Origin of the sequence: Stenotrophomonas sp. ASS1, assembly GCF_004346925.1 — a bacterium.
GTDB classification, from domain to species: Bacteria; Pseudomonadota; Gammaproteobacteria; order Xanthomonadales; family Xanthomonadaceae; genus Stenotrophomonas; species Stenotrophomonas maltophilia_A.
In genome coordinates, this window is sequence record NZ_CP031167.1 from 3,216,567 (window position 1) to 3,329,916 (window position 113,350).

At 67.0% G+C, this 113,350-nt stretch carries 103 protein-coding genes, 1 tRNA gene and 1 riboswitch (2 of these 105 only partly in view); of the genes, 50 read left to right on the top strand and 54 right to left on the bottom strand.

Annotation, left to right across the window (positions count from 1 at the left end; translation table 11 throughout):
* The 3 genes from MG068_RS15045 to MG068_RS15055 form a co-directional block, all read left to right on the top strand.
* A protein-coding gene (locus MG068_RS15045; protein WP_032128989.1) for an energy transducer TonB crosses the window boundary here: on the top strand, window positions 1-434 show its 3' portion. The gene continues 217 nt to the left of window position 1, outside the view; only the last 434 of its 651 coding nucleotides appear in the window; the start codon falls outside the window, past its left edge; it ends in the stop codon at window positions 432-434.
* A 191-nt stretch (window positions 435-625) separates the two neighbouring features.
* Window positions 626-3,460, top strand: a complete 2,835-nt coding sequence (locus MG068_RS15050; protein ID WP_132810572.1) for a TonB-dependent receptor — start codon at window positions 626-628, stop codon at window positions 3,458-3,460.
* A gap of 138 nt (window positions 3,461-3,598) precedes the next feature.
* On the top strand, window positions 3,599-5,020 hold the full coding sequence (locus MG068_RS15055; RefSeq protein WP_132810573.1) for a basic amino acid/polyamine antiporter: 1,422 nt from the start codon (window positions 3,599-3,601) through the stop codon (window positions 5,018-5,020).
* Between the two features lie 132 nt (window positions 5,021-5,152).
* Here MG068_RS15055 and MG068_RS15060 read toward each other — a convergent pair.
* From MG068_RS15060 to MG068_RS15095, 8 genes are all read right to left on the bottom strand, one after another.
* A tRNA-Asn gene (locus MG068_RS15060) sits at window positions 5,153-5,229 on the bottom strand.
* 22 nt (window positions 5,230-5,251) lie between these two features.
* Window positions 5,252-5,722, bottom strand: coding sequence for a 23S rRNA (pseudouridine(1915)-N(3))-methyltransferase RlmH (rlmH, locus tag MG068_RS15065; protein WP_005418108.1), 471 nt, complete (start codon window positions 5,720-5,722; stop codon window positions 5,252-5,254).
* A 64-nt stretch (window positions 5,723-5,786) separates the two neighbouring features.
* Window positions 5,787-6,197 carry a ribosome silencing factor gene (gene rsfS, locus MG068_RS15070; protein ID WP_005418109.1) on the bottom strand — a complete coding sequence of 137 codons (411 nt, stop codon included), beginning with the start codon at window positions 6,195-6,197 and terminating at the stop codon, window positions 5,787-5,789.
* A gap of 58 nt (window positions 6,198-6,255) precedes the next feature.
* On the bottom strand, window positions 6,256-6,921 hold the full coding sequence (gene nadD, locus MG068_RS15075; RefSeq protein WP_132810574.1) for a nicotinate-nucleotide adenylyltransferase: 666 nt from the start codon (window positions 6,919-6,921) through the stop codon (window positions 6,256-6,258).
* Between the two features lie 3 nt (window positions 6,922-6,924).
* Complete coding sequence (gene holA, locus MG068_RS15080; protein ID WP_032128985.1) at window positions 6,925-7,962, bottom strand: DNA polymerase III subunit delta; 1,038 nt, start codon at window positions 7,960-7,962, stop codon at window positions 6,925-6,927.
* A gap of 9 nt (window positions 7,963-7,971) precedes the next feature.
* Complete coding sequence (locus tag MG068_RS15085) at window positions 7,972-8,556, bottom strand: LPS-assembly lipoprotein LptE (protein ID WP_032128984.1); 585 nt, start codon at window positions 8,554-8,556, stop codon at window positions 7,972-7,974.
* 136 nt (window positions 8,557-8,692) lie between these two features.
* The gene (gene leuS, locus MG068_RS15090) at window positions 8,693-11,335 is read right to left on the bottom strand and encodes a leucine--tRNA ligase (protein ID WP_071228710.1); all 2,643 of its coding nucleotides are present in this window, start codon (window positions 11,333-11,335) and stop codon (window positions 8,693-8,695) included.
* Window positions 11,336-11,440: 105 nt separating this feature from the next.
* Window positions 11,441-12,043, bottom strand: a complete 603-nt coding sequence (locus MG068_RS15095; protein WP_049421055.1) for a DUF998 domain-containing protein — start codon at window positions 12,041-12,043, stop codon at window positions 11,441-11,443.
* Window positions 12,044-12,168: 125 nt separating this feature from the next.
* Between MG068_RS15095 and trxA the strand changes: the two genes are divergently transcribed.
* The 3 genes from trxA to MG068_RS15110 all read left to right on the top strand — a co-directional run bounded on the left by trxA (window position 12,169) and on the right by MG068_RS15110 (window position 16,453).
* Window positions 12,169-13,026 (top strand): thioredoxin, encoded by an 858-nt coding sequence (trxA, locus tag MG068_RS15100; protein ID WP_049463215.1) that lies wholly within the window; start codon window positions 12,169-12,171, stop codon window positions 13,024-13,026.
* 107 nt (window positions 13,027-13,133) lie between these two features.
* Window positions 13,134-14,834: a FecR family protein gene (locus tag MG068_RS15105; protein WP_032128980.1), complete on the top strand. Its 1,701-nt coding sequence runs from the start codon at window positions 13,134-13,136 to the stop codon at window positions 14,832-14,834.
* Entirely contained in the window at window positions 14,831-16,453 is a 1,623-nt protein-coding gene (locus tag MG068_RS15110) for a CHASE2 domain-containing protein (RefSeq protein ID WP_132810575.1), read from the top strand. The genes MG068_RS15105 and MG068_RS15110 overlap by 4 nt, the downstream gene beginning before the upstream one ends.
* Window positions 16,454-16,505: 52 nt before the next feature.
* Here the strand turns inward: MG068_RS15110 and MG068_RS15115 are convergent, their stop codons facing one another.
* On the bottom strand, window positions 16,506-16,994 hold the full coding sequence (locus tag MG068_RS15115) for an REP-associated tyrosine transposase (RefSeq protein WP_489686046.1): 489 nt from the start codon (window positions 16,992-16,994) through the stop codon (window positions 16,506-16,508).
* 299 nt (window positions 16,995-17,293) lie between these two features.
* On the opposite strand from MG068_RS15115, the gene MG068_RS15120 reads away from it, so the two are divergent.
* Entirely contained in the window at window positions 17,294-18,256 is a 963-nt protein-coding gene (locus MG068_RS15120) for an IS110 family transposase (protein WP_132808894.1), read from the top strand.
* 129 nt (window positions 18,257-18,385) lie between these two features.
* Window positions 18,386-18,838 (top strand): DUF4442 domain-containing protein, encoded by a 453-nt coding sequence (locus MG068_RS15125; protein WP_032128978.1) that lies wholly within the window; start codon window positions 18,386-18,388, stop codon window positions 18,836-18,838.
* 7 nt (window positions 18,839-18,845) lie between these two features.
* Here the strand turns inward: MG068_RS15125 and MG068_RS15130 are convergent, their stop codons facing one another.
* Window positions 18,846-20,162: a hypothetical protein gene (locus MG068_RS15130; protein WP_132810577.1), complete on the bottom strand. Its 1,317-nt coding sequence runs from the start codon at window positions 20,160-20,162 to the stop codon at window positions 18,846-18,848.
* 76 nt (window positions 20,163-20,238) lie between these two features.
* Here MG068_RS15130 and MG068_RS15135 point away from each other — a divergent pair, with 76 nt between their 5' ends.
* From MG068_RS15135 to rnfB, 9 genes are all read left to right on the top strand, one after another.
* The gene (locus MG068_RS15135; protein WP_005414135.1) at window positions 20,239-20,934 is read left to right on the top strand and encodes a DUF502 domain-containing protein; all 696 of its coding nucleotides are present in this window, start codon (window positions 20,239-20,241) and stop codon (window positions 20,932-20,934) included.
* A complete protein-coding gene (locus MG068_RS15140; RefSeq protein WP_049398695.1) occupies window positions 20,931-21,716 on the top strand; it encodes a queuosine precursor transporter in 786 nt (261 codons plus the stop codon). The genes MG068_RS15135 and MG068_RS15140 overlap by 4 nt, the downstream gene beginning before the upstream one ends.
* Window positions 21,717-21,810: 94 nt before the next feature.
* On the top strand, window positions 21,811-23,751 hold the full coding sequence (locus tag MG068_RS15145; RefSeq protein WP_132810578.1) for a DUF885 domain-containing protein: 1,941 nt from the start codon (window positions 21,811-21,813) through the stop codon (window positions 23,749-23,751).
* A 16-nt stretch (window positions 23,752-23,767) separates the two neighbouring features.
* Complete coding sequence (locus MG068_RS15150) at window positions 23,768-24,838, top strand: serine hydrolase domain-containing protein (protein ID WP_132810579.1); 1,071 nt, start codon at window positions 23,768-23,770, stop codon at window positions 24,836-24,838.
* Window positions 24,835-25,239, top strand: coding sequence for an SMU1112c/YaeR family gloxylase I-like metalloprotein (gene gloA2 / locus MG068_RS15155; protein WP_049463208.1), 405 nt, complete (start codon window positions 24,835-24,837; stop codon window positions 25,237-25,239). Before MG068_RS15150 ends, gloA2 begins: the two co-directional genes overlap by 4 nt.
* A 196-nt stretch (window positions 25,240-25,435) precedes the next feature.
* Window positions 25,436-25,879, top strand: a complete 444-nt coding sequence (locus tag MG068_RS15160; protein WP_032130402.1) for a DUF2147 domain-containing protein — start codon at window positions 25,436-25,438, stop codon at window positions 25,877-25,879.
* Between the two features lie 101 nt (window positions 25,880-25,980).
* Window positions 25,981-28,074, top strand: coding sequence for a methionine--tRNA ligase (gene metG / locus MG068_RS15165; protein WP_132810580.1), 2,094 nt, complete (start codon window positions 25,981-25,983; stop codon window positions 28,072-28,074).
* Window positions 28,075-28,150: 76 nt separating this feature from the next.
* Window positions 28,151-28,741, top strand: coding sequence for an HAD family hydrolase (locus tag MG068_RS15170; RefSeq protein ID WP_049463206.1), 591 nt, complete (start codon window positions 28,151-28,153; stop codon window positions 28,739-28,741).
* A 25-nt stretch (window positions 28,742-28,766) separates the two neighbouring features.
* Window positions 28,767-29,180, top strand: coding sequence for an Rnf electron transport complex subunit RnfB (rnfB, locus tag MG068_RS15175; protein WP_080291848.1), 414 nt, complete (start codon window positions 28,767-28,769; stop codon window positions 29,178-29,180).
* A gap of 151 nt (window positions 29,181-29,331) precedes the next feature.
* Here the strand turns inward: rnfB and MG068_RS15180 are convergent, their stop codons facing one another.
* Window positions 29,332-29,679 carry a RidA family protein gene (locus MG068_RS15180; protein ID WP_005410556.1) on the bottom strand — a complete coding sequence of 116 codons (348 nt, stop codon included), beginning with the start codon at window positions 29,677-29,679 and terminating at the stop codon, window positions 29,332-29,334.
* 192 nt (window positions 29,680-29,871) lie between these two features.
* Here MG068_RS15180 and mprF point away from each other — a divergent pair, with 192 nt between their 5' ends.
* Entirely contained in the window at window positions 29,872-32,436 is a 2,565-nt protein-coding gene (gene mprF, locus MG068_RS15185) for a bifunctional lysylphosphatidylglycerol flippase/synthetase MprF (RefSeq protein WP_132810581.1), read from the top strand.
* A 238-nt stretch (window positions 32,437-32,674) separates the two neighbouring features.
* Here mprF and MG068_RS15190 read toward each other — a convergent pair whose 3' ends face one another.
* The 4 genes from MG068_RS15190 to MG068_RS15205 all read right to left on the bottom strand — a co-directional run bounded on the left by MG068_RS15190 (window position 32,675) and on the right by MG068_RS15205 (window position 35,540).
* Window positions 32,675-34,021: a virulence factor family protein gene (locus MG068_RS15190; protein ID WP_317617035.1), complete on the bottom strand. Its 1,347-nt coding sequence runs from the start codon at window positions 34,019-34,021 to the stop codon at window positions 32,675-32,677.
* A 78-nt stretch (window positions 34,022-34,099) separates the two neighbouring features.
* Entirely contained in the window at window positions 34,100-34,717 is a 618-nt protein-coding gene (locus MG068_RS15195) for a DUF998 domain-containing protein (RefSeq protein WP_032130397.1), read from the bottom strand.
* A complete protein-coding gene (locus tag MG068_RS15200; RefSeq protein ID WP_049398321.1) occupies window positions 34,714-34,887 on the bottom strand; it encodes an oxidoreductase-like domain-containing protein in 174 nt (57 codons plus the stop codon). Before MG068_RS15200 ends, MG068_RS15195 begins: the two co-directional genes overlap by 4 nt.
* A gap of 50 nt (window positions 34,888-34,937) precedes the next feature.
* Complete coding sequence (locus tag MG068_RS15205) at window positions 34,938-35,540, bottom strand: HD domain-containing protein (protein ID WP_049421037.1); 603 nt, start codon at window positions 35,538-35,540, stop codon at window positions 34,938-34,940.
* A 228-nt stretch (window positions 35,541-35,768) separates the two neighbouring features.
* On the opposite strand from MG068_RS15205, the gene MG068_RS15210 reads away from it, so the two are divergent.
* The gene (locus MG068_RS15210) at window positions 35,769-36,923 is read left to right on the top strand and encodes a tetratricopeptide repeat protein (protein WP_132810582.1); all 1,155 of its coding nucleotides are present in this window, start codon (window positions 35,769-35,771) and stop codon (window positions 36,921-36,923) included.
* Window positions 36,924-36,929: 6 nt separating this feature from the next.
* Here MG068_RS15210 and MG068_RS15215 read toward each other — a convergent pair whose 3' ends face one another.
* On the bottom strand, window positions 36,930-37,265 hold the full coding sequence (locus MG068_RS15215) for a zinc ribbon domain-containing protein YjdM (RefSeq protein WP_010482882.1): 336 nt from the start codon (window positions 37,263-37,265) through the stop codon (window positions 36,930-36,932).
* A 192-nt stretch (window positions 37,266-37,457) separates the two neighbouring features.
* Here MG068_RS15215 and MG068_RS15220 point away from each other — a divergent pair, with 192 nt between their 5' ends.
* From MG068_RS15220 to MG068_RS15230, 3 genes are all read left to right on the top strand, one after another.
* Entirely contained in the window at window positions 37,458-38,819 is a 1,362-nt protein-coding gene (locus MG068_RS15220) for an Hsp70 family protein (protein WP_071228695.1), read from the top strand.
* Window positions 38,820-39,090: 271 nt separating this feature from the next.
* Window positions 39,091-39,342 carry a YkgJ family cysteine cluster protein gene (locus MG068_RS15225; protein ID WP_005410565.1) on the top strand — a complete coding sequence of 84 codons (252 nt, stop codon included), beginning with the start codon at window positions 39,091-39,093 and terminating at the stop codon, window positions 39,340-39,342.
* An 11-nt stretch (window positions 39,343-39,353) separates the two neighbouring features.
* Window positions 39,354-39,536 carry a hypothetical protein gene (locus tag MG068_RS15230; protein WP_005410566.1) on the top strand — a complete coding sequence of 61 codons (183 nt, stop codon included), beginning with the start codon at window positions 39,354-39,356 and terminating at the stop codon, window positions 39,534-39,536.
* A 49-nt stretch (window positions 39,537-39,585) separates the two neighbouring features.
* Here MG068_RS15230 and MG068_RS15235 read toward each other — a convergent pair whose 3' ends face one another.
* From MG068_RS15235 to MG068_RS15245, 3 genes are read right to left on the bottom strand one after another with little or no spacing between them, the layout of a single operon-like run.
* Complete coding sequence (locus MG068_RS15235; protein WP_032129361.1) at window positions 39,586-40,467, bottom strand: DUF4097 family beta strand repeat-containing protein; 882 nt, start codon at window positions 40,465-40,467, stop codon at window positions 39,586-39,588.
* Between the two features lie 10 nt (window positions 40,468-40,477).
* Window positions 40,478-41,011: a hypothetical protein gene (locus tag MG068_RS15240; protein ID WP_132810583.1), complete on the bottom strand. Its 534-nt coding sequence runs from the start codon at window positions 41,009-41,011 to the stop codon at window positions 40,478-40,480.
* Window positions 41,008-41,586, bottom strand: coding sequence for an RNA polymerase sigma factor (locus MG068_RS15245; protein WP_032129359.1), 579 nt, complete (start codon window positions 41,584-41,586; stop codon window positions 41,008-41,010). Before MG068_RS15245 ends, MG068_RS15240 begins: the two co-directional genes overlap by 4 nt.
* Window positions 41,587-41,712: 126 nt before the next feature.
* Between MG068_RS15245 and MG068_RS15250 the strand changes: the two genes are divergently transcribed.
* Window positions 41,713-41,892, top strand: coding sequence for a hypothetical protein (locus MG068_RS15250; protein WP_132810584.1), 180 nt, complete (start codon window positions 41,713-41,715; stop codon window positions 41,890-41,892).
* Between the two features lie 35 nt (window positions 41,893-41,927).
* Window positions 41,928-42,521, top strand: coding sequence for a mechanosensitive ion channel family protein (locus MG068_RS15255; RefSeq protein ID WP_080291803.1), 594 nt, complete (start codon window positions 41,928-41,930; stop codon window positions 42,519-42,521).
* A 189-nt stretch (window positions 42,522-42,710) separates the two neighbouring features.
* On the opposite strand, the gene MG068_RS15260 is transcribed toward MG068_RS15255, so the two are convergent.
* From MG068_RS15260 to MG068_RS15270, 3 genes are all read right to left on the bottom strand, one after another.
* A protein-coding gene (locus MG068_RS15260; protein WP_132810585.1) for an IS3-like element ISStma2 family transposase occupies window positions 42,711-44,062 on the bottom strand; the annotation gives its coding sequence in 2 pieces (ribosomal slippage) (window positions 42,711-43,615 and window positions 43,615-44,062; 1,353 coding nt in all).
* Window positions 44,063-44,589: 527 nt separating this feature from the next.
* Complete coding sequence (locus MG068_RS15265) at window positions 44,590-44,856, bottom strand: DksA/TraR family C4-type zinc finger protein (protein WP_032129365.1); 267 nt, start codon at window positions 44,854-44,856, stop codon at window positions 44,590-44,592.
* A 160-nt stretch (window positions 44,857-45,016) separates the two neighbouring features.
* Window positions 45,017-45,574 (bottom strand): DUF2058 domain-containing protein, encoded by a 558-nt coding sequence (locus tag MG068_RS15270; RefSeq protein ID WP_032129357.1) that lies wholly within the window; start codon window positions 45,572-45,574, stop codon window positions 45,017-45,019.
* Window positions 45,575-45,636: 62 nt separating this feature from the next.
* Here MG068_RS15270 and MG068_RS15275 point away from each other — a divergent pair, with 62 nt between their 5' ends.
* From MG068_RS15275 to MG068_RS15285, 3 genes are all read left to right on the top strand, one after another.
* Window positions 45,637-46,137 carry a M48 metallopeptidase family protein gene (locus tag MG068_RS15275; protein ID WP_005414217.1) on the top strand — a complete coding sequence of 167 codons (501 nt, stop codon included), beginning with the start codon at window positions 45,637-45,639 and terminating at the stop codon, window positions 46,135-46,137.
* Window positions 46,138-46,184: 47 nt separating this feature from the next.
* Window positions 46,185-46,883: an RNA pseudouridine synthase gene (locus tag MG068_RS15280; protein WP_132810586.1), complete on the top strand. Its 699-nt coding sequence runs from the start codon at window positions 46,185-46,187 to the stop codon at window positions 46,881-46,883.
* Window positions 46,884-47,012: 129 nt separating this feature from the next.
* Entirely contained in the window at window positions 47,013-48,581 is a 1,569-nt protein-coding gene (locus tag MG068_RS15285; RefSeq protein WP_206138662.1) for a phospholipase D family protein, read from the top strand.
* Between the two features lie 3 nt (window positions 48,582-48,584).
* Here MG068_RS15285 and MG068_RS15290 read toward each other — a convergent pair whose 3' ends face one another.
* Window positions 48,585-49,661, bottom strand: a complete 1,077-nt coding sequence (locus MG068_RS15290; RefSeq protein WP_032129353.1) for an HDOD domain-containing protein — start codon at window positions 49,659-49,661, stop codon at window positions 48,585-48,587.
* Between the two features lie 278 nt (window positions 49,662-49,939).
* Here MG068_RS15290 and MG068_RS15295 point away from each other — a divergent pair, with 278 nt between their 5' ends.
* On the top strand, window positions 49,940-51,037 hold the full coding sequence (locus tag MG068_RS15295) for a Glu/Leu/Phe/Val dehydrogenase dimerization domain-containing protein (protein ID WP_010482852.1): 1,098 nt from the start codon (window positions 49,940-49,942) through the stop codon (window positions 51,035-51,037).
* Window positions 51,038-51,081: 44 nt separating this feature from the next.
* Here the strand turns inward: MG068_RS15295 and MG068_RS15300 are convergent, their stop codons facing one another.
* The gene (locus tag MG068_RS15300) at window positions 51,082-53,922 is read right to left on the bottom strand and encodes an autotransporter serine protease (protein WP_132810588.1); all 2,841 of its coding nucleotides are present in this window, start codon (window positions 53,920-53,922) and stop codon (window positions 51,082-51,084) included.
* Between the two features lie 183 nt (window positions 53,923-54,105).
* On the opposite strand from MG068_RS15300, the gene MG068_RS15305 reads away from it, so the two are divergent.
* The 3 genes from MG068_RS15305 to MG068_RS15315 all read left to right on the top strand — a co-directional run bounded on the left by MG068_RS15305 (window position 54,106) and on the right by MG068_RS15315 (window position 56,315).
* Window positions 54,106-55,281 (top strand): thiolase family protein, encoded by a 1,176-nt coding sequence (locus MG068_RS15305; protein WP_010482849.1) that lies wholly within the window; start codon window positions 54,106-54,108, stop codon window positions 55,279-55,281.
* 124 nt (window positions 55,282-55,405) lie between these two features.
* Complete coding sequence (locus tag MG068_RS15310; protein ID WP_004153024.1) at window positions 55,406-55,747, top strand: hypothetical protein; 342 nt, start codon at window positions 55,406-55,408, stop codon at window positions 55,745-55,747.
* 157 nt (window positions 55,748-55,904) lie between these two features.
* Window positions 55,905-56,315, top strand: a complete 411-nt coding sequence (locus MG068_RS15315; protein ID WP_014647982.1) for a hypothetical protein — start codon at window positions 55,905-55,907, stop codon at window positions 56,313-56,315.
* Between the two features lie 282 nt (window positions 56,316-56,597).
* Here the strand turns inward: MG068_RS15315 and MG068_RS15320 are convergent, their stop codons facing one another.
* Complete coding sequence (locus MG068_RS15320; RefSeq protein ID WP_132810589.1) at window positions 56,598-58,235, bottom strand: acyl-CoA dehydrogenase family protein; 1,638 nt, start codon at window positions 58,233-58,235, stop codon at window positions 56,598-56,600.
* Between the two features lie 113 nt (window positions 58,236-58,348).
* On the opposite strand from MG068_RS15320, the gene MG068_RS15325 reads away from it, so the two are divergent.
* The 4 genes from MG068_RS15325 to pdeM are packed head-to-tail and all read left to right on the top strand — an operon-like array spanning window position 58,349 to window position 64,038.
* The gene (locus MG068_RS15325; protein WP_132810590.1) at window positions 58,349-59,347 is read left to right on the top strand and encodes a ligase-associated DNA damage response exonuclease; all 999 of its coding nucleotides are present in this window, start codon (window positions 58,349-58,351) and stop codon (window positions 59,345-59,347) included.
* Window positions 59,344-60,951, top strand: coding sequence for an ATP-dependent DNA ligase (locus MG068_RS15330; RefSeq protein WP_132810591.1), 1,608 nt, complete (start codon window positions 59,344-59,346; stop codon window positions 60,949-60,951). The genes MG068_RS15325 and MG068_RS15330 overlap by 4 nt, the downstream gene beginning before the upstream one ends.
* Window positions 60,948-63,407, top strand: coding sequence for a ligase-associated DNA damage response DEXH box helicase (locus tag MG068_RS15335; protein WP_132810592.1), 2,460 nt, complete (start codon window positions 60,948-60,950; stop codon window positions 63,405-63,407). The genes MG068_RS15330 and MG068_RS15335 overlap by 4 nt, the downstream gene beginning before the upstream one ends.
* The gene (gene pdeM, locus MG068_RS15340; RefSeq protein ID WP_132810593.1) at window positions 63,397-64,038 is read left to right on the top strand and encodes a ligase-associated DNA damage response endonuclease PdeM; all 642 of its coding nucleotides are present in this window, start codon (window positions 63,397-63,399) and stop codon (window positions 64,036-64,038) included. The genes MG068_RS15335 and pdeM overlap by 11 nt, the downstream gene beginning before the upstream one ends.
* Window position 64,039: 1 nt before the next feature.
* On the opposite strand, the gene MG068_RS15345 is transcribed toward pdeM, so the two are convergent.
* From MG068_RS15345 to rlmD, 9 genes are all read right to left on the bottom strand, one after another.
* Window positions 64,040-64,309, bottom strand: a complete 270-nt coding sequence (locus MG068_RS15345; RefSeq protein WP_032129345.1) for a hypothetical protein — start codon at window positions 64,307-64,309, stop codon at window positions 64,040-64,042.
* 180 nt (window positions 64,310-64,489) lie between these two features.
* Window positions 64,490-65,758, bottom strand: a complete 1,269-nt coding sequence (locus MG068_RS15350) for an FAD-dependent oxidoreductase (RefSeq protein WP_132810594.1) — start codon at window positions 65,756-65,758, stop codon at window positions 64,490-64,492.
* Window positions 65,759-65,860: 102 nt separating this feature from the next.
* Window positions 65,861-66,067: a cold-shock protein gene (locus MG068_RS15355; RefSeq protein WP_005410590.1), complete on the bottom strand. Its 207-nt coding sequence runs from the start codon at window positions 66,065-66,067 to the stop codon at window positions 65,861-65,863.
* An 88-nt stretch (window positions 66,068-66,155) separates the two neighbouring features.
* Window positions 66,156-66,902 carry an S-methyl-5'-thioinosine phosphorylase gene (locus MG068_RS15360; protein WP_010482830.1) on the bottom strand — a complete coding sequence of 249 codons (747 nt, stop codon included), beginning with the start codon at window positions 66,900-66,902 and terminating at the stop codon, window positions 66,156-66,158.
* Window positions 66,903-66,984: 82 nt separating this feature from the next.
* Window positions 66,985-67,539: a hypoxanthine-guanine phosphoribosyltransferase gene (locus MG068_RS15365; protein ID WP_005410592.1), complete on the bottom strand. Its 555-nt coding sequence runs from the start codon at window positions 67,537-67,539 to the stop codon at window positions 66,985-66,987.
* A complete protein-coding gene (gene nagZ / locus MG068_RS15370; RefSeq protein WP_032129343.1) occupies window positions 67,539-68,546 on the bottom strand; it encodes a beta-N-acetylhexosaminidase in 1,008 nt (335 codons plus the stop codon). The genes MG068_RS15365 and nagZ overlap by 1 nt, the downstream gene beginning before the upstream one ends.
* Before the next feature lie 163 nt (window positions 68,547-68,709).
* The gene (locus tag MG068_RS15375) at window positions 68,710-69,405 is read right to left on the bottom strand and encodes a DsbA family oxidoreductase (RefSeq protein ID WP_132810595.1); all 696 of its coding nucleotides are present in this window, start codon (window positions 69,403-69,405) and stop codon (window positions 68,710-68,712) included.
* Between the two features lie 114 nt (window positions 69,406-69,519).
* Complete coding sequence (locus MG068_RS15380; protein ID WP_132811149.1) at window positions 69,520-70,005, bottom strand: CYTH domain-containing protein; 486 nt, start codon at window positions 70,003-70,005, stop codon at window positions 69,520-69,522.
* A 33-nt stretch (window positions 70,006-70,038) separates the two neighbouring features.
* Window positions 70,039-71,373 (bottom strand): 23S rRNA (uracil(1939)-C(5))-methyltransferase RlmD, encoded by a 1,335-nt coding sequence (gene rlmD, locus MG068_RS15385; RefSeq protein WP_125895832.1) that lies wholly within the window; start codon window positions 71,371-71,373, stop codon window positions 70,039-70,041.
* Between the two features lie 127 nt (window positions 71,374-71,500).
* Here rlmD and MG068_RS15390 point away from each other — a divergent pair, with 127 nt between their 5' ends.
* Complete coding sequence (locus MG068_RS15390; protein ID WP_032129364.1) at window positions 71,501-72,229, top strand: response regulator; 729 nt, start codon at window positions 71,501-71,503, stop codon at window positions 72,227-72,229.
* Between the two features lie 585 nt (window positions 72,230-72,814).
* On the opposite strand, the gene recO is transcribed toward MG068_RS15390, so the two are convergent.
* From recO to rpoE, 9 genes are all read right to left on the bottom strand, one after another.
* Complete coding sequence (gene recO / locus MG068_RS15395) at window positions 72,815-73,534, bottom strand: DNA repair protein RecO (protein ID WP_032129846.1); 720 nt, start codon at window positions 73,532-73,534, stop codon at window positions 72,815-72,817.
* Between the two features lie 18 nt (window positions 73,535-73,552).
* The gene (era, locus tag MG068_RS15400; protein WP_049401335.1) at window positions 73,553-74,449 is read right to left on the bottom strand and encodes a GTPase Era; all 897 of its coding nucleotides are present in this window, start codon (window positions 74,447-74,449) and stop codon (window positions 73,553-73,555) included.
* A complete protein-coding gene (gene rnc, locus MG068_RS15405) occupies window positions 74,446-75,126 on the bottom strand; it encodes a ribonuclease III (protein ID WP_032129847.1) in 681 nt (226 codons plus the stop codon). The genes era and rnc overlap by 4 nt, the downstream gene beginning before the upstream one ends.
* Window positions 75,116-75,499, bottom strand: coding sequence for a DUF4845 domain-containing protein (locus tag MG068_RS15410; protein WP_010482821.1), 384 nt, complete (start codon window positions 75,497-75,499; stop codon window positions 75,116-75,118). The genes rnc and MG068_RS15410 overlap by 11 nt, the downstream gene beginning before the upstream one ends.
* Window positions 75,500-75,551: 52 nt before the next feature.
* Window positions 75,552-76,346 carry a signal peptidase I gene (gene lepB / locus MG068_RS15415; protein ID WP_032129848.1) on the bottom strand — a complete coding sequence of 265 codons (795 nt, stop codon included), beginning with the start codon at window positions 76,344-76,346 and terminating at the stop codon, window positions 75,552-75,554.
* Between the two features lie 54 nt (window positions 76,347-76,400).
* Window positions 76,401-78,194 (bottom strand): translation elongation factor 4, encoded by a 1,794-nt coding sequence (gene lepA / locus MG068_RS15420; RefSeq protein WP_032129849.1) that lies wholly within the window; start codon window positions 78,192-78,194, stop codon window positions 76,401-76,403.
* A 179-nt stretch (window positions 78,195-78,373) separates the two neighbouring features.
* Window positions 78,374-79,909 (bottom strand): DegQ family serine endoprotease, encoded by a 1,536-nt coding sequence (locus MG068_RS15425; protein WP_032129850.1) that lies wholly within the window; start codon window positions 79,907-79,909, stop codon window positions 78,374-78,376.
* 74 nt (window positions 79,910-79,983) lie between these two features.
* The gene (locus MG068_RS15430; RefSeq protein WP_049421254.1) at window positions 79,984-80,871 is read right to left on the bottom strand and encodes a sigma-E factor negative regulatory protein; all 888 of its coding nucleotides are present in this window, start codon (window positions 80,869-80,871) and stop codon (window positions 79,984-79,986) included.
* Complete coding sequence (gene rpoE, locus MG068_RS15435) at window positions 80,868-81,488, bottom strand: RNA polymerase sigma factor RpoE (protein ID WP_010482816.1); 621 nt, start codon at window positions 81,486-81,488, stop codon at window positions 80,868-80,870. Before rpoE ends, MG068_RS15430 begins: the two co-directional genes overlap by 4 nt.
* Window positions 81,489-81,723: 235 nt before the next feature.
* On the opposite strand from rpoE, the gene MG068_RS15440 reads away from it, so the two are divergent.
* From MG068_RS15440 to MG068_RS15455, 4 genes are all read left to right on the top strand, one after another.
* Window positions 81,724-83,787 (top strand): 3-hydroxyacyl-CoA dehydrogenase NAD-binding domain-containing protein, encoded by a 2,064-nt coding sequence (locus tag MG068_RS15440; protein WP_132810596.1) that lies wholly within the window; start codon window positions 81,724-81,726, stop codon window positions 83,785-83,787.
* Between the two features lie 674 nt (window positions 83,788-84,461).
* A complete protein-coding gene (locus tag MG068_RS15445) occupies window positions 84,462-85,325 on the top strand; it encodes a pirin family protein (protein ID WP_032129853.1) in 864 nt (287 codons plus the stop codon).
* Between the two features lie 120 nt (window positions 85,326-85,445).
* Window positions 85,446-86,165 (top strand): aquaporin Z, encoded by a 720-nt coding sequence (aqpZ, locus tag MG068_RS15450; protein WP_032129854.1) that lies wholly within the window; start codon window positions 85,446-85,448, stop codon window positions 86,163-86,165.
* Between the two features lie 196 nt (window positions 86,166-86,361).
* Window positions 86,362-86,820, top strand: coding sequence for a hypothetical protein (locus tag MG068_RS15455; RefSeq protein ID WP_032129855.1), 459 nt, complete (start codon window positions 86,362-86,364; stop codon window positions 86,818-86,820).
* A gap of 128 nt (window positions 86,821-86,948) precedes the next feature.
* Here MG068_RS15455 and MG068_RS15460 read toward each other — a convergent pair whose 3' ends face one another.
* The gene (locus MG068_RS15460) at window positions 86,949-87,800 is read right to left on the bottom strand and encodes a pirin family protein (RefSeq protein ID WP_132810597.1); all 852 of its coding nucleotides are present in this window, start codon (window positions 87,798-87,800) and stop codon (window positions 86,949-86,951) included.
* Window positions 87,801-88,015: 215 nt separating this feature from the next.
* Between MG068_RS15460 and MG068_RS15470 the strand changes: the two genes are divergently transcribed.
* Both MG068_RS15470 and MG068_RS15475 read left to right on the top strand, forming a co-directional pair.
* Entirely contained in the window at window positions 88,016-90,097 is a 2,082-nt protein-coding gene (locus MG068_RS15470; RefSeq protein ID WP_032129857.1) for a carbon starvation CstA family protein, read from the top strand.
* A complete protein-coding gene (locus MG068_RS15475; protein WP_132810598.1) occupies window positions 90,097-90,321 on the top strand; it encodes a YbdD/YjiX family protein in 225 nt (74 codons plus the stop codon). The genes MG068_RS15470 and MG068_RS15475 overlap by 1 nt, the downstream gene beginning before the upstream one ends.
* Before the next feature lie 204 nt (window positions 90,322-90,525).
* Here MG068_RS15475 and MG068_RS15480 read toward each other — a convergent pair whose 3' ends face one another.
* Window positions 90,526-91,776: a DUF819 family protein gene (locus MG068_RS15480; RefSeq protein WP_132810599.1), complete on the bottom strand. Its 1,251-nt coding sequence runs from the start codon at window positions 91,774-91,776 to the stop codon at window positions 90,526-90,528.
* 133 nt (window positions 91,777-91,909) lie between these two features.
* Between MG068_RS15480 and MG068_RS15485 the strand changes: the two genes are divergently transcribed.
* The gene (locus MG068_RS15485; RefSeq protein ID WP_132810600.1) at window positions 91,910-92,299 is read left to right on the top strand and encodes a VOC family protein; all 390 of its coding nucleotides are present in this window, start codon (window positions 91,910-91,912) and stop codon (window positions 92,297-92,299) included.
* Window positions 92,300-92,745: 446 nt separating this feature from the next.
* On the opposite strand, the gene MG068_RS15490 is transcribed toward MG068_RS15485, so the two are convergent.
* Together MG068_RS15490 and MG068_RS15495 are read right to left on the bottom strand one after the other, a co-directional pair.
* Window positions 92,746-94,032 (bottom strand): sensor histidine kinase, encoded by a 1,287-nt coding sequence (locus MG068_RS15490; protein ID WP_032129860.1) that lies wholly within the window; start codon window positions 94,030-94,032, stop codon window positions 92,746-92,748.
* Window positions 94,019-94,732 (bottom strand): response regulator transcription factor, encoded by a 714-nt coding sequence (locus tag MG068_RS15495; protein ID WP_032129861.1) that lies wholly within the window; start codon window positions 94,730-94,732, stop codon window positions 94,019-94,021. Before MG068_RS15495 ends, MG068_RS15490 begins: the two co-directional genes overlap by 14 nt.
* A 130-nt stretch (window positions 94,733-94,862) precedes the next feature.
* On the opposite strand from MG068_RS15495, the gene MG068_RS15500 reads away from it, so the two are divergent.
* The 4 genes from MG068_RS15500 (at window position 94,863) to MG068_RS15520 (ending at window position 101,690) form a co-directional block, all read left to right on the top strand.
* Complete coding sequence (locus MG068_RS15500; RefSeq protein WP_132810601.1) at window positions 94,863-96,566, top strand: ArnT family glycosyltransferase; 1,704 nt, start codon at window positions 94,863-94,865, stop codon at window positions 96,564-96,566.
* Window positions 96,567-96,677: 111 nt separating this feature from the next.
* On the top strand, window positions 96,678-97,445 hold the full coding sequence (locus MG068_RS15505; protein ID WP_132810602.1) for a phosphatase PAP2 family protein: 768 nt from the start codon (window positions 96,678-96,680) through the stop codon (window positions 97,443-97,445).
* Complete coding sequence (locus MG068_RS15510; protein WP_132810603.1) at window positions 97,442-99,091, top strand: phosphoethanolamine transferase; 1,650 nt, start codon at window positions 97,442-97,444, stop codon at window positions 99,089-99,091. The genes MG068_RS15505 and MG068_RS15510 overlap by 4 nt, the downstream gene beginning before the upstream one ends.
* Window positions 99,092-99,725: 634 nt before the next feature.
* Window positions 99,726-101,690: a M2 family metallopeptidase gene (locus tag MG068_RS15520; RefSeq protein ID WP_132810604.1), complete on the top strand. Its 1,965-nt coding sequence runs from the start codon at window positions 99,726-99,728 to the stop codon at window positions 101,688-101,690.
* Window positions 101,691-101,985: 295 nt separating this feature from the next.
* Here the strand turns inward: MG068_RS15520 and MG068_RS15525 are convergent, their stop codons facing one another.
* The 3 genes from MG068_RS15525 to MG068_RS15535 all read right to left on the bottom strand — a co-directional run bounded on the left by MG068_RS15525 (window position 101,986) and on the right by MG068_RS15535 (window position 104,726).
* Window positions 101,986-102,378: a hypothetical protein gene (locus tag MG068_RS15525; protein WP_008265644.1), complete on the bottom strand. Its 393-nt coding sequence runs from the start codon at window positions 102,376-102,378 to the stop codon at window positions 101,986-101,988.
* Window positions 102,379-102,461: 83 nt separating this feature from the next.
* A complete protein-coding gene (locus tag MG068_RS15530; RefSeq protein WP_132810605.1) occupies window positions 102,462-103,358 on the bottom strand; it encodes a siderophore-interacting protein in 897 nt (298 codons plus the stop codon).
* Window positions 103,359-103,499: 141 nt separating this feature from the next.
* Entirely contained in the window at window positions 103,500-104,726 is a 1,227-nt protein-coding gene (locus tag MG068_RS15535; protein ID WP_132810606.1) for a multidrug effflux MFS transporter, read from the bottom strand.
* A gap of 299 nt (window positions 104,727-105,025) precedes the next feature.
* A riboswitch (glycine riboswitch) is annotated at window positions 105,026-105,128 on the top strand.
* Window positions 105,129-105,190: 62 nt separating this feature from the next.
* Here MG068_RS15535 and gcvP point away from each other — a divergent pair.
* The gene (gcvP, locus tag MG068_RS15540; protein WP_132810607.1) at window positions 105,191-108,058 is read left to right on the top strand and encodes an aminomethyl-transferring glycine dehydrogenase; all 2,868 of its coding nucleotides are present in this window, start codon (window positions 105,191-105,193) and stop codon (window positions 108,056-108,058) included.
* Window positions 108,059-108,150: 92 nt separating this feature from the next.
* On the opposite strand, the gene MG068_RS15545 is transcribed toward gcvP, so the two are convergent.
* From MG068_RS15545 to MG068_RS15555, 3 genes are all read right to left on the bottom strand, one after another.
* Window positions 108,151-108,561, bottom strand: a complete 411-nt coding sequence (locus MG068_RS15545) for a VOC family protein (protein ID WP_005410627.1) — start codon at window positions 108,559-108,561, stop codon at window positions 108,151-108,153.
* A 103-nt stretch (window positions 108,562-108,664) separates the two neighbouring features.
* The gene (locus MG068_RS15550) at window positions 108,665-110,032 is read right to left on the bottom strand and encodes an amino acid permease (RefSeq protein ID WP_132810608.1); all 1,368 of its coding nucleotides are present in this window, start codon (window positions 110,030-110,032) and stop codon (window positions 108,665-108,667) included.
* An 82-nt stretch (window positions 110,033-110,114) separates the two neighbouring features.
* Window positions 110,115-110,837, bottom strand: a complete 723-nt coding sequence (locus MG068_RS15555) for an AraC family transcriptional regulator (protein ID WP_032127825.1) — start codon at window positions 110,835-110,837, stop codon at window positions 110,115-110,117.
* Window positions 110,838-110,944: 107 nt separating this feature from the next.
* On the opposite strand from MG068_RS15555, the gene MG068_RS15560 reads away from it, so the two are divergent.
* Complete coding sequence (locus tag MG068_RS15560; protein WP_132810609.1) at window positions 110,945-111,349, top strand: hypothetical protein; 405 nt, start codon at window positions 110,945-110,947, stop codon at window positions 111,347-111,349.
* 77 nt (window positions 111,350-111,426) lie between these two features.
* On the top strand, window positions 111,427-112,224 hold the full coding sequence (locus MG068_RS15565) for a hypothetical protein (RefSeq protein ID WP_132810610.1): 798 nt from the start codon (window positions 111,427-111,429) through the stop codon (window positions 112,222-112,224).
* 63 nt (window positions 112,225-112,287) lie between these two features.
* Here MG068_RS15565 and MG068_RS15570 read toward each other — a convergent pair whose 3' ends face one another.
* Window positions 112,288-113,350, bottom strand: partial view of a methyl-accepting chemotaxis protein gene (locus MG068_RS15570; RefSeq protein ID WP_132810611.1) — the 3' portion only. Its footprint extends 1,061 nt past the window's final position; the window shows 1,063 of its 2,124 coding nt (coding positions 1,062-2,124); the start codon falls outside the window, past its right edge; it ends in the stop codon at window positions 112,288-112,290.

Here is a 113,350-nt window from a genome sequence, read left to right on the forward strand (position 1 = left end):
TCGTCCAGGTGATGCCGAAACCCCGGACGCAGCCGGTAGCACCGCCCCTGCCCGCACCTACCGCGACCGTGGAGGAGACCCAGGGCATCGCACTGCCGGCCGCCGAACCGGCTCCGCCCCAGCTGGCACCGAGCATCGACACCTCCACGCCTCTGGCCGGCGCCCAGCTGCAGTACCGCAGCGCCCCGCCGCCGGCCTACCCGCTGGCGGCACTGCGCAACCGCGAGCAGGGGACGGTGCTGTTGCGGGTAGAGGTGGACTCCCACGGGCAGCCGGCGGTGGTCAGCATCGAGCGCAGCAGTGGCTCGCGCAGCCTGGACCAGGCCGCACGCCAGCAGGTGCTCAGGCACTGGCGCTTCGAGCCGGCCCAGCGTGATGGCGTGGCCGTGCCGGCCATCGGCATGGTGCCGGTGCAGTTCTCGCTGCCGGACTGAGGTGATCGCCGGCCCGGCTGCTTGCCGGGCCGGCGCTTCCGTCCGGGCGGGTACGGACGGAACAGGATCAACTGTTATTGATTAAGCAAAAATTCACGACTTCGTCACCTGTCGGAAACCTAGATTGGTCCGTCCCGGAATCTTCCGGAGACAGCCCTCAACGCTACGGTTTTCCAGTTAGGAGAGAAGCTGTGAAACACCTGATCCAACGGCCCGCCAGCCGCCGCCGCACCACCCTGGCATCGTCCATCACCCATATCCTTACCGGCGGCACGCTGCTGCTGGTTGGCGCCGTGGCTTCCACCTCCGCTTTCGCGCAGGAAAAGGCCACCAACCTGGACCGCATCACGGTCACCGGTTCGAACATCCCGCGCACCAACACTGAAACACCGTCCCCGGTGCAGGTGGTGACCCGCCAGGAAATCGACCGTACGGGCAAGACCACGGTTGCCGAGTACCTGCAGACACTGACCGCCGACGGTTCCGGCTCCATTCCCAAGACCTTCGGCAACGGCTTTGCCGGCGGTGGTGCCGGCATCTCGCTGCGCGGCTTGGGCGCGGGTTCGACCCTTGTCCTGTTGAATGGTCGCCGCATGGCCACCTACGGCCTGGCCGATGACGGCCAGAAGGTCTTCACCGACCTGAGCACCATCCCGCTCGACGCCGTCGAACGCGTGGAAGTGCTGAAGGACGGCGCCTCGGCGATCTATGGTTCCGACGCCATCGCCGGCGTGGTCAACATCATCCTGCGCAGCGATTTCCAGGGCGCGATCCTTCGCGCCTCTTACGGCCTGTCTGGCGACAGCGATGGCGACGCGAAGAAGGCGACCCTGACCGCCGGTACCGGCGATCTGGCCACCGACGGCTGGAATGCCTTCTTCAGCCTGGATGTGGCAAAGACCGACGCGATCAAGATCAGTGATCGCAAGAACCGCAAGTGGATCGGTACCGGCGATACCCGCCCGTGGGGCTATGGCAACAACGCCCAGTTCCTCGGCGGCGCCTTCCTCAGCGGCAAGACCCGCGGCGGTGTTGGTCCGAACGGTTCGGTGTATGACGATCGCAATGTGACCAAGGACAATCCTGCCTTCCTGGTCGCATTGCCGGGCTGTGCTGGCCTGACCACCATTCCCGGCCAGACCGAGGCTACTGCACAGGCGCAGGGCTGCCTGTGGGATCCGAACCAGCTGTATCGCGATCTGACCCCGGAAGAGAAGTACGTCAACGTGTTTGGCCGTGCCAGCTTCGCGTTTGGTGAAGGTGGCGAGATCTACACCGAAATCGGCTACTCGAAGAAAGAGACCACCTTCAGCAACACCCCGTCCGGCGTATCCGGCAGCTGGGGCTTCCCCGAAGGCCCGGTCAACGGCAACAGTGGCCCGGGCGCAGTGGTGCTGGGCCCGAATCATCCTGACAATCCCATTCCCGGCCAGGCCTCGCGCCTGCGTTATTCGGCGTGGGATGTCGGTCCCCGCGTGACCAACAACACCAATGAGTTCACCCGCTTCCTGGTCGGCGTCAAGGGCAACTGGGGCGACTGGAGCTACGACACCGCCTATCTGCACTCGGGCACTGATCTGGTCAACAAGCGCACCGGCTTCCTCAACTACGACAACGTACGTTGCGCATTGGCCAACCCGAACTGCGCCGGTGGTGTTTGGCGCATCGGTGACAACGCGGGCATGAACTCGCAGGCGTTGTACGACTTCATCTCGCCGGATATCAGCGCCCGCGCCAAGTCCAGCCTGGACATGTTCGACTTCACCGTGTCGCGCAGCCTGATGGACCTGAAGGGTGGCCCGCTGGGCCTGGCATTGGGTACCGAATGGCGCAAGACCAGCAACAGCCTGACCCCGCAGACCTACACCGACAAGGGCCAGATCATCGGCCTGGGCTACTCGGCCTACGACGGCACCCAGAACGTGTACGCAGGCTACGTTGAGCTGTCTGCGCCCGTGCTGGAAACCCTGGAACTGTCCGGTGCGGTTCGCTACGACAAGTACGAGAGCGGTGAAGGCAAGGCCACGCCGAAGATCGGCATCAAGTGGACACCGGCCGACTGGATCGCACTGCGCGGCAGCTATGCCGAAGGCTTCCGTGCACCGAACCCGGCCGAGAACGGCGATGGCGGTCTGGCAGCGTTCTCCAATGCATCCGATCCGGTGCGCTGCCCGGGCGGCAACCCGGCACCAGGTGCAAACGGTGACGACTGTGGCGCCCTGCCGGTCGCCATCATCACCCGCCCGAACAAGGACCTGAAGCCGGAAGAGTCGAAGAGCTACTCGGTGGGTATCGTCCTGCAGCCGACGTCCACGACTTCGCTGACCATCGATGCCTGGCAGATCAAGCGCACCAACGAAATCGCCCAGGGCAGCACCGCCGAGGCAATTGCTGCCGGCAACGTACTGCGTGACACCAACCTGCTCAATGGCGTACCCGGCACCGGCAGCATCCTGGCGGTCAACACGCAGTACATCAACGCCGCATCGACCCGGGTCCGGGGTATCGATACCGATATCCGCCAGACCTTCGACATCGGCCCGGGCCAGCTGGAGATGGACCTGCAGTGGAGCCATGTGCTCAAGTTCGAGCGCACCGATGCCGACGTGACGGTTGACTACGCGGGTACTCACGGCAACTGCGACGTGACCAACTGCATCGGCACCCCGAAGGACCGCATCAACTTCGGCACCACCTGGAGGCAGGGTCCGTGGAGCGTCAGCGGCGTTGCCAACTACATCTCGAAGATGGACAACAAGGACTTCCGTGGTCCGAACGGCTCCTATCTGTTCTCGTATGCAGACGGAACGGACGTCAAGAAGATCTCCTCGTTCACCACCTTCGACCTGTCGGGCCGCTGGAACATCACTGAAGCCTTCGAGTTGAACGCCTCGGTGCAGAACGTGTTCGATCGCATTGCGCCGCTGGATCCGTCCACCTACGGCGGTGTCAACTACAACCCGCTGCACTTCAGTGGTGCCATCGGTCGCTACTTCACCGTCGGTGCCAAGTACACCTTCAAGTAATACAGGCAACACCCTTCAACGCAGCAACTTCGAAGGCCCGGGCAGCTGCCCGGGCCTTCGTCGTTCCGCCCCTTGCAGGCATGTTCACGGGCACATAGCTACCGTGTGCACGCGGCATCACCGCCGCAGGGGATCTGCATGGCCGCAACTTCGCAACGCCTGGGCCTGCCCGCGTTGACTGCACTGGTGGTCGGCTCGATGGTCGGCGCCGGCATCTTTTCATTGCCGCAGAACGTGGCGCGCAGCGCCGGCCCGGCCGCGGCGCTGATCGGCTGGGCCCTGAGCGGCGCGGGCATGCTGATGCTGGCCTTCGTGTTCCAGGCCCTGGCCAACCGCCGGCCTGATCTCGATACCGGCATCTACGCATATGCGCGCGAAGGCTTCGGCAACTACATCGGCTTCTCCGCTGCGTGGGGCTACTGGGTCGCCTCGGTGCTCGGCAACGCCAGCTTCTTCGTGCTGATCTTCAGTGGCCTGGGCCACTTCATGCCCGTGTTCGGCGAAGGCAATACCCCGGCCGCCGTGGCCGCATCGTCATTGCTGTTGTGGACCGTACACCTGTTGGTGCTGCGTGGCCTGCGCACTGCAGCCATCGTCAACGGCCTGGTGACCGTGGCCAAGCTGCTGCCGATCGCCCTGTTCCTGGTCCTGGCCGCCGGCGCGTTCCGCATGGACGTGTTCCGCGCCGATTTCCTCGGCGCGCCTGCACTCGGCGACCTCGGCCAGCAGCTGCGCGGCATGATGCTGGTGACCGTGTGGGTGTTCATTGGCATCGAGGGCGCCAGCATCTACTCGCGGCGCGCCGCACGCCGTGCCGACGTGGGTCGCGCCACGGTGATCGGCTTCCTCGGCGTGTGGCTGCTGCTGGTGCTGGTCAGCCTGTTGTCGATGGGCGTGCTGTCGCAGGCGGAACTGGCCGGACTGCCTAATCCGTCGATGGCCTATGTGCTGCGCGCCATTGTCGGCGAATGGGGCGCGACGGTGATCATCATCGGTTCGATCATCTCCGTTCTCGGTGCATTGCTGGCCTGGGTGCTGCTGTGCGCCGAAGTGCTCTATGCCGCCGCAGGTGACGGCACCATGCCGGCCTTCCTGGGGCGTGAGAACGCGCGCGGCGTGCCGGCCAATGCACTGTGGTTGAGCAACGGGCTGATCCAGTTGTTCCTGCTGCTGGTGCTGGTCAATTCCGGCAGCTATACCGGGCTGGTGCTGCTGGCCGCGTCGATGAGCCTGGTACCTTACTTCCTGTCCACGGCATTCGGCGTACAGCTGGCCTGGCGCGGGCAGGCCTACGTTGGCGAACCGCGCGTACGCTGGCGTGATTTCGGGGTGGCACTGCTGGCCAGTGCGTATGCGCTGTGGCTGGTGTATGCCGGCGGGCTGGACAACCTGCTGCTGTCGGTACTGCTGTACGTGCCCGGCGTGGTGTTGTTCGCATTGACCCGGCACCAACGCGGCGAACAGGTATTTACGCGTTGGGAAGGGGTACTGTTCGCTGCGATCCTGGTTGTGGCGGTTGCTACGCTGGTGGCGTTCTGGCGAGGCAATCTCACGCTGTAGACCCGAGCCCAGGCTCGGCTGGTTCATCCGCAGCAGCCGAGCATGGCTCGGCTCCACAACAGCAGTCGCGCAAGCTCGCCCCTACAAAGACGCAAAAAAAAACCTGCATCTCGCGATGCAGGTTTTTCAAGGTGGCGCCCGAAGTTGGACTCGAACCAACGACCCCCTGATTAACAGTCAAGTGCTCTAACCGGCTGAGCTATTCGGGCAGACGACTAGTATAACCACTCTTCACGCGCGATGGTAGGGGTGATTGGCAATCATTGCGGCAGCCCGATACAGCTGCTCGGCCACCACCAGGCGCACCAGCATGTGCGGCAGCGTCAGCGGGCCGATCGACCACTTCTCATCGGCCAGCGCGGACACCTCCGGCGAATGCCCTTCCGGGCCACCGATCAGGAACGCCAGGTCCCTTCCCTGCCCGCGCCAGTGTTCCAGGCGCTGTGCCAGCTGTTCGGAACTCAGCTGTCGCCCTGGCACATCCAGCGCCACCACATAGGCATTCTTCGGCAGCGCAGCGATCACCCGCTTGCCTTCGTCTTCAGTGGCGCGGCGCGGATCACGCCCCTTGCCGCGCAGGCCGGGCTCGATTTCCACCAGCTCGAACGGCAGCCAGTGCGACAGCCGCTTCTGGTACTCGGCGAAGCCCTGCGCCACCCAGCTGGGGGCGCGTTCACCGGTGGCGATCAGGCGGGCTTTCATCAACGGTCCTCCAAAACGTCGACGGCGCCATCGGCGCCGTCGAAGGGATGCATCAACGCGTGGCTCAGGCCACTTCGTCGTCGCTGGACGGCGGCTGGTCGCCGACGGTCCACAGGCGCTCGAGAGCGTAGAACTCACGCACGCGCGGCAGCATCACATGGACGATCACGTCGCCCAGGTCGACCAGCACCCACTCGGCTTCGCGCTCGCCTTCCACGCCCAGCGGCATCACGTCGATGTTCTTGGCGAAGCGCACGACTTCGTCGGCAATCGACTTGACGTGGCGGGTCGAGGTGCCCGAAACGACGATCATGTAGTCGGCAACGCTGGACCGGCCGCGCACGTCGATCTCGACCAGGTCCTTGGCCTTCAGGTCTTCGGTGGCTTGGCGGACGCTGGCCAGCAGTTCCGGCACGGACGGCGGCGGGCTGGGCAGATCGACCTTGATGGTCTGGGGCTGGGTCTGGTTGCTCAAAGTGGATCGACTCGATAAACGTGGGGGCGATTATACGGGGATGGCGCCGCTGCGCCATTCACGGCCTGCCCGGGCGGTACAGCCCGTGTGCAGCCACATAGTCCGCCACGCCGGGTGGCAGCAGGGCGCGCCAGGGGCCGCCGGCGGCGATCTGCGAGCGCACGGCGCTGGCCGATTCCTCGCGCAGCGGGTGGTGCAGGCGCAGGATGCGCCCGGCCGGGCTGGCGAACAGGGCCTGCTCGGTGTCGGCCCAACGCCCTTCCAGCGCCCGGCCCAGCTCGCCATCCACCGCGGCCTGCAACGGACTACCCGGGCGCTCCGCCACCACGAAATGAGCCAGCCCGAACAACGCCTCCCATTCGTGCCAGCTGGACAGGCCAAGCAGGCTGTCGGCGCCGACCAGCCAGGCCAGCGGCCGGCTCGGCCCCAGCTCGCCGCGCAGCTCGCGCAGGGTGTCCACGGTGTAGGACGGCCGACCGGGGAAACGCACCGCGCGATCCAGCTCGCGCCGGTCCAGCAGCAGACCCGGTTCGTCGCCGATGGCCAGCGACAGCATGGTGCAGCGCTGCTCGGCCGTGGCGCCGGGCACGGCACGGTGCGGCGGATCGGCCGCCGGCAGCATGCGCACGGCAACCTGCAGTTCGTCACGGGCAGCCCGCGCGATCGCCAGGTGCCCGAGGTGCACCGGATCAAAGGTGCCCCCGTAGTAGATCCGCAGGCTCATTGCTCAGGCCCGCGCCAGCAGGCGCACGGCACGCGGTTCGGCCACAGCCACCAGCAGGCGCTCCAGCGCCAGCCAGGCGTCGCCGTCGGCGCGCCCCTTGGCGATACGGTCGACCAGTCCCGCTTCAGCCACGAAGCGCTCCCAGCGCTTGCTTTCCGGATGCCGCTGCAGCGCGCGCTTGTACGGCGCCTGCCGCGATTCCCAGATGCCGCGCGATTTCATTTCGGCGGCCAGGTTGCCACCACGGGCCTGCACCCGGGCCAGGCCAGCACCGGCCAGCAGCTCGCGGATCACCATCGGCATCAACGCAGCCACCGCCTCACCCTCGCCTCGCAGGCCGGCCAGCATGCGCAGCACCGCCGGCGGTTGCCCGGAGAATGTCGCCTCCACCAGCCGGAACACGTCATAGCGGGCGGCATCGGCCACCAGCGACTCCATGCGCTCCACATCCAGCGGCTGGCCATCGGCCAACAGCGCCAGCTTGTCGATTTCCTGGGCGGCAGCCAGCAGGTTGCCTTCCACCCGCTCGGCCAGGCGCTGCACGGCGGCCGGGTCCGCGCGCAGGCCCTTGCCACGCAGGCGGCGCTCGATCCAGTCCGGCAGTTCGTGCGGCTTGATCGCCCACGCCACCGACAGCACGCCGATGCGGTTGACCGCTTCGGCCCACTTGCCCTGGTGCGCCTTGCTCCATTCGTTGGCGGTGATCATCAACACCACGTCCGGCGCCGGATTGGCGCAGAACTGGCTGATCACCTCGGCACCGTCCTTGCCCGGCTTGCCGCTGGGCAGGCGCACCTCGACCAGGCGACGGGCGCTGAACAGGCTGGGGGCATTGAAACTGGCGTCGAGCTGGTTCCAGTCGAAATCACGCCCATCGGCGTCGAACACTTCACGTTCGCCAATGCCCGAGGCGCGCGCACGTGCGCGGATGGCGTCGGCCGCCTCCAGCACGCGCAGGGTTTCCGGGCCGGCAATCAGGTAGACCGGCGCCAGCGCGGTATCAGCGCCCTGGCTGGCCAGCTGCTCCGGACGCAGTTCCATGCGCGCGGCTCAGTGCTTGGCTGCGGGGACCGGCTCGGCCGGTACCGCGCCTTCGATGGGCTTGTCCTTCGGCGCCGACAGGCTGCCGCCCTTCTCGATCTCGGCACGCACCACGCTGTCGATGCGGCGGATGATCGAGGCGGACATTTCCCGGCGCAGTTCATTGGCCAGGATTTCACGTTCGGTGGTGGTACCGGTGGCGTCGGTCGGCGGCGACACGTAGTCGCGCGACAGCTCGATCACCTGCTGGGGCACCAGTTCGCTGCCGTCTTCGCGACGGAAGATGAAGATCACCGCGTAGCGCAGGCTGTATTCCTGCGCACGGCCCTGCGAGTCGATGGCGATCGGCAGGTCGCCCCAGCGCTCGGACAGTACCTGCAGCTGGGCGCTGGGCTCCTTGCTGTCCTCATCGGCCAGCCTGGCGCCGGAGGCCAGCAGGCTGCGGTTGAGCAGCTTGACCAGTTCGCTGTACGGCGCAGTGGAAACCACCTTCACCGGTGCTGTGTCGGTCGGCAGCATCAGCTTGTTGCGCAGATGGAAACCGCAGCCGGCAAGGCCGAGGACAAGAACGAGGGCAAGCAGGATTCGGGTCATGGAGACAGTCTGGCGGAGCCGGGCGATCACGGCAACACACAGCGTGCCCGAAGCCGCGTGAATGCAGGGCCATCAAACGCCGGGCCCTGCACCGGAATGGTACCGGCCACCACGCGGGTGGCCGGTACGGGGTACATCAGGCGGCGACGATGTTCACGATCTTGCCCGGCACGATGATGATCTTGCGCACCGTCAGGCCTTCCATGAACTTGGCCGCGTTGGGCTCGGCCAGGGCCAGTGCCTCGACCTGCTCGCGCGTGGCGTCGGCCGCCACGTCGATGGTGCCACGCAGCTTGCCGTTGACCTGCACGGCCAGGGTCAGCGCGTCGCGCACCAGCGCACCGGCATCGGCCTGCGGGAACGGCTGGTCTTCCAGCAGGGTCTCGCCATGGCCCAGCACCTGCCACAGGGCATGGCTGGCGTGCGGGGTGATCGGGTTGAGCAGCAGCACGATGGCCTGCAGCGCTTCCTGGCGCACCGCGCGCCCCTGCGCACTGCCGTCCTCGAACTTGGCCAGCGCGTTCATCAGTTCCATCACCGCGGCAATGGCGGTGTTGAAGCTGTGGCGGCGGCCATAGTCGTCACCGACCTTGCCGATGGTCTCGTGGGTCTTGCGGCGCAGTGCCTTCTGGTTGGCATCCAGTGCTGCAACATCCAGCGCTGGAGCGGCGCCATCGGCAGCATGCTTCTGCACCTGGGCCCACAGGCGGCGCAGGAAGCGGGCCATGCCATCCACACCGGCTTCGTTCCACTCCAGCGACTGTTCCGGCGGCGCGGCGAACATCGAGAACAGGCGCACGGTGTCGGCGCCGTACTTGTCGACCATCGCCTGCGGGTCCACGCCGTTGTTCTTCGACTTGGACATCTTCTCGGTGCCACCGACCACCACCGGCTGGCCGTCGGCGATCAGGGTCGCGCCGGTGATGCGGCCGCGCTCGTCGCGCTGCACTTCCACATCGGCCGGGTTGATCCAGTCCTTCGAGCCATCCGGGTTCGGGCGGTAGTAGGTCTCTGCAATCACCATGCCCTGGCACAGCAGATTGCGCGCCGGTTCGTTGCTGTCCACCATCCGCGCGTCGCGCAGCAGCTTGTGGTAGAAGCGGAAATACATCAGGTGCAGGATCGCGTGCTCGATGCCACCGATGTACTGGTCCACCGGCAGCCAGTAGTTGCCGCGCTTGTCGACGGCATCACGGGCACCCGGCGAGGTGTAGCGGGCGTAGTACCAGCTCGACTCCATGAAGGTGTCGAAGGTGTCGGTCTCGCGCTCGGCCGCGCCGCCGCAGTCCGGACAGGTGGTCTTGCGCCATTCCGGATCGGTCTTGATCGGCGAACCGGTACCCGAGAATGCCACGTCCTCCGGCAGCACCACCGGCAGCTGTTCTTCCGGCACCGGCACCGCACCGCACTTGGCGCAATAGATCACCGGAATCGGGCAGCCCCAGTAGCGCTGGCGGCTCACGCCCCAGTCGCGCAGGCGGTAGTTGACGCGGCGCTGGCCCTGGGCCTTGCGCTCGAATCGTTCGGCCAGGGCTTCGAAGGCACCCTGGAAATCCAGGCCATCGAACTCGGCCGAGTTGACCAGCTCGAAGGCACGGCTCTTGTCGCTGTACCAGTCCTGCCAGCGGCTGCCATCCCAGGTGCGCTCTTCTTCGGTGCGCGCATCCTTCAGCGCGATCACCTGCTTGATCGGCAGGCCGTACTTGTTGGCCACTTCGTTGTCGCGCTGGTCATGACCCGGCACGGCCATCACCGCGCCGGTGCCGTAGCCCATCAGCACGAAGTTGGCGACCCACACCGGCACCGGCTCGCCGGTGACCGGATGCAGCGCACGCAGGCCGGTGTCCATGCCGCGCTTTTCCTGGGTTTCCAGTTCCGCCTCGGACACGCCACCCTGCTTCAGGTCGGCCAGCATCGCGGCCAGTTCCGGGTTGTTCTTCGCCGCATGCAGCGCCAGCGGATGTTCGGCGGCGATCGACACGAAGGTCACGCCCATCACGGTATCCGGACGGGTGGTGAACACGCGCAGCGGATCCAGCACGCCGCCGTCAACGTCACGTACATCGAACTGGATTTCCAGGCCCTCGGAGCGGCCGATCCAGTTGCGCTGCATGGTCTTGACCGAATCCGGCCAGCCGTCCAGCTCGTCCAGGCCGTCCAGCAGTTCCTGGGCGTAATCGGTGATGCGCAGGAACCACTGCGGAATCTCGCGCTTCTCGACCAGGGCGCCGGAGCGCCAGCCGCGGCCGTCAATCACCTGCTCGTTGGCCAGCACGGTCTGGTCGACCGGGTCCCAGTTCACCACCGCATTGCGGCGGTAGGCCAGGCCCTTGCGCATCAGGCGGGTGAACATGCGCTGCTCGTGGACGTAGTAGTCCGGGCGGCAGGTGGCGAACTCGCGCGACCAGTCAACGGCATAGCCCATGGCCTTGAACTGGCCACGCATGTGCTCGATGTTCTTGTAGGTCCAGGCCGCCGGTGCGGTCTTGTTCTTGATCGCGGCGTTTTCCGCCGGCAGGCCGAACGCGTCCCAGCCCATCGGCTGCAGCACGTTGTGGCCGGTCATGCGCTTGTAGCGGCTGATCACGTCGCCGATCGTGTAATTGCGCACGTGGCCCATGTGCAGCGCACCGGACGGGTACGGAAGCATCGACAGGCAGTAGTACTTCGGCTTGTCCGAAGTCTCGTCGACTTCGAAGGCACGGGTGGCGTCCCAGTACTGCTGGGCGGCGGATTCAACCTGCTGCGGGTCGTAGGCGTTGGTTTCAGCGCTGGTCATGGAACACGCGGATGCGGCGGCAAAGCGGTACAGCGTACCGCAGTGCGGCAAACGTCTCCAATCCCGCCCACTGAAGGCCGGCTCCGCGAGCGCCCGAGGCCGGTCTCAGCGCGGCCGCGACAACGGCAGGGCCAGGGCCAGCCAGGCCGTCCAGCAGGCGAACGCAAGCCGTTGTGCCAGCGGCGCCGCCAACACGCCCTGCAGGGCAAACGCCGCCAGCGCGGCCAGTACGCCACAGGCGAGCGCCACCGCGCCCAGCGCGCGGCCATGCGCTTGGCGCAACTGCGACGTGCCCAGCAACAGGGTCCCGGCAACGAAACCCAGCACCCAGATCATCCAGGCGCTGGCATGCAGCTGGCTGGCCGGCCCGTGCAGGTCATCCACATCCAGCGGCAGCAGCCCCATCGCGGCGAACGCCAACCCGGCCAGCAGCAGCATCTGGCTGCCCACCCGGGGCGCCCAGCCGGCGGTTGCCGACAGCCCACGGCGCAGGCACTCGGCCACAACCACCGCCAGCAGGCCCGGCAGCACGAAGCCCAGCAGATTGAAGGCCAGCGCATGCGGCACCCCCTGTGCTCCCAGCAGCGCCACCGGGTGGCGAGCCTGTGCGTAGCCTTCCAGGCCGGCGCCGAAACCGAGCACCGCCAGCACGAACAGCAGTGCGGCGACCAGACCGGACAGGCGCAGCAACGGGGACAGGGACGACATGCAGGCTCCGGAAAGGACGGCGACAGGAAGGCGTCATTGTCAGGCATTTACTACAACCCGGGTTGAGACCGGCATCGATCGTCACCATAGAATCAGTCTCCAGACGCCAAACGATGCTTTCCCCCATGACCGAGACGACCTACGTATTCGACGCCACCACTGCGACCTTCGAGGCCGAAGTCCTGCAGAAGTCGCTGCAGACGCCGGTGCTGGTCGACTTCTGGGCCACCTGGTGCGGGCCGTGCAAGACCCTCGGGCCGATGCTGGAAAAGCTGGCTGCCGAGTACAACGGCGCCTTCGAACTGGCCAAGGTCGACGTCGACAAGGAACAGCAGATTGCCGCCGCCTTCCAGATCCGCTCGGTGCCGACCGTGTTCCTGGTGAAGGGCGGCCAGCTGGTGGACGGCTTCCCGGGGGCCATCCCGGAAGGCCAGCTGCGTGAATTCCTGGCCCAGCACGGCATCGTGCCGGCCGACATCGGCGACGCCGTCGCCGAAGACGAAGCGCCGCTGGACCCGCAGGCGCAGGTGGACGTGCTGCGCGCGCAGATCGCCGCCGAGCCGGACAAGGACGAGCTGAAGCTCGACCTGGCGCTGGCCCTGCTGCAGATCGGTGGCGTGGATGAAGCCGGTCTGCTGATCGATGGCCTGCCCGCCAATCTGGCCACCGACGACCGTGCCGTGCGTGCACGCGCCCGGCTGGCCTTCGCCTCGGCCCTGAAGGACGCCCCGGCCGCCGAAGTGCTGGACGCGCGCATCGCCGCCGATGGCAAGGACCTCAAGGCACGCCACCTGCGTGGCGTACAGCTGCTGCTCGGTGGCCACGACGAAGCCGCGCTGGCCCAGTTCCTGGAAATGCTGCGGATCGACCGCACGTTCGAGGACGGACTGCCGCGCAAGGCCCTGATCGACGCCTTCAATGTGATCTCCGACGAGGACCTGGTCGGCCAGTACCGCCGCCGGATGGCCTCCCTGCTGTTCTGAACGGGAACCCACTTCGTTCAGAATCCCTGCACTGAACGCGGGCAATAATGCGCGGGATGGCGGCCGTACGGTCGCCACGATCCGTTCGGGGGGATGAGGTCGGGGCCATGGGGTCTTGCAGCTGCGCCCCCGCATTGCCGGGATTGCAAACTGTGACCTTCGTCCGCTCGCTGTCGTTCGCCATGCGCTTCCAGGGCGCGCTGCTCTGCGCTCTTCTCTTCCTGCCGGCCATGGCCGCCGCCCAGGACTGGAACTACCGGGTCCGTCCCGGCGATACCCTGTGGGATCTGGGAGGCCTGTACCTCAAGCCCTCGGTGCGCTGGCAGCAGCTGCAACAGCACAACCGCATCGACAACCCCTACCAGCTGCCACCGGGGCAGCTGCTGCGCTTCCCGATCAGCTGGCTGCGCATCGAACCGGCACCTGCCCGCGTGCTGTCGGTGCGCGGCAAGGTCGAACTGTCAGGCGCCGATGGCAGCGCCTCGCGCGCGATACTCGCCGGGGAACAACTTCGCATCGGTGACACCGTGCAGACCGAAGGCGACTCCAGCGTCACGCTTGAATTCGCTGACGCCTCGCGCCTGCAGCTGCGCGAGTACTCCCGGCTGCGCCTGGACCAGCTCAGCCGCTACGGCCACACCGGCATGGTCGATACCCGCCTGCGCCTGCAGCAGGGCCGCGCCAGCAATCGGGTGACACCTGCCCGTGGCCCGGCCTCGCGCTACATCATCGATGCACCTACGGCGACCAGCAGCGTGCGCGGCACCGTCTTCCGGGTCAGCGCCGGTGACACCGGCCAGGTGGCTGCCACCGAAGTACTGCAGGGCAAGGTGCAGGTCGGCAACACCCACGGCAAGCGCCTGGTCCAGCCGGGACAGGCCAGCCGCAGCAGCAGCGCCGATGCCGCACCGGACGCTGTCTCCGCCCTTCTTCCAGCGCCGCAGCTGCGTAGCGACGAGGTGCGCCTGGCGCCCCTGCCGACCCTGCTTGCCTGGGACCCCGTCGACGGCGCCGCGCGCTACCGCGTGGAAGTTGTACAGGCAGCGACGCCGGAAATCCTGCTGTTTGCCGCCACCACCGCCGACACCCGGCTGGCGATCGGTGACCTGCCCCCCGGCCAGCTGCGCATCCTGTTGCGCGCGGTGGATGCACAGGGCGTGGAAGGCCTCGACGCCAGCGCCGATTTCGAACTCAGCGACCAGCCCCCGCCGCCGCTCACCGTGGCCCCCCTGCATGGGCAGACCGTCAACAGTGACCGCCCGCGCTTCCGTTGGAGCCAGGCGCCGGGCGCGCGCAGCAGCGTGCTGCAGATCGCCACCGAGCCGAGCTTCGTGCAGCCACTACAGGAACAGAGCACCCCAGGTACCGACCTGCGCCTGGCGCAGCCGCTGCCGCCCGGCGAGTACTTCTGGCGGGTGGCGTCGCGCGACGGCAACGGCCATCAGGGCCGCTACGGCCAGGCCCTGCCCCTGCAACTGAGCAATGAACCGGTCGACCCTGCCCTGCAGCCGCCTGAGGCCGCGCATGGCGAACTGACCCTGCGCTGGCAGGCCGGCAGCGAAGGCCAGCAGTACCGGGTGCAGGTGGACCGTCGTGGCGACTTCAGGGCGCCCCTGGTCGACCAGACCGTGAGCGAGCCGCAGGTCAGCTTCAAGCGGCCGTGGAGCGGCACCCTGCATGTGCGTGTGCAGTACATCGACGACGATGGTCATGCGGGTGAGTACTCACCGGCCCAGCAGATCAAGCTGCCCTGCCGCCTGTGCTACGGCGCCGGTGGTGGCGCCCTGCTGCTGTTGCTGTTGTTATGAGGCGCTCGCCGCTGCCGTGGCCGAAGCGGATCCTGCTGGCACTGCTGGCCGGGGTGCTGACGGTGATCGCCAGCCAGGGCCAGTGGCTGTGGCGACAGGACGAAGCGGCCTACGACGCCATGGTCGGCAACTGGGACTACCGCCCCGACCCCAGCGTGCTGATCGTGGCCATCGACGAGGGCAGCCTGCAGCGCATCGGCCAATGGCCCTGGCCCCGCTCGATCCATGCCCGCCTGCTCGACCGGCTGACCGATGCCGGTGCCGAGCGCGTCGCACTGGACCTGATGCTGTCCGAACCTGATCGTCGCGACAGCCGCCAGGACGATGAACTGGCCGCCGCGATACGCCGCAACGGCCGGGTGGTGCTGCCGGTACTCGCGGCACCGGCCGCCGGCGACCGCATGGCCGAGGAAATGCTGCCGATTCCGCAGATCGCGGCCAGTGCCGCAGCGATCGGCCACACCGATGTGGAAGTGGATGGCGATGGCGTCGCGCGCGGCGTGTACCTGCGTGCCGGCATCGGCCAGGCCCACTGGCCAGCACTCGGCCTGGCGCTGGCCGACCTGCCGGCGGGCGCGGTGCACGGCCTGCCCGACCCCGACCCGGAGATCGGTTCGCCCTATCAATGGCGGCGCAACGACTACGTGCGGGTGCGTTATGCCGGACCGCCCGAACGCCTGCCGCAGGTGTCCTATGCCGATGTGCTGGATGGTCACGTGGACATGGCGATGCTGCACGGCCGCCGCATCGTGGTGGGCATGACCGCCAGCGGCATCGCACCGCGGCTGCTGACCCCGACCACCCGCGAGTTCTGGATGAGCGGCAGTGAGTACCAGGCCAACATCGCTTCGATGCTGCTGCAGCACAAGCAGATCGACCTGCTGCCCCGCCTGGGGCAGCACGCCATCAGTGGCGTACTGGTGGCACTGTGCGTGATCCTGCTCGGCCTGCGCCTGCCATGGCTCGCGGCGCTGTGCTCGCTGCCGCTTCCACCGCTGCTGAGCTGGTTGCTGTTGCGCGCCGGTGACCTGTGGTGGGCACCGGCCAGCGCCATGCTGGGCATCCTGCTGGTGCTGCTGGCCTGGGCGACCTGGCGCGTCTCGGCCTGGCACCGCCTGGCCAACCGCGATGCGCTGACCGGTCTCGGCAATCGCCTGCGTTTCGAGCAGTCGCTGCAACAGGAATGCGATGCCGCGCGACGCAGTGGCAAGTCCTTGAGCCTCGCACTGATCGACGTTGACCATTTCAAGCGCCACAACGACCGCCACGGCCATCAGGTCGGCGACCGCGTGCTGCGCGATGTTGCACGCCTGATCGGTGCGCATGCGCGACGCCCTCGCGACATGGCCGCGCGCTACGGTGGCGACGAGTTCGCACTGGTGCTGCCCGATACCCCGGCCGAGGGCGCGCGCCAGGTCATCGAGGACCTGATTGCCTGCGTGCGTGCACTGCCGGCGCCCGGTGACGGCAGCGAAGCAGGCGTCACCCTCACCATCGGCGTGTTCACCCGCGTACCCGACGGCACGCTGCAACCACACCATTTCGTCGAAGGCGCCGACACCGCGTTGTACCAGGCCAAGGCCAACGGCCGCGACGGGTATGTCATCGACGGCGCATGAAGCAGGACATGCAAACCACCTGTAGAGTCGAGCTTGCTCGACTGCCTCCGCCTCATTCCAGCGGCCAGCGACACCACGCAAGCGGATAGTCTCCCAGCCGCGATGTCAGGCCCGCGCGCACGGGGTTGGCCAGTACATACAGTGACTGTTGCCGAACATCCTCCTCATTCCGGATCAGATGATCGTAGTAGCCCCGCTGCCACACCGGCAGTTCTTCATCGGAGTGCGCATTGACTGCAATGGCCACTCTGGACTTCAGTGACTGCATGCATCGCCCCAGGGTTCCTTGACGCAGCTGCATGACCCAGTGCAGATGATCGGGCATTACCACCCAGGCAAATGATCGCGTGAGTCCACGGCGGTCACTGTCACGAAGGTCGTCCATCAGGGTCGCCGCGTGTCGCGTATCTGCAAAGATGCGTCGACGACCCGCAGTGACAGTGGTGACTACGTAGAAGCATCCGATTGCGGAAAATCGACCGCGCAACAAGGCAGGGCTGGGCATGTAAACAGCATGGACCGGGGACCGAGCCGTACCCATCGGGAAAACCCTGAAATAGCTATCGGATGGCGTCGAGCGTATTCGCTGCTGCCCCTGAAAGCAGTCGAGCAAGCTTGTATGTTCCTCCCGGCTCCTACGCGGTATGTAGGAGCCAGGGTGGAGGGACCGTCAAGCATGCATCTGCGGATACTAGCCGACAGACGAGTCGAGCGATCCCCATCCCGCACACGAACGTCGATAAAGGATCGTACGGCCCCCAAAGGGGATCGTCGATGTAGGCAAGCTAACGTCGGTGCGGTACCACCCCAGCCCCTTAAAGATAGCTGGGAGCCGTACAAATGTCTGATTCTCTCGATATTGGCGTGGACGTGGACTCCAAGGAGTTCGTACCGGCAGTGGCCGACCGCAAGGCCGGCGACAGGATCGCCAACACCCGGGCCGGCATAGCCCAGTGGCTCAACACCTTGCCCCAGCGATGCCGGATTGGCATGGAGGCGACGGGGCGGTACTACGAGTTGTTGGCTCGGATGGCTGGCCAGGCAGGCCACGTTGTCTATGTGATCAATCCACGTCTGATCAAGCACTACGGCCGGGCGACGGGCTCGCGTGGCAAGACGGACGCCATGGACGCCGAAGCGATCGCCCGATACGTGAAGAAGGAGAACGATCGCCTGCGTGAATACGTACCGCGTACCGATGAGCAGCAGCAGATGCACGATTTGCTGCGCAAGCGGCAGACGCTGGTAAAGACACGCGCGCGCCTGGAGCAATCCTTCGGGGTAAGCAAAAGTGCCCCCGGGGAGCTGTCAGATCTGTTCTGCGCTCTGGCTGGGACGCTGTCCGAGCTGGAAAGCGAACTGCAGCGCTTGGGTCGCGATGGAGAGCATGGCACGCTCTACAAGCGCCTGTTGACCATCCCTGGTATCGGCCCCGCTGTCGCCGCTCACCTGATCTACTACATGACGCGCTGGCCGTTGGCCAACGCCAACGCGTGGATCGCCTGCACCGGCCTGGATCCCCGGCCCAACGAGTCTGGCGGAAGAACGGGACGGCGTCGGCTGTCCAAACAGGGCGCGCCAGTGCTGCGCCAGATGCTCTACATGGCCGCCATGGGGCTCAAGCGGTGTCGTCGGGGGCAACCGCTCTACGACGAGCTGTCAAAACGTGGTCACCCCAGCACCGCCGTCTTCAACATCCTGGCCAGAAAGCTGGCCAGGATCGCCTGGGGTGTCTTCAAAAGCGGCCGGGACTTCGATCCGGCCATGCTGAAGGTGGGTCAAGCCTGCTTCCAGCAGGCTTGACCACGAACATAGGATCTCGACTCTACAATTCGCCGGACCACGCCCGAATTGTGCGGACGCTCGCCCGGGGTGCAACATACGCATGCGAATGGTTAGACTGGGCGCCTCGCCCTGCGCCCCCGGACCCGCATGAACGCCCGCCTGTTCCGCTTCGGTATCAATCTCTGGCCGCCGTTCCTGTTCACCGGCATCCACGTCACCCGGGTCTCGCCGGACTACCGGCAGATCGACGTCGAACTGCGCATGCGGCCCTGGAACCGCAACTACGTCGGCACGCATTTCGGCGGCAGCCTGTTTGCGATGACCGATCCGTTCTGGATGCTTGGCCTGCTGCACATCCTCGGCCGCGACTACTACGTGTGGGACCGTGCCGGTGCCATCGATTTCCTCAAGCCCGGCAGAGGCACCGTACGTACGTCGTTCCGCATCGATGACGCACTGCTGGACGAACTGCGCGCCGAAGCCGCCGCTGGTGACAAAGTGCTGAGATGGTTCAGCAATGATGTCGTCGATGAAAGCGGCGAGGTGGTCGCCCAGGTGCGCAAGCAGGTCTACCTGCGGTTGAAGCCACACGCACGCTGAGCGCGCTTCAGTCACGTCCCGCAGCAGTCGAAGCCGATTCCTTCTGCAACGGCACCGACAGCCACGGGTTCTCTTCAGCGCTGCGCGCTGGAGAGCGACGCGGCACCTGCAGGTGGCGGCCGTCGGCCGACAGCTGCGGCGCCCGCACCGGCGAGCGGAACTGCACCGGCAGCCGCTGCAGTGCGTCCACCGGATCATCCGTCTGCTGCCGCAGCCAACGCTGCGCCCCCAGCAGCCGCACCATCGCCGCGGCATCCTGTGGCCGTGACGAATAGGCAGGATAGATCGGCGCGGCGATATCGGTCAGCACGCAGCCCATGACGTTCGACAGGCAGCCGAAGTCATGCTGCGGTGGCGCCGGCACTGGCAACGGGCGATCCGCTTCCAGCGCCGATGTGGCTGCCGCGCCACAGGCCCAGCCAAGATTGCGGGCCGCGCGGGCCAGGGTGCTGCTGCGATCCAGCACCAGCACGCCGCCGAACTCCCGCGCCGATGTCTCGATCGCCGCCCGGCTCATCGCGTACTCACCCTGCATGGCACGGCACAGGCTCTGTTCCTCGGCCCGCAGCGGCTGCATGGCCTGTTCGCACTCCGCCGGCAAGGGGTGGTCGGCCGGCAGTTCGACCAGCATGTCGGCCAGCAGCTGGGCATTGGCCTGCACCAGGCTGGCACCGATGATGCTCTCGACCAGATAGCTGCTGCCGGGCAACAGCCGCCGGCCCAGTTGCAAGCCACGGCAGGCACCTCGCAGGGCACCGTCGATATCGCCCTGCACGTACGCCAGCGCGCGTGCACTGGTGGCGTCCATCACCACGCCATAGGTCGGCAACGGAACCAGAACGCCCTCGCCCTTCGGCGGGAACGGCGACATGAAGTAGTCCGCTTCGGCCAGCTGATCCAGCCGCGCATGCAACTGCTGGTGCCCGGCATGGGCCTCCACGAAGCGTTGCGGGTCCGCGCGGACCTGGGCGAGGCAGCCGCTGGCGGCCGGCCCGCAACTGGCACCGGGCCGCGAGCGCAGCTCGGCATGGTTGGCCACCAGGTGTGTCTGGCCGCCGCTGCTGCCCCGCAGGTCGGCCTCCCAACGGCGCACGTCCTCGGCCAACGCCTGCTCGCGCTGGCGGGCATCCAGATCGTCGAACGGCAGCGTCCACAACAGGGCATAACCGTTGTGGCCAGTCGCCGGCAGGCGTGCTTCCAGTCGCTGCTGCGCCTGCAGCCGCGATTCGGGCACCGGCCACATGCGCGAGGCGCACCACACCACGATGGCCAGCACCAGCAGGCCTGCCAGGGTCCAGCCCAGTCCGCGCAGAATCTTCAACACAGCTTCCCTTCCATGTGCCGTTGCCGCAGTCGATTCCCCAGCGTAATCGACCGGCAGTGACCGCTACAATGCGCGCATGTCGCTCGAAGCCCCCGCCCTGGTCCCCCGCCCCTCCCTGCAGCGCCTGTTCCTGACCGGCCTGCTCACCCTGCTGCCGATCTGGCTGACCTGGGTCGTGGTCAAGTTCGTGTTCGTGCTGCTGTCGGGCATTTCCAGCCCCTTGGTGGTACCGCTGTCCGAGCAGATCGCGACAAGCTTCCCGCACTACCTCGGTTGGGTCCGCGCCGAATGGATCCAGGACACCATCGCCCTGCTGGCCACCCTGCTGGTGATCCTGGCGGTGGGCGTGGCCAGCCGCCGCGTGCTCGGCCAGCGCCTGCTGCGCTGGGTGGGCGCGGTCATCAAGCGCATTCCGCTGGCCAGCATCATCTACGACAGCGCCAAGAAGCTGCTGGACATGCTGCAGACCGAGCCGGGCAGCACCCAGCGCGTGGTGCTGATCGACTTCCCGCACCGCGACATGAAATCGGTCGGCCTGGTCACCCGCGTGATCAAGGAACACGGCACCGACCGTGAGCTGGCTGCGGTGTATGTGCCAACCACGCCGAACCCGACCTCGGGCTACCTGGAAATCGTGCCGGTGGAACTGCTGACGCCGACCGACTGGACCGTCGACCAGGCCATGAGCTTCATCATTTCCGGCGGTGCCGTGGCGCCGTCCAGCGTGCCGTTCACCCGTGCCGGCGAACGCACCGGCGAACGCACCGAATGACCCCGGCGCCGATCGAGCGCCCGCTGCAGGACCGCGCGGTCCTGCTGTTCATCGTGCTGGCCGCGTTCTTCTGCGGCAATGCGGTGCTGGCCGAGCTGATCGGGGTGAAGATCTTCGCGCTGGAAGACACCCTGGGCATCGCTCCGCTGAACTGGAACCTGTTCGGCCAGACCGGCTCGCTCAGCTTCACCGCCGGCACCCTGTTGTGGCCGGTGGTGTTCATCATGACCGACACCATCAACGAGTTCTTCGGCAAGCGCGGCGTGCGCTTCATCTCGTGGCTGGCGGTGGTGCTGATCGGCTACGGCTTCCTGTTCGCCTTCGCGGCCATTTCGCTGGCGCCGGCCAGTTGGTGGGTCACGTCGATGGATGGCCACGGCGTGCCCGACTACCAGGCCGCGTTCGCGGCGGTGTTCGGCCAGGGCATGTGGACCATCGCCGGCTCGCTGGTGGCCTTCCTGCTCGGCCAGCTGATCGACGTGGCGGTGTTCCATCGCATCCGCCAAGCCACCGGAGAACGCCACGTGTGGCTGCGCGCGACCGGATCGACGGCGGTCTCGCAGGTAGTCGACAGCTTCGTGGTGATCTGGATCGCCTTCGTGCTGGGCCCGCAACACTGGCCGACCTCGCTGTTCCTGGCGGTCAGCAGTGTCAACTACATCTACAAGATGGGCTTTGCGATCGCCCTGATTCCGTTGCTGTACCTGATGCGGCGTGCCATCACCCGCTATCTGGGTGCCGAGCGAGCCGCATCGTTGCGCGCCGCCGCTGCGGCTGACTGAAGCCCCAGCAGCAAAAAGCTGACTGCGCCTTCACGCTGGCCGTACGCGGCCGGATCGTGCAAGCTCCACGGTCTGTGTTCCACGGAAGCTCCTGATGCCGCATCCCACCCGCGCCCTGGCCGCCGCCATCGCCGCGTTGTTCCTGTTCAGCGCCGTGCCGTCGGCCGAAGCAGCGAAAAAGAAGGCCAGCCGCCCTGCCGCTGCGCAGACCCGCCAGGCCGCCAAGCCCAAGGCCCGGCCTGCCCGCGCTACCGCGCCGGCCCGTGGCAGTTCGGCGCGCCGCGCCACGCCGCGTCCGGTCGCACCGGCCCGCGCCGTACCCAAGCAGGTGCAGCTGGAGCGCCTGTATGACGAATACTGGGATGCCTCGATGCGGTTGAATCCGCTGCAGGCAACCTTCCAGGGCGAGGCCCGCTACAACGACCAGCTGCCCAACATCCTGTCCGCCGCGTGGCGCCAGCAATCGCACGACTTCACCACCGAGTGGCTGGGCAAGGTCGAGAAACTCGGCAGCGACGGCCTGCAGGGCCAGGACCTGCTCAGCTACGAGATCTTCGTGCGCGACGCGCGCGCTTCGCTGGCCGCCGAGCGCTACCCGAGCTGGATGATGCCGATCAGCCAGTACTACAACGTCGGCAGCATCATGGCGATCCTCGGTGCAGGTGCCGGCGCGCAGCCGTTCAACACAGTGCAGGACTACGACACCTGGTCGCGCCGTTCGCTGGGCATTCCCGAGCTGTTCGACCAGGCCATCGACAACATGCGCCAGGGCATGAAGGCCGGCGTGGTGCAGCCACGCGACCTGATGGAAAAAGTGCTGCCGCAGCTGGATGCAGTGATCAAGCCGACCGCCGAAGAGAGCATCTTCTGGTCGCCGATCCGCACCATGCCGAACACCATCGCGGCCGAGGACAAGGCCCGCATCAGCGCCGAATACAAGCGCATGATCGAACTGCGCATCATGCCGGCCTATCGCGCCCTGCGCGGTTTCATCGCCACCGAATACCTGCCCGCCTCGCGCACCAGCAGCGGCCTGGGCGCACTGCCCGATGGCCAGGCCTGGTACGCCAACCTGATCGTGCAGACCACGGCCAGCGACCAGACCGCTGCGCAGCTGCACGCGCTGGGCGAACAACGCGTGCAGGAACTGCAGGCCCAGATCGCCACGGTGATGAAGGATGCCAAGCTGCGTGGTACGCCATCCAAGCTGCTGCGCAGCATGCGTAACGACCGCCAGTTCCAGTACGGCGACGCCAATGCGTTGATCAACCGCTATCGCCAGGTGCAGCAGCAGGTCAACGCACGCCTGCCGCAGGTGCTCGATACCCTGCCCAAGTCCGCGCTGGACGTGCGCGCGGTGGAACCGGAGCGTGCACTGACCGCCGCAGCAGCGGCCTACCAGCCGTCTCCGGCCGGGCAACCGGGCGTGCTGTACGTGAACACCCGCGACCTGGCCAGCCGCAAGCGCTGGAACGTGCCGGTGCAGTACCTGCATGAAGCGATCCCCGGCCACCACGTGCAACTGGGCCTGCAGCAGGAGCTGGCCAAGCTGCCGCGCTTCCGCCGCCTGGGTGGCGATCTCGCCTTCGTCGAAGGCTGGGGCCTGTATGCCGAAACACTGGGTGAGAACCTGGGCATCTACACCGATCCCTACGATCGCATCGGCTACCTGTATTCGCGCCTGCTGCGCGCTGCCCGCGTGGTGGCCGACACCGGCGTGAACGCCCGGGGCTGGAGCAAGCAGCAGGCCGTGGCCTACCTGCAGAAGACCGTGGACATGAGCAGCGATGACGCCAACGCCGAAGTCGAGCGGATCATGGCCCAGCCCGGCCAGGCGCTGTCCAACGTGGCCGGCCTGACCACCATCGTTGCCCTGCGCGACAAGGCCAAGGCACGCCAGGGCGCAGCCTTCGACCTGCGCCGCTTCCACGCCGAACTGCTGAAGGATGGCTCGATGCCGCTGGACGTGCTGGACCGCAAGATGGAGCGCTGGATGGCCCAGCCGGCCAGCGCCACGCCCGCGCCTTCACCCTGACCCCTCCGGAGCCGCCATGCGCCCTGCCGTCGCCCTGTTCGCCGTCGTGCTGGGCCTGCTGCCGCTGGCCACCTCCGCCGCACCGGTGCTGACCCCACCGGATGCGGGCATCGACGGCCTGATGCAGGCCTACGATGGCCAGGTACCCGGCGCCGCCGTGCTGGTACTGCACGACGGGCAACCGGTATTCCGCCGCGGCTACGGCTTGGCGGTGCTGGAGGACGGCACCACGATCACCGCAGCCAGCAACTTCCGGCTGGCCTCGGTCAGCAAGCAGTTCACCGCTGCGGCGGTACTGCTGCTGGTGGAGGATGGCCGGCTTGGGCTCGACCAGCCGGCCCGGCAGTGGCTGCCCGAGTTGCCGCCGGCTGCAGCGGCCATCACGATCCGCCAACTGCTCTCGCACACCGGTGGCCTGCTCGACTACGAAGACCTGATGGACCCGGCTGACCCTCGGCAGGTGCATGATGCCGACGTGCTGACCCTGCTGTCGCGCCAGGACCGGCTGAATTTCGCACCCGGCACGCAGTATCGCTACAGCAACAGCGGCTATGCACTGCTGGCAATGATCGTCGGCCGCGCCTCCGGACAGGATTTCGCCACTTTCCTGCAGCAGCGCATATTCCGCCCGCTGGGGATGGCGCATACCGTGGCCCACCAGGACGGCGAGGACACGGTCGCTGCACGCGCCTATGGCTACAGCTGGATCGATGGCCGTTGGCAACGCACCGACCAGAGCACCACCAGCGCCGTGCTCGGCGATGGCGGCATCTATTCCTCGCTGGACGACCTGGCCCGCTGGGATGCGGCGCTGTATGACGACCGCCTGCTGTCGAAAGCCTCGCGCCGCGCGATGTTCAGCCCGGCCACGTCGACGCCTGAAGCCGACGTGCCGCACTACGGCTTCGGCTGGCGCCTGAATGGCCCGGTGCAATGGCATAGCGGCGAGAGCATCGGCTTCCGCAACGTGATCGTGCGCCACCCGGAGAAGCACCTGACCGTGATCGTGCTGACCAACCGCAACGACCCCGAACCCTATCCGCTGGCGCTGAAGATCGCCCAGCGCTGGCTGGACACCCTGCAATGACCCGCGATGCCGACGCCCTGCTGGGCATCCACCACGCCGCACTGATCTGCAGCGACTACGCACGCTCGAAGGACTTCTACGTGCGCATCCTCGGCCTGCGCGTGCTGGCCGAGAACCACCGTGCCGCGCGCGATTCCTGGAAGCTGGACCTGGCCCTGCCCGACGGTGGCCAGCTGGAACTGTTCTCCTTCCCCTCGCCGCCGCCCCGTCCCAGCCGCCCGGAAGCCCAGGGCCTGCGCCACCTCGCGTTCCGCGTCGCCCGGCTGGAACCCTTCATCCAGCGTCTGGCCGCGCATGGCGTGGTGTGCGAACCGATCCGCGTGGACGAATACACCGGCCGCCGCTTCACCTTCTTCGCCGACCCCGACGACCTGCCGCTGGAGCTGTACGAAGTCGGTTGAGCGTTCTTCAATCGAGATTCATCCACGCATGGCGTGGATCTACCGTGTCGACCAAGGTCGACACCTACCAACAGCCGCAGAAATCTATCAGAGGCGGGGCGCAGCCCTGCAAAGCCCCCCTTCCCCATACCCCGCCGAATGGGTATACAGTCGACCCATGCCGGCAGCGTGCCGGAATGAACCCTGGGAGGGGACCATGCGCAACACCTTCAAGACCCTGCTGCTGGCACTGCCGCTGTGCCTGGCCGCCCTGTCGGCACAGGCCGCCGACGGCGCCGCCGGCCGCTGGAAGACCATCGACGACAAAACCGGCAAGGTGAAGTCGATCGTCGAGATCAGCCAGGCCGCCAACGGCACGCTGACCGGCAAGGTGGTCGACATCCTGCACTCGGACAAGGGCCCGAACCCGGTCTGCGACGGCTGTGAAGGCGCCAACAAGAACAAGCCGGTGAAGGGCATGACCATTCTCTGGAACCTGAAGGCCGACGGCGCCAACAAGTGGTCCGGCGGCACCATCCTCGACCCGGCCAACGGCAAGACCTACAAGTCGAAGATGGAACTGCAGCCCGGCGGCACCAAGCTGGACGTGTCCGGCTGCATTGCCTTCATCTGCCGCGCGCAGACCTGGCAGCGCGAATAAGCCCCCAGGCCCCGCTTCATCCCCGTGACCCGGCTTCGGCCGGGTCACGTCGTTGCGGGCATGCGATACTCTGCGGTTCCCCTCGGCTTCACCCCGCGACCATGACCCGTACCGCGCTCGTCACCACCGCCCTGCCCTACGCCAACGGCCCGCTGCATCTGGGCCACCTGGTCGGCTACATCCAGGCCGACATCTGGGTGCGTGCGCGGCGAATGAGTGGCGGCAAGGCCTGGTTCGTCTGCGCCGACGACACCCACGGCACGCCGATCATGCTGGCCGCAGAGAAGGCCGGGGTCACCCCGGAAACCTTCATCGCCAACATCCAGGCCAGTCACGAACGTGACTTCGCCGCCTTCGGCGTGGCCTTCGATCACTACGACTCGACCAATTCGGCGGCCAACAAGGCGCTGACCGAGCAGTTCTACCTGAAGCTGGAAGCGGCCGGCCACATCAGCCGCCGCTCGGTGGCGCAGTTCTACGACCCGGCCAAGGGCATGTTCCTGCCCGACCGCTACGTCAAGGGCATCTGCCCGAACTGCGGCAGCCCCGACCAGTACGGCGACAACTGCGAAGTCTGCGGCGCCACCTATGCGCCGACCGACCTGAAGGAGCCGCGTTCGGTCATCTCCGGTGCCACGCCGGAAATGCGCGATTCGGAGCACTTCTTCTTCGAGGTGGGCCACTTCGATGCATTCCTGCGCGAATGGCTGGCCGGCGATGTCGCCCTGCCGGGCGTGAAGGCCAAGCTGGGTGAGTGGCTCAATGCCGAAGGTGGCCTGCGCGCGTGGGACATCTCGCGCGACGCACCGTACTTCGGTTTCCAGATTCCCGGCCAGCCGGGCAAGTACTTCTACGTCTGGCTGGATGCGCCGATCGGCTACCTGTCCAGCTTCCAGACCCTGTGCGGCAAGCTCGGCGAAGACTTCGAAGCGCATCTGCGCGCCGGCACCGCCACCGAGCTGCACCACTTCATCGGCAAGGACATCGTCAACTTCCACGGCCTGTTCTGGCCGGCGGTGCTGCATGGCACCGGCCACCGCGCGCCAACCCGCCTGCACGTCAACGGCTACCTGACCGTAGACGGCGCCAAGATGAGCAAATCGCGCGGCACCTTCGTGATGGCGCGTACCTTCCTCGACGCCGGCCTGGAGCCGGAAGCGCTGCGCTACTACTACGCCGCCAAGTCCGGCGGTGGCGTCGACGATCTCGACCTGAACCTGGGTGACTTCATCGCCCGCGTCAACGCCGACCTGGTCGGCAAGTTCGTCAACCTGGCCAGCCGCTGCGCCGGCTTCATCAGCAAGCGTTTCGACGGCCAGTTGGCCGCACAGCTGCCCGATGCGGCGCAGTACCAGCGCTTCGTCGACGGCCTGGCGCCGATCCGTGAAGCCTACGAGCGCAACGATCCGGCCGCGGCGATCCGCCTGACCATGACCCTGGCCGACGAAGCCAACCGCTACATCGACGACGTCAAGCCGTGGGTGATCGCCAAGCAGGATGGCGCCGACGCGCAGCTGCAGGCCGTGTGCAGCCAGGGCCTGAACCTGTTCCGCGTGCTGGTCACCGCCTTGAAGCCGGTGCTGCCGGCCACCGCTGCGCAGGCCGAGGCCTTCCTGGCCGCGCCGGTGACCGACTGGACCGAACTGGCGCAGCCGCTGCTGGGCCATCGCATCACCGAGTACACCCCGCTGTTCACCCGTATCGACCCGAAGAAGATTGACGCCATGATCGACGCCTCCAAGGACACCCTGCAGCCAGCCGCCGCTGCCGCCCCCGCCGCCAAGACCGACGCCGCCAAGCCGGCCGCACCGGCACCGGCACCGGCACCGGCCAAGGACGAAGCCAAGGGTACCGATGCTCCGGCCTACATCGGCATCGACGATTTCGCCAAGCTCGACCTGCGCATCGGCAAGGTGCTGGTCTGCGAGTTCGTGGAAGGTTCTGACAAGCTGCTGCGCTTCGAACTGGACGCCGGCGAGCTGGGCAAGCGCCAGATCTTCTCCGGCATCCGCGCCAGCTACGGCGAGCCGGAGAAGCTGGTCGGCCGCAGTGTGGTGTTCATCGCCAACCTGGCCCCGCGCAAGATGCGTTTCGGCCTGAGCGAAGGCATGATCCTGTCGGCCGGTTTCGACGGCGGCGCGCTGGCGCTGCTGGACGCCGACAGCGGCGCGCAGCCGGGCATGCCGGTCCGCTGATGCCCGCAGCGGGCGTGGTTGCGGCCACGCCCGCCGGCAGCACCGGCCTCGGGGCAACGCGATGGGAGGCAACGGAATGGAACTGGCGCTGTTCGACTTCGACCACACCGTGACCACCTGCGATACCTATGGCCGTTTCCTGCGCCGCGTGGCCACGGCCGAACAGCTGGCACAGGCGTGGTGGAAGGTCGGCCCGTGGCTGGCCGCATACAAGCTGAAACTGATCTCGGCCGAGCGCATCCGCGCGCGCGTCACCCGTTTGACCTTCAGCGACCGCCACAGCGATGACATCGCCACGCTGGCCGCCGGCTTCTCGCGTGAGTTCCTGCCCGACGTGGTGCGCCCGGAAATGCTGGAGCAGATCCGCTGGCACAAGGAACAGCAGCACACCGTGGTGATCGTGTCCGGCTCGCTGGACCTGTATCTGCGGCCGTGGTGCGAACAGCTGGGCCTGCAGTTGATCTGCAACCGGCTGGAGAGCCAGGACGGCCGTCTCACAGGTCGCTATGCCGGTGGCGACTGTGGCCCGCGCAAGGTCGAGCACATCCGCCGCCAGTTCGATCTGTCACGCTATGTGCGCATCCATGCCTACGGTGACAGTTCCGAAGACAAGCCGATGCTGGCGCTGGCCCACGAGCGCTGGTTCCGTGGTAAGCCCTTGAAGTAACCCCAACGCGCAGCCTTCGCCACGCATGAGCCTGATTCCTCCCCTGACCGAACGCCTCGACCGCCTGCTGCCGCAGACCCAATGCGGGCAATGCGGCTACGACGGCTGCCGCCCGTACGCGCAGGCCATGGCGCGCGGCGAGGCAGGCGTGGACCGCTGCCCGCCGGGCGGCGACGCTGGCGCGCGCGCACTGGCGCAGGTACTGGACGTACCCGCCATTCCGTTTGATCGTTCGCGCGGCGAGCACAAGGCGCCGCAGGTGGCATTGATCGTGGAAGCCGACTGCATCGGCTGCACCAAGTGCATCCAGGCCTGCCCGGTGGATGCCATCGTCGGTGGCGCCAAGTACATGCACACGGTCATTGCCGATCTGTGCACCGGTTGCGAGCTGTGCATTCCACCGTGCCCGGTGGACTGCATCGAGCTGGTGCCAACGTAGCCACCAGACCAACCGGCAGTGGAGCGGCGGGGTAGAGTCGACTGTTGGTCGACTGCTCTTCGTTCCGGCGGCGCAAAACCCCGCGCTGCGCGCGATAGTCGACTAACCGTCGACTCTACCCTCCGCTGGTGGGACCTGACCTTGCCTGCCGTTACGGTACCGCCGCCGTCACTACGATCTCGACCTTCCAGTCAGCGTGGGCCAGCTTGGCCTCGACCGTGGCACGCGCCGGGGTCGCACCCTCGACCACCCACTCATCCCACGCCTTGTTCATGCCGTCGAAGTCGGCCATGTCGGCCAGGAACACCTCGGCGCGCAGCACGTGCTGGCGGTCACTGGCGACCAACGCCAGCAGCTTGTCGATTTCTGCCAGCACCTGCCGGGTCTGGCCGGTGATGTCCTGGCTGGTGTCTTCCGGAATCTGGCCGGAGAGATAGGCGACCTTGTTGTATACGGTCATTTCGGACATGCGCGGTCCGACGTCGTAACGCTCCATCATGGGCGTGGCTCCTGCGGTTGATCAGGCCTGCATTGTCCTCCAAACCGGTCGACGGTGGGTGCACGGGCATCCTCCGCGACACGTCACTACCGGACTCCGACGGTCCCACTGGTCAAATGACGATGACAGGCGCACGATGCGCCACGCCCGCGTTGACACCGCCCTCGCCCCTCCTGCCGCACCCTTGCGCCGATGACCGCCCCCGTCGATTCCACCACTGCCTCTTCCACGCCAACCTGGAAGCGGGTTGCCACCATCGTCATCCCCCTGCTGATCCTCGCCCTGGCCCTGCACGGCCTGGCCAACGAGTTCGACGAGCACGGCTATCGCGCCATCCGCCAGGCGTTCCGGCAACTCAGCGGCACGCAGATCGCGCTCACCGTGGTACTCGGCCTGGCCAGTTACGCCTGCCTGATCGGTTTCGATGCCATCGGCCTGCGTCGCAGCGGCATCCGCGTGCACCCCGCGCGCGTCGGCATCACTGCATTCCTTGCGCACACGCTGGGCCAGACCGTGGGTTTTGCCGCGTTGACCGGCGGCGCGGTGCGCCTGCGTGGCTACCGCAGCGCCGGCCTGGACCTGGCGCAGATCGGCCAGGTGGTGCTGATGAGCACGCTCGGCTTCGTGTTCGGTGCATGGCTGCTGATCAGTGTGGCGCTGTGCATGGAACCGGCTGCCGCAGCCTTGGCGCTGCCGCTGGATCCCAATGCGGTACGTATCGTCGGCATCGTCGCGTTGCTCGCCTACCTCGCCACGGTGCTGCTGGTCGGCCGCGAAGGACGGCAGTTCCGTGTGTTCGGTCATGCCTTGTGGCTGCCCGACCGCCGCACCATGATCGGCGTCACCGTGCTCAGCGTGATCGAGCTGGTGCTGGCCAGTGCCGCGTTCTACGTGCTGCTGCCGGACTCCACGCCGACCGGCCTGCCGGGCTTCGTCGGCCTGTACCTGGTGGCAGTGCTGGCCGGCCTGGTCTCCACCGTGCCGGCCGGCCTGGGCGTGTTCGAATGGAGCCTGCTGAAGCTGTTGCCGCAGGTGGCGCCGGCGGCGGTACTGGCGGCGGCGCTGATCTACCGCGTTACCTACTACGTGCTGCCGCTGGTGCTGGCCACCCTGCTCGCCCTTGCGCCCGCCCTGCGTCAGCCGCTGCAGGCCAGCGCCGGCGCAACGCGTGCCGGCTGGAACGCGCTGCGCCCGTGGCTGCCGCAGATCATCGCGCTGGCGGTGTTCAGCATCGGCGCCGCGCTGGTCATCGACGGCACGCTGCCGACGCCTCGCCGTCACCTGGTCAATGCCTCGCTGCCGATCCTGGAGACATCCCATCTGATTGGCAGCCTCAGCGGCGTTGCACTGCTGCTGATCGGCCAGGGCCTGGCCCGGCGCAGCCATGCGGCGTGGATGCTGGCGATGGCAGTGTGCGTGATCACCCCGCTGCCGCTGTGGCTGCGTGGTGGCCAGCTGTTGATCGCGGTCTCGGCAGTGCTGGTGGCGATGGCACTGTGGGCCGCACGCCGCGAGTTCTACCGCCAGGGTGCCCTGCTGGACGAAGCCTGGTCGTGGCCGTGGCTGCGCAATCTCGGCCTGGTGCTGGTTGCGGTCACCTGGCTGCTGTTCTTCACCTACAGTCATGTCGAATACCAGAACGAGCTGTGGTGGCAGTTCGCGGTGTCGGGCAATGCACCGCGCGCACTGCGTGCGTTGCTGGTGGTCGCCATCGCGCTGGTGATGTTCGGCCTGGCGCGGCTGCTGCACAGCACGCGCAGCCCGCTGCCAGCCGCCGACGAGGCCACGCTGCAGTCCCTGGCGCCGGTACTGGTCGGTGCCACCGATACCCAGGCCTGCCTGGTACTGACCGCCGACAAGGCGGTGCTGCGCGATGACGCGAAACAGGGCTTCGTGATGATGCAGCGCTACGGCGGTTCGCTGATCGCGATGGGCGATCCGGTCGGCCCGCCTGACGTGGCGCGCGCGTTGATCTGGCGCTTCCGCGAGGAAGCCGACCGGCTGGGCCTGCGCCCGGTGTTCTACCAGGTGGGCGAGACCTACTGGCAGACCTACCTCGACCTGGGCCTGGGCCTGGTCAAGCTGGGCGAGGAAGCGATGGTGCCGCTGCATGACTTCGGCCTGGAAGGCCGCGAACGCGCCGATCTGCGCCAAGCCTGGAACCGGGGCAAGCGCGGTGGCCTATCCTTCCGCGTGGCACCGGTGGAGGAAATTCCCAGCCTGCTGCCGCGCCTGCACGCAATTTCCAACGCATGGCTGGAAGACAAGGCCGGCGATGAGAAGGGCTTCTCGCTGGGCAGCTACGACCCGGACTACCTGGTGCGCTTCCCGGTGGCGCTGGTCGAAGCCGAGGGCCAGATCGTGGCGTTCGCCAACCTGTGGCAGGCACCGGCCGGCGCCGAGCTGTCGGTCGACCTGATGCGCCACGTCAACGAAGCACCGAAGGGCACGATGGACTTCCTCTTCATCGAACTGTTCCTGTGGGGCCGCGCGCAGGGCTATGCGCGTTTCTCGCTGGGCATGGCACCGTTGTCCGGGCTGGCACAGCATCGGCTGGCCGGTCGCTGGAACCGATTGGCCGGTCTGCTGGCGCGGCACGGCGAACGCTTCTATGGGTTCAGTGGCCTGCGCCGCTTCAAATCGAAGTTCGATCCGCAGTGGCGGCCGCGCTATCTCGCCGCGCCCGGCGGCATGCATCTGCCGGCCGCGCTGCTGGATGCCACGCGCCTGATCTCGCTGGATCCGCGGCGGAATTGAAGCCGCGATCCGCCGGGCATGGCCCGGCGCTACCTGCCACCCGGTAGGTGTCGACCTTGGTCGACACGCTCATTCCACGGCACCTTCAGCCCCGGCGCCGACCAAGGTCGGCGTCTACCAACAGCCGTCGAGCGTGGCTCGACGCTACATGCGCCGGGTAGGTGTCGACCCTGGTCGACACGCTCAGCCCGCGGCGCCTTCAGCCCCAGCGCCGACCAAGGTCGGCGTCTACCAAACGCTACACCCCGCCCTTCAGGATCACTTCGGCGAGGCGGTCGTAATCGCCACCGAAATGGTGATCGCCCGGCAGCTTCACCTTCCTCACGCCGTCATTGGCCGGCAGATCCGGGCACAGCGCGTCCTCATCCTTGTCGCCGTACACGCACAGCGTTTTTTCCGCCGGCAGCCTGGCCACTTCCGGTGCGATCGGCAGGCCGTCGCCGCCACCGCCCAGCCAGTTGCTGACATGGAATTCGAAGTCGGCCTTCCTGCCCACCGACAGCAGCACGATGCGCTCCAGCGCCTCACGGGTGCCGACGTCGAGCTGGTTGATGGTGGCCGGCAGCACGTCGGCGCCCTGCGAGAAACCGATCAACATCACCTTGTCGCGGCGCCATTGCTGGCGGTAGTGGTCGATGATCTTCTGCAGGTCGCCCGCAAAGCCCTTCGGTGTGCGCTCGCTCCAGAAGTAGCGCAGCGAATCGATGCCGACGACCGCCACGCCATGCTCGTTGAGTGACGACGCCACGTTCTTGTCCAGGCCAGCCCAGCCACCGTCACCGGAGACGAACACCGCCAGCGTATCGCCGCTGCCGGTCGCCGGCATTTCCACCACGGGCAGGCCCTTCAGTGCAGCAGGCGGCGGTGCCAGGCTGACGCCGGCCTGCGCGCCGATCACCCGTGCCGCAGCCACCAGGCCCGGTGACGCATCACCGCGCGCGGTGCGCTTGAACTCGCGTGCCATCGCGACCTGCTGCACGAACGCGCTGGCCTGGCCGACCTTGCAGCCGCGGTCACCGGCCGCGCTCAACCACGGAAAATTCAGTTCGGCCGGCTGCAGCCTGTCGTGCTTCACACCATCGCCGCAGACCATGCGCTGGTGGTTGTGGTCCGGGCAGAAGCCGGTGGTCAGTACACCGGCAAACACCTGGGTATCGGCCTGCGCTGCCAGCGAATAGGCCATCTCGGCACCTTCGCCATCACCGCCGACCAGCGGCAGGTGGTAGCCGGGCAGATGCAGCGAGGCCTGCAGCCAACGTGAGAAATTCTCGACGTCACCGGAACCGAACGAACAGGTCGGGTCCCCCTCGCGCTTGAGCACACCGCGCAGGTGCGCAATGTCCACTGCCGCGACCAGCGCGCCATCGGCACGCAGGGCCTCGATCGGCAGGCGGCTGGTGTCACCACCGGCCGTGGGTTCGTGGAACCAGATCACCACCCGTTGCGGCGTGCCGGATGGCATGTGCACCGGAATCTGCTCGAACCGCCCATGGCTGAACTGCTGCGGGGTCACGGCCGCCGTTGCCGGCAGCGCGGCCAGCGCCAGTACCACACCCATTGCCCTGCTCAGCCCTGCACGCTTCATATCGCATCCCCGATGGAATGCGCACACGATACGCCGCCGCCGCGTGCACGGCACGTACCGGCGCAGGCCGATGGGGATTCAGTGGGCTGCGGCCCGACGGCTGCGACGGTACAGCGCCATCGCCAGATACAGCAGCCAGCCAACGATCACCGCGATCACCACTTTCTGTCCCAGCCCACGCGGTGGACCACCACGCCACAGCACATGCAGCCACAGCAGCACAAAGGCCAGCCATGCCCAGCCCCAGAGCAGGCCCGCAGCGGACTGCCAACCCGGTTCGCGGCGCAGATACCAGGCCTGCAGCAGCATGCCGACGCTGGCACACAGGAACGCCGTGTTGGCTGCCAGCCCATGGATGAACGGTGCCAGCAGCGGTGTTGCTTCAGGCAGCCAGCTGTCGCCGATGGCGACCGTCGCCAGCCCCAGCGCGGAAACCGTGAACAGCAATGGTGCGGCCGCACTGCGCCGCGGGCCGATGCTGCCGCGATACAGCGCAATGCCAAGCGCCGCAATGGCCAGCGCCAGCAGGCAGTAGGCAGCGCGCAATGCCAGCCCCCACGGCCCGTGCAGGTACAGGCTCAAGGTCGCCCGCACCCAGTCCAGATCACTGCGCGCAACCTGGGTCCACAGCGCGGTGGCCACGAACAGCACCAGTGCCACCAGCGCCAGCACCGCCGCCGGGCGTGCACGGCTCATGGTGCGGCCTCTGGATGCCGCGTCTTCCACTCGGCCAGCGCCTTGCGGTAGCGCTGCAGCTCATCGGAATACAGGTCCAGCACACACAGCGGGCAACCACTGCCGCAGCATTCGTTGGGGCCGGGTTCTTCCGGTGGCAGCGGGCGGGGATCGGGATCAGGGACGGACACGGTCGGAAACGGCAATCATTGGAAACAGGTCACCAGTGTACCGGGCCGGCTCAAACGCCCAGCTGACGTCGCAGGTTGTCACGGGCGGCCGCGTCCAGGCGCTGGTGGAAGAACTCGCTGAGGAATATCCGCGGAGCGCGCAGCAGGCCCTGCAGGAAGCGGCGACGGCCGGCACGGTACAGGAAGCCCGGCACCACCCCTTTGTATTCTTCGGCCACGCCACGGTCATAGGCAGCGAACACCGGTTCCGGCGCGGCCAGGATCGCCATGTCGCAGTCCAGGAACAGCGCCGCCTCGGCATCCACATCCTCCGGACCAAGCGCGCCGTGGCGGGCGGTCAGCAGGATCAATTGCTCCACGCGAGCGGCGTCGACAGTGGCAAGCTCTGGCGCCTGTGTGATCGCCTGCAGAGCCAGCTGCGCCGAACGCGCCTCGTTGTCCTTGCGCCCCGCCTGGTAGATCGCATCGTGATAGAGCACGGCCAGATAGATCTCGGCCGGCTGCTTCCAGCCGGGGCCGTCGGCGACATCCTGGCAATGCTGCAGCACCGCGCGCACATGGCCGAAGTGGTGGTAGGCCCGTGGCGGCGTTGCATAGCTGTCCTGCAGCGCCTGCCACTGCGCCGGGGCAAGCGTCAGCGGTGAGAAGTCCATGACCGGATCATCCCGCCTGCGCCGGCGCCGGGCAAGCTGGCGGTTTTTTCACCACGCACTCACAACGCTTGCCGGGCGGGGCCCGGAGCCAGTTGTCCACAGCTTTGTCGAGCGCTGGTCCACACCGGTTGTGGATGAACGCGGCGCCGACCAACGGTCGCTGCAGCCGGACATCCATGGGCATACACTCGCCACAGGCGGGAGCGCCCGCCGCTGCCGGGAACCGTCATGTACCGTTCTGCCGCCCATTGCCTCACTCTTTCGCTGCTGGCCTTCTGTGCTCCTGCCTTCGGCGCAGGCCAGGCACCGCCCGCCGATGTGGTGACGACCCCGACCATCACCGTGTCGGCCGCACGTGTGCCGACCCCGGAAGAAGTGTTCGCCATTCCCGCGGACCTGCGTGCGATGCTCCAGAAGCAGGTGATCCAGCGCAGCTACTCCCGCGACCAGCGGCTGCAGGCGCTCGTGGCGATGATCTTCGACCAGCACGGGCTGGACCTGCAGTACGACGCCAATGCGACCTACACCGTCAGCGATATCTGGCAGCACCGCCGCGCCAACTGCCTGGCCTTCACCCTGCTGTTCGTGACGCTCGCGCGGGAGGCTGGCATCCAGGCCCGCGTGCAGGAAGTCGGGCAGGTGGTGTCCTGGTACCAGGACCAGGACGCGGGCGTGGTCTACAGCGTCGGCCACGTCAACGCCGGTGTCGACGTCGGTGGGCGTTTCGGTACCGTCGATCTGGACCGCAATGTGCTCTATGACCGCCGCGGCCCGGTTCCCGTCAGCCGTGCGCGGGCGTTGGCGCACTTCTACAACAACCGGGGTGCGGAGCGCCTCGCCGACGGTGATTTCGTCGGCGCGCGTGCATTCTTCGACGCGTCCCTGGCTCAGGACAGCGGGTTCGCTCCGGTGTGGAACAACCTCGGCGTGCTCGACCACCGCGAAGGCAACAACGAGGCGGCGCGGCAGGCGCTGGACCGATCGCTGCAGCTGGAAGGCCGCCAGGATGCCGCACTGACCAATGCCTCCGCGCTGTTCCGCAGCCTGGGCTTGACCGCGCAGGCACAGTCACTTGAGCGCCGGTTGAAGTCGGTGCAGCGCGAAGACCCGTTCGCGCAGTACATGTTCGGCGCCAAGGCCGAACGTGCCGGCCAGCTGGACCAGGCGATCCGCTATTACCGGCAGGCCGTGCGCCTGTATGACACCGCGCATCAGTTCCACTTCGGGCTGGCACGCGTCTATTTCCTGGCTGGCCAGCTCAAGCGCGCCGATCGCGAACTGCTGCGTGCGCAGGAACTGGGAGGCGCGCCGGAGCAGGCGCGCTACCAGGCCAAGCTGGACAGCCTGGCCCGCTGGCGCGCGCAGCAGCAGGCCAAGCGCTGAAGGCGATCAGGCCTTCTTGAGGAAGCAGGTCTTCAGGACCAGGCCCTTGATCTTGTCCGAGTTGCCTTCGATGTGCTCGGCGTCATCCTCGACCAGGCGGATGTTGCGGATCACGGTGCCCTGCTTGAGCGGGATCGAGGAGCCTTTGACCTTCAGGTCCTTGATCACGGTGACGGTGTCGCCGGCCTGCAGGGTGTTGCCGTTGCTGTCACGCACGACCAGGGTGGAACCGGCGCTTTCCTCGGCGGTCCATTCGAAACCGCAGTCGGCGCAGATCCACAGCGCACCATCGGCGTAGGTGTTTTCCAGGGTGCACTGCGGGCAGGCGGGGGCAGAAGACATCAGCAAGTACCTCAAAGTGAATCAACAGCCGCCATTGTAACCGCCTGGCTCCCTGCCCTTTTCCGGCCAGCGCCCGGCGGCTCGCATGACCCGATCCGGAACCCCCACCCAGAACAGAAGGCCGCAGGAACTTGCAGTCGGCGACGAACTGCAGCAGAGTGCGCGGCCCCTGATCGCCCCCCGGAACTCCCCATGCGCCTCGGCATCGACTTCGGTACCAGCAACTCCGCCGCCGCCATCGTGCATGAGGGGAAACTGCTGCCGATCCGCTTCGGCGACGCCGAGCAGTTCCGCACCAGCGTGTACTTCCCTGGCGTGGTGCCCGACCCGGACGACTTCCAGCTCGACGCCGGCCAGGAACACGAGCTGCAGCAGATGATCGACAGCGCCGCGCGCGCGGCCCGCGCCGCCGGCCAGGAACGCACGCCGCAGGCGCTGCGCCGCGAAGCCCTGCGCGCACTGCGCCGGGAATGGATGGAAGCCCGCGCCGGCAAGGAGCGCAGCGCCAGCGACCTGCTGCAGAACGCGGTCTACGGCGACGACGCGCTGGAAGCCTATTTCGAGGAACACGAAGGCAACCTGGTGCAGAGCCCGAAGTCGATGCTGGGCTACAACCTGCACCCGCGCGCGAAGCAGACCATCACCGGCATCGCCGCGCACATCCTCGAGCACATCCGCCTGACCGCCAGCGCCCAGCTTGGCCAGCCGCTGCGTGCCGCCCTGCTCGGCCGCCCGGTGCAGTTCCGCAGCTCGATCGGCGCGGCCGGCAACGATCAGGCACTGGACATCCTGCGCGAAGCCGCCACCCAGGCCGGTTTCGACCAGATCGATTTCCTCGAGGAACCGGCCGCGGCGGCCATGCATTACCACGCCGAAAGCCGCGAGCGGCACCAGGCGGTGATCGTCGACATCGGCGGGGGTACCACCGATATCGCCCACGCCGAGGTTGGTGGCGATGCTGCGCCGCGCATCCACCGCGCCTGGGGTATCGCCCGTGGCGGTACCGACATCGATCTGGCGCTGAGCCTGTCCAGCTACATGCCGCTGTTCGGCCGCGGCATCACCCGCGTACCCGCCCACCACTACGTGGAAGCCGCCACCGTGCAGGACATGACCCGCCAGCGCGACTTCCGCCAGCACAAATACGATCACGTCGACGACCCGTGGGGCGCGCGCCTGCAGGCCCTGCAGGACACCGGCAACACCGCCCGCCTGTACCGCGATGTCGAACGCGCCAAGATTGCCCTCAGCGCCGCCAGCGAGCACCGGAGCACGCTGGACTACATCGCCCGCGACCTGCATGCCGACAGCAGCGCCGACGGCCTGGCCGCCGCCGCCCATGGCTACCTGGAGCAGATCCGCGAGCTGCTGGCCCAGGTCCGCAGCGACATCGGCGGCGACCCGGACGCGGTGTTCCTGACCGGTGGCATGTCCCGTGCCGGCTACCTGCGCCAGGCCGTGGCCGAGGCCTTCCCGGGGGCCCGCATGGTCCACGGCGAGCCCTCGCTGGGCGTGGTCCAGGGCCTTGCGCTGGCGGCAGCCAGCCAGGATTAACAAAACGTTACGCGGTCTAAGTTACTCTTGGTCGGCTAGAACCACGCTGCACCTTCCGCCGGCCACGCCGGTGTGTGTCCACAGTGCAGCCTGGCCCGCCCCGCGGGCCTAGCGGCCATGCCTTCCTGGCTCGTTCATGGTCCGCGCAGCACCTGAGCCGCCATCGAGACCCGCTTTGGGCACCCGCCAGGCCCCTGTGGCCTTACAACCTGACGCAGCACCTGCACCCATCGACTGCCGCCGTTGTGACGCGGTCTGTTGCCGGCTGCCCGTGCTGCTGCAGCCCGGCGACCACGTGCCCGGCCAGTTCCTGTCACGCGACACCCACGGCCGTGCCGTGATGGCGCGCAACGAGGAAGGCTGGTGCGCGGCGATCGATCCCTATCACCTGCGCTGCACGATCTATTCGCAGCGCCCGGCGATCTGCCGCCAGTTTTCGATGGGCGGCGATGACTGCCGCCGCGAGCGGCAGGACTACCTGCGCCAGGCCGATGCCTGGGCGCTTTCCTCCCCTTCCACCTGACAGGAGCAACCATGCCCCGCAAGGCAAAGACCCCCGCGAAGGCCAGCAACAGCATCCGCAGCGAACGCAAGGGCGCGGCCGCCAGCACTGTGGTCAGCAGCGATTCGATCGCTTCGGACCTGGCAGCGTTCCGCAAGGCCGGTGGCAAGATCGAAGTCCTCGGCACCACCTGGGCGCTGAAGAAAGCCAGCTGACCCAGTACCGACCGCGGCGGCGCTGCCGCCGCGGCCTGCCGGATCGCGTTCAGCGGTCCAGGCGTACCCGCACACTGCCCGAATGCGACTGGATGCGGATGTCACCATCACCGCCGCCCAGACGCGTATCGAGGTGGCTGCCCGGCCCATAGCGCGGCCGCTCCACCTGCCCGGCATCGCTGTTGATCGATCCGCTGAAGCTGTTCACCGACAGCTGTGCCGACACCGTGCGCGGCAGGCTCAGCGTGACCGAGGCACTGACCGATTCGACGTTGATGCGGCCGCCAGGAGCCAACCCGGCCGCTGCCAGATCGATGCTGCCCGAGACGGTCTCCACCGCCAGCCGCTGCACGCGCCCGGCATCCACCTCGACCCGACCGGACACCGTCTGCGCACCGATATCACCGGACACGCCGCCGCCGGCCTCGATCCGGCCACTGACCGTGTTCACGTCCAGCTTCGGCGTCTGCAGGCGTGCGCTGACGCTGCCACTGACCGTGTTGAGCTTGCTGTCGCCACTGCGGCCAGCCGCGCTCAGGCTGCCGCTGACCGTGTCGGCCTGCAGCCGTCGCACATCGATGCCACTGATGTCCTGGCTGGCGCTGACCGTGCTCAGCAGCAGCTCCACCGAGCGCGGCACGTTCAGTACCAGCGTCGCGCCACCATTGCTGCTGCGGCGCGGGTATTCGATCTCCCAGCGCACACGGTTGGCACTTTTCTCCTGACGCAGCTGCAGGCCGTCGCTGAGCGTGCCGGTGAGCTGCACGTCATTGCGGTCCCAGCCACGCACGGTCACCTTGCCGGCCACATTGCTCAGCTCGATGCGACCGCCCGCGGCCAGGGTGTGGCGCTCGTCAATGCGGGTGTCGGCCAGCGCCACGGCAGGGGCCAGCAGCAGCGCGACACAGCAGGAAATCAGGGTTCGGGTCATGGGGGTCTCCTCAGGTCGTCAAGCCGGACTCGGCGGCATAGGCCGCCTGCCGGGTCAGTTCCAACCGCAGCGCGTACGTGCGCTTGAGCTGGCCAAGCAGGTGCGGCGCACGCGGGTCCTGCGCCAAGGCGGCACGGATCTGCGCTGCGCTTTCATCCAGTTCATGCAGCGCCGGCTGCCATTCCGGCGCCCGTCCATCGGGCAGCGAAGCGACGGCCTGCTGGTACTGCTCGGTCATCGCCGCCGCCTGCAGCTGCAGGGTAGACGGCACCGGCGCGTCCGGCTGCGCATGCCGCCACGGTGCCACCGCGTACAGCGCAAGACTGGCGGCCAGTGCAGCCCCCACCGGCAGCCACCAGCGGCGCCGCGAGCGGATCGGCAGGGCCACCACGTTGTCGCCCGGCGCAGGTGCCGCCTGCGGTTCACGCGGCGGCAGCTGCGCCGACAGGCGTGCCCAGCCATCGGTGGGTACGCCGCGTTCGGTCGGCAGCGCGCGCAGCCGGGCCAGCAGATCGTGGTCGGAATCGTGGTCGTGTGTACTCATGTCATGTCTCCCAGCCGTGCGCGCAACAGGCCGCGCGCACGATGCAACTGTGCCTTGGAACTGCCGACGGCCATCTGCAGCTGTTCGGCGATTTCCTGGTGTTTCCAGCCTTCGATGTCGTGCAGTACCAGTACCGCACGTGCCCGTGGCGGCAGTGTCGACAGTGCCCGTTCGAGGTCGCGTTCGGTGCCGGCGCAACGATCGTGCACTGCCAGCTCCTGCAACCCTCCGTCCACTTCGTCGAGGCTGTCGTGATCCTGCCCGCCGGCACGTCCGCGCAGCTCCATCAGTGCCGCGTTGACGCCCAGCCGGTGCAGCCAGGTCGACAGGCTGCTTTCGAAACGGAAGCCCGGCAGCGCCTTCCACGCCTGCAGGAACGCTTCCTGCAGCGCGTCCTCGGCGCGTGCCTGCTGGCCGCCACACAGCCGCCACAGCACAGCGAATACACGGGGCGCGTGGCGCCGGTACAGCAGTTCATAGGCAGCGGTATCACCGGCGGCCGCCGCCCGCACCAGGGCGGGTTCATCGACGGCGTCGTTGGCGGCAGGCGGCGCGGGCATGGTGGTGTCGAGCATATCGCTTGGATGCGGCGACCCGGGAAAAGGTTTAGAGCCGATCGATGATCGATGGCATGCAACCTTTTGGGTGGCTGCTGCATCCATGAAAGGTCCTTCGCGAAATTGCCGTCCAGGAGTCCTGCCATGTCCAGCCCATCCTGCGCCGCCCTGCTGGTGATCACCGCCTGTGTCCTGCTGCAGGCGCTGGGCCTGTCACTGCAGCTGCGTCCCGACAATGGCCGCGCCTGCCTGCTGCAGCACCGCCAGGAGCTGGTGTGCGTGGCCTGGAACCCGGCGGTCGAATCCCCCGCACGCGCCGGGTAACATCAGGGGCCGTTCCCGCCGCCTGTTTTCGCCCCATGATGTTGTCGCTGAAGGATCACCTGCCCGCCTGGACCCACCCGTGGTTGAACTACGCCGGCGTGGCGCTGCAGATCGTACTGGTGCTGCTGGTCGCATGGCTCCTGCGCGTGCTCGCCCGTCGCCTGATCCGCCGCTTCGCCGAGCACTACACGCTGCCGCCGGAAATGGTGATGGGCGCGCGCCGGATCACCAGTTTCGTGGTCTATTTCAGTGCCCTGCTGTACATCCTCAGCCTGCTCGGCGCAAAGCCGTCGGTGCTGTGGACCGCGTTCACCGGCTTTGCAGCCGTGGGCGCGGTGGCCTTCTTCGCGGCGTGGAGCGTGCTGTCCAACATCTTCTGCACGCTGCTGATCTTCACCACCCGCCCGTTCCGCCTGCACGACTACATCGAGGTGCTGGAAAACGGCGAGAAGCCGGGCCTGAAGGGCCGGGTGATCGACGTGAACCTGATCTACACCACGCTGCAGGAAACCGGCGACGGCCACGAGGGCACGGTGCTGCAGCTACCGAACAACCTGTTCTTCCAGCGCACGGTGCGCCGCTGGCGCGACCCGGCGCAGGCCCCCGGCGGCATCCAGGGCGACGGCTGAGGGTGGTTTTCGGCAGGGCTGCGCCCTGCACCTGCTACGAGCTGGAGCAACAGCAACAGCAACAGCAACAGCACCAGCAACAGCAAAGGCAAAAACAAAAGCCGGCATTCCGTGGGTTGGCGGGATGGATCCGATGGCGGGAGACGCCGTAAACCCGTCCATGAAGTGACCCCCGAGACTTGGACGGGGTCAGGCGGCCGATTGGGCCTGCTCCCGGTACTTTATCGGGCTCAGACCTTTCAGTTTCAGTTTGATGCGTTCTTCGTTGTAGTACTGGATGTATTCCACCAGCCCAGCCTCCAGACTCTCGAGGCTGTCAAAGCTGTTCAGGTAGAAGAATTCCGACTTCAGCGTTCCAAAGAAGCTCTCCATCGCCGCATTGTCCAGGCAGTTGCCGCGCCGGGACATGCTTTGCTTCAACGAGTGCTTTTCCAGCATGTGCCGGTAGTTTTCATGCTGGTACTGCCAGCCCTGGTCGGAGTGGATCATGGGGCGCTCATCCGGGGAAAGCTTCTTGATGGCCTCCTCCAGCATTTGACCCACCAGATCAAATACGGGCCGACGCTTGATCTGATAAGCCACGATTTCGCCGTTGTAGAGGTCCATGATCGGCGACAGGTATAGCTTCATGCCCTGCACCTTGAACTCGGTCACGTCAGTCACCCACTTCTGGTTGGGCCGCTCGGCATGGAACTGGCGATTGAGGTCATTGCCAACCACAACATTGGCCGCCCCCTTGAAGGCCTGGTAGCGCTTCACACGCACCCGCGATTTCAGCCCCATCTCCCCCATCAGGCGCTGAACCCGCTTGTGATTGGTCCGATGACCCTGATTGGCTAATTCCAGCGTCACCGTGCGATAGCCATAGCGCCCTTGGCTTTGATCGTAGATTGCACGGATGCGCTCGCACAGGGCTGCCTCATCCTGATCCGGATGGGCCAGGACATGGTTCTGGTAATAGAACGTACTGCGTGACAGCTCAGCTGCTTCGAGCAGAAGCGACAGCGTATGAACCTGCCTCAATCCTTGGACGGCTTGCGCTTTGCGTCCTGCGCCGCCTGCTCTTCCCGGATCAAGGCATCGAGTTTTTTTAGGTAGTCGGTCTCCGCACGCAGATAGGCGACTTCCTTGAGCAGCTCATCGCGGCTCATATCCTCAGGTGGCTTGGACGAACGGGTCTTTTTCATCGGCTTTCGGGGCGGCGGCGGAGGGGGTGCCAACGCTTGGGCACCGCCTTGAGCATACAGGCGCCGCCATCGTCCCACCGCGCCGGCATCGCCAATTTGAAAGTAGGTGGTGGCCTCGCGCCCGGACAGGCCGTCCTGGCTCATTTTCTCCAGGACAGCCAGTTTGAACGGGAGGTCATAGGACCGGGCCTGGCGATGAAATCCCCGCCTCCCATGCAGCCGATAGGTCGCCACCCAGCGCCTGACCGTGGAGAACTCCAGGCCGTGGCGACGGGCAATGGCTTTTACCGATGTGGAGGTCTTGCAGGCCTCTTTGGCGACCTGCAGTTTGAAACGCGCGTCGTATTTGTTCATGTATCCCTCGGGGTTGGATCTAGCGTCCAACTCCCGGGGGTCACTTCACCATGGGGGCTTGGCCGCGGCATCCATGCCGCGGACACTCCCGCCACCGGACCCACCCCGCCTTCGACAGATTTCCGCGATCTGCCCGCATTGCGGTAGAGCCGAGCCATGCTCGGCTCAAATGTCTCGGATCTCGAAATATTCGACTTCGATGGAGATTCATCCACGCATGGCGTGGATCTACCAGATCCCGGGAATCTGTCAGAGGCGGGACGGTGTGGGTAGGCAGGACCGTTGGCGCCATGGATGGCGCCATCGAGCCCCCATGGGTGAGGGCGCTTTGCTTGCGAAGCACTGCTTCGCAAGCGCCCGAACGCCCAGCCGCCAGCGGCTGGGCCGGACCCCGGAGGGGGGTTTACGGCGTGTCCTGTCTACCCACACAGTCCCGCCTACCTGCGGAATGCCCGCTTTTGACGTTGAAGTTGCCTTGGCTTGAAGGCTTCGGCAGGTGCAGGGCGGCAAGCCCTGCCGAACAACCTTTACCTCAACTGGCTGTCCTTGCTGCCACGCCGGTTGTAGCCGGCATGCGCCTGCGCTTCGTCGTCATGCGCCTGCTGGCACGCCACGCACAGCCGTACCCCGGGCACGGCCTGGCGCCGCGCCAACGGGATCGGCGCGTCGCATTCCTCACAATGTTCCAGACCAGGACCCTCGCGCAGCTGGCGCCGCGCGCGGGCGATCGCATCGTCGACGGTGGCGTCGATCTGGTCCTGGACCGCGCCGTCTCCCGCCCAACCGGTGGCCATGGCCATCCTCCGCAGGTGTGTCGCCTGATATGGGGACGATACGCCGCGCAGTAAACGGTAGCGCCGAGCCATGACCGGCGGGCCTTCAGCAAGCTGAGCAGAAGGCAGACGGGCCGGAGCAGGCCATTTGCGACTTAATCCCCTCCGTCCCCTTTTTGGCTTACCAGACCAGGTCGTCCGGCACCTGGAACTGCGCGTAGTAGGCGTCGTCCTCGGCATTGCCGGTGGAGATCTCGGCGGTCGAGCCCGGCTGGCCATGGTCGACGATGATCGCCTCCGGGGCGCGTTCACGCACTTTTTCGGCAGCGGCGCGCGGCAGCAGGGCGTAGCCCTCGCCGTGGGCAACGATGACCAGCACGCCCACCGACAGCGCCTTGCGCAGCTTGGGGTCGATCAGCAGGGTGCGGATCGCCGCGCCATCGCTGAAGCGGTACTCGTCGTCGCCCTTGTGAGGCACGGCATGGGCCGTGATGATCTGCCGGGCCTGGGCCTTCTGTTCAGCCTGCCTGGCCTGGGCATTGCGCTCGGCGGCCAATGCGCGGTCGCGCTCGACCTTCTCGGCGCGGGCCCGTTCAGCCTCGCGCTGGACATCGGCCGAGGTCGATTCGGCCTTGCCCTGCCGGGCCTTGGCCTGCGCGCTCGCGGCAGCGCTGGCCTGCGACTTCTTGGCCAGGCCGGCCTTGAGCAATTGTTCCTGCAGCGCGTTGGGCTTTGCCATGGTCGATGCGTACCGCGTGTAATCTTGGATGCCCCATTCTACCGACGCCCCGCCGCCCCTGCATGGCAGTCCTGAAGTACCTCACCGGCTATCCCGAACCCCTGGTCGCCCAGGTCAGTGAACTACTGGCGCAGGGCAAGCTCGGCCCCTGGCTGCAGCAGCGCTATCCCGATCCGCACGAGGTGCGCAGCGACCGCCAGCTGTACGACTACACGCAGGAGCTGAAGGACCGCTACCTGCGCAAGTCGGTGCCGCTCAACAAGGTCTGCTACGACAACACGCTGGAAGTGATCAAGCATGCGCTGGGCACCCATACCGCCATCTCCCGCGTGCACGGCGGCCGCCTCAAGGCCAGCCGCGAGATCCGCATCGCCACCGTGTTCCGCCAGGCACCAGCGGCGTTCCTGCGCATGATCGTGGTGCATGAACTGGCCCACCTGAAGGAAGCCGATCACAACAAGGCCTTCTACCAGCTGTGCCAGCACATGGAGCCGGAGTACCTGCAGCTGGAGTTCGATACCCGCCTGTACCTGACCGAGCTGGCCAACCGCGGCCAGCGCTGACCGGCCGCAGCGGCTACACTGCGCGCCCCCTGCCTGACCTTTCCGCCATGGAACCGATCCGCCTCGACAAACGCCTGTCCGCCCTGCTCGGCATCCCGCGCGGTGAAGCGCGGCGCTACATCGAAGGCGGCTGGGTCAGCGTCAATGGCGAGGTGGTCGAGCAGCCGCAGCGCCCGGTCGATGACAGCGCGGTGATCGTCGTGGCCGAGCAGGCCAGCGATGAAAAGGCCGAGCGGGTCAGCATGCTGCTGCACAAGCCGGCAGGCGTTGCCGCTGAAACCATGTGTGCGCTGGTCAGCAGTGACAGCCGCAGCGAACTTGATGCCAGCGACATCCGTCCGCTTCAGCGTCACTTCCACGGCCTGCAGCTGGCCGCCTCGCTTCCGGCCAGCGACAGCGGCCTGGTGGTGGTCAGCCAGGACCCGGCCACGCTGGCCCATCTGCAGCGCAATCTGGGCCGCACCGAACAGGAATACCTGATCGAAGTGGCCGAAGGCGGTCCCGAGCGCGGCCCGTGGCTGATGGCGCGGCTGCAGCAGGAATCGGGCGGCGCCAAGGTCAGCTGGCAGAGCGAGCAGCGCCTGCGCTTCGCCGGCAAGGGCCTGACGGCCAAGGGCCTGCGCGTGGCGGTCACCGCTGCCGGCCTGCAGGTCGCGGCCGTGCGTCGGCTGCGGATTGGCCGCGTGGCACTGGGACCGCTGCCTGCGGGGCAGTGGCGTTACCTGGGCAGCGACGAACGGTTCTGACCCTTCAACCCTCGGGGTCGGATCCCTTTCCGCGGGAAAGGGCTCTGACCCCATCCACGCATGGCGTGGATCTACGGCGATAGGTCTGTTGGCTTTCATCCACGCACGGCGTGGATCTACCATCGGGGCATGAGCCTGCCCAAGCCCCTGTGGCGACGCCTGCCGCGCGTCGCTGCGATCATCCTCGCCGCGCTGTTGCTGCTGGTCCTGTCCGGGCTGCTGCTGGCCGACCACCTCACCCCGCAGGCACAGGGCGCACCCTCGCATGTGCTGCCACTGCAGCCGGCGCAGACCCGCATCGACCAGCAGATCGTGCCGCTGCAGGACGCACACCCCGGGCAGTCCGGCGTGGCGTTCCTCAGTGATGGCATGGATGCCTTCGCCGCGCGCGCGATGATCACCGCGCATGCAGGCCGCAGCCTGGACCTGCAGTACTACATCTGGCACGACGACCTGATCGGCCATCTGATGGCCAAGGCGCTGTACGACGCCGCCGAGCGCGGCGTGCGCGTGCGCATCCTGCTTGACGACATGAACGCCAAGGACAAGGACGCGTTGATGATGGCACTCGATGCGCATCCGAACATCGAGATCCGCCTGTACAACCCGTTCCGCAACCGGACCGGCATCCTGCGCATGGTGGAGATGGTGCAGCGCTTCTTCAGCGTGAACCACCGCATGCACAACAAGAGCTGGATCGCCGATGGCCGCGTCGCGATCGTCGGTGGCCGCAACATCGGCGAGGAGTATTTCAGCGCGCGCACCGATGTGAACTTCCAGGATCTGGACCTGCTGGTCGCCGGCCCCGCCGTGGAGCAGGCCAACCGCATCTTCGACGACTACTGGAACAGCGAAACCGCCATTCCGGTATCCGCGCTTGCCTTCCATACCGACGCACAACTGCGCCTGCTGGTGCGCGAATCGGACCATGAGGCGCAGCGGGACGTGGCCCTGCCGTACCTGGCGCGCGTGGCCGAATCGCGCAAGCGCCAGCGCCCGAGCCCCGAGCCGCTGCGCTGGAGCGGTGCAGTGCGCATCGTGTCCGACCCGCCGATGAAGCACCGCAAGGACGATCGCGCTGCCTGGCTGGTGTCGACCCTGATCAGCGAGCTGCAGGCCGCCAGGCACAAGGCCCTGTTGATCTCGCCCTACTTCGTTCCCGGCAACGAGGGCCTGGATGGCTTTTCGGCCATGTCCGGGCGGGGCGTGCAGGTCGGCGTGGTCACCAACTCACTGGCCGCCAATGACGTCGCCGCCGTACATGGTGGCTACATGGGCTACCGCGTGCCGTTGCTTGAAGCCGGCGTCCACCTTTACGAACTGAAGGCACAAGGGCAGTCCGGCGATGCCGGCGTGTTCGGCAGCAGCGGCGCCAGCCTGCATACCAAGGCGTTCCTGGTCGATGACCGCCGCGGTTTTGTCGGTTCGTTCAACCTCGACCCGCGCTCGGCCTATCTGAACACCGAGATGGGCGTGCTGTTCGACGATCCGGTGCTGGGCGCACAGCTGCGGGACGAGTACCTGCGCCTGGCTGATCCCAGGCACAGCTGGTGGCTGGCGCTGGATGACCGTCGCCGGTTGCGCTGGCTGGAGCGCGAACCGCCACCGCACTGGGTGGAGGCCGAGCCGGGGGCAACGGCGCGCAAACGCTGGTTGTCGCGGGTGATCAGCTGGCTGCCGGTGGAATCGCAGCTGTAGCGCTCAGGGCGCAGGACCTGCCTCTTCCTGTCCGGCGTCATCCCGTGTTTCCACGCTGCGCCCATGCAGGCGCCGCCAGATCCAGCGCAGCGCATGCGGCGGCGCCGAAGGCAACTGTTCAAGCAGGGCCAGCATGCGGCTCTGGCTGGCATGTCCGTGCCGGCACAGCAGGCTGGCCGCTGCGGCCGCGCTGGCAAGGCGCAGGCTGTCGGCCAGCGGGCCATCCGCCTCGGGCGCCAGCGCCTGGTGCACCGGCTCGGGCAGCTCCCAGGCCGCAGCCACGCGTTGCGCCAACGGCAGCGACCACTGTTGGAGCAGCTGCAGCGCCAGCGCCGGCTCCACCGTTTCATCGCGTGCCTGCGCTTCCTGCAGCAGCTGGCGCATCACCAGCGCGGCCCCCAGCCCCTGTACCAGGCCCAGCCACTGGGCGGCGAAGGCATCGCCGAAAGTGACCGTGCGCGCGTGGTCAGCGGCTGCGCGCGAGGCCAGCAGTGCGTGCTCCCAGATGATTGTGCTGAACTGCGGAAACACCTCGCACTGCACCTGCATCACCGGCTGCACCAGAACTGCGCTGATGATCTGTCGCACGCCTTCGGTACCGACCAGCGTCACCGCCCGCTGCAGGCTTTCCACCGGGCGCTCGTGCACCTTGTAGGCCGGGCTGTTGGCGATGCGCAGCAGGTTGCCGGTCAGCACCGGGTCCTGGCCGATGATCGCCGCCATCACCCGCGCCGACGCAGCATCGTCGTTGACCGTCTGGATCAGCTGCGGCAGCAGTTGCGGGCGGCGCGGCAGCTGACGGGCCGCCCAGTCCCGGTCCTGCAGCGCGCGCGCCACCGCCTCGCCCAACCCCGCAGCCTGCACCGCTGTGGATTCACCGGCCAGGCGCGGGTACAGGGCCAGCGCATGCAGGCCACGCTGCAGATGTGCAGCGATCTCGGCCGAAGGCAGAGCCTCGCCCTGCAGGCTGGCCGCAGCCGCCGCCACCGCCTGCCGCGACGCCGCCGCCAACCGGGACGGTGCCGTCCCGGTCGAGCGCGCCAGCCAGCCACGCAGTGATCGCCACCAGGCCGGCGTCATCGCCGCCCGCCCTGTCGTTGTGGTGCCCTTGCCGTCACTGACCGCCCTGCCTCTTCACGCGAATCCGGCCACCCGCCGTCGTCGCAGCATCGGCCGAACTTTCATCTTCTTTAACCGGAAGGCCACCGATGTCGACGGCACCGGCCGGGGGAATGGACTAGAATGGCGCCGCGCGACCCGTCCCCCTGCACCGACGACGTCGCTTTTTTTGTTTTGGGACCCTACCGTTCACTGGCCGTTCGCTGCAGTTCGCCGCTGATCGCGCCATCGGAGACGCCATGCTATTCGAAACCCTCGCCACCACCGGCCACGAACAGGTGGTGTTCTGCCACAACCACGACGCCGGCCTGAAGGCGATCATCGCCATCCACAACACCACCCTCGGCCCGGCCCTGGGCGGCGTGCGCATGCGCCCCTACGCCAGCACCGACGAGGCGCTGGCCGATGCGCTGCGGCTGAGCCGGACGATGACCTACAAGAATGCACTGGCCGGCCTCAACGTGGGTGGCGGCAAGGCGGTGATCATCGGCGACCCCAAAGTGGACAAGACCGAGGTGCTGTTCCGTGCCTTCGGCCGCTATGTCGATTCACTGGGCGGGCGCTACATCACCGCCGAGGACGTCGGAACCGACGTCAACGACATGGAGAACATCTACCTGGAAAGCCAGTTCGTGACCGGCGTGCACCAGGTCCATGGTGGCTCCGGCGATCCCGCCCCGTTCACCGCCTACGGTGCGCTGCAGGCACTGATGGCGTCGATGCGCTTCAAGTTCGGCCATGAGGAAGTGGGCAAGACCAGCATCGCCGTGCAGGGCCTGGGCCACATCGGCATGGAACTGGTGAAGCTGCTGCGCGACCGCGGTGCCAAGCTGTACGTCACCGACCTGGACAGCGCGCTGGTTGATCGCGCGGTCAGCGATTTCGGCGCCGAAGCAGTCAAGCCGGATGAGATCCACGAGGTGAACGCCGACGTGTTCGCACCGTGCGCGCTGGAAGGTGCGATCAATGCCGACACGCTGCCGCGGATCAAGGCGAAGATCATCTGCGGCACCGCCAACAACCAGCTGTCGAGCCTGGAAATCGGCGACGAGCTGCATGCGCGCGGCATCCTGTATGCGCCGGACTATGCAGTCAACGCCGGTGGCGTGATGAACGTGTCGCTGGAGATCGACGGTTACAACCGCGAACGCGCAATGCGCCTGATCCGCAGCATCTACCACAACCTCACCCGCATCTTCGAACTGTCGCAGCGCGAGAACATCGCGCCGCAGCGTGCCGCCGACCGCATCGCCGAAAGCCGCATCCTGTCGATCGGCAAGCTGAAGATGCCGCTGGGCCGCAGCACCCCGCGCCTGGGCAACCTGCGCGGCGGTTGAACCTGCCGATGTCGCGCCGGGCATGACCCGGCGCGAGCCGTCCTTCAGAAGCCGGTGCTGTAGCGCAAGGCGGCCTGCCGCGCACCTTCGCCACCAACGCGCTGGTCGAAGCCCAGGCTCAGGCGCCCATTGCGGCCCCACCACGATTCCAGCGCCACGCCGATCAGCGCACTGCCGCGCGGCGCGTTCCAGCCCGCCAACGGCGCCCAGGCATCGACGCCGACGAAGCTGGCCTGCCAGTCCGCATCCGCACCATCAAGCCGTTGCTGCCATTCGGCATGCCCACGCAGCGTCCAACGCCCCCAGCCGCGCTCGCCGCGGATACCGGCCAGCATCTGGCTGCGCTGCACGCGGTTGGCATCGCCCCGCAGGCCGAAACCAAAGCCGCCGAGTTCATTGAAGGCGTCGGTCTCCACACGCGTGGTGCTGGCACCGACGTAGGGCGTCATCGATGCGCCCGCACGCCCCAGCCGGTACCCGCCCTCCACGCTGGCACTGCTGAAACGGCCGCCGTACCGCGCGGAGACGCCATAGGCACCCGCACCGAGCAGCAGCTGACGATCCAGCGCGCGGGTGAACTGTCCGCTCCCCACCTGGGCCAGCGCGTAGCCACGTCCCAGATTCCAGCCGGCATACAACTGTGCCTGCGCCTGGCGATCACGCCCACGATCACCGCCGAAACTGCTGCCACCAGTGCTGCGGGTCTCGCCAAACGCCACGCCCATCAGGCCGTTGCTGCCCAGTGGCAGATCCTGGCCGGCCATCCAGCCCCGGCTGTCGGCAGCGTTGCCGGCGAAGCCGCCCTGCCCCGCCTCACCCAGCGCGCTCTGCCAGCTCCCGCGCAGGCGCGGTGCGGCCTGTACACGATCAAAGCGCTCGGCGATCGCACGCCGCGACATGTCGATGCTGTCGAAGGTCGCTGCTTCGGCTCGCGCATGCGCTTGACCGGACAGGCTCTGCAGGCTGGCGGCCAGGCCCTGCGGGCCACCGCCGGTCCACTGCAGGGCACCGGCCGCTGCACCAAAGGCCGATCCCTGCAGGCCTGTGTTTTTGTCCAGCGCTGCGAATGCACCTTCCAGGCGCTGTGCTGCCACCTGGGCGGACGCCCCCAGCCCGCTGGCCGCTGCGGTGACGCTGACCTGGGTCAGGTTCAACCACACGTTGTTGCTGTCATAGCCGTAGCTGCTCTGCAGCAACGACAGGCCCTGCAGGCCACTGGAGGTAGCCGGCGTACTGAAGGTGCCGCTGAGTCCGCCTGCCGCATGGATCAGGTCCTGCCGGCTGCCGTTCTGTGGCACGTAGCCGGAAACGAAGCCATGCACGCGCACGCCACCGTCGATGGCGGCATTGCCGGTCACCTGCAGCGCATTGGCACCGAGCGCGATCATCAGCTGGCCACCTGCCTGCTGCGTGTAGTTGCCCTCGATGGTGCCGGTGGTGTTGCCGGTGGTGAGGAATACGCTGCTGCCGTTGACCACATTGCCGATCACGCGGGGCGTGCCGCCATTGAACTGCAGGCCGGTCGAATCCGGATCGGACTGGCCGAGGATGGTCACGTTGGAACGGATCACGCCACCGTTCTGCAGCGACAGGATGCCGCGTTCGATGCGGGTGGCACCGGTGTAGCTGTTGTTGCCGGTCAGCACCAGGGTGCCCCCGCCCTGCTTGACCAGCCCGCCGCTGCCGACGATATCGTTGCGCCACGCCGAGCCGGTCGAGGCCAGATCCACGTTGGCGACCACATCACCCCAGTCGAAACGACCCGGACCGTTGATCGCACGACCGATGTCGAGCAGGCCGTAGCCGAACACCAGATCCACGCCCGGCGCGCCGATATCCTTGGCGGTGCCCAGCAGGGTCTGCCGCACCAGATCGTTGCTGAAGTACGGGAAGCGCTCCCAGACCAGCGCCGCCGCACCGGAAATCAAGGGCGCCGCGAATGACGTGCCGTAGTTCCAGTAGTAGCTGCCACCGTTGGCATCGGGGTAGACCGCGCTGCCGGGCGCCGCCAGGCAGTAGCGGGCCGCCTGGCCACAGGCATTGGCATAGCTGGCCAGCGTACCGGGCGCATACGGATCCACGGCGGTGGCCACCAGCCAGCCGCGCTCCAGGTCGGCAGCCGGCAGCGTGCCGGCCACGCCCTGCTGGCTGGGCAGTGCGGCCAGGCTGCTCGGCTCGCTGCGGCCATCATTGCCCGCGGCGAACACCACCAGCCCGCCATGGTTGATCACGAAGGGGCGATATTCGGCGGCCACCTGCGCGGTGGTCGGCAGGTCGGTCCAGTACAGGCCGCCCCACGAATTGTTCATCACCTTCACGTTGTAGCTGATCAGGTCCTGGTGGACCTGGGCCACGCCCAGCGGGCCGCTGAAGGAATTGCCCTTGCCGCTGCCGTCATCGACGGGCGGCTTGTCGGCAATGATCCGTGCCGACACGATCTGCGCCTTTGGCGCGATGCCACCCGGCCAGGAGCCCGTTGCCGCGCCGGCGGCGAGGCTGGCCACGGCGGTGCCGTGGCCGACCACATCATCGACACCCAGATTGTTCCTGGCCGGATCGATGTAGTTGAGGTTGGCCAGCACCCGGCCATTCAACGCCACCGCATTGCGCTGCACGCCGGAGTCGACGATGCCGATGCGCACGTTCTGGCCGGTCAGGCCGGCAGCCTGTGCGGCGCGCGCATTGGTGACTGACAGATGCGCGTCGAAGGCCGGCTCCTGCGGTTTGACCGGGGGCGGCGTCGTCGGTGGCGGGGTAGTCGGTGGCGGCGGTGGTGGCGGGGTATCGATGCGCACGTTGCCGCCCCCGCCACCTCCACCACAGGCCGTCAGCGCTACCACCAGCGCGGTTCCAAGGGCAGACCTCACCATCATCGTGCGTTCCATCGATTCCTTCCCATGAACGTTGTCCTGCCTTCATCCCGGCAGGCGTGCGGCCGCGCCCAGCGGCGGCCCTCCCCGACCCTCTATACTTGGGTCGACCCCCACGCAGTCTGCCGGGAAACCGGGGCACATCCAACGGCCCCCGGTCTCCTTTCCGAACATTGCTTACGCATCAACGAGATTGCCATGTCCAACATCGTCATCGCCGCCGCCAAGCGCACCGCCATCGGCTCCTTCCTCGGCCAGTTCAACGGCGTGCCGACCCCGACCCTCGGCGCGGCCGCCATCGCTGCCGCCCTGGAACAGTCGGGCATCCCGGCCAGCGACGTTTCCGAAGTCCTCATGGGCTGCGTGCTGCCGGCCAACCTCGGCCAGGCGCCCGCCCGCCAGGCGGCGATCGCTGCCGGCATCCCGCTGTCGACCGGTGCCACCACGCTGAACAAGGTGTGCGGCTCGGGCATGAAGACCATCATGCTCGGTCATGACCTGATCAAGGCCGGTTCGGCCAGCATCGTTGTCGCCGGCGGCATGGAATCGATGTCCAACGCGCCGCACATGCTGCCGAACTCGCGCACCGGCAACCGCTTCGGCAACTTCCAGGCGGTCGATCACATGGCCCACGATGGCCTGGTCAACGCTTATGACGGCAAGGCGATGGGTGAATTCGCCGAATGCGCCGTGGACAAATACCAGTTCAGCCGCGAAGAGCAGGACGCCTACGCCATCGAATCGGTCAAGCGCGCGCAGGCGGCGCAGGCCAACGGTGCGTTCGCCGATGAAATCGTCGCGGTGAAGGTCGCCACCCGCAAGGGCGAGGTCGAGGTCACCACCGACGAGCAGCCGGGCCGCTCGGACATCGCCAAGATCCCGACCCTGCGCCCGGCCTTCAAGAAGGACGGCAGCGTCACCGCCGCCAGTTCCTCCAGCATCTCCGACGGCGCTGCTGCAGTGGTCCTGCTGACCGAGGAAGATGCAGCCGCTCGCGGCATCACCCCGCTGGCCCGCATCGTCGGCCACGCGACCCATTCGCAGGAACCGGAGTGGTTCACCACCGCCCCGATCGGCGCGCTGCACAAACTGCTGGACAAGACCGGCTGGTCGCTGGACCAGGTCGATCTGTTCGAGATCAATGAAGCCTTCGCCGTGGTGGCGATGGCGCCGATGCGCGAACTGGGCATTCCGCACGACAAGCTCAACGTGAATGGCGGCGCCTGCGCGCTGGGCCATCCGATCGGTGCCTCCGGTGCACGCCTGGTGGTGACCTTGGTCAACGCCCTGCGCACGCGCGGTGGCAAGCGCGGCATTGCCACCCTGTGCATCGGCGGTGGCGAAGCAACGGCTATCGCCATCGAATTGATTTAAAAAGATTTAACGATGATTTCGCAAAAATGAATGCGGGATCGCTTGACACCCAATCTTGGCTTGTCATCATGTTGTCGGCGCGCAGCATGCGCGTTGCCTAATTCTAACGACGAGGATTCACACAATGAGCATCAACAAGCTGCTGGTCGCGATGTCCCTGGCTCTGGCCCTGGCCGCCTGCTCGAAGCAGGAAGCTGCCCAGGACGCCGCTGCTTCGGCCAACGAAGCCGCCACCGAAGCCCAGGCTGCTGCCGACCAGGCCGCCGCTGCTGGCGCCCAGACCGCCGACGCTGCCCAGCAGGCCGCTGACACCGCCGCCACCGCTGCTGACGCTTCGGTTGACGCTGCTGCCCAGGCTGGCGCTGCTGCCACCGACGCCGCTGCCGGCGCCGCTGCTGACGCTGCCAAGGCTGCTGAAGGCACCGCTGAGAAGGCCAAGGACGCTGCTGAAGAAGCCAAGAAGTAATAACTTCTTTCTTCACGCTGTTCTGGAAAAGCCGCTGGTTCGCCAGCGGCTTTTTCTTTTTTCGAATGCGCGCGACTGAGCCGCTGCATCGCGACCCCGTCTTCACAACGGCATGAATAGGCTGGCGTCCCCATCCATTGCAGTACCGGAGACCGCCATGAAGATTCGTCCGATCACCACCACCCTGCTGGCCGCCTCCCTGCTGCTGGCCCTGGCCGCCTGCAAGGGCCCGGAAGCCGAACAGGCCAAGCAGGACGCACAGCAGGCTGCCGACAGCGCAGGCGCTGCCGCCCGTGACGCCGTGGACAAGGCCGCCGAAGCCACCCGCGACGCCGCCGACAAGACCGCTGCCGCGTCCGAGCAGGCCGCCGCCGATACCCAGCAGGCGCTGGACAAGGCTGCAGACGCCACCGCCAACGCCGCCGACAAGGCCAAGGACGCCGCAACCGATGCCGCCGCACATGCCAGCGACGCCACTGCGAACGCCGCCCAGAAGGTCGCCGACAAGGCTCGCGATGTCGCCAATGACGCCAAGGCCAACGCCGCCAAGGAAGAAGCCAAGCACTAAGCCCTACCGGCAGCCGAGCATGGCCTCGGCGCTACAGGAAAAGCCGCGGCACTGCCGCGGCTTTTCTGCTTTTCGCTCTCTGCTCTTTCTGTTGATTCCGTGGTGGACGCGTACGGAAAGTGTCCACGGACGCGCGGGTAGGTTGCGCAGGGGCGTAAGCGCCATGGATGGCGCGCCCGAGCTTACATGGACGTACTTGCAGCGCCCCCTGCGCGACCTACCCGCGCGGCCCACCCATCAGTATCAGCGCCCACCACGAGGGGCTCCGCCGTTGGCCGCCTCCTACGGCAGCGCGCGCGCCAGCATCGCCGTCAGCTCCACCCCCGCCGGCAGCGTCCCGAACGCCAGCCCGTGCTCCCCTTCCAGCCGGCTACGCACGAACGCCTCCGCCATCGGGCTGCGCGCACGCAGCAACAGCGCCGCCTGCAGCAGCAGCGCAGTGCGCTCGCAGAACAGCCGCGCCTGCGCTTCCTCCGGTGGCGGTGCCGCTGCCCAACGCTGCAATGCCGCTGCATAGCGCCCATCACGGTCAGCCACCGATGCCAGCTCACCGCGCAGCGCCGCCATCGCCTCCGGTTCACGCGCCAGCGCACGCAGCACATCCAGGCACTGGATGTTGCCGCTGCCCTCCCAGATCGAATTCAACGGTGCCTGCCGGTACAGGCGCGGCAGCATCGACTCCTCCACGTAGCCCGCACCGCCCTGGCATTCCTGCGCTTCATTGACAAAGGCCGGCGCGCGCTTGCACAGCCAGTACTTGCCCAGCGCCGTCCCCAACCGCGCCATCGCGGCTTCATTGGCATCCACACCAGCGCGATCCACCGCGCGCGCGATCCGCATCGCCAACACCGTGGCCGCTTCCGACTCCAGCGCCAGATCAGCCAGCACGTTGGTCATCAGCGGGTGCTCGACCAGCAGCTTGCCGAAGGTACGTCGATGACGTGCGTGGTGCAGCGCCTGCGCCAGCGCCATGCGCATCTCCGCCGCTGCACCCAGCATGCAGTCCAGGCGGGTCATCATCACCATGCCGATGATGGTGGCCACGCCGCGCCCCTCTTCGCCCACGCGCCATGCCTGTGCGCCGCAGAACTCGACCTCACTGGAAGCGTTGGCCCAATCGCCGAGCTTGTCCTTCAGCCGCATCAACCGGAACGCATTGCGGTCACCATCGGCCAGCCGGCGCGGCATCAGCAGGCAGGTCAGGCCTCCCGGCGCCTGCGCCAGCACCAGGAAGCCATCGCACATCGGTGCGGAAAAGAACCACTTGTGGCCGACCAGACGGTAACGCTCGCCATCGATCGGTTCGGCGCGCGTACTGTTGGCACGGACATCCGAGCCGCCCTGCTTCTCGGTCATGCCCATGCCCAGGGTGATGCCGGCCTTGTCCGCCACCGGCACGTCGCGCGGGTCATAGACCGGCGCAGCGGCCTTGCGCGCCCACTCGGCCAGATGCGGCTGCGAATGCAGTACCGCCACTGCCGCATGGGTCATGGTCAACGGGCAGCTGGTGCCCGCCTCGGCCTGGTGATGCAGGTAGCTCAACACCGCACGTGCCACGTGCGCGCCGGGCTGCGGCTCATGCCAGGACAATCCAGCGACACCGTGCGATTTTGCCGTGTCCATCAACTGGTGATAGGCCGGATGGAACTCCACGGTGTCGATGCGATGGCCCTGTGCATCATGCGTGCGCAGCCGCGGACGATCACGGTTGGCATCGAAGCCGAGCCGGTACAGTTCATCACCGGCGAGTGCACCATAGACACCCAGTCGCGGCGCGAAGCTGGCGGCGCCTTCGCGCTGTACGGCCTCCATCAGCGCCACGTCGTCGGTCCACAACTGTCGCCCTGCGAACGGCGGCGGCTGGTTCAACACCACATGGGTTTCATACGGTGCGTTGCTGCTGAAGCTGGGTCCACTCATCCGGTCCATCCTGGCGGCAAGAGGTCTGCGGCCCGATTGTGCCGCATCGCCTGCCAAGCCCGTGTTCAGGCCGGTTCTCACCCTCTGCACGAGACGCAGGCCACAGTGACCGCATGGCAGGCAACGACGATCTGGTGGTGCTGCGCCCGGAGGGGCTGTACTGCGCCGCCGGCGATTTCCATATCGACCCGTGGCGACCGGTAGCGCGCGCGGTCATCACCCATGGCCACGGCGACCATGCCCGCCCGGGCATGGGGGAGTACCACTGCAGCGAAGGCAGCCTGCCGATCCTGCGCTGGCGCCTGGGTGACGTGCCGGTGCAGGCGCATGCCGAGGGTGTGCCGTTCCGCCTGGGGCAGGTGCAGGTATCGCTGCATCCGGCCGGCCACGTGCTCGGTTCGTCACAGGTACGCATCGACGACGGCGAGCAGGTCTGGTTAGCCTCCGGCGACTACAAGCGACAGCCTGATCCGACCTGCACACCGTTCGAAGTGGTGCCCTGCGATACCTTCATCACTGAAGCTACGTTCGCACTGCCGATCTACCGCTGGCCGGACACACCGGCGGTGGCTGCAGAGATCGTGGCGTGGCGCCGCGAATGCGAACAACGTGGCGAAGCCGCGATCCTGCTGTGCTACGCATTGGGCAAGGCACAGCGGGTGCTGGCCGAGCTGCTGCCGCTGGACGATCGACCAGCCTGGCTGCACGGCGCCATCGCCAATGGCGTGGCGGTGTACCGGCAGGCCGGGGTGCCGATGCTGGAGACGCTCACCGTGGCCGAGCAGGGCCGCCAGCCTGATGCCGCCGGCCAGCTGATCCTCGCGCCGCCGTCGGCTGCGGGTACGCCCTGGATGCGCCGCTTCGGCCGCCACCAGCTGGGCTTCGCATCCGGCTGGATGCAGCTGCGCGGCAATCGGCGGCGCCGCAATGTCGATCGCGGTTTCGTCATTTCCGATCACGCCGATTGGCCAGCACTGCTGCAGACCATCGAACAGACGGGCGCGCAGCGGGTGATCGCTACCCATGGCAATACCGATGCGTTGATTCCGTTCCTGCGCGAGCGCGGCGTGGCTGCCGAAGCCTTCCGCACCGATTTCGGGAGCGAGGAATGAAGGCCTTCGCTGCGCTCTACCAGCGCCTGGACCGCAGCACGGCTACGCTGGACAAGCGTGCAGCCCTGGTCGACTACTTCCGCCAGGCGCGCGCGCACGATGCGGCATGGGCGATGTACCTGCTCAGCGGTGGCAAGGTGGGCGGCGCACGCCGGAAGATCGCCGCCAGCGGCGAACTGCGCGGCTGGATTGCCGAAGAATCCGGCTTGCCCCCCTGGTTGGTGGAAGACAGCTATGCGCAGGTGGGTGACCTGGCCGAAACGCTGACCCTGCTGCTGGATGATCCATCGCAGCCAGCCGCCGACCGCCCGTTGGCTGATTGGATCGAACAGCATCTGCTGGCCGTGGCCAACCAACCCGAGGCAGTACGCCGCGCTGCGGTCGTCGCCGGGTGGCGGCAGCTGTGCAGCAGCGAACGCCTGGTGTTCAACAAGCTGCTGACCGGCGCCCTGCGCGTTGGCGTTTCGCAGCGACTGGTACAGCAGGCACTGGCGGAATGGTCCGGCCTGGACATCGCACGCATCGCCCAGCGCATGCTCGGCGAGTGGGTCCCCTCGCCCGGGCTGCTGGCTCAACTGCTGTCACCGGACGAGCTGCCGTCCGACCGCCAGCAGCCCTACCCCTTCTTCCTCGCCTCCCCTCTGGAAGGCGATCCTGCCGAACGCCTCGGCGCGATCGACGACTGGCTGCTGGAATGGAAATGGGATGGCATACGCCTGCAGCTGCTGCGCCGGCGTGGAGAAGTCGCGCTGTGGTCCCGTGGCGAGGAACGACTGGATGGCCGCTTCCCCGAGATCGAGCACGCCGCGATGCCGTTGCCGGAGGGCTGCGTGCTGGACGGAGAGCTGCTGGCCTGGGACGAGACCGCCAACCTGCCGCGCGCATTCACCGCCCTGCAGACCCGCATCCAGCGTCGCAAGCCAGGAGCAGCGACTCTGCGCAACACGCCGGTACGCGTGCTCGCCTATGACCTGCTGGAGCACGATGGCGCGGATCTGCGTGAGCTGCCGTTGCAGGAACGGCGTACGCGGCTTGCCGCGGTCATCGGTGCACTGGACGATGTGCGGATCCAGCTGTCGCCCGACGTTGCCGCCGTCGACTGGGCGCAGGCGGCGGCGATGCGCGATGTGGCACGCGAACGTGGCGTGGAAGGGCTGATGCTGAAACGACGCGGCTCGCCCTACCTGGCTGGGCGACGCCGCGGTGACTGGTGGAAATGGAAGGTCGATCCGCTCACCATCGATGCGGTGCTCTTGTACGCACAGGCGGGCCATGGGCGGCGCAGCACGCTGTACACCGACTACACCTTCGGCGTCTGGGACGGCGACACGCTGGTGCCGGTGGCCAAGGCGTATTCGGGCTTGGACGACAAGGAGATCCTCGCGCTTGACCGCTGGATCCGCGCCAACACCCGCGAGCGTTTCGGGCCGGTGCGCAGCGTACGCGCCGAACAGGTGTTCGAGCTGGGTTTCGAAGCGGTCAACCGCAGCAGCCGGCACAAGTCGGGGATCGCCGTGCGCTTTCCGCGCATCCTGCGCTGGCGCCACGACAAGCCTGCCAGCGAGGCCGATCAGCTGGCCAGCCTGCAGGCGCTGGCGCGATGACCCGCAGCCAGGCACTGCGCCGGCTGGAAGACTGGTTCGCGGCACGCGGCTGGCGCTCACTGCCCTTCCAGCGCGCGATGTGGCGCCACTACCTGGCCGGCGAATCCGGGTTGCTGCATACGCCCACGGGCAGCGGCAAGACGCTGGCGATGTTCGGCGGGCCGTTGCTGCAGGCGCTGATCGATCCACCGCCCTCGCCCCGCCGCGCCAGTGCGGTGCGCCCATTGCAGGTGCTGTGGGTAACGCCCTTGCGCGCGTTGGCCAGTGATACCGCACGCGCGCTCCAGGCCGTCGTCGACGGCTTGGGACTGGGATGGCGTGTCGGCCTGCGCAGCGGTGACGCCAGCAACCGCGAGCGGCGCCAGGCCCGCGAAGGCCGCATCGACGTACTGGTAACCACGCCCGAATCACTGGCGCTGCTGCTGAGCTATCCGGATACGTTGCCGCGCATGCGCCAGCTGCGCTGCGTGGTGGTGGACGAATGGCATGAGCTGCTGGGCAACAAGCGCGGTGTGCTGCTGCAGTTGAACCTGACGGTGTTGCGCGAAGCTGCGCCTGCAGTGCAGCTGTGGGGGCTTTCGGCCACGCTGGGCAACCTGGATGAGGCGCGCGACGTGCTGCTGCCCGGACAGCCCGACGCGCCGATCGTGCAGGGCGTGCGCACGCGCGCGATCAGCGTGCGCAGCCTGCTGCCGGAACCCGGCGAACGTTTTCCGTGGGCCGGGCATCTGGGCCTGGCGCAGCTGCCGCGGGTGCTGGACGCGTTGATGCGGGCACGCAGCAGCCTGTTGTTCACCAACACCCGTGCGCAGGCAGAACTGTGGCATCAGGCGCTGGCCGCGGTCTGGCCGGAAACCCCGGACACGCTTGCGCTGCACCACGGCTCGCTGGATCCAGCGCTGCGCCAGCAGGTCGAGGATGGCCTGCGCGCGGGCGCGCTGCGCTGCGTGGTTGCCACCTCCAGCCTCGACCTCGGCGTGGACTTCCCCGAGGTTGAGCAGGTACTGCAGCTGGGCAGCCCGAAGGGCGTGGCCCGCCTGCGCCAACGCGCGGGACGTGCGCGTCACCGCCCGGGTGCCAGCGGTTCCATCCTGTGCGTGCCCAGCCATGCACTGGAGCTGGCCGAATACGCCGCGGTGCGCCGTGCATTGGCCCAAGGCGTGGTCGAAGCGCGCAGGCCGCCGACGCTGTCGCTGGATGTGCTGGCCCAGCATGCGGTCAGCCGCGCGCTGGCCGGTGGCTTCGACAGCGATGCGCTGCTGGCGCAGGTACGGCGTACCCATGCCTTCGCATCTCTCGGCGAAGACCAGTGGCAGGCCGTGCTGACGTTCATCGTGCAGGGTGGCCAGGCCCTGGCCCAGTACCCCGATTTCCACAAGGTCGTGCGTGATGCCGACGGCTACTACCGCATGCACGATCGCCGCCAGGTACTGCGCCATCGGCTGTCGATCGGCACCATCAGCAGCGATGGCAGCGTGCGCGTGCAGTTCCTGCGCGGTGGTGGCCTGGGCGCCGTGGAAGAACAGTTCGCCAGCCGCCTGCGTCGCGGCGACCGTTTCCAGTTCGCCGGGCGCCTGCTGGAACTGGTGCAGCTGCGCGACATGACCGCCTTCGTGCGGCTGGCACGAGGGCGCGGTGATGGTGTGGTGCCACGCTGGCAGGGAGGCCAGTTGCCGCTGTCGATGCCGCTCGGCCGCGAGCTGGAGTGGGTACTGTCCGGCGCCGACGACAGTGCCGAATCACGCTGGTTGTCCCCCTTGCTGGCACTGCAGCAGCAGTTGTCGACGCTTCCCGGACCAGAGCATCTGCTGGTGGAAGAGGTGCGGCGCCGCGACGGCCAGTTCCTGTTCGTCTACCCTTTTGCCGGCCGTCACGTGCACGAGGCGCTGGCCGCCTTGCTGGCACTGCGCTGTACCCGCCGGCAGCGCAACAGCATCGGCTACGCGGTGAACGATCATGGCCTGGTTCTGGCACCGGCGCAGGCGATCGAACTGGATGCGGCGCAATGGCGAGCATTGTTCACCCCCGATCAGCTGCTGGACGATCTGCGTGCCGCGGTGAACCTGGGCGAGCTGGCGCGCCGCCAGTTCCGTGGCATCGCACGCGTAGCGGGCCTGCTGGTCCCCAGCCTGCCCGGCGGTATGCCGCGATCGCTGCGCCAGCTGCAGGCCTCGGCAGGCCTGCTCTACGACGTACTGCGCGAGCATGACCCCGGCCACCTGCTATTGGCATTGGCCGAACGCGAAGTGCTGCATGACAGCCTGGACCTGCCGGGACTACAGCAGGTCCTGGCAAGGATCGGCATGCAGGCCCTCTCGGTGCAGCACCCGACATCACTCACGCCACTGGGCTTCCCGTTATGGGCCGAACGCCTGCGCGGGCAGTTCAGCAACGAGGACTGGCGCACCCGCGTGCAACGCGCGGCCCAGCAGCTGGAGCGCCGCCATGGCCGATGAACTGCCGCTGCTGCGCGCCGGCGAATCGCTGATTCTGCTTGGCGCGCGTGCGCTGTACTGGCCCGCGCGGCAGGCGCTGTTGATCGCCGACCTGCACCTGGGCAAGGCCGATGTATTCCGCCGCGCCGGCATCGCATTGCCCAGCGGCGGCACCGGCGAAGACCTGCAACGCCTGCAGGGGCTGCTGGACAGGCATGCCTGTCGCGAGCTGTGGATCCTGGGTGACATCCTGCATGGACCGGCGCATCGCGCTGCGTGGTACCAGCAATGGCTGGCATGGCGCGAACGCAATGCTTCGCTGGACGTGCATGTCCTGCGTGGCAATCACGACCGCCAGCTGCCGCATGCTCAGTTGCAGGTACAGATCCACGATGAAGTACGGCTGCAGCCGTTCCTGCTTCGCCATGAGCCGATGCCCGATGCAGAGCTGCATGTGATCGCCGGGCATCTGCATCCGCAGGTCGCCTTGCCGCCATTGCGACGGCGCTTCCCCGCGTTCTGGCTGCGTCAGCGGATGACGGTGCTGCCGGCCTTCTCCGCGTTCACTGCCGGCATCGTGCCCGTGCCCGCCCGCGGCGAGCAAAGGGTCGCCTGCGTGGAAAACGGCCTGGTACAACTGCCGGTGGCTTGAATCAGGCCGGACGAATGCCCAGCTGCGGCATCAACTGGAAATCAGGCGTGTCACCCTCACGTCGTCGCGGCAACGCCTGGATCGCCGCCAGCATTTCCTGCGCGCAGGTGCGGATGCGCGCGTGGTGCTCCGCTGATGCATGACTGATCAGGCTGCCGACATGGAACTCGAACACGTCCTCCAGTACGTCGGGCTGGTCCTCGTGCAGCATCTGCAGCAATCCGCGCAGCTTGCAGATTTCCGATTCCAGCTCCTCGACCGCGAACAACATGGCGTCCTCCTCTTCAACAACAGGCGGCACGTCCGGGCCGCAACAGGCCGCAACGGCAGCGCCGCCCGGGCCACGCGCGATGTTGATCACGGAAAGGAAAACGGGCGACGCGCAATCGCGTGCAACCTACTTCTCGCATATCGGCGGTGAGGCAACCGTTAATTCAGGTGACGACGCGCTTCACGCATTGGCCGAAATCGCGTTGATACGAGGCATTTCCGCTGCAGTGGCCAGTGCGTCGACGAACGCCGGATCGAGTGCAAGCGTACCGAACCAGCCGTGCTGGGTGCCACTGAGCACGCGCAGCATGTGGCCACGGCCCCCGGGCAGGCGCCCCATCGGGCCCAGCAGCACGTCACGCGCCTTCGCCCAGGCGTCGCGGTCGGACTGGAACAGCGGCGTCAGCCAACGACTCCAGCGCTGGTACACCGCAACGTGTGCCCTGCGCTGCGCCTGGTAGGCCTGCAGCGCGACCGTGCTGCCGCCGTAGGTGCGCACCGCATCGCGCAGCGCCAGCGCGTCCAACAGCGCCATGTTCACGCCCTGCCCCAGCTGCGGGCTCATCGCATGCGCGGCATCACCGGCCACCACCATGCGGCCGTGGTGCCAGCGCGTCATCACCGCATCACGGTAGACCGCGCGCGCCAACTGGCCGGCATCACGCAGATGGGCGAAGCGCGCACTGGCCTGCGGCCACAGTGCATGCAGTTCATCCAGCCAGGGCGTCATGCCATCGGCCTGCCAGCGTTCGAAGTCAGCGCGTGGCAGGCTCCAGAAGAAACTCAGGCGCGGCGTGTCATCACCGGGGCGCGTGCCGACCGGCAGCAGTCCGATCATCTTGCGCGCGGCCACGTAACGCTGCCGCAGCTCCTGCACGTGCGGCCAGTCCTCGGCCGGCAGCAGGCACCACAGCGCCCCCCACGGATACACGCGGTCCAGCCCGGCACCGCCGGCGATCGTGCCGCGCAGCGTCGACGCGGCGCCATCGGCGACCACTACCAGGTCGAACGGGCCATGCGTGCGCCCGTCGCTGTCGCGCAGACGGCCGTGTTCGGCATCCACCTCGGTAATGGTGGTACCGGCATGCAGCTGGCCCTCGCCTGCACGCGCCTCGTCCAACAGCGAGAACAAGGCCCCGCGCTGCATGCCCAGGCCGTGCAGGCGCGCATCCAGTCCCTCGTAGCGCATGTCCATCACCGCGCGCTCGCACGGCGTGTCGCCATACAGGCGGTGCACCGGCGCGGCATGTGCGCGCACGGAATCAAGCAGGCCCATCTGCCACAGTACCTGCAGGCCGCTGGGCTGCAGCAGGAAACCGGCACCCACCGGCCCCGGCGTGGGCACGCGTTCGAAGATCTCCACCTCGTGGCCGTCACGGGTGAGCAGGATGGACACTGCCTGTCCAGCGGTGCCGTAGCCGATCACGGCGATGCGCAGTCGTTCCGTCATGGCCGCATTGTGCCCGAGGCGGGTGGATCGCGAGCGGGTCGCGGGCAATCCGCGCAAAAAAAACCCCGCCGAAGCGGGGTTTTCAACGCACTGTCGAGTGGATCACTCGGCCGGCGTGATGTTCGAAGCCTGGGCACCCTTCGGGCCCTGGGTCACGTCATAGGTGACACGCTGGCCTTCCTGCAGGCTGCGGAAGCCCTTGGAGTTGATGGCGGAGAAGTGCGCGAACACGTCGGCGCTGCCATCCTCCGGCGAGATGAAGCCAAATCCCTTGGCGTCGTTGAACCACTTGACGGTACCGTTCGGCATGGTGATGCGAGACCTTATGCAATGAATGGGTGGTGTACGCTGAACCCGCGCACAAGCTGAGTATGCAAAGCTTGCTCGGGGAAGACAATCACCCCCGTGCCAATTCGCCCACCAGTTCCGGAAGTCCGTTGCCGGCCGCCTGCACATTGGCCAGCACTTCGGCCATCGTGATCTCCTCGCCATCACCACAGCCGGCAGCCCAGTTGGCGATGATCGCCAGGCAGGCGTAATCCAGCCCCAGCTCGCGTGCCAGGGCGGCTTCCGGCATGCCGGTCATGCCCACCAGATCGCAGCCGTCGCGGCGCATACGGGCGATTTCAGCGATGGTTTCCAGGCGCGGGCCCTGTGTTGCGCCGTAGCAGCCACCGTCATGGACCGTGACGCCGGTCACTTTGGCCGCAGCCAAGATCTTGCTGCGCAGCATTGGTGTGTACGGGTGGCCGAAATCAACGTGGACCACGTCGGTGCCTTCTTCCTCACAGATCGTGCTGATGCGGCCCCAGGTGTAGTCGATGATCTGGTCCGGGCAGGCCAGCACGCGCGGACCAAAGTGTTCGGTGATGCCCCCCACCGTGTTCAACGCCAGCACGCGCTGCGCGCCCAGCTGCTGCAGCGCGGCCAGGTTGGCGCGGTAGTTGATCTTGTGCGGCGGCAGCGAATGGCCTTCGCCATGCCGCGCCAGGAACGCCACGCGATGGCCGAGCAGCGTACCAACGCGCACCGGGCCCGACGGACGGCCGAAGCGGGTGTCGACCTCGTGGGTCTGCACGTCGTCAAGCTTGGCCAGGTTATAGACACCGGTACCGCCGATCACGGCCAGGGCGATCTGTTGCATTCGAAGCACTCCATGAAAAGACGAACGCCGGCACCCGAGGATGCCGGCGGCAGAAGAAGACGCGCCGCGGGCGGCTGCGCCGTTATTCCTTCATCGCGTAGATGGCCGGCACGCAGCGCAGGGTTTCGTTGACGTCCATGCCGAAGCCGAACACGTAACGGTCCGGCAGTTCGATGCCGGCGTAGTCGGCAGTCACGTCCGGCAGCGCGCGGTCGTGCTTCTTCACCGTCATCGCGGCGATGCGCACGTCGGTCGCGCCTTGTTCCAGGCACCAGGTGCGCACGCCCTGCAGGGTGTAACCCTCGTCGAGGATATCGTCGACCAGCAGCACGCGGCGACCGAACAGCGAGGTGGCCGGCTTGTGCTTCCAGACCAGGTCGCCGCCGGTGGTTTCACCGCGGTAACGGGTGGCGTGCAGGTAATCGAACTGCACGTCCTGGCCGCGCGCGCCCAGTTCCAGCGCCAGCTGGCCGGCGAACGGCAGCGCACCGTGCATGATGGACAGGAACAACGGCACCTCGCCCTTGTAATCGCGCGCGATGGCGTCGGCGATACCAGCGATGGCCTTGTCGATGGTGGGGCGGTCGACCAGCAGGTCAGCCTGGGCCAGGGCCTGGGAAATGGTGAGGTTGGGCATCAGACGGTTCTTCCAAGGGTTTCAAGCAGACGGGATTGGGTGTCGCCATGGCGGGCATCGGCCAGCAGGCCGTCCCAGCCGAGCGCGCCGCGGCCCAGCAGGCCCAGCAGCGCAGCAGTATTGAGGGAGCGTCCCTGCACGGCGTGCAGGGCTTCATCGACCAGTTCCGGGTGGCAGACCAGCACCACGTCGCAGCCGGCATCCAGATGCGCGTGCACGCGCGCCGGCACGCCGCCCGCACTGTGCGAGGCGGCCATGCCGATGTCATCGGAGAACACCACGCCGCGGAAGCCGAGCTCGCCGCGCAGGATGTCCTGGATCCAGCGCGGCGAATAGCCGGCCGGTTCCGGTGCCACCTGCGGATAGATCACGTGCGCCATCATCACCGCGTCGGCACCGGCGGCGATGCCGGCCTGGAACGGGACCAGGTCCTGGGCGCGCAGCTCGTCCAGCGCGCGCGGGTCGATCGCGGTATCCACGTGGGTATCTTCCAGCACGGTGCCATGGCCGGGGAAATGCTTGAGCGTGGCGGCCATGCCGACCGCATGCATGCCGCGCACGTAGGCGGCGGTGAACGCGGCCACCACCTGCGGGTCTTCACTGAAGGCGCGGTTGCCGATGGCGCGGTTGCCACGGCCAAGATCGACCACCGGCGCGAAGCTCAGGTCCAGGCCGCTGGCGCGCACTTCGCTGGCCATCAGCCAGGCGTGCTGCTCGGCCAGGGCCAGCGCCTGCTGCGGGTCGGTGGCGTACATCGCCCCGATGTCCTGCAGTGGCGGCAACTCGCTGTAGCCCTCGCGGAAACGCTGCACGCGGCCACCTTCCTGGTCCACGCAGATCAGCTGCGGGCGTGGCGCGGCAGCGCGGATCGCCGCGCTCAGATCGGTCACCTGCTGGCGCGAGGCGAAGTTGCGCTTGAACAGCACCACTCCGGCCACGGCATCGTGCTGCAGCCAGTCACGTTCCTGGGCGGTCAGTTCGGTGCCGGCAACGCCGATCAGCAGCATGGTCGATCTCCACAACGCGCGCCCGCATGGCGCAGTGCCGCATTGTCGCAGAACCGGCCGACAGGCGCAGTGGTCAGAAAAAGGGGACGGAGGGGATTAAGCCGCAATCGGCCCCTACGGGCTGGATACGTCTTAATTCCCTCCGTCCCCTTTTCGGATCCGGTCAGACCTTGCAGCCGTCCGGGCCGCAGGCCTCGTCGCCGTCAGCCGGGGCCGCAGGCGCGCCCTGCTCGGCGGCGATCTGGCGCAGGGCGTTGGCGAAGGCCTCGGGGGGCTGCGCCCCGGAAATGGCCCACTTTCCATCGATGACGAAGGTCGGCACCGAGGAAATGCCCAGCGCATGGGCCTGCGCCAGCTTGGCTTCGACCTCGGCCAAGCCGCGGTCGGAGGCCAGCATCTGCGTGATTTCACCCGCGTCGAGGCCGCCTGCCGCGCCCGCCTTGATCAGCACCGAGGGGTCCGCCAGGTTCTGACCGTGCTCGAAGTGGGCGCGGAACAGTGCTTCGCCCACCGCATCCTGCACGCCGTGCTCGCCCGCCAGCCACAACACCCGGTGCGCCGGCAGCGTGGTCACCCGCACCTGGCCCTGGCTGAAGTCCATCGGCAGGCCCTCGGCCCGCGCGGTGGTCTGGGTCTGGCCGAGGATCTGTTCGGTACGCTCGACGCCGCCGAACTTGCGCACATAGGCCTCGCGCAGCGGCACCGGGGTGGCGTCAGCATCCGGGTCGAGCTGGAACGGCTGCCAGTGGATATCGAGTTCAGGCGCGTTGGCGCCCAGCAACTGCACGCCCTGCTGGAAACGATGCTTGCCGATCCAGCACCAGGGGCAGACCACGTCGGAGTAGATGTCGATTCTCATCCTTTCCACATGGGGGCCGACACCCTCGATAAAAGGGGACGGAGGGGATTAAGTCGTTTTCCGCACAGATGGGGTAAAGACGACTTAATCCCCTCCGTCCCCTTTTGGGCGGTTTCACCACTCTGAATACGGGTGGCTGGCCAGGGCAACGTTGTAGTAGCGGGCATCATCGGTGACTTCGGCCCCCACCCAGTCCGGCAGGTCGATGGTCTGGTCAGCGCTGTCCAGCTCGACCTCAGCCACGACCAGGCCGGCGTTGTCGCCGAGGAACTCGTCCACCTCCCAGGTCAGGCCGGCGTGTTCGACCAGATGGCGGCGCTTGTCGATCAGGCCGCCCACGCACAGCGCCAGCAGTGCGCGCGCATCGTCCACCGGGATCGGGTAGTCGAACTCCTGGCGGGTGTGGCCGATGGTTCGCGACTTCAGGTTCAGCGCGGCGTGGTCGCCTTCGATGCGCACGCGCACCGAAGCGTTCTGGGTGCCGCGATCGAGCGCGCCCATGTCGTTGATGTAGCCCTGCGCCATCGGGATCACCCGGTGCGCGGCGGTGCGCCAGCCATCACTACTGACGACGAATTTGCGTTCGATTTCGATGCCCATCGCGCCATTATGCGCGATGGGCATGACAGCCGATCAGCGCTTCTCGAATACCGCGATGCTTTCCACGTGTGCGGTGTGCGGGAACATGTCCATGGCACCGGCACTGACCAGGGTGAAGCCCTGTTCGTTGACCAGATAGCCGGCATCGCGTGCCAGCGAACCCGGGTGGCAGCTGACGTAGACGATGCGCTTGAACTGCTTCAGCGGCAGCTGCTGCAGCACTTCGATCGCGCCCGAGCGCGGCGGATCCAAGAGCAGCTTGTCGAAGCCCTGGCGCATCCACGGCGTGCTGCGCTGGTCCTGGGTGAGGTCGGCGCTGAAGAACTGGGCGTTGGTCAGGCCGTTGCGCTCGGCATTCTCACGGGCCCGCGCGACGAGGCCAGCATCGCCTTCCACACCGACCACTTCGCGCACGCGGCGCGCCAGCGGCAGGGTGAAGTTGCCCAGGCCGCAGAACAGGTCCAGCACACGCTCGTCCTCACCCGGCTCCAGCAGGTCCAGGGCGTGGGCGATCATCTTCTCATTGAGCTTGGCGTTGACCTGGATGAAGTCCAACGGACGGAACGCCAGCTCCACGTCCCACGGCGCCAGCCGGAACGACAGCGGCACGCCCTGCCCGTCCAGCGGCTGCACGGTATCCACGCCACCGGACTGCAGGTAGATCACGAAGCCATGCTGCTGGCCGAAGGCGGCCCAGGCCACGCGGTCGGCATCGCTGAGCGGCTGCAGGTGGCGCACGGTCAGGACCACGGCCTGGTCGCCAGCGATGAATTCGATCTGCGGGATGTCACGCTTGCCATCGAGCGATTCGATGAAGGTGGACAGCGCCTCGACCTTGGTGCCGATCTCGGGGATCACGGTCAGGCACTGGCTGAGGTCGGCGACGAATCGCGGATCCTGTTCACGGAAGCCGACCAGGGTCTTGTCCTTCTTTTCGACCCGGCGCACCGAGAAGCGACCCTTGCGCCGGTAGCCCCAGCTCTCACCGACCAGCGGCGCCAGCACGGTGCCCGGCTTCACGTGGCCGATGCGCTCCAGGTTGTCCATCAGCACGCGCTGCTTGGCGACAATCTGCTGGTCTTCGTCCAGGTGCTGCAGCACGCAGCCGGCGCAGGTGCCGAAGTGCGGGCACTTCGGGGTGACGCGCTGCGGCGAGGCCTGCAGCACTTCCACCGTACGCGCTTCGTCGAAATGGCGGCTGCGGGCGGTCTGTTCGGCCATGACCACCTCGCCCGGCAGGGCGCCGCTGACGAAGGTGACCTTGCCGCCCTCGCCTTCACGGCGGGCGACACCGCGACCATCATGGCTGAGGTCGAGGATCTCGGTCTGGAACGGGGTACGGTCGATGCGGGAGCGGGATCGGGCCACGTGGCAACAGGCTGCGGGCAAAAATGGGGGCGTATTGTCGCAGATCCTGACCGGCAGGGTCCGGACCCGCTTGCGCCCGCCGCCGCTGTGCTTGATGATTGCAACAGCTGACATGGAGGCAGCCCTGATGCAGATGACCCCGCGGGCCAGCCGGCCCCGCTTCCTGCTTGTCGAGGACGACATCATCAGCCGCGGTTTTTTCAAGGCGGCGTTGGAAACGTTACCGGCGGACGTGGACACCGCAGACTCATTGGCCAGTGCCCTGGCCAGCGCCGAGCCCGGCGCGCATGACCTGTGGCTGATCGACGTCAACCTGCCTGACGGCAATGGCGCGCAGCTGCTGCGCGAACTGCGCCGTTCACATCCCGACACCCCGGCGTTGGCGCATACCGCCGACGGCGATACCTCGATCCATGCGCGCCTGCGCGAGGCCGGTTTCAGCGACACGCTGGTCAAGCCGCTGGGCCGCGACCAGCTGTTGAAGGCGGTGCGCCGCGCCCTGGTCAACAGCCCGGCCGGGATCGTCATGGCCCAGGCGCCGGCCGCGGTCGAGCTGCAGGTACAGGACTGGGACGAGACTGCGGCACTGGCCGCGCTCAATGGCCAGCGCAACCACCTGATCGCGCTGCGCGAGCTGTTCCTGGCCGAGCTGCCGGGCGTACGCGATGCGGTCGAGCAGGCGGTGGACCAGCATGACGAGCGCCAGCTGCGCAGCCAGTTGCATCGGCTGCAGGCGAGCTGTGGCTTCGTGGGCGCGGCGCGGTTGGGCCGGGCGGTGCGCCAGTTGCATCATGCGCCGGAGTCCGGGCAGGCCCAGGCGGGGTTCCGCGACGCGGTCGCTGCCCTACTGCATTGAGGGTTGTTCGGCAGGGCTGCGCCCTGCACCTACCGAAGCCTTCAAGCCAGGGCAACGTCAAAGGCCAGAGCCAGAGCGGCTCTGGCTTTCTGCTTGTTGGGCGGGGCGGTGTGGGTGGGCAGGACCGTTGGCGCCATGGATGGCGCCATCGAGCCCCCATGGACGGGTTTACGGCGTGTCCTGCCCACCCACACCGCCCCACCCCCGACAGATTCCCGGTGACGGCTGGTAGATCCACGCCATGCGTGGATGAATCTCAATCGGAATCAAATATTTCGAATTGAAATCGAAACGCATCCACGCATGGCGTGGCTCTACTGTGTCGACCAAGGTCGACACCCACCAGAGCAGAGTGCCATTCCGACAGCTCGCGAGAAACTGTCCAAGGCAGGGTGGGTCCGGTTGCGGGAGTGTCCGCGGCATGGATGCCGCGGCCAAGCCCCCATGGACGGGTTTACGGCGTCTCCCGCAACCGGACCCACCCTGCCATCCCACGGAATGCACGCTGTTGCTGTTGCTGTTGCTGTTGCTGTTGCTCGTGCCTTCCTCGGCAGGTGCAGGGCTGCAAGCCCTGCCGAACACCCCTCAACGCCTGGGTGCAAGCTGCTCGAGCATTTCCCAGGACTTCAGGCCGCGCGGCCCCAGATGATGGGCCAGCACCCGCCGCATCGGCAGGCGCAGGCTGGCCAGGTCGGCGGCATCGGGCTCTTCATCGGCGGCCAGCGCCAGCAGCGCAGAACCCGTCGCGGCCGCCCGGCGTTCCCCACCGCGCTCGCTGAGCAGGCGCTGCGCGCCTTCCTGTGGGTCCAGTTCGTAGCGCGCGGCCGGGTCGATCGGCTGGCCGTCGCTGGCGCTGTCCAGATCGAAACCCAGGCCTAGCGCAGACAGCAGCTCGCGCTCAAACCGGCGCAGGGTCCAGGCCAGGCCGGCGCCCACGGCCAGCCGCGCGCGTGCCTCGCCGTAGGCCAGGTACAACTCCGGCAGCGGGTCCTGGCGCGGGGCCAGGCGCAGGGTCAATTCACTCAGATAGAAGCCGGCCAGCATCGCCTGGCCGACCAGGCGCGGGGCAGCATCCAGTGCCTCGGCACCCCGCAGCTGGGCCAATTCGCCCCGCTGCTGGGCACTGAAGCGGATCCACTGCAGCGGCTGCAGGGCCGCGCGCAGCACCTGTCCCTTGGCGGTGGATACGCCACGCGCGAGCAGGCCGATCCGGCCATGCTGCGCGCTCAGCACTTCGACCAGCAGGCTGGTCTCGCGATAGGCCCGTGCATGCAGCACGAAGCCGGTGTCGTCCTCGATCATCATCGAAGCGACTGCAACGGCTTACTCGTAACCGAAGGCCTTCAGTGCGGCCTCGTCGTCGGACCAGCCTTCACGCACGCGCACCCAGGTCTCCAGGAACACCTTGGCGCCGAACAGGCGCTCCATCTGCAGGCGGGACTTGGCCCCGATCTCCTTCAGGCGGGTACCACCCTTGCCGATCACGATCGCCTTCTGGCCCTCGCGCTCGACCCAGATCACCGCACCGATGCGCAACAGGTTGCCATCTTCGGTGAAGCGCTCGATTTCCACGGTGGTGGCATACGGCAGCTCTTCGCCGAGCTGGCGCATCAGCTGTTCACGTACCAGTTCGCCGGCCAGGAAGCGCTGGCTGCGGTCGGTGATCTCGTCTTCGCCGAACATCGGCGGCGCTTCCGGCAGCAGCGCCAGTACGTCGCGTACCAGTGCTTCCAGGCCGTTGCGCTTCTGCGCCGAGATTGGATGCACCGACGCGAAATCGCGGCCGGCCGTGACTTCCTGCAGGAACGGCAGCAGCGCGCCCTTGTCCTTCAGCCGGTCGATCTTGTTGACCACCAGCACCACCGGGATACCGGCGTCGCGCAGAACATTGAAGGCCAGGCTGTCTTCCTCGTCCCAGCGACCGGCTTCGATCACCAGCAGGCCGGCATCGACGCCTTCCAGCGAGCCGCGCGCGGCGCGGTTCATCACCCGGTTCATCGCCCGCTTCTGCACCTTGTGCAGGCCGGGGGTGTCGACCAGCACCAGCTGGCCTTCCGGATAGGTGGCGATGCCCAGCAGGCGATGGCGCGTGGTCTGCGGGCGGTTGGAAACGATGCTGACCTTGGCGCCGACCAGGGCATTGGTCAGGGTCGATTTGCCCACGTTCGGGCGGCCGATGACGGCCACGCTGCCGCAATGATGGGAAGTTTGTTCGCTCACTTGGAATCCAGTTGTTCTAGGACGGCTGCAGCCGCCTGTTGTTCGGCAAGCCGCCGCGAGGCGCCTTCGCCCTCGGTGCTGGCGGCCGGGTCGGCTACGTTGCAGCGTACCCGGAAGTGCTTGGCGTGGTCGTCACCGGATTCTGACACCAGTTCATACTGCGGCAACGCCTTCTGTCGGGCCTGCAGCCATTCCTGCAGGCGGGTCTTGGGGTCCTTCTCGGGCCGACCGGAAGCCGGCAGTGCCTCGATCGAAGCGCTGAACCAGGGCAGTACCACCGCCCGGCAGGCCTCGAAGCCGGCATCCAGGTAGATCGCGGCCACCACGGCTTCCACGGCGTCGGCCAGAATCGAGTCGCGACGATGACCGCCGGACTTCATTTCGCCCGGGCCCAGGGTCAGCCGTTCGCCCAGTTCCAGGGTGCGCCCGATCACCGCCAGCGCGCCTTCACGCACCAGCTCGGCACGGGCACGGGTCATCGCGCCTTCGTCAGCCTTGGGCCAGCGTCGGTACAACGCCTCGGCCGCCATCATGTTGACGATGCTGTCGCCGAGGAACTCCAGGCGCTCGTTGTGCGGCGCACCGGCACTGCGATGCGTCAGCGCCTGCTTGAGCAGGGCCGGGTCGCTGAAGGCATGACCGATCAGGTCGCCACGTTGGATGAATTTACTGGGCACCGCTTCGTGTCAGGTCCTGGGAAGAATCGAATTTGCCAACCACATCGAGGTTGCCGATCAGCTGACGGCGCACTTCGTAGTTGACCTTGAGGGTCCAGCCATTGTCGCGACGGTCGAACTTCACGTTGGCCGGCTTCACGTTGTCCGAGTAGTTGATGTACAGGCGCTTGAAGAACAGGTCCTGGATGCGCGCCGGCTCCATGCTGCCCACGCCCGGCTCGTTGGCCAGGCTCTTCATCGCCGAGCGCACCGCGTAGTACTCCTGGTACATCGGGAACAGCTTCATGCCGATGTAGAGGAAGAAGCCAACCACGATCAGGACCGTCAGGAACGAGGTCAGGGTCATGCCACGCTGCGTGTTCATCGTCTTCATTGCGTTCTCCCCAGATACGCGTTGGATGTGAAAATACTCAGTTGGTGCCCGCTCAGTTGATGCTCGAGCCGATCCGCGACGGCTCGAAGCCATCCTTGCAGAACCAACCCTGGCAGTTCAGCCAGATCAGGAACGCCTTGCCACGCAGGTTCTCTTCCGGCAGCAGGCCCCAGAAACGGCCATCGTCGCTGTTGTCGCGGTTGTCGCCCATCACCAGGTACTTGCCGGCCGGCACGGTCCACTGGCCCTGGCCACGCGGATAGTCGGTCTCCAGCACCGTGTGGGTGCGGCCCGGCAGGTGCTCGACCAGCAGGTTGGCGCCCTCGCCCTGGCCCTTGTGGCCGGCGTAGATGCCCTTGTTGTCGTACTTCAGCGGCTCGCCGTTGAGGATCACGCCATCGCCTTCGAAGACCACGGTGTCACCCGGCACGCCGATCACGCGCTTGATGAAGTTCTCGCCCTTGGCCGGATCGTTCTCGCCATGGCCGGGGAAGTGGAACACCACCACGTCACCACGCGAGGGCTCACCCACCGGCACGAACTTGGTGTTGCTGATCGGCAGGCGCAGGCCGTAGGAGAACTTGTTGACCAGGATGAAATCGCCGATCAGCAGGTTCGGCATCATCGAGCTGGACGGGATCTTGTACGGCTCGGCAATGAAGCTGCGCACGATCAGCACGATCGCCAGCACCGGGAAGAACGCACGCGAGTAGTCCACCAGCACCGGCTCGGAATCGAGCAGGCCCGCGCGCTGGGCGCGACGCTTGGCGAGGTACAGCTTGTCCGCGAGCAGGATCAGGCCCGAGGCCAGGGTCAGCACGACCAGGAGGATCTCAAACAGTTTCATTCAGGGTCCTTTGCAACGTCACCAGACGACCGGCCCCGCAGGGCCGGTGCGGGCTTACTTGTTGTCCATCTGCAGCACGGCCAGGAACGCTTCCTGCGGGATCTCCACGCGGCCGACCTGCTTCATGCGCTTCTTGCCTTCCTTCTGCTTTTCCAGAAGCTTCTTCTTGCGCGAAACGTCGCCACCATAGCACTTGGCCAGCACGTTCTTGCGCATGGCCTTGACCGTGGTACGGGCGATGATCTGCGAGCCGACGGCGGCCTGGATGGCCACGTCGAACATCTGGCGCGGGATCAGGTCCTTCATCTTTTCGCACAGCTCGCGGCCGCGACGGTCGGCATGGCTGCGGTGCACGATCAGCGACAGTGCATCGACCTTGTCACCGTTGATCAGTACGTCCACGCGCACGAACGGGCCTGCGTCGAAGCGCACGAAGTGGTAATCCAGCGAGGCATAGCCCCGGCTGACCGACTTCAGCTTGTCGAAGAAGTCCAGCACCACCTCGGCCATCGGCAGCTCGTAGCTGATCTGCACCTGGCTGCCCAGGTAGTTGATGCCGATCTGGCTGCCGCGCTTCTCTTCGCACAGCTTGATGATGTTGCCGATGTACTCCTCGGGGGTGAGCACGTTGGCACGGATGATCGGCTCGCGGATCTCCTCGACCTGGTTCACCGGCGGCAGCTTGGCCGGGTTGTCCATGTTGATGATCGAGCCATCGGTCTTCAGGACTTCATACACCACCGTCGGCGCGGTGCTGATCAGGTCCAGGTTGTATTCGCGCTCCAGGCGCTCCTGCACGATTTCCATGTGCAGCATGCCGAGGAAGCCGCAGCGGAAGCCGAAGCCCATCGCCTCGGAGCTTTCCGGCTCGAAACGCAGCGCGGCATCGTTCAGGCGCAGCTTGTCCAGCGCTTCGCGCAGGTCCGGGTAGTCCTCGGCGTCGACCGGGAACAGGCCGGCGAACACGCGCGGCTGCATTTCCTGGAAACCCGGCAGCGGCTTCGGCGCCGGGTCGCCGGCCAGGGTCAGGGTGTCGCCGACCGGCGCACCGTGCACGTCCTTGATGCTGGCGGTGACCCAACCCACTTCACCTGCACGCAGCGCCGGCAGCACCTTGCGCTTCGGGGTGAACACGCCGACGTTGTCGACCTGGTGGTTGCGGCCGGTGGACATCACCTGCAGCTTGTCACCTGCCTTGATCTCGCCCTGCATCACGCGCACCAGCGAGACCACACCCAGGTAGTTGTCGAACCAGGAGTCGATGATCAGCGCCTGCAGCTTGTCGGTGTCGCGCGGCTTCGGCGGCGGGATGCGATGCACGATCGCTTCCAGCACGTCCTGCACGTTTAGCCCGGTCTTGGCGCTGACCGGCACGGCGTCGGAGGCATCGATGCCGATCACGGCCTCGATCTCGGCCTTGGCGCGCTCGATGTCGGCGGTGGGCAGGTCGATCTTGTTGATCACCGGCACCACTTCCAGGCCCTGCTCCACGGCGGTGTAGCAGTTGGCCACCGACTGCGCTTCCACGCCCTGGGCCGCATCGACCACCAGCAGCGCGCCTTCGCAGGCGGCCAGCGAGCGGCTGACTTCATAGGAGAAGTCGACGTGGCCGGGGGTGTCGATGAAGTTCAGATGGTAGGTCTGCCCGTCCTTGGCCAGGTACGGCAGCGACACCGACTGCGCCTTGATCGTGATGCCACGCTCGCGCTCGATCGGGTTGGAGTCGAGCACCTGCGCTTCCATCTCGCGGGCCTGCAGGCCACCACAGAGCTGGATGATGCGGTCGGCCAGCGTGGACTTGCCGTGGTCGACATGGGCGATGATGGAGAAGTTGCGGATGTTCCGCATCGAATCAGAAGACATAGGTGGCGGCGGCGCGCGGCGTCGTCAGGGTAACGGTCGATTATCGCATGCCCGGCGCCCGCCCGCGAAAACGGCCTCATCGGACCGGGCCCGGAATGGCCGAAGCCCCGCCAGGGCGGGGCTTCGGGGAAAAGCAGGGGCCGCCGAAGCGGCCCCGGCAGGCCTTACTGGCCGGCCTTGACCGCGACGAACGCGCTGTTGCCGCTGCCGGTGCGCACCAGCAGCATCACCACGTCACCCTTCTTGTAGCTGGAAAGCGCACGGTTCAGCGCGTCCACGCTGCCGACCTGGGTGCTGGCCACCTGCAGGATCACCATGCCCGGAGACAGGCCCGCATCACGCGCGCCCTGGCCCTTGACCCCGGTGATGCGCACGCCTTCGCCCGATTCCAGGCCCAGCTGCTTGCGCTGCGGTGCGGTCAGGTCACTGACGTCCAGCCCCAGCAGGGCATTGGCGCCGGCCTGCGGAGCCGCATCGCTGTCGCCGGTGGCCGGGCCACGCGAACCGGCCTGCCCGTCTTCGGTCAGTGCGGTCAGGGTGGCACTGAGGTCGCGCGGCTTGCCATCACGGATCACACCCAGGGTGACCCGGCTGCCCGGTGCCATCGCGCCGATCAGCGGCGGCAGGTCGGACCAGCTGTTGACCGGCGCGCCGTTCACCGAACGGATCACATCACCGATCTTCACCCCGGCCCGGGCTGCAGCCGAGTCCGGCACGATCTGGTTGACCAGGGCGCCGCGGCTGTCCGGCAGGCCCATCGCCTGCGCCTTCAGCCCGTCGATTTCCTGCACCACCGCGCCGAGCTGGCCACGGGTGACCTTGCCGGTCTTCTTGATCTGCTCGACCGCGCTCATCGCCAGGTCGATGGGGATCGCGAAGCTGATGCCCATGTAGCCGCCCGAGGCGGAGAAGATCTGCGAGTTGATGCCGACCACTTCGCCACGGGTGTTCAGCAGCGGGCCACCGGAGTTGCCCTGGTTGATCGCCACGTCGGTCTGGATGAAGGGCACGTAGCGCTGGTCCGGGCCACCTGTGCTGCGGCCGAGGGCGCTGACCACGCCGGCAGTGACCGAGTGGTCGAGGCCGAACGGCGAACCGATCGCGACCACCCACTGACCCGGCTTGAGGGAGTTGGAGTCGCCAACGCGCACGGTCGGCAGGTTCTTGCCGTCGATTTTCAGCAGTGCCACGTCGTACTGCTGGTCGCTGCCCACCACTTTCGCGGTGAACTCACGGCGGTCACCCAGCTTGACCTTCACCTCGCTGGCATCGGCCACCACGTGGTAGTTGGTCAGCACATAGCCATCGGGCGAGATGATGAAGCCCGAGCCCATGCCGCGGCCCTTGATGCTGGGGCCACCGTCCGGACCGCCCGGGCCCTGCCCCGGCATCGGGAAATCCGGGCCGAAGAAGCGGCGGAAGAACTCCGGCATGTCATCGTCGCCCCCCATCGGGCCCCGCGAGGCCTGGCGGTTGTTGCGGACGATGGTGGTGTCGACGTTGACCACGCCAGGCCCGACCTGTTCGACCAGATTGGTGAAGTCAGGCAGGCCCGTGACCAGCGGCTGGGCCGGGGCCCGCGGCGCGGCGGCCGGCGCGGCCTGGGTCTGGGCGGCCGGAGCCGGGGCCTGCGCGCAGGCCACCAACGGCAGGGTCAGGGCCAGCAGGCCCATGGCCTGCGTGCGGAGTCGGGGAGTCATCGGACGGCAACCTCCGGATCGGATGGAAAGAGGAATACGGGCCCCGCCGACGGCGGGGCGTGAAAGCGCCCGGCTCAGTCGCGCGGGCGCGGCGGCACCGGCAGGTCGTCCTGCAGGCGCGGCTCGAACGGGTAGAACGCGGCGCCCCCGGCGTGGGCCGGGAAGCTCGCATTGAGCGCGCCACCGGCAGCGGGCGCCAGGCTGGAGCGCGGCCACGGTCGCGCCTGCAGGCCACCAACCTCACCGAACGGCATGTTGCGGCTGGCATTGGCCGGCACGGTCGGGGTCAGCGGCGCCTGTGCGGCGGCCACGGCGCGTTGCGGCATGTCCTCGCGCTGGGCGGCACGCGCGGCCTGCTGGCTGCGGGTAGCGCTGGCGCGACGGGTGTCCTGGCGTCGGCTGGCCGCGGCCATGGCCACTGCCGGTACACCGGCCACGGCCATTGCGGCGGTATCCACCGAGGCTTCGGTTACCGGAGCCGGCGTCGTCGGCGCCGGTGCGGGCGCAAGTTCGGCCTGGCTGGCGATCACCTGCGGTGCCAGCGGCTCGCCCGGGGTGGCCTCTTTCAGCTTCTCGCCGCCCATGAACAGCGCCACCGCCGCCACCGAGGCGGCCAGTGCGGCGCCACCGCCCCAGGCCCGCCAACCGCTGCGGCGCACCTCGCGGCGCGGCTCGGCCTGCGGCGCCGGTTCGGCAGCGATGGCGGCGGCCACGGCCGCGCTGAAGCCGGCCGGCGCCAGCGCCGAGGCCTGCCCGCGCATCACGTCACCCAGCAGCTGCCAGCGTTCCTGGCAGCCGGCCAGCTCGGGGTCGTGCTCCATCCGGCGCAGCAGGAAGCGCGCTTCGTCGGCGCCCAGCTCGCCATCGACCAGGGCCGACAGCTGTTCGCGATGGCGCTGGTCCAGGCGCTGCCCGGCGGGCGATTGGTGGTTCTGCGATTCGTTGAACGGATTACTGGTCATACGCGGCTCTTCTCACGGGTGGCGCTGCCGATGTCCAACAGCGGCCGGAGTTCGGTGTCGATCGCCTCGCGCGCCCGGAAGATCCGTGAACGCACGGTGCCGATCGGGCACCCCATTTTCTGCGCGATATCTTCGTAACTCAGGCCTTCCACCTCGCGCAGGGTGATCGCCAACCGGAGTTCTTCCGGCAGCGCATTGACGGCCTTCATCACTGTCTGTTCCAGTTCCTGGCGCATCAACTCGCGTTCGGGCGTATCGGTGTCGCGCAGGCGCGTCCCGCTGTCGAACTGTTCGGCGTCACCGATGTCGATGTCATCGGTCGGCGGCCGGCGATTGTGTGAAGCCAGGTAGTTTTTGGCGGTATTCACGGCGATTCGATGCAACCAGGTTGAGAACTGGGCATCGCCGCGGAAACTTCCGATCGCGCGGTACGCACGGATGAAAGTGTCCTGGGCGACGTCCTGACATTCGCTCCAGTCGGCGATGTAGCGACCGACCAGGGCCACCACGCGATGCTGGTACTTGCGCACCAGGACATCGAACGCGGCGCTCTCGCCGTGCTGCACGCGCCGGACCAGTTCCAGATCCAGCTCCTGAGGTGTATCAACATCGGCCATGAGGGGCCGCACTCCTGTCAGCCCAACCGACGTCGGGCAATGAGACTGCCAATCCCGGGAAAAGTTCAGTCGCCGATCACCTGGCGCCGCACCAGCTTTTAACCACCGTTCCGTTAGCGTCCCGGTCCACGGCCATGGATCCGGGGTCGCCACTCCCCTGCTATTGGGATTTGACGCGGGGGAAACAACCTCTGGATCATAGCCGCTTCTCCATACACAACCGGATGGAACGTCCATGCTCTCAGGCTTCGATGGTCTCCGCTTCAGCCACTGGCACCCCGAGATCCGCGACGACGGCGTGGTGGTTCTCTCCCTGGATCGTCAGGACAGCAGCGTCAACGCCATGTCGCAGGACGTGCTGCTGGAACTGGGCGACCTGCTCGAGCGCATTGCACTGGACCCGCCCAAGGGCGTGGTGATCCAGTCGCTGAAGAAGGCCGGCTTCATTGCCGGTGCCGACCTGAAGGAGTTCCAGGAGTTCGACCGCCGCGGCACCGTCAACGACGCCATCCGTCGCGGCCAGGCCACCTACCAGAAGCTGGCTGAACTGCCCTGCCCGACCGTGGCAGCCATCCACGGCCACTGCCTGGGCGGCGGTACCGAGCTGGCGCTGGCCTGCCGCTACCGCGTGGCCTCCAATGACAGCAGTACCCGCATCGGCCTACCGGAGACCCAGCTGGGCATCTTCCCGGGCTGGGGTGGCAGCGCGCGCCTGCCTCAGCTGGTCGGCGCACCGGCGGCGATGGACATGATGCTGACCGGCCGCACCCTGTCGGCCTCGGCCGCGCGCGGCATCGGCCTGGTCGACAAGGTGGTGGCACCAGCAGTGGTGCTCGACACCGCCGTCGCGCTGGCGCTGTCCGGCACCACCCGCCCGTTCAAGCAGCGCGCGACGGCCTGGGCCACCAACACCTGGCTGGCACGCACCCTGCTGGCACCGCAGATGGTCAAGCAGGTCGCACGCAAGGCCAAGAAGGACCAGTACCCGGCGCCCTACGCGCTGATCAGCACCTGGCAGCGCAGCGGCGGCAAGCCGATCCAGGCACGCCTGGATGCCGAGCGGCGTGCCGTGGTGAAGCTGGCCAGCACGCCGACCGCGCGCAACCTGATCCGCATCTTCTTCCTGACCGAGCGCCTGAAGGGCCTCGGCGGTGGTGATTCCGGCATCCGCCACGTGCACGTGGTCGGCGCCGGCGTGATGGGCGGTGATATCGCCGCGTGGGCCGCCTACAAGGGCTTCGAGGTGACCCTGCAGGACCGCGAGCAGCGCTTCATCGACCCGGCCATGGAGCGCGCGCAGGCGCTGTTCGCCAAGAAGGTACGCGACGAGAGCAAGCGTCCCGCGGTGGCCGCGCGCCTGCGTGCCGACCTGGAAGGCAACGGCGTGGCCGAGGCCGACCTGGTGATCGAAGCGATCATCGAGAACCCGGAAGCCAAGCGCGCGCTGTACCAGACGCTGGAACCGAAGATGAAGCTGGACGCGCTGCTGACCACCAACACCTCGTCGATTCCACTGGTGGAGCTGCGCGACCACATCCAGCGCCCGGCACAGTTCGCTGGCCTGCACTACTTCAACCCGGTCGCGCAGATGCCGCTGGTGGAAATCATCCATCACGACGGCATGGCGCCTGAGACCGAACGTCGCCTGGCCGCGTTCTGCAAAGCACTGGGCAAGTTCCCGGTGCCGGTGGCCGGCAGCCCGGGCTTCCTGGTCAACCGCGTGCTGTTCCCGTACATGCTGGAAGCCGCCACTGCCTACGCCGAAGGCATCCCGGGCCCGGTGATCGACAGGGCGGCGGTGAAGTTCGGCATGCCGATGGGCCCGATCGAACTGATCGATACCGTGGGCCTGGACGTGGCCGCTGGCGTTGGCCGCGAACTGGCACCGTTCCTCGGCCTGCAGATTCCGGCCGCGCTGCAGACGGTGGAACCGGACAAGCGCGGTAAGAAGGATGGCCAGGGCATCTATACCTGGGAAAACGGCCGTGCGAAGAAGCCGGACGTGGCCAGCGATTACCAGGCACCGGCCGATCTGGAGGACCGCCTGATCCTGCCGCTGTTGAATGAAGCGGTGGCCTGCCTGCACGAAGGCGTGGTGGCCGATGCGGACCTGCTGGATGCCGGCGTGATCTTCGGCACCGGCTTCGCACCGTTCCGCGGTGGTCCGATCCAGCACATCCGTGCGGTCGGTGCCGATGCGATCGTCGAGCGGCTGAAGGCACTGCAGCAGCGTCACGGCGACCGTTTCGCCCCGCGCCCGGGCTGGGACAACCCCGCCCTGCGCGAACCGGTGGTGTGAGTTGATCGGCCGGGCCTGCGGCCCGGCACCCGCGGTAGTGCCGGCCGCTGGCCGGCAGCCCCAAAAGCCAGAGCCGCAGCGGCTCTGGCTTTTCTGTTTGCTGGGCGGGGCGGTGTGGGCAGGCAGGACACGCCGTAAACCCGTCCATGGGGGCTCGATGGCGCCATCCATGGCGCCAACGGTCCTGCCTGCCCACACCGCCCCACCCCTGACAGTTTCCCGGTGACGGTCAGTGACCTTCGGGAGCTGGTAGGTGTCGACCTTGGTCGACACGCTTGGTCCACGCCATGCGTGGATGCGAGCGAAGCGACCGGCGTTTGATTTTGACTTTGATTTTCTTTTTTCTTCTCCGTGGCTGGACAGCACACGGAAACCGTCAGAGGCCGGGCGGGTGGGTGGCGCAGGGGCGTGAGCCGCATGGATGCGGCGATCGAGCTTACATGGACGTACTTGCAGCGTCCCCTGCGCCACCCACCCGCCCGGCCAAGCGCAGCTTTTGATCTTGCTTCTGCCTTCAGCGACCAACCCACAGCCACGAGGGGCTGCGCCGTTGGCTGGAACCCCAGTCGAGCAAGCTCGACTCTACGGAACAACCTGTTACCCATACGGGGCATGTCCCCGTCACCGCTGCATGCGATGCTGATCACCTGATCCCTGCCAGCGAGAACGCCCGCATGACCACCATCATCGCCCCGCGCGTGCACGACATCGGCGGACTCGAAGTCCGTCGCGCCGTCCCGACCCTGCAGGCGCGCAGCATCGGCTCGTTCGTGTTCGTCGACCAGATGGGCCCGGCACTCATGCATCCCGGCACCGCCATCGACGTGCGCCCGCATCCGCATATCGGCCTGGCCACCGTCACCTATCTGTGGTCGGGCGCGATCGGCCACCGCGACACGCTGGGTTCGGATCAGGTGATCCGCCCCGGTGACGTCAACTGGATGACCGCCGGCCGCGGCATCGCCCATTCCGAGCGCACGCCGCAGCCGGACCGCGACCATGACAACCCGATCCACGGCATGCAGACCTGGGTGGCGCTGCCGAAATCGCATGAGGAAATCGAACCGGCGTTCTACCACCATGCCGCCGCCACCCTGCCGGAGCAGCGCCGCAATGGCGCATGGCTGCGCGTCATTGCCGGCCGCGCCTACGGCGAAGAATCGCCGGTGAAGGTGTTCGCCGATACGCTCAACGTGGCGATCGACCTCGACCCGGATGCGGAAATCGATATCGACAACGGCCACCGCGAGCGCGCGCTGTACATCCTCGAAGGCGACGCGCAGCTGGATGGCGTGGACATCCCTGCCCAGCACCTGGTGATCCCCGAGGCTGGTGCGCGTGGCCGCCTGCGCGCGAAGACGCCGGTGAAGGCGATGTTGTTCGGTGGCGAGCCGCTGGATGGCCCGCGTCACCTGTGGTGGAACTTCGTGTCCAGCTCGAAGGAACGTATCGAACAGGCCAAGCACGACTGGGAGGCCGGCCGCTTCGGCACCATTCCGGGCGACGACAAGGAATTCATCCCGCTGCCGCAGTACTGACATCGCGTGTTGCACACATCCGAAGGTGTATCCCTGCACCCGGCGTTGACACTACAGTCACCCGCTGATCATTGAAATGTGACATAAATCACACTTTCGACCGTCAAAGGAGTGCAACACATGAGCATGGGTAAACGCTTGTCCGCCGAGTTCCTCGGCACGTTCTGGCTGGTTCTGGGTGGCTGTGGCAGTGCCGTGCTGGCCGCCAAGTTCGGCGGTGACGGCAATCCGCTGGGTATCGGTTTCCTCGGCGTTGCGCTGGCCTTCGGCCTGACCGTGGTGACCGGCGCCTATGCGTTCGGCCATATCTCCGGCGCGCACTTCAATCCGGCGGTCAGTGTCGGCCTGTGGGCCGGCGGTCGTTTCCCGACCAAGGACCTGATCCCGTACATCATCGCCCAGGTCGCCGGCGGCCTGCTGGCCGGCTTCATCCTGCTGCAGATCGCATCGGGCGCCAGCGGCTTCGCCATTGATGGCAGCCAGGCCGGTGCATTCGCCAGCAACGGCTACGGCGCGCTGTCCCCCGGCGGCTACAGCGTGGCCGCGGCCTTCCTGTGCGAAGTGGTGCTGACCGCCGTGTTCCTGATCGTGATCATGGGCGCCACCCACGGCAAGGCACCGGCCGGGTTCGCCCCGCTGGCGATCGGCCTGTCGCTGACCCTGATCCACCTGATCAGCATCCCGGTCACCAACACCTCGGTGAACCCGGCCCGTTCCACGGCGGTGGCCTTCTTCGCCGGCAGCGGCGCGGTCAGCCAGCTGTGGCTGTTCTGGGTCGCCCCGCTGCTGGGCGGCGCGATCGGCGGCATCATCTACAAGTGGATCGGCAACGACCGCTGAGGCCTGTGCGGACCATTGCGGCCGACCATCGGCCGCAATGGTTACGCGTGTAACCGCGATTTGTGCGATCGCTCACGTTCCGTTAAGGTTGAGTTGACCGTCCGTGCACATGCCGGCCGGGGCGGCATCCGGGGATGGGATGCCAAGGCTGCCGGTCCATCCGGCGGAGCCAACGACACACCACCTTGGGGGATGCATGAAGTTCGCGCCTGTAGTGTTGTCGAGCCTGCTGTTCGCGGTGGCCCAGGCCGCCGCGCAGGCTCCCACCGAATGTCCTTCATTGCCGGCCAGCAGCGGCCTGCAGTGGCAACAGCAGGCACAGGCCGATTTCCTGGTCTGCCGCGCCAGCACCGGCGATGGCCGCGAGGTACTGAGCCTGATGCTCAGTGCGCGCGATCCCAACCTTCCATTGAACCGCTCGCTGCGCCAGGAAAAGGGCAGCTTCGGCGGTGAATCGCTGTACTGGTACCAGCCCGATCTGGGTGGCCAGCAGCCGCCCGGCTATGCCGAGCGTCGCATCAGTGTGGTCAAGCTCGACAAAGGGCGTTACGCGCAGATTTCGCTGTATCCGGACAGCGCGCAGGAACTGGGCTCGCTGCAGCAGCTGGCGCAGGGCATGAGCCTGACCCCGTCGGCCGTGGCCGCGGGGCGCTGAAGGTGACGGGGATGACTGCCTGGCAGCATCCCCGCAATGCGAGCCGATCCGACGGTAGTGCTGGCCGCTGGCCGGCACCCCGATCCGCCTTTGTCCGAGGCTGCAGCCGGCCAGCGGCCGGCACTCCCTCAGAACTTGCCTTCCTGGAAATCGACGAAGGCCTGCATCAGTTCCTGCCGCGTGTTCATCACGAACGGGCCATGCCGCATCACCGGCTCGCGCAGCGGACGGCCGGCCACCAGGATCAACCGCGCACCTTCGCTGCCGGCCGAAAGGTGCAACTGCTCGCCACCGCCCAGCACCGCCAGTTCCTGGCGCGCCACGTCACGCGCGGCGTCCTGCTCACCCACGGTCATCGCACCTTCGAACACGTAGGCGAACGCGTTGTGCCCCTCCGGCAGCGCATAGGTCCAGGCCCGGTCGGGCGCCAGCGTGATGTCCAGGTAGAGCGGATCGGTGGCCGGCTGCACGATCGGGCCATCGGTGCCGTCCACGCTGCCGGCAATCACCTTCACCTCCACGCCCGGCTCCGGGTGCACCACGGGAATGCGCTCGGGTGCGAATTCCTGGTACTTCGGGTCGGTCATCTTCTCCTTCGCCGGCAGGTTCACCCACAGCTGGAACCCGCGCATCTGCCCGCTTTCCTGCTCGGGCATCTCCGAATGCACCAGGCCACGGCCAGCGGTCATCCACTGCACGCTGCCCGGGGTGAGCAGGCCTTCGTTGCCATGGTTGTCGCGATGCCGCATGCGCCCGTCGAGCATGTAGGTGACGGTCTCGAAACCACGGTGCGGGTGTTCCGGGAAGCCGGCGATGTAGTCCTCGGCGCGGTCGGTACCGAACTCATCAAGCAGCAGGAACGGATCCAGGTCGGGCAGCGTCGGGCCGCCGATGACGCGGGTCAGGCGCACGCCGGCACCGTCGGAGGTGGGCATGCCACGGATGGTGCGCAGTACGCGGACCGGTTCGGGAAAGCTCATGGCGACTCCTGTTGGATGGGTGCCACTGAAGATGGACGCCACACGGCCGTAGGCCAATGGATGGCTCCGCAACCGATTGTTCCATCCCTGATGTTCGCTGCACGTCAGCGCAGCCGCCGTACGACCAAAGTACTACCGCCGATTCGTCCTGTGCCAATTGACCCTGTCGTGGGCAAGCAGGACTCTTTGTCTGTCTTTCCGGGAGAGAGCACCTCATGAAAGGGTTTTCCAAACTGGGCTGGGCGGTACTCGCTCTGCTCGGCGCGTTCTGTCTGGGCACCGTGGCGCTGCGCCGCGGCGAACACATCAATGCCCTGTGGATCGTCGTCGCGGCGGTGTCGCTGTACCTCGTCGCCTATCGCTTCTACAGCCTGTTCATCGCCAACAAGGTGATGCAGCTGGATCCGACCCGGGCCACCCCGGCGGTGATCAACAACGATGGCCTGGACTACGTGCCGACCAACAAGCACGTACTGTTCGGCCACCACTTCGCCGCCATTGCCGGCGCCGGCCCGCTGGTCGGCCCGGTCCTGGCCGCGCAGATGGGCTACCTGCCTGGCCTGCTGTGGCTGGTGGTGGGCGTGGTGTTGGCCGGTGCGGTGCAGGACTTCATGGTCCTGTTCCTGTCCAGCCGCCGCAATGGCCGCTCGCTGGGTGACCTGGTAAGAGAAGAGATGGGCCAGGTGCCCGGCACCATCGCGCTGTTCGGTGCGTTCCTGATCATGATCATCATCCTGGCAGTGCTGGCGATGGTGGTGGTCAAGGCGCTGGCCGAAAGCCCGTGGGGCATGTTCACGGTGATCGCGACGATGCCCATCGCGATCCTGATGGGCGTGTACATGCGCTACATCCGCCCCGGCAAGATCGGCGAGATCTCGGTGGTTGGCCTGATCCTGCTGCTGGCCGCGATCTGGTACGGCGGCAAGGTCGCCGCCGATCCGGTCTGGGGCCCGGCCTTCACCTTCACCGGCACCCAGATCACCTGGATGCTGATCGGCTACGGCTTCGTCGCCTCGGTGCTGCCGGTGTGGCTGCTGCTGGCCCCGCGTGATTACCTGTCGACCTTCCTCAAGATCGGCACCATCATCGCGCTGGCCATCGGCATCCTGGTGGTGATGCCGGAACTGAAGATGCCGGCGCTGACCCAGTTCGCCGCCAGCGGCGACGGCCCGGTGTGGAAGGGCGGCATGTTCCCGTTCCTGTTCATCACCATCGCCTGCGGTGCGGTCTCCGGCTTCCACGCGTTGATTTCCTCCGGCACCACGCCGAAGCTGCTGGCCAATGAAGCGCACATGCGCTACATCGGCTACGGCGGCATGCTGATGGAATCGTTCGTCGCGGTGATGGCGCTGGTGGCGGCCTCGATCATCGATCCGGGCATCTATTTCGCGATGAACAGCCCGGCGGCGGTGATCGGTGCCGATGCGGCCTCGGCCGCGCACTACATCACCAACACCTGGGGCTTCACCATCACGCCTGAGCAGCTGACCGCGACTGCGGCGGCGATCGGTGAACCGACCATCCTGCACCGCGCTGGTGGTGCGCCAACACTGGCGGTAGGCATCGCGCAGATCCTGCACGAAGCGATTCCCAGTGGCAGCGACGCGATGATGGCGTTCTGGTACCACTTCGCGATCCTGTTCGAAGCGCTGTTCATCCTCACCGCGGTGGACGCCGGTACCCGTGCGGGCCGCTTCATGCTGCAGGACCTGCTGGGCAACTTCGTGCCGGCCCTGAAGAAGACCGAATCGTGGACCGCCAACATCATCGGTACCGCCGGCTGCGTGGCGCTGTGGGGCTACCTGCTCTACACCGGCGTGGTCGATCCGTTCGGCGGCATCCAGACGCTGTGGCCGCTGTTCGGCATCTCCAACCAGATGCTGGCCGGCATCGCATTGATGCTGGGCACGGTGGTGCTGTTCAAGATGAAGCGTGACCGCTATGCGTGGGTCACCGCGGTTCCGGCCATATGGCTGCTGATCTGCACCACCTACGCCGGCTTCATCAAGATCTTCGACAGCAACCCGGCACAGGGCTTCCTGGCCCAGGCGCACAAATTCCAGGCCGCGCTCGCCAGCGACACGATCACCGCACCGGCCAAGTCGGTGGCGCAGATGAAGCAGATCGTGGTCAACGCCTACGTCAACACCGGCCTGACCGCGCTGTTCCTGCTGGTGGTGGGCGCGGTGCTGGTGTATTCGATCAAGACCATCCTGGCGGCCCGCCGCAACCCGCAGCGTACCGACCGCGAGACCCCGTACGTGGCGCTGAAGCCGCATGAAATGGTGGATCTGTGATGGGTACCCAACTGGTTCCCGCCGGCCAGTACCAGGCGCACCGCCGCATCTGGCGGCGCCTGGTGCAGACCGCACGACTGTGCTGTGGCATTCCTGATTACGACAACTACGTCCGGCACATGCTGGAAAAGCATCCGGACCAGGAGCCGATGGACTACAAGACGTTCTTCCGCGAGCGCCAGGAAGCACGTTATGGCGGACGCAACGGTGGCCGCTGCTGTTGAGGGTCCGGTTCAACAGCGCTCGAGTGACGTTGAGTAGATCCACGCCATGCGTGGATGAAACCTGGCAGATATCGAGTTGAGTCCGGGGTCAGATCCGTTTCCTCCGGGAAACAGATCTGACCCCTTCCTTGTTCATGGATACCCATGAAATGCATCCACGCATGGCGTGTATCTACGCAGGCATGACGCCGGGGCGGCCCGGACTCAGCCGGTGGCCATCCACTTCAGGATCAGGCCGGTGACGTAGGCCAGGCCCGTGCCGGTGGCATAACCCACCGTACCCAGCAGCACGCCCACCGGCGCCAGCGTCGGATGGAACGCCGCCGCCACCACAGGGGCCGAAGCGGCTGCGCCGATGTTGCCCTGCGAACCAATGGCGAAGAAGAACAGCGGCGCGCGCAGCAGCTTGGCCACCACCCACAGCACCAGCACGTGCGTGGCCATCCAGATCGCGCCGAGCAGGAACAGCCACGGCCGATCCAGCAGCGACAGCAGGTTCATCTGCATGCCGATGCAGGCGATCAGGAAGTACAGGAACACCGTGCCCAGCCGCGACGCACCGGCCGCTTCCAGCCGGCGCGCACGGGTGAAGCTCAGGCCCAGGCCCATCGCCGTGGACAGCAGGATCACCCAGACGAACTGGCTGTCCAGGCTGAACTGGCTGGCCCAGCTGACGTTGGCCTTGAACCAGCCCGACAGCGGCGCGGCGATGGCGTGGGCCAGGCCGACGCCACCCAAGGCCACGCCAACGATCACCATCAGGTCGGTCATGCTGGGAATGCGTGCGTTCTGTGCCTCGTAGGCACTGATGCGCGCCTTCATCTCGTCGATGGCACGGGTGTCGGCACCATTGCGGGTGTCGATCTGCTGTGCGCGGTTGGCCAGGAACAGCAGGATCGCCATCCACAGACTGGCACAGGCCACGTCAACCACCGCGAACTGGCCGAAGGTGGTGGCATCGGTGCCGAACACTTCGCGCATGGCGACCATGTTGGCGCCGCCACCGATCCAGCTGCCGGCCAGCGCCGCCATGCCGGCCCAGGTATCACCCGCCACGGTTTCCGGATGGATCAGCTTCATCAGCTGGAACGAAACGATGGCGCCGAGCATGATGCCGGCGGTACCGGCACAGAACACGATCAGCAGTTTCGGGCCGAGCTTGATGACGCCTTTCAGGTCGATCGACAGGGTCAGCAGGACCAGCGCGGCCGGCAGCAGCACGTCACGCGCGACCGGGTTGTACAGCGAGGTGTTGTGGCCATCGATGACACCGGCGGTGTTGTAGACGGCGGGGATGAAATAGCACAGCAGCAGGGCCGGCACCCAGGCGAAGATCTTCTTCAGCAGCGGGGTTGGACCACTGGCGGCCCAGAAGATCAGGGCCAGGGTGGCGGCAATCAGGCCCAGTCCAACGATGTCGTTGCTGATCAGGGCAGTAGCGGGTTCGGTCGGCATGGGATCCTCTGTCGATCGAAAGAGCGGAGAAAAAAAAGCGCCGCATAAGGCGGCGCAGATCGAGATTAACATTGTCTTCACGCCCGGTCATGCTGCAGTGCCGACACCCCCCATCCCGTCAGGGAGCCCACCCATGCAGCTTGGTGCCTTTTCGGTCAGCCTCTCGGTGAAGGATCTCGCGGCCTCCCGTGCCTTCTACGAAGCCCTGGGCTTCTCGGTCACCGGCGGCGATCCGGCACAGAACTGGCTGGTGATGCGCAGCAACGGCACGGTGATCGGGCTGTTCCAGGGCATGTTCGAGGGCAACCTGCTGACCTTCAACCCCGGCTGGGACCAGCACAAGCAGGAACTGCCCCACTTCCAGGATGTGCGTGAGCTGCAGGCAGAGCTGGATGCCAGGGGCATCGAACTGGCGGTCCGCACCGATCCTGATGGCCAGGGTAGGGGCTATCTGCAGTTGGCCGATCCCGACGGCAACGTGATCCTGATCGACCAGCACGTGGCGCGACCGAACGGGCGTTGAAGCGGACAGCCATTGCCTGGGTGGGCGTCGACCTTGGTCGACGAACGGCATGCCAACCAAGGTTGGCATCTACCAGAGCACGGCCAGCCACCGCCAGGGCATGCCAACCAGGGCTGGCATCTACCAGGACACGGACAGCCACCGCCGGGGCATGCCAACCAGGGCTGGCACCTACCAGAACACGGACAGCCACCGCCTGGGTAGGCGTCGACCTTGGTCGACGAACGGCATGCCAACCAAGGTTGGCATCTACCAGAGCACGGCCAGCCACCGCCGGGGCATGCCAACCAAGGTTGGCATCTACCAGGACACGGACAGCCACCGCCGAGGCATGCCAACCAGGGCTGGCACCTACCAGAACACGGACAGCCACCGCCTGGGTAGGCGTCGACCTTGGTCGACGAACGGCATGCCAACCAAGGTTGGCATCTACACGAACGGCCGGATCAGCGCGGTCGCGAGGCACTGAAATCGAGCGTGACACGTGTGCCACGCGGCTCGCAGGGCTGCAACTGCAGGGTCCATCCCAGGTGCTCGCACAGCCGCGCGATCAGATCCAGTCCGATGCCGCCGCCACGATCGGCGCGTTCGCCACGGGCCATCCGCGCATGGATCGCCGCGATCTCTTCCGGGCTCATGCCATGTCCCGGGTCCTGCAGGGTCAGCACCGCCGATGAACTCAGGCGCAATTCGATGTGGCCACGGCCACTGTTCTCGATGGCGTTGCGCAGCAGGTTGCCGATCGCTGCCTGCACCACCGCCAGCGGCGCGACGATGTCCACCGGTGCGGCCTGGATGCCGATGCTCAGGTCCTTGTCGCCCAGCAGGTGGCGATGGTCGTCGACGATCTCCGGCAGCAGCTGGTCCAGCGCGATGCGCTCGGCACGCGCCGCCAGTCGCGCCGGATCACGCGCCAGCACCAGCAGCAGTTCGATCAGCTGCTCCACGCTCTGTGCGGTGCGCAGTACCCGTTGCATCTGCTGGCGCGCACGCTCGGGCAGGCCCGGTTGCTCCAGCGCCAGTTCGGCGGCACCGGTCATCACCGCAATCGGCGTGCGCAATTCGTGGCTGGCGGTGCTGATGAAGACCCGCTCGCGTTCGACGAACTGCTCGTTGCGGTCCAGGTAATCGTTCAGCGCATTGGCAATGGTGTGCAGCTCTGAGCTGCCGCGCGGGTCGACCTCGATGCGCTGCCCCTGCACGCCCGGCCTGAGCGCGGCGATGTGTTGTGCCAGCAGGCTCAGCGGACGCACCATCCGCTCCATGCCGAACGAAGCCATCAGCACGGTAACGAAGATCATGATCACCCCGGCCAGCATCACCCAGCGCGTGGCGAACTGTTCCAGGTCATGGAAGTCGGAGATGTCCAGTACCAGCGCGACCCGTCCCATCGACTGGGTTTCACGCACCATCACCGCCGTCTCGCGGCCCTTGACCATTACGCCGTCGTGCAGCCCTGGATGCAGGGTACGCAGGCTATCGGGAAGGTTGACCGCGTCGAAGCGGTACAGGCTCAGCGTGTCCGAATCCTGCCAGCGATAGTGCGGTTCGTGCTCGACATGCTCGACGATGCTGTCGAGCTCGGAGTTGAGCAGCGCGCGCCAGGCGGCATGCTCGGCGTGCTCGTGCACGTAGTTGCCGACGCTGAACACCGCGATCGACAGCAGCGCCAGATAGCCCAGCAACCACCACACCACGCGCCGGTACAACGGCCCCGGCTTACGCGCCCTCATCAGCATTCCTGCCGGCGTCGGCACCCTCCACTACCGCCAACCGGTAACCCACGCGCGGCAGGGTGTGGATCAGCTTCTCGGCAAACGGACCGTCAACGCTGCGACGCAACTCGTAGACATGCGAACGCAGCAGGTCGCCATCCGGCGGCTCGTCACCCCACAGGGCGAACTCCAGCTGCTGTCGCGTCACCGCACCCGGGCTGGCCCGCATCAGCACTTCCAGCAGTTTGCGGCAGGCCGGGTACAGGTGCAGCACCTGGCCCTCACGCTGCGCCTCCAGCGTCGCCAGGTCCAGCACCAGGTCGCCCACCTGCAGGCGCTTGCGCGGGTTGCGGCCCTGCGCACGCAGCAGCAGCGCTTCCAGCCGCACCTCCAGCTCGGGCAGGGCGAACGGCTTGGTCAGGTAGTCGTCGGCACCGGCGCGGAAGCCGGCGATCTTGTCCGGCAGTTCATCGCGCGCGGTCAGCATGATCACCGGCACCTCCGACGCGTGTTCGGCACGCAGCCGGCGCAGCACTTCCGGTCCCTCCATGCGCGGCAGCATCCAGTCCAGGATCACCGCATCGTAGGGGTGGCTGCCGGCCAGGTGCAGGCCGGTGATGCCATCCGGGGCCACGTCCAGCACATGCCCGCGCGACTCGAAATAGTCGAACAGGTTGGCCACCAGCTGGCGGTTGTCCTCGATCACCAACAGACGCATGCACGAAACATCCACGGAAGTTCGTACCATGGTAGCGCCGCCCATGTCGGAATGCGGTCGTCCCGCCCCCTTCTGACGCTTTTCCCACCCCTGCCACCTCAGAATGGCCGTTTTGCTCCCGGAGCCTGCCGTGCCCGTAGCCCTGCCCCGCCGTTGGCGACTGCCCCTGTTGTGGCTGCTGATCATTGCTGCATTGGCAGCGGGCATCGGCCTTCGGCAGCCGCAGCCACCGGACGAGCCGCGCTTCGTGCTGGCCGCACGGACCATGGTCGAGAGCGGGCAATGGCTGCTGCCGCATCGTGGCAGCGAGCTGTATGCCGAGAAACCACCGGTGTTCATGTGGCTGCAGGCGGCCGCCTACGAGGTGGTCGGCAGCTGGCAATGGTCGTTCCTGCTGCCGTCATTGCTGGGCGCCCTGCTGAGTCTGTGGCTGGTGTCGGATCTGGCACGGCGGCTGTGGTCGCCGCGGCATTCCATCTATGCCCTCGCGGCGCTGTTCTGCACCCTGCAGTTCGGGCTGATGGCCAAGCGTGCGCAGATCGACATGGTGCTGGTGGGGATGACCACCGTCGCCCTGTGGGGCTTGATGCGGCACCTGTGCGAACGTCGCAACCTGCCCGCGCTGTGGCTGGCCGGTTTCGCCGCCGGTGTCGGCACGGTGACCAAGGGCGTGGGTTTCCTGCCGCTGCTGCTGGTGCTGCCCTGGTTCGGCTGGTGGCTGTACCAGCGCCGTCGCGGGCACCGTGTGGAGGGTCCGCACCCGGCAACGCTGCTGTGGTTGATCCCGGCGTTCCTGCTGGGCGTGGGCGTGTGGCTGGCGCCGCTGGGCTGGGCCCTGCTGCATACGCCCAGCGCCGAACTGCAGGCCTACGCGCACGAGCTGTTGTTCAAGCAGACCGGCACCCGCTACGCCAATGCCTGGCACCACCGGCAGCCGGCCTGGTACTACCTGCAGGTGATCCTGACCCTGTGGCTGCCGGGCAGCCTGCTGCTGCCGATGCTGTTCAAGCCGTGGTGGCGCCGCATCCGTCGTGGCGATCGCCGCCAGTGGCTGCTGCTGGGCTGGGCCGTACTGGTACTGGTGTTCTTCAGTGCCAGCCCGGGCAAGCGCGAGGTGTACCTGCTGCCGATGCTGCCGGCGATGGCACTGGCCGTGGCGCCGCTGCTGCCCGGCCTGCTGCGCCGCGTGTGCGTGCGCCGCTACCTGTTCGGCTACAGCGTGGTGCTGATGCTGGCCACCGGCATACTCGGCGTGATGCTGATGACCGAGCACCCATGGGCGTTGGCGCAACTGCAACGCCGCGCCATGCCCGAGACGTTGCTGCCGGTGCTCGGCGATGGCCTGCTGACCTTCGCCATTGCCCTGGCCACGCTGATCGTGTGGCTGCGGGTACGCCGTGCCGCGACGCTGGTACTGCTGACCCACGGCATGCTGTGGATGCTCTACGGCCTGGTGCTGATGCCTGCACTGGACCCCTTCGCTTCGGCGTCGGCACTCATGCGCCGCGTGGGCGCGCGAATCGGACCCGACGCCGAACTGGCGCTGGTGGCCTGGCGCGAGCAGAACCTGTTGCAGGCCGACCGGCCGGTGCGCGAGTTCGGCTTCAAGCGGCCCTGGGCCGAGCAGTGGCACGACGCCGGCCCGTGGCTGGCCGAGGCACCGGGCAAGCGCTGGCTGCTGGTGCTGGACGATGCGATGAGCCCGTGCGTGGACCCGAGCAAGGTGATCGATATCGGTATTGCCAACAGGAATCGCTGGCAACTGCTTCCCGGTACCGCGTGGGACGCGGAATGCCACGCCGAACGGGCCGGCGCGACCGCTGAAGAAGACTGAACGCTGACCCGTGCCGGGCAAGCATTAACCCGGCACGAACGAGCGTCCGACCCTTCTCCGACATCCAAGTGACGAGCATGGCCGCGGATTCCCGACCCGCCCTTTCCCAGCATGCCCGTCCGTCCCCTTGATTCGGTAGCGCCGCTTGCGACATCGCCACTGGCGTCAAAATTCGCCGTAACTCACCTCTGGCTGCCTGTCGCAATCGGTCTGTCCGTGTTTACGCTGCTGATGGGTTTCGGCGGCGACCAATGGGTCGCCGATCACCTGTTCCGCCTTGAGGGTGGCCATTGGGCGCTACAGGACGCCTGGGTCACCCGCACAGTGGTGCACAAGGCCGGCAAGTGGCTGAGCACGGCTGCTGCGCTCGTGGCGATCCTGCTGTGCTTCCACCACTGGCGAAAGGGTCGCGATCGCACCCTGCGGTGGGCGCTGCTTTATGTCGTGATTGCCATGGCCCTGGGCACGGGTGTGATCTCCCTGCTGAAGTCGCTGGTGCCGATGGAATGCCCCTGGGACCTGCTGCGCTACGGTGGCCACCAGCCGTTCATCGGGCTTTTCACGGCACGCCCCGCAGGTATGGCCGCACAGGCCTGCTTCCCGGCCGGCCACGCCAGCGCGGGCTATGCATGGTTGTCCCTGTACTTTTTCGCCTTGCTGTGGCGCCCTTCATGGCGCTGGGCCGGGTTGTGGATCGGCCTTGGCACCGGCCTGGTATTCGGCGTGAGCCAGCAACTGCGGGGCGCGCATTTCCTTTCGCATGACGTTGCTACTGCGTTGATCTGCTGGCTGCTTTCGCTGGGCCTGTATCTGATCGTCAAACGCGTCCTGGCCCGCCGTCAGCTGGACCGTCCCCACTGCCAGGAGGCAAACGCATGAGTGCATCGGTCCAACGCCCCGCCCGCCTTCCCGCGTTGGCGAACCTTCGCCGCTGGCGGCCGCAGCTGTCCACCGAAGCACTGATCACACTGACCAGCCTGTTCTTCGCAGTGGCCGGCAATGGCCTGTTCTGGCACAGCGCGATGGCCAGCCATCCGGGCAGCCTGCGCTACGCGCTGTCGCTGCTGCTGTTGCTGCTCGGTGCGCACGGCGTGCTGCTGGGCATCCTGGTCTGGCGCTGGAACGCCAAGGTGGTGATCAGCCTGTTGCTGCTGGTGACCGCATTCGCTGCGCATTACATGAGCCGCTACCACATCTACCTGGATGCGGACATGCTGCGCAACGTGCTGGCGACCGATCCCAAGGAAAGCCGCGAGCTGATGACCATATCGCTGGTGTGGCCGGTGCTGTTGCTGGCAGTGCTGCCGATGGCGGTGCTGTGGCGCGTGCAGCTGCGCCGCCGCAGCTGGGGCCGCAGCCTGCTCTGGCGCGTCGGCTTCCTGGTCGTGGCGGCAGTGACCGCGGTGGGCGGCGCATTGATCTCGTTCCAGGATGTCTCGGCACTGATGCGCAACCAGCGCGAAGTGCGCTACCTCGCGACACCGGCCAACGTGCTGCTGGGCATGCCGCGTGCACTGCGCGGTGACAACCCGGTGCAGCGCGCGCCGAAGCTGCCGATCGGCACCGATGCCAAGGCCACCCCGCGCGCGCCGGCCAGCAAGCCGCGCCTGCTGGTGATCGTCATGGGCGAGACCGTGCGCGCGCAGAACTGGGGGCTCAACGGTGGCCGCAACACCACCCCGGAACTGGCGCAGGCCAGCGTGATCAATTTCCCGGACATGCACTCGTGCGGCACCAGCACCGAGGTTTCGCTGCCGTGCCTGTTCTCGCCATGGGGTCGTCACGACTACGACGAGAAGAAGATCCGCGCGCACCAGTCGTTGCTGCACGTATTGAACCGTGCCGGTATTACGCCGCTGTGGCGTGACAACCAGTCCGGCTGCAAGGGCGTGTGCGAAGGCCTGGACTTCCAGTCATTATCCGATGCGACCACCCCGGGCCTGTGCGCTGACGGCCGCTGCATGGATGAAATCCTGCTGCAGGACCTGGCCACCCAGGTACGTGCAAAGCCGGGCGACCGCGTCGTGGTGCTGCATCAGCTGGGCAACCACGGCCCGGCCTACTTCGAGCGCTACCCGCCCGCGTTCCGCCGCTTCACCCCCACCTGCGATACCCGCGACATCGGCCGCTGCTCGCGCGAAGAGATCACCAACAGTTACGACAATGCCGTGCTGTACACCGATCACTTCCTGACCAAGACCATCGGTACGCTGCAGGGCATGCAGGACTACGACACGGCGATGCTCTACCTGTCCGACCACGGCGAGTCGCTGGGCGAGAAGGGCCTGTTCCTGCATGGCGTGCCCTACGCCATCGCGCCGGCCGAGCAGACCCGGGTACCGATGACGATGTGGTTCTCGCAGGGCTTCGCCAGCAGCCGCGGGCTGGACCTGCAGTGCGTGCGCAAGCGTTCGGCGGCCTACACCGACCATGACAACCTGTTCCCGTCGGTGCTGGGCCTGATGCAGGTGAAGACCTCGCTGTACGAGCGCGACCGCGACGTGTTCGCCAACTGCGAGGGTTGAGGGTTGTTCGGCAGGGCTTGCAGCCCTGCACCTGCAGAGGCAACCGCAACCGCAACGGCCGAAGCAGCAGCAACAGCGTGCATTCCGTGGGATGGCGGGGTGGGTCCGGTGGCGGGGGACGCCGTGAATCCGTCCCTGGAGGCTTGGCAGCCGCATCCATGCGGCTGACACCCCCGCCACCGGACCCACCCCGCCTTCGACAGTTTTCCGCGATCTGATGGAACGGCCTTGGGGTCAGATCCGTTTTCCGGAGGAAACCGGATCTGACCCCAGATTCATTTCGATATCTGACAGATGTGTCGACCAAGGTCGACACCTACCCACAGCACACGGAATCTGTCGGAGGTGGGGCGGTGTCGGAGTGCGGGGTGTCAGCCGCATGGATCGGTGTCGGAGTGCGGGGTGTCAGCCGCATGGATGCGGCTGCCAAGCCTACAGGGACGTACTTGCGGCGTCCCCGCACTCCGACACCGCCCCGCCAAACCACGGAATACCCGCTTCTGACGTTGACGTTGCTTGAAGGCTTCGGCAGGTGCAGGGCGCAGCCCTGCCGAACCCAACCGACTTCCGCCACTTGCGGTGGCAGCGACGGCCCACTAGCCTTCGGCCGTCGTTCACCACCCAAGGACCTCCCGTGAAACACCGTCATCTCCTGCTGGCCTCGGCAATCGCCGCCGCCACGCTGGCCCTGGCCGCCTGCAAGAAGGAAGCTGCCCCAGGCACCGATACCGCCAGCAGCAGCGCCCCGGCCGGCGAAACCGCCGACCAGTTCGTGGCCCGCATCAATACCGAGTTCAAGGCCGCCTACCCGGAGATGACCTCGGCGCAGTGGCTGTCCTCCACGTACATCAACAGTGATTCGGAACGCATCGCGGCCAAGGCCAACGAGCGCTCGCTGACCCAGCTCAACAGCTGGATCGAACAGGCCGCCAAGTTCGACGGCAAGCCGATGAGCGAGGACAGCAAGCGCGCGATCCACCTGCTGAAGCTGATGTCCTCGATGCCGGCACCGCGTGACCCGGCCAAGCTGGCCGAGCTGACCCAGATCGCCACCCGCATGGAAGGCAGCTACGGTGCCGGCAAGTACTGCACCGATGCCAACGATCCCAACTCCTGCCGCCAGCTGGGCGAGCTGGAGCAGGTGCTGGCACGCAGCCGCGACTACGACAAGCAGCTCGACGCCTGGCAGGGCTGGCACAGCACCACCAGGAGCATGCGCGGCGACTACCAGAAGTTCGTCGGCCTGGTGAATGAAGGCGCCAAGGGCATGGGCTTCACCGATGCCGGCCAGATGTGGCGCAGCGGCTACGACATGCCGCCGGAGCAGATCGGCCCGGAAACCGATCGCCTGTGGGAGCAGGTCAAGCCGATGTACGAGCAGCTGCACTGCTATGCACGCGGCAAGCTGGACAAGACCTACGGCAAGGACAAGGCCGAAGTGGGCAACGGCCTGATCGCCGCGCACCTGCTCGGCAACATGTGGCAGCAGGACTGGTCGAACCTGTGGGACCAGCTGGAACCGTACCCGGGTGCCGGCAGCCTGGACATCACCGCGGCGCTGGAAAAGCAGTACCAGACCAACCTGAGCGCAGCGCTGGCCAAGGCCGGCAAGGACGCCAACGTAGCGGCGCAGTACAAGGCACAGCGCGAGGCCGAACTGCGTACCGCCAAGCAGATGACCGAGCGCGCACAGGACTTCTACGTGTCGCTGGGCATGCCGTCGCTGCCGCAGTCGTACTGGGAAAAGACCCAGTTCATCAAGCCCGACGATCGCGACGTGGTCTGCCACGCCAGCGCCTGGGACATGAACATGGAAGGCGACGTGCGCACCAAGATGTGCATCAAGCCGAACGAAGAGAACTTCACCACCATCTACCACGAGCTGGGCCACATCTATTACGACCTGGCCTACAACCCGCTTCCGCCGCTGTTCCAGGGCGGTGCCAACGATGGCTTCCATGAGGCGATCGGCGACACCATCGTGCTGGCGATGACGCCCAAGTACCTCAGCTCGATCGGCCTGGTCGATGCGCCGACCGAAAGCCGCGAGGCGGTCATCAACAACCAGATGCGCATGGCACTGTCGGGCGTGTCGTTCCTGCCGTTCGGGCTGATGATCGACCGCTGGCGCTGGGGCGTGTTCGACGGTTCGATCACCGCCGACAACTACAACAAGGCATGGTGGGACCTGAAGGCCAAGTACCAGGGCGTGGCACCGGCCAGCACCCGTGGCGAAGAATTCTTCGATCCGGGCGCGAAGTACCACGTGCCGGGCAACACCCCGTACACCCGCTACTTCCTGGCGCGCATCCTGCAGTTCCAGTTCTACAAGGGCCTGTGCGACGCGTCCGGCTACAAGGGCCCGCTGCATGAGTGCACCTTCTACGGCAACAAGGAAGCCGGCCAGAAGTACTGGGCGATGCTGAGCAAGGGTGCCAGCCAGCCGTGGCAGGCCACGCTGAAGGAGCTGACCGGTACCGACAAGCTCGATGCCGGCCCGATGATCGAGTACTTCACCCCGGTCAACGAGTGGCTGAAGCAGCAGAACGAAGGCCAGATGTGCGGCTGGCAGGCCAACGCGGCCCCGGCGGCGAATTGAGAAAAGGGGCGGGTCCGCGAGGATCCGCCCCTTTCCGGTAGTGCCGGCCGCTGGCCGGCAACTGCACGGTGGACATCTGTCTGGCAGCCGGCCAGCGGCCGGCTCTACCGAAACAGCAATCAAACGAAGGCCAGATGTGCGGCTGGCAGGCCAACGCGGCCCCGGCGGCGAAATGAGAAAAGGGGCGGGTCCGCGAGGATCCGCCCCTTTCCGGTAGTGCCGGCCGCTGGCCGGCAACCACGCGATGAAGACCCAACGGGCAGCCGGCCAGCGGCCGGCTCTACCGAAAAGCCTGTCAGCTGTTCTTCTTCGCCGCCATCGCCGCAGCCAGCTCGGCCTTGAATTCCTCGAAGGTCTGGCCCTTCTCCTTCGCTTCGGCCTGCGCGGCATCGCGCAGCGCATCGGAGTACATCAGGCGCACCGGCGTGCCGTTGCGCTCGTGCAGTTCACCGGCCTGCATGATCAGCGCCAGCACCTGCGCAGCGCTCTCGCTGTGGCCAGCGATGCGGCCGTCCATGCCCAGCACCCATTCGCCGTCACGGCGCACGACACCGGCCAGCAGGGTGCGCTGCGCATCGCGCAGCTCGGCATGCGGTTCCACCGGCGATGCCTGCGCGGCGGCCTTGTTGGCGGCCTGCTTTTCCTGGCGACGGCGCTGGTCGCGGCGGGTCTTGGAGCTGGTGGACATGGTGCGGTACCGCTGCGAAGGGGGGCGCAAGGATAGCGCACCCCGCCCGCAGCGCTGCTTCACGCGTGCTCGATCCAGCATGGTCAGTCCAGCACCTTGCCGTGCCGCCAGTAGCCCATGAAGGTGATCGCGCGACGGTCCAGCCCGCAGTCACGCACCAGATGGCGGCGGATCGCCATCACCGCCCCCGCCTCGCCCGCCACCCAGGCGTACAGCGGCCCGGCCACGCAGGTGTCGGCCTGCTCCCAGAGGATCTGCGTATCGACGTCGATCTCCTCCAGCGCATCGCCAGCAGGCACGCTCGAGGTCGCTGACAGCCGTTCCTGGACCGCCTGCAGCAGCGGCTGGCCATAGGCGGCCTGCCCACGCGGCAACCACACCAGCTCGGCGGTGCCCGGCGCTTTCAACGGCACCGCATCGCCGGCCTGGGCCACTTCCAGCAACGCCAGCGTGCGCGGCGGATCAGGCATGGCCGCCAGCTCTTCGAGGATGCCCGCCACCGCAGGTAACGCCGTTTCATCGGCCACCAGCAGTACCTGGCCGACACCGGCCGGTGGCTTCCACTCCCAGCCTTCGCTGCTCTCGGCACAGTCGGCGTCGGGGGCCAGCAGCACCACGCGATCGCCCGGCCGTGCATGCATGGCCCAGCGCGAAGCGGGTCCGGTCACCCCGTGGATGACGAAATCGACATCGACCTCGCCCTGCTCCGCACGCAGCTGGCGGATGGTGTAGGTGCGCATCGGCGGGCGCTGATCGTCCGGCAGCGCCCGATAGCGTGGGTACCAGTCGTCACCGCTGGGGACCTGCGGCACCTCCTGGCCGGGCAAGGGGAAGAACACCTTGATGCGCTGATCCGGGCCTTCGGTTTTCATCCGCGCCACGTCGGCACCGGTGAACACCATGCGGTCCAGGGAAGGGGAGAGAACGCGGCGCTCCTTCAGCGCCACCTCGAACAGGCGGTAGGTCTGCTGCGCAGCCATGGGGGAACCTCATGCAACGACATCGGATTGGCTGGCTGTCGTGCACCCGTGCACCGGCTGGCTGGAGTGCCCAGCCTAGTCCGGTGGTTTCCCGTCGCAAGCGCTGCCGGCGTCGCGGCCTGCCCTACCCCTGCACGCTGCTCAGTGACCCGTGCAGACTGCCTGCGCCGCACGTTCACGCTGGTGTTCCCAGTACCAGAACACGAAACCAGCACCGAAGAACGCAGCCTGGCCCAAGGCCAGGTGCAGCGGGCTGGCGCTCAGCAGCGGCGATACCACGCCGGCCACCACGGTGCTGATCATCAGCTGCACGAAGGCCTGCAGCGACGAGGCCAGGCCGCGCTGGTGCGGGTACATGTCCAGCACCGCCAGCGCCAGGATCGGGAAGATCAGCGCCATGCCCATGCCGCCCAGGAAGATCGGCAGCACCGCCCACGGCAGCACGAACTGCGGGGCCAGCGCCACGTAGCCGACGTTCAACAGCACCGACAGCGCGCACAGGCCGAAACCGATGGCGACCTGGCGGGTAGGCGTGGTGTGCCCGGCCATGCGCCCAGACAGGTACGAGCCGGTGGTCATGCCGCCGATGGTGGGGATGAACAGCCAGGCGAAGCCGCCCTCGCCCAGATGCAGGTGCTGCATCACGAACACCGGCGCCGAGGAGATGTACAGGAAGATGCCACCGAAGCCGATGCTGCCGGCCAGCGCCAGGCGCAGGAAGCGCGGGTTGAAGCCGATGCGCAGGTAATCACGCATCAACGTGCGCGGCGACAACGGCACGCGCGCTTCAACCGGATGGGTCTCCGGCAGGTAGCGCGCAGTGGCCGCCAGCAGGACCAGCCCGAACACCACCAGGAACCAGAAGATCAGCGGCCAGCCGGCGCCACTGAGCAGGATCCAGCCACCGATGATCGGTGCGATGGCCGGGGCGATGCCGAACAGCATCGACACCTGGCTCATCAGGCGCTGCGCGTCGTGGCCATGGTAGAGATCGCGGATCACCGCTCGGCCGACGATCATGCCGACACCTGCCGACAGGCCCTGCAGTGCGCGGAAGCCCAGCAGCGTGGTCAGGTCAGTGGACAGCGCACAGCCGACCGAGGCGCCGACGAACACCACCAGGCCGCCGAGGATCACCCGCTTGCGGCCCCAGGCATCGGACAGCGGGCCGTGCGCCAGGCTCATCAGGCCGTAGAACAGCAGGTACACGCTGATGGTCTGTTGCACCGCCACTTCGTCCACCGCCAAGCGCTGGGCCAGCTGCGGGAACGCCGGGAAGATGGTGTCGATCGAGAACGGACCGAACATGGCCAGACCGGCGAGCAGCAGGGCCATGCGGCGGGTGGAGGGAGCAACAGCGGCGGTCATGGGGAAGGCGTCCGGCAGGGCCATGCGCGGCACGCACGGCGGGCGCCGGTCCCCTTCTGCAGGGACGGCGCCAGATGAATTCGGGTATCCGCCCATCATAGGTGGGGATTGCGACCGATGCCATGCAGCTGTGCACAAAACGCACGGCCGGGCCATCGGCCATTCAGGCGCGGCGGCCATGCCTGGAGGCGGCCGGCGGGCTCGCAACGGGCTATAATCAGCGGGCAACACGGTGGGAGAAGCGGAACACCGCTGCCGAAGGCGCAACGCCCGTAATCGCTCAGGCCCGATACCACCCGTAACAGAACTCTGGAGAGACCGGTTCGATCCGGCGCCGAAGGGGCACGAAGCTGCGGTCCGCCGCGCTTTTAAACTCTCAGGCAAAAGGACAGAGGGGCGCCCCGCAGACCGCCGACCGGCGGCTTGTGCCCGTGCGTGTGCCCTTTCCTGACGGATCCTTCGCCATGTCCCAGAACACCCCTTCCCTGCGTGAGCTCGAGCACCACAATGCGTTCGTCGAGCGCCACATCGGCCCCAACGACGCCGAGATCGCGCAGATGCTCGATGTCGTCGGCCACGCGTCGCTGGATGGCATGACCGATGCCATCGTACCGGCCAAGATCAAGTCGCCGGTGCCGCTGGCGCTGCCGGAGTCGATGACCGAAGTGCAGGCACTGGCGAAGATCCGTGCGATCGCCGACAAGAACACCGTGCTGCGCAGCTTCATCGGCCAGGGCTACTACGGTACCCACACGCCGAACGTGATCCTGCGCAACATCCTGGAAAACCCGGCCTGGTACACCGCCTACACCCCGTACCAGGCGGAAATCTCGCAGGGCCGCATGGAAGCGCTGATCAACTTCCAGACCCTGTGCGCCGACCTCACCGGCATGGAAATCGCCAACGCCTCGCTGCTGGACGAAGCCACTGCCGCCGCCGAAGCGATGACCCTGGCCAAGCGTTCGGCCAAGTCGAAGTCGGACACCTTCTTCGTGCACGACGCCGTGCACCCGCAGACGCTGGAACTGCTGCGCACGCGTGCCGAACCGATGGGCATCGTGCTGCGCGTGGGCACCCCGGCCGAAGCGCTGGAAGCGGAAGCCTTCGGCCTGCTGCTGCAGTACCCGGACACCTTCGGCCAGGTCGGCGACTACAAGGCGCTGGTCGATGCCGTGCACGCACGCGGCGGCCTGGTGGCCGTGGCCACCGACCTGCTGGCCCTGACCCTGCTGGCCGCCCCGGGCGAATGGGGCGCGGACATCGTGGTCGGCAACAGCCAGCGTTTCGGCGTGCCGTTCGGCTTCGGTGGCCCGCACGCCGCCTTCATGGCGTGCCGTGACGCCTACAAGCGCTCGATGCCGGGCCGCCTGATCGGCGTCTCGATCGACGCGCAGGGCAACCCGGCCTACCGCCTGACCCTGCAGACCCGCGAGCAGCACATCCGCCGCGAGAAGGCCACCTCCAACATCTGTACTGCACAGGTGCTGCTGGCGGTGATGGCCTCGATGTACGCCGTCTACCACGGCCCGGAAGGCCTGACCCGCATTGCCCGCCGGACCCATCGCCTGGCCTCGATCCTGGCCGCAGCGCTGCGCAATGCAGGCGTGCAGGTCGGTGGCGACTTCTTCGACACCCTGCATGTCACCGGCGTGCACGCCGATGAGATCCACGCCAAGGCCCGCGCCGCCGGCTACAACCTGCGCGCGATCGACAGCGACTCGGTCGGCATCAGCCTGGACGAGACCACTACCCGCGCCGACATCGTCGCCGTGGCTGCCGTGTTCGGTGCCTCGCTGGACGTCGACGCACTGGATGCCAGCACTGCCGATGCGCTGCCGGCCGGCCTGCTGCGCCAGTCCGCGTTCCTGACCCACCCGGTGTTCAACACCCACCACAGCGAGCACGAGCTGCTGCGCTACCTGCGTTCGCTGGCCGACAAGGACCTGGCAATGGACCGCACGATGATCCCGCTGGGCTCGTGCACCATGAAGCTCAACGCCACCGCCGAGATGATCCCGGTGACCTGGCCGGAGTTCTCGCAGATCCACCCGCTGGTGCCGGCCGACCAGGCGCTGGGCTACAAGGAACTGATCGACACGCTGGAAGCGATGCTGGTGGAATGCACCGGCTACGACGCGGTCAGCCTGCAGCCGAACTCCGGCGCGCAGGGCGAGTACGCCGGCCTGCTGGCGATCCGCGCCTACCACCGCTCGCGCGGTGAGGAACATCGCGATATCTGCCTGATTCCGGACTCGGCGCACGGCACCAACCCGGCCTCGGCACAGATGTGCGGCATGAAGGTGGTGGTGACCAAGACCGATGCCAACGGCAACGTCGACGTCGAGGACATCCGCCTCAACGCCGAGAAGTACAGCGACCGCCTGGCCGCGATCATGATGACCTACCCGTCCACGCACGGCGTGTTCGAGGAGGAGGTGGTGGAGATCTGCGAGATCATCCACAAGCACGGCGGCCAGGTGTACACCGACGGTGCCAACATGAACGCCCTGGTCGGCGTGGCCAAGCCGGGCAAGTGGGGTTCGGATGTTTCGCACCTGAACCTGCACAAGACCTTCTGCATCCCGCACGGTGGTGGCGGCCCGGGCGTCGGCCCGTGCGCGGTCAAGGAGCACCTGGCCCCGTTCCTGCCGGGCAAGCTGGGTGACAACGGCCCGGTCGGCATGGTCAGCGCGGCCAGCTTCGGCAGCGCCTCGATCCTGCCGATCAGCTGGATGTACATCGCGATGATGGGCCGCGACGGCCTGCGCAAGGCCACCCAGGTCGCGCAGCTCAACGCCAACTACATCGCCAAGCGCCTGGCCCCGCACTTCAAGACCCTGTACACCGGCCGCAACGGCCTGGTGGCACACGAGTGCATCCTGGACGTGCGCCCGCTGGAGAAGACCAGCGGCATCGGCGCCGAGGACGTGGCCAAGCGCCTGATCGACTTCGGCTTCCACGCCCCGACCCTGAGCTTCCCGGTGGCGGGCACGCTGATGGTCGAGCCGACCGAGAGCGAATCGCTGCACGAGCTGGACCGCTTCATCGACGCGATGATCCAGATCCGCGAGGAAATCACCGCGATCGAAGACGGCCGCCTGGACCGCGAGGACAACCCGCTGAAGAACGCGCCGCATACCGCGACCGCGGTGACCGCCAGCGAGTGGACCCACGCCTACCCGCGCGAACTGGCTGCGTTCCCGCTGCCGAGCCTGAAGCTGCAGAAGTACTGGCCGCCGGTGGCGCGCGTCGACAACGTGTACGGCGACAAGAACGTGATGTGCGCCTGCATCCCGGTCGATGCCTACAAGGATGATGAAGTCGAGGCGTGATTCCTCGCTGCATCGGTAAACAGAACGGCCCGCGCAAGCGGGCCGTTTTCATAAGCGCGTGTGGACCAAGGTCCACACCCACAAACATCCGATCACGGATCCGGCATCTGCCCCAGGCTCAACTGCCACGAGACACCGAAGCGGTCCTGCACCCAGCCGTAGCGGTTGCTGAAATCGTAGTCACCCACCGGCATCAACCAATGGCCGCCCTCACCCAGCACGCGTGCGGCACGCTCGAACTGCTCGGCGCCGGAGCACTCCACGAACAGCGAGATCGACGGTGAGAAGGTGAAATCGTGCACGTCCAGGCTGTCGAAGCACAGGTAGTGGGTTCCACCGAGCAGGAAGATGGCCTGGCGGACCTGCCCGGGCACGCCGGCACCGGCGCCGTCCGGATGGCGCTGCATTGCCAGCAGGCGGAAATCGGCGAAGGCCTCGGCATACAGAGCCAGGGCCGCTTCGGCCTGGCCGGTGAACATCAGGAAGGGGCGGCTGCGCAGCATGCGGTACTCCTGGTCGACGGGCCGCGGACGGCCCACACGATCAGGATGGCACGGCGGATGTGCAGCCCCCGTGGTAGTGCCGGCCGCTGGCCGGCATCTTCAGTCACGCCTCGCGCATGCGCCGGGCGATGGCGCTGCTGGCGGCGATCGTGGCAGTCAGTGCCACCATCGACAGGAACTGCAGGCGGGTGTGCGACTCGCTCAGCAGCAGGCCGAAGATCAGTGCCAGGATCGCCAGCGCGCAGCAGGTCAGCCACGGGAAGCCGGCCATGCGGAACGGCAGGCGGGTACCCAGGCGATCCGCGCGGCGACGCAGCACCAGCTGCGACACCAGCGACAGCGTCCACACCAGCAGGCAGGTGGAACCGACGATGTTCAGCAGCACCGGCAGCACCCGGTCCGGGAACAGCAGCTCCATCACCGTGGCGGCGAAACCGAACAGCACGCTGGCCAGCACGGCGATCACCGGCACCTGGCGCGGATCGGTCCAGCCCAACACGGCCGGCGCTTCGCGGCGCTGCGCCAGCGAATACATCATGCGCGAGGCGCCGTAGAGGTTGGCATTGAGCGCCGACAGCAGCGCGATCACGGCGATCAGGGTGATGGCCGTACCCGCGCCCGGGATGCGGGCAATATCCAGCACCGCAGCGAACGGCGACTTCAGCGCCTCGCTGGTCCACGGCACCACGGCGATGATCACGCTCAGCGAGCCGATGTAGAACACCAGGATGCGCCAGGCCACGGTGCGGATGGCACGGGCAATGCTGCGCTCGGGATCTTCGGTTTCGGCCGCAGCGACGGCTACGATCTCGGTGCCGCCAAAGGCAAAAACGACAACCAGCAGCGCCGCGCCGATGCCGGCCAGCCCCTTCGGCGCGAAGCCGCCATGCTCGGTGAAGTTGCTCAAGCCCGGCGAGGTCACCTGCGGCAGCCAGCCCATCAGCAGCGCCACACCGATGGCGATGAAGGCCAGGATCGCCGCCACCTTGAGGATGGCGAACCAGAATTCGAACTCGCCGAAGTTCTTCACCCCGAGCAGATTGATCGCGGTGAAGAACAGCATGAAGGCCAGCGCCGCCATCGGTACCGGTATCGCCGGCCAGACCGTGGCAAGAAGCCCGGCCGCGCCGACGGCTTCGGCGGCGATCACGATCACCAGCTGCACCCACCACAGCCAGCCCACGGTGGCGCCGGCGGTAGCTCCCATGGCATCAGCGGCGTAGACCGAGAACGCGCCACTGGTCGGCTTGGCCGCCGCCATCTCGCCCAGTGCGTTCATCACGATGACCACCAGCGCACCAGCGACCAGATACGACACCAGAACCGCCGGGCCGGCCGCCTGTACACCCACGCCCGAGCCGAGGAACAGGCCGGCGCCGATGGCGCTGCCCAGACCCATCATGATCAGCTGGCGGGGCTTGAGCGAATGTCCGAGGCGGGACGGCGAAGCGGTCGGAATCGAGTTGGGCATCGGCGGGGCTGGCGGCGGGCTACAGGGGCGACACCTTACCCTGTCCCGTGCCCACGGGGATAGGCACAGCGCAGCAGGCGGCTCAGGCCAGCGCCGGCTCGCCGACGTTGCCACCAATACGGGCCCGGTAGGCGCGCGGCGAGAAACCGGTTTCAGCCTTGAACTTGCGGGTAAAGGCGCTCTGGTCGCTGAAACCGCAGGCCTGGCCGATGCAGGCGATGCTGTCGTCACCGTGCAGCAGGTGCATGGCCATCTGGATCCGCAGCCGGGTCAGCACCTGCTGCGGGGTCATCTGGAACACCTTGCGGAAGCTGCGCTCCAGCTTCGACAGCGAGAAGCCGGTGATGTCCAGCAGGGTCTGCATGCGCACGTTCTCGGCGTAGTGCGCATTGAGGTGGGCCAGGGCCAGCCGCAGCTGCTCGTATTGGGTGCCCAGGCTGTCCTTCTGGCCGAGGTCGCGGGATATGCCGATCAGGCCCTCGATGGCCCCATCGACCACCAGCGGGCGCTTGCAGGTCAGGCACCAGCCCGGTTCACGGTTGGCGAACAGGTGGAGCTCCATCAGGTTCTCGATCACCTCACCGGACAGCACGCGGGCGTCCTGGTCGACGTAGTCCGCACTGAGGCCGGTCGGGTAGATCTCGGCCGCGGTACGTCCGATCACGTCCTTGCGCGCGCGCAGACCCAGCCGCCGCAGCATGGTCTGGTTGACGTGGGTGTAACGCCCCTGAAGGTCCTTGATGAAGAACAGCACATCCGGGATGGCGTCGAACAGGGCTTCGATGTCGGCGGGCTCGACTCGCATGCCACAAGCATAGCCGAGGCCCCTTGCCGGTGCGATCACCCTTGCGGGACTTGCGCTTAACGCCGCTAGGCCCACCGTGGGGGCCAGCCCCCACCGGAGAACAGGCCATGCCCCGCGGTGACAAGTCCGCCTATACCGAAAAGCAGAAGCGCCAGGCCGAGCACATCGAAGAGAGCGAGCGCGAGCGCGGTGCCAGCGAAAGCACCGCAGAGCGCATCGCCTGGGCCACTGTGAACAAGCAGGACGGCGGCGGCAAGCGCAGTGGCAGTGGGCGCGAGGTGGCGAAGAAGGTCACCACCAGGAAGGTGGCTGCCAAGAAGACTGCTACGAAGAAGGCGCCGGCCCGCAAGACGGCCACGAAGAAGGCAACAAAGAAGACGGTGGCGAAGAAGGCCACCACCCCTGCATCGCGTAGTGCTGCCGCGAAGAAAGCGGCGAAGACCCGTGCGGCGAGGAAGACCGCGCGAAAGGTGGCGGCGAAGAAAGCGGCACGTACCCGCGCCAGCAGCTGAGCCCGTCAATCGGGATTGCAGCCCGCAGATCAGCCATACTTCTCCAAGCCGCTGGACGCGGCAAAGGGGAATCATCCATGAATGTCCAATGCTCCGCAGCTTTGGCAGCCCTGCTATCGATGGCACCCGCTGCGCATGCGATCACCGCCTCTGACCCACCCCACGAATCCCGTCAGGCTGCGACCGCGACTGCGGACGCCGATATTGCGCGGATCGAATCTCTCGGCCGGTCATTGTTTGAACATGATCTTGCCGCCGAACGCGCAACCGACGCACTCGTAGCGAAGGGAATGCGCAAGGATGACCGCGTTGCTGGATGGGTCACCGAACAACGCGACAACCGCTATGTCGTCAGTATCCTCGGAGGTGACAGTAGCGTGCTGTATCGGGTAGTCACCGACGACAAGGGAACGCTTGCCGGTCCTGTACAGACCCTGTCGCCACCCGAGCCACTATCGCCTTATGAGGCCGGCGCGGCAGCTGCGCGTGCACTGGCATTGAGCAGCAAGTTTCAAGCGTGCTCGAAGAACTACAACACGGTCGTGCTACCGAACGTGGACGGCACGGCAAATGCCTGGAGTGTCTACCTGCTTCCCGGCACATTCGATCCTGCAGCGGTGCCTCTGGGGGGAAGCCATCGCGTGGAAATCGCGGATGAAAAGATCACTTCCAGCCGGCCTTACACCCTCTCCTGCATCACGCTGCAGCGTCCACCGCGGAAGGGTGCCATGATGGTGACCCACCTACTCGATCCAACGCCGACCGAGGTCCACGTTTACTGGAGTCTCTGGGCACGCGCGCCACTGTTCGTGAGTACGGCCAAGGACGTGATCTGGAAGATTGAGAACGGACATATCAGCAAAGTCGTGGACTGACATCCGGTCACACCATGGACGCCCATGGTGTGACCGGCACCACAACGCTTACCGCGCAGCAGCTCAGGCTGCGCGACGCGGCACAACCGAAGCTGTGTCGCCTTCCACCTTGAACACCGACACCGACGTGGTCAGTGCATGCGCCTGTTCTTCCAGTGCGCGGCTGGCGGCGGTGGCTTCTTCCACCAGCGCAGCGTTCTGCTGGGTCACCTGGTCCATCTGCACCACCACCTGGTTGACCTGCTCGATACCGGCGGCCTGTTCCTTGCTTGCCGCTGCGATGTCGCTCATCAGCTGGGTGGTGCGCGAACTTGCCTGTGCCACGCGGGCGATCGCGGCTTCCGATTCAACGGTCACTGCCAGGCCGCTCTTCACCTTCGCAGCGGCGTCTTCGATCAGCTCCTTGATCTCCTTGGCGGCGACACCGGCACGCTGCGCGAGCGTGCGCACTTCGCTGGCAACCACGGCAAAACCACGCCCCTGCTCACCTGCACGCGCCGCTTCCACCGCAGCATTCAGCGCCAGGATGTTGGTCTGGAACGCAATGCCGTCGATCACCGTGGAGATCTCCGAGATGCGTGCCGATGACTGATCGATCTCGCCCATCACCGATGCCATCTGTGCCATTGCCTGCTCGGTCTCGCGCACTGCGGCACCGGCGGCATGCGCTTCGCTGTCGGCCTGACGGGCCAGCTCGGCATTCTGGCGCACGGTGGAGGTCAGCTCCTCCATCGATGCTGCGGCCTCTTCCAGGTTGGCGGCCTGCTGCTCGGTGCGGCGCGACAGGTCGTTGTTGCCGGCGGCCAGTTCCTGCGCTGCGTTGTTGATGCTGTCGGCGGCCACCTGGATGCCCCGCACGATGCCGGTCAGCTGTGCGGTGGTGGTGTTGGCGTCGTCGCGCATGCGCGCGAACACACCGTCGTACTCGCCCTCCATGCGTGCGGTCAGGTCGCCGTGCGAGATTGCACGCAGGACGTCGGAGACGTCGGCGATGCTGGCCTGCGAACTGGCCATCATGCCGTTGAGGTGCTCGACCATCGCCTTGAACTGGTACTGGAACGCTGCGGCATCGCCACGCATGCTGAAATCACCGGCGCGTGCGGCGCGGGCCAGTTCATCGATCTGC

What these genes read in the sequence shown, in the direction of transcription:
- gcvP (WP_132810607.1), top strand. Translation starts at nt 105,191, where the DNA reads ATGTCCCAGAACACCCCTTCCCTGCGTGAGCTCGAGCACCACAATGCG.
- MG068_RS15480 (WP_132810599.1), bottom strand. Translation starts at nt 91,776, where the DNA reads ATGCCGACCGAACCCGCTACTGCCCTGATCAGCAACGACATCGTTGGA.
- MG068_RS15470 (WP_032129857.1), top strand. Translation starts at nt 88,016, where the DNA reads ATGAAAGGGTTTTCCAAACTGGGCTGGGCGGTACTCGCTCTGCTCGGC.
- MG068_RS15170 (WP_049463206.1), top strand. Translation starts at nt 28,151, where the DNA reads ATGGAACTGGCGCTGTTCGACTTCGACCACACCGTGACCACCTGCGAT.
- lepB (WP_032129848.1), bottom strand. Translation starts at nt 76,346, where the DNA reads ATGAAACTGTTTGAGATCCTCCTGGTCGTGCTGACCCTGGCCTCGGGC.
- MG068_RS15310 (WP_004153024.1), top strand. Translation starts at nt 55,406, where the DNA reads ATGAGCATCAACAAGCTGCTGGTCGCGATGTCCCTGGCTCTGGCCCTG.
- MG068_RS15180 (WP_005410556.1), bottom strand. Translation starts at nt 29,679, where the DNA reads ATGATGGAGCGTTACGACGTCGGACCGCGCATGTCCGAAATGACCGTA.
- MG068_RS15085 (WP_032128984.1), bottom strand. Translation starts at nt 8,556, where the DNA reads ATGACCCGAATCCTGCTTGCCCTCGTTCTTGTCCTCGGCCTTGCCGGC.
- MG068_RS15210 (WP_132810582.1), top strand. Translation starts at nt 35,769, where the DNA reads ATGTACCGTTCTGCCGCCCATTGCCTCACTCTTTCGCTGCTGGCCTTC.
- MG068_RS15275 (WP_005414217.1), top strand. Translation starts at nt 45,637, where the DNA reads ATGGCAGTCCTGAAGTACCTCACCGGCTATCCCGAACCCCTGGTCGCC.
- recO (WP_032129846.1), bottom strand. Translation starts at nt 73,534, where the DNA reads ATGATGATCGAGGACGACACCGGCTTCGTGCTGCATGCACGGGCCTAT.
- MG068_RS15460 (WP_132810597.1), bottom strand. Translation starts at nt 87,800, where the DNA reads ATGAGCTTTCCCGAACCGGTCCGCGTACTGCGCACCATCCGTGGCATG.
- MG068_RS15455 (WP_032129855.1), top strand. Translation starts at nt 86,362, where the DNA reads ATGAAGTTCGCGCCTGTAGTGTTGTCGAGCCTGCTGTTCGCGGTGGCC.
- MG068_RS15220 (WP_071228695.1), top strand. Translation starts at nt 37,458, where the DNA reads ATGCGCCTCGGCATCGACTTCGGTACCAGCAACTCCGCCGCCGCCATC.
- MG068_RS15525 (WP_008265644.1), bottom strand. Translation starts at nt 102,378, where the DNA reads ATGTCCACCAGCTCCAAGACCCGCCGCGACCAGCGCCGTCGCCAGGAA.
- MG068_RS15485 (WP_132810600.1), top strand. Translation starts at nt 91,910, where the DNA reads ATGCAGCTTGGTGCCTTTTCGGTCAGCCTCTCGGTGAAGGATCTCGCG.
- MG068_RS15565 (WP_132810610.1), top strand. Translation starts at nt 111,427, where the DNA reads ATGAATGTCCAATGCTCCGCAGCTTTGGCAGCCCTGCTATCGATGGCA.
- trxA (WP_049463215.1), top strand. Translation starts at nt 12,169, where the DNA reads ATGACCGAGACGACCTACGTATTCGACGCCACCACTGCGACCTTCGAG.
- holA (WP_032128985.1), bottom strand. Translation starts at nt 7,962, where the DNA reads ATGGAACTGCGTCCGGAGCAGCTGGCCAGCCAGGGCGCTGATACCGCG.
- MG068_RS15440 (WP_132810596.1), top strand. Translation starts at nt 81,724, where the DNA reads ATGCTCTCAGGCTTCGATGGTCTCCGCTTCAGCCACTGGCACCCCGAG.
- MG068_RS15190 (WP_317617035.1), bottom strand. Translation starts at nt 34,021, where the DNA reads ATGAAGCGTGCAGGGCTGAGCAGGGCAATGGGTGTGGTACTGGCGCTG.
- MG068_RS15495 (WP_032129861.1), bottom strand. Translation starts at nt 94,732, where the DNA reads ATGCGTCTGTTGGTGATCGAGGACAACCGCCAGCTGGTGGCCAACCTG.
- MG068_RS15235 (WP_032129361.1), bottom strand. Translation starts at nt 40,467, where the DNA reads ATGACCCGAACCCTGATTTCCTGCTGTGTCGCGCTGCTGCTGGCCCCT.
- MG068_RS15350 (WP_132810594.1), bottom strand. Translation starts at nt 65,758, where the DNA reads ATGACGGAACGACTGCGCATCGCCGTGATCGGCTACGGCACCGCTGGA.
- MG068_RS15535 (WP_132810606.1), bottom strand. Translation starts at nt 104,726, where the DNA reads ATGACCGCCGCTGTTGCTCCCTCCACCCGCCGCATGGCCCTGCTGCTC.
- MG068_RS15095 (WP_049421055.1), bottom strand. Translation starts at nt 12,043, where the DNA reads ATGTCGTCCCTGTCCCCGTTGCTGCGCCTGTCCGGTCTGGTCGCCGCA.
- MG068_RS15055 (WP_132810573.1), top strand. Translation starts at nt 3,599, where the DNA reads ATGGCCGCAACTTCGCAACGCCTGGGCCTGCCCGCGTTGACTGCACTG.
- MG068_RS15280 (WP_132810586.1), top strand. Translation starts at nt 46,185, where the DNA reads ATGGAACCGATCCGCCTCGACAAACGCCTGTCCGCCCTGCTCGGCATC.
- MG068_RS15360 (WP_010482830.1), bottom strand. Translation starts at nt 66,902, where the DNA reads ATGCAACAGATCGCCCTGGCCGTGATCGGCGGTACCGGTGTCTATAAC.
- gloA2 (WP_049463208.1), top strand. Translation starts at nt 24,835, where the DNA reads ATGACCCGCGATGCCGACGCCCTGCTGGGCATCCACCACGCCGCACTG.
- MG068_RS15240 (WP_132810583.1), bottom strand. Translation starts at nt 41,011, where the DNA reads ATGAGTACACACGACCACGATTCCGACCACGATCTGCTGGCCCGGCTG.
- rpoE (WP_010482816.1), bottom strand. Translation starts at nt 81,488, where the DNA reads ATGGCCGATGTTGATACACCTCAGGAGCTGGATCTGGAACTGGTCCGG.
- MG068_RS15320 (WP_132810589.1), bottom strand. Translation starts at nt 58,235, where the DNA reads ATGAGTGGACCCAGCTTCAGCAGCAACGCACCGTATGAAACCCATGTG.
- MG068_RS15120 (WP_132808894.1), top strand. Translation starts at nt 17,294, where the DNA reads ATGTCTGATTCTCTCGATATTGGCGTGGACGTGGACTCCAAGGAGTTC.
- MG068_RS15425 (WP_032129850.1), bottom strand. Translation starts at nt 79,909, where the DNA reads ATGACTCCCCGACTCCGCACGCAGGCCATGGGCCTGCTGGCCCTGACC.
- MG068_RS15285 (WP_206138662.1), top strand. Translation starts at nt 47,013, where the DNA reads ATGAGCCTGCCCAAGCCCCTGTGGCGACGCCTGCCGCGCGTCGCTGCG.
- leuS (WP_071228710.1), bottom strand. Translation starts at nt 11,335, where the DNA reads ATGACCAGCGCTGAAACCAACGCCTACGACCCGCAGCAGGTTGAATCC.
- rnfB (WP_080291848.1), top strand. Translation starts at nt 28,767, where the DNA reads ATGAGCCTGATTCCTCCCCTGACCGAACGCCTCGACCGCCTGCTGCCG.
- MG068_RS15295 (WP_010482852.1), top strand. Translation starts at nt 49,940, where the DNA reads ATGCTATTCGAAACCCTCGCCACCACCGGCCACGAACAGGTGGTGTTC.
- metG (WP_132810580.1), top strand. Translation starts at nt 25,981, where the DNA reads ATGACCCGTACCGCGCTCGTCACCACCGCCCTGCCCTACGCCAACGGC.
- MG068_RS15135 (WP_005414135.1), top strand. Translation starts at nt 20,239, where the DNA reads ATGTCGCTCGAAGCCCCCGCCCTGGTCCCCCGCCCCTCCCTGCAGCGC.
- MG068_RS15390 (WP_032129364.1), top strand. Translation starts at nt 71,501, where the DNA reads ATGCAGATGACCCCGCGGGCCAGCCGGCCCCGCTTCCTGCTTGTCGAG.
- rlmH (WP_005418108.1), bottom strand. Translation starts at nt 5,722, where the DNA reads ATGAAAGCCCGCCTGATCGCCACCGGTGAACGCGCCCCCAGCTGGGTG.
- MG068_RS15290 (WP_032129353.1), bottom strand. Translation starts at nt 49,661, where the DNA reads ATGACGCCGGCCTGGTGGCGATCACTGCGTGGCTGGCTGGCGCGCTCG.
- MG068_RS15250 (WP_132810584.1), top strand. Translation starts at nt 41,713, where the DNA reads ATGTCCAGCCCATCCTGCGCCGCCCTGCTGGTGATCACCGCCTGTGTC.
- MG068_RS15255 (WP_080291803.1), top strand. Translation starts at nt 41,928, where the DNA reads ATGATGTTGTCGCTGAAGGATCACCTGCCCGCCTGGACCCACCCGTGG.
- MG068_RS15205 (WP_049421037.1), bottom strand. Translation starts at nt 35,540, where the DNA reads ATGGACTTCTCACCGCTGACGCTTGCCCCGGCGCAGTGGCAGGCGCTG.
- nadD (WP_132810574.1), bottom strand. Translation starts at nt 6,921, where the DNA reads ATGAGCCTGCGGATCTACTACGGGGGCACCTTTGATCCGGTGCACCTC.
- MG068_RS15510 (WP_132810603.1), top strand. Translation starts at nt 97,442, where the DNA reads ATGAGTGCATCGGTCCAACGCCCCGCCCGCCTTCCCGCGTTGGCGAAC.
- MG068_RS15355 (WP_005410590.1), bottom strand. Translation starts at nt 66,067, where the DNA reads ATGCCGAACGGTACCGTCAAGTGGTTCAACGACGCCAAGGGATTTGGC.
- MG068_RS15245 (WP_032129359.1), bottom strand. Translation starts at nt 41,586, where the DNA reads ATGCTCGACACCACCATGCCCGCGCCGCCTGCCGCCAACGACGCCGTC.
- MG068_RS15475 (WP_132810598.1), top strand. Translation starts at nt 90,097, where the DNA reads ATGGGTACCCAACTGGTTCCCGCCGGCCAGTACCAGGCGCACCGCCGC.
- MG068_RS15270 (WP_032129357.1), bottom strand. Translation starts at nt 45,574, where the DNA reads ATGGCAAAGCCCAACGCGCTGCAGGAACAATTGCTCAAGGCCGGCCTG.
- MG068_RS15365 (WP_005410592.1), bottom strand. Translation starts at nt 67,539, where the DNA reads ATGCCCAACCTCACCATTTCCCAGGCCCTGGCCCAGGCTGACCTGCTG.
- aqpZ (WP_032129854.1), top strand. Translation starts at nt 85,446, where the DNA reads ATGAGCATGGGTAAACGCTTGTCCGCCGAGTTCCTCGGCACGTTCTGG.
- MG068_RS15550 (WP_132810608.1), bottom strand. Translation starts at nt 110,032, where the DNA reads ATGCCCAACTCGATTCCGACCGCTTCGCCGTCCCGCCTCGGACATTCG.
- MG068_RS15560 (WP_132810609.1), top strand. Translation starts at nt 110,945, where the DNA reads ATGCCCCGCGGTGACAAGTCCGCCTATACCGAAAAGCAGAAGCGCCAG.
- MG068_RS15110 (WP_132810575.1), top strand. Translation starts at nt 14,831, where the DNA reads ATGAGGCGCTCGCCGCTGCCGTGGCCGAAGCGGATCCTGCTGGCACTG.
- MG068_RS15125 (WP_032128978.1), top strand. Translation starts at nt 18,386, where the DNA reads ATGAACGCCCGCCTGTTCCGCTTCGGTATCAATCTCTGGCCGCCGTTC.
- MG068_RS15505 (WP_132810602.1), top strand. Translation starts at nt 96,678, where the DNA reads ATGCCCGTCCGTCCCCTTGATTCGGTAGCGCCGCTTGCGACATCGCCA.
- MG068_RS15375 (WP_132810595.1), bottom strand. Translation starts at nt 69,405, where the DNA reads ATGAGAATCGACATCTACTCCGACGTGGTCTGCCCCTGGTGCTGGATC.
- mprF (WP_132810581.1), top strand. Translation starts at nt 29,872, where the DNA reads ATGACCGCCCCCGTCGATTCCACCACTGCCTCTTCCACGCCAACCTGG.
- MG068_RS15265 (WP_032129365.1), bottom strand. Translation starts at nt 44,856, where the DNA reads ATGGCCACCGGTTGGGCGGGAGACGGCGCGGTCCAGGACCAGATCGAC.
- MG068_RS15410 (WP_010482821.1), bottom strand. Translation starts at nt 75,499, where the DNA reads ATGAAGACGATGAACACGCAGCGTGGCATGACCCTGACCTCGTTCCTG.
- MG068_RS15430 (WP_049421254.1), bottom strand. Translation starts at nt 80,871, where the DNA reads ATGACCAGTAATCCGTTCAACGAATCGCAGAACCACCAATCGCCCGCC.
- MG068_RS15230 (WP_005410566.1), top strand. Translation starts at nt 39,354, where the DNA reads ATGCCCCGCAAGGCAAAGACCCCCGCGAAGGCCAGCAACAGCATCCGC.
- MG068_RS15445 (WP_032129853.1), top strand. Translation starts at nt 84,462, where the DNA reads ATGACCACCATCATCGCCCCGCGCGTGCACGACATCGGCGGACTCGAA.
- MG068_RS15305 (WP_010482849.1), top strand. Translation starts at nt 54,106, where the DNA reads ATGTCCAACATCGTCATCGCCGCCGCCAAGCGCACCGCCATCGGCTCC.
- pdeM (WP_132810593.1), top strand. Translation starts at nt 63,397, where the DNA reads ATGGCCGATGAACTGCCGCTGCTGCGCGCCGGCGAATCGCTGATTCTG.
- MG068_RS15530 (WP_132810605.1), bottom strand. Translation starts at nt 103,358, where the DNA reads ATGGCTGCGCAGCAGACCTACCGCCTGTTCGAGGTGGCGCTGAAGGAG.
- MG068_RS15330 (WP_132810591.1), top strand. Translation starts at nt 59,344, where the DNA reads ATGAAGGCCTTCGCTGCGCTCTACCAGCGCCTGGACCGCAGCACGGCT.
- MG068_RS15490 (WP_032129860.1), bottom strand. Translation starts at nt 94,032, where the DNA reads ATGAGGGCGCGTAAGCCGGGGCCGTTGTACCGGCGCGTGGTGTGGTGG.
- MG068_RS15335 (WP_132810592.1), top strand. Translation starts at nt 60,948, where the DNA reads ATGACCCGCAGCCAGGCACTGCGCCGGCTGGAAGACTGGTTCGCGGCA.
- MG068_RS15150 (WP_132810579.1), top strand. Translation starts at nt 23,768, where the DNA reads ATGCGCCCTGCCGTCGCCCTGTTCGCCGTCGTGCTGGGCCTGCTGCCG.
- MG068_RS15195 (WP_032130397.1), bottom strand. Translation starts at nt 34,717, where the DNA reads ATGAGCCGTGCACGCCCGGCGGCGGTGCTGGCGCTGGTGGCACTGGTG.
- MG068_RS15315 (WP_014647982.1), top strand. Translation starts at nt 55,905, where the DNA reads ATGAAGATTCGTCCGATCACCACCACCCTGCTGGCCGCCTCCCTGCTG.
- lepA (WP_032129849.1), bottom strand. Translation starts at nt 78,194, where the DNA reads ATGCGGAACATCCGCAACTTCTCCATCATCGCCCATGTCGACCACGGC.
- MG068_RS15115 (WP_489686046.1), bottom strand. Translation starts at nt 16,994, where the DNA reads ATGGGTACGGCTCGGTCCCCGGTCCATGCTGTTTACATGCCCAGCCCT.
- MG068_RS15300 (WP_132810588.1), bottom strand. Translation starts at nt 53,922, where the DNA reads ATGGAACGCACGATGATGGTGAGGTCTGCCCTTGGAACCGCGCTGGTG.
- MG068_RS15325 (WP_132810590.1), top strand. Translation starts at nt 58,349, where the DNA reads ATGGCAGGCAACGACGATCTGGTGGTGCTGCGCCCGGAGGGGCTGTAC.
- MG068_RS15545 (WP_005410627.1), bottom strand. Translation starts at nt 108,561, where the DNA reads ATGCTGCGCAGCCGCCCCTTCCTGATGTTCACCGGCCAGGCCGAAGCG.
- nagZ (WP_032129343.1), bottom strand. Translation starts at nt 68,546, where the DNA reads ATGCTGCTGATCGGCGTTGCCGGCACCGAACTGACCGCCCAGGAACGT.
- MG068_RS15380 (WP_132811149.1), bottom strand. Translation starts at nt 70,005, where the DNA reads ATGGGCATCGAAATCGAACGCAAATTCGTCGTCAGTAGTGATGGCTGG.
- MG068_RS15105 (WP_032128980.1), top strand. Translation starts at nt 13,134, where the DNA reads ATGGGGTCTTGCAGCTGCGCCCCCGCATTGCCGGGATTGCAAACTGTG.
- MG068_RS15215 (WP_010482882.1), bottom strand. Translation starts at nt 37,265, where the DNA reads ATGTCTTCTGCCCCCGCCTGCCCGCAGTGCACCCTGGAAAACACCTAC.
- MG068_RS15345 (WP_032129345.1), bottom strand. Translation starts at nt 64,309, where the DNA reads ATGTTGTTCGCGGTCGAGGAGCTGGAATCGGAAATCTGCAAGCTGCGC.
- MG068_RS15140 (WP_049398695.1), top strand. Translation starts at nt 20,931, where the DNA reads ATGACCCCGGCGCCGATCGAGCGCCCGCTGCAGGACCGCGCGGTCCTG.
- MG068_RS15555 (WP_032127825.1), bottom strand. Translation starts at nt 110,837, where the DNA reads ATGCGAGTCGAGCCCGCCGACATCGAAGCCCTGTTCGACGCCATCCCG.
- MG068_RS15160 (WP_032130402.1), top strand. Translation starts at nt 25,436, where the DNA reads ATGCGCAACACCTTCAAGACCCTGCTGCTGGCACTGCCGCTGTGCCTG.
- MG068_RS15145 (WP_132810578.1), top strand. Translation starts at nt 21,811, where the DNA reads ATGCCGCATCCCACCCGCGCCCTGGCCGCCGCCATCGCCGCGTTGTTC.